This window comes from Aestuariivivens marinum (assembly GCF_022662175.1).
In the GTDB taxonomy this organism is placed as follows: Bacteria; Bacteroidota; Bacteroidia; order Flavobacteriales; family Flavobacteriaceae; genus Aestuariivivens; species Aestuariivivens marinum.
Genome location: NZ_JAKMCR010000003.1, coordinates 115343 through 230685 on the forward strand (window position 1 = coordinate 115343; position 115343 = coordinate 230685).

Consider the following 115343-nt stretch of genomic DNA (forward strand, 5'->3'; position numbering starts at 1 on the left):
TTATACCAACCTTTACCTTTGTAGCTAGTTTTGAGGCCATTATGATATTAGGAGCCATTCCTGTTTTAGTTGATATTGATGACACCTTAGCATTGGATCCGATAGCGGTTGAAGCAGCAGTTACCCCAAAAACCAAAGCAGTTATGGTAGTTCAAATGTGTGGCAGTATGGGGCGTATGGATGAACTGCAAACCATTTGCAATAAACATAATCTTTTATTGGTAGAAGATGCCTGTCAGGCAATTGGTGCCACCTATAAAGGAAAGCCTTTGGGAAGTATTGGGGATTTGGGTTGCTTTTCGTTTGATTTTGTAAAGACCATTACCTGTGGAGAGGGAGGTGCTGTGATAACCAATAACACAAAATATTACGTGAATACAGACCACTATAGTGACCATGGACATGACCATATTGGTAATGACAGGGGAGCAGAAACCCACCCGTTTTTAGGTTATAATTTTCGTATCTCAGAGTTGCATGCTGCAGTTGGACTGGCTCAAGTTAAACGTTTGCCAGAGTTTTTGGCCATTCAAAAGAAAAATTTTAGTATCATTAGGGAGGTGTTATCCCAAATTCCTGAAGTTACTTTTAGAACTGTACCAAATGGAGGTGAAGAGAGTTGTGCCTTTTTAAATTTCTTTTTGCCCAATTTAGACATAGCCAATAAGGCCATGCTTGCTTTTAAAGCGGCAGGGATAGACGGTTGTTTCCATTATTATAATAACAACTGGCACTACATACGAAAATGGGATCATTTAAAGAATTTAAAATCCCTGTTTCCAATTTCAACAGAAGTTAAAGATGGACTGGGTTATCTAAAGACTAAAACATTTGAACAATCTAACTCTTATATTGCCAGAAACATTTCCTGTTTAATCAAATTGTCTTGGACAGAAGAAGAAGTAATGCTAAGAGCTAAAAAAATGGCACAAGCTATTAAAGCGAGTTGTAATTAATAAATCAATTGTTAATATTAGGAACTAACAGCAATAAGTTAACTAATAATTAATACTGAACATACTCAACAATTTCCAAGCCATAGCCAATCAAACCTACGCGTTTAGTTTGTTCTGTGTTTGAGATTAAACGTAACTTATGAATGTTAAGATCATGTAGTATTTGTGCGCCTATACCAAAATCGCGGGTATCCATATTAACCCTCGGTGCTTTGGTAACCTTATTTGGTTGTTGATTTTCCTTTAAGTAGGCTAATCGTTTTAAAATATTCATCGACTGGGATTCCTGATTAATAAAAATAATGGCGCCTTTACCTTCATCATTAATCACCTTAAACATGGCCTTAAGCTGATCATCAACTTTATTGGTTAATGTCCCTAAAATATCATTGTTAACCAAAGTAGAGTTTATTCTGGTTAATACTTTTTCGTTATCTTTCCATCGACCTTTTGTTAAAGCAATATGAACCTGATTATTAGTAGTTTGCTTGTATGCTCTTAACCTAAAACTTCCAAAACGGGTTTCAATTTCAAAATCTTCTTTCTTCTCTATCAAAGAATCGTGTTGCATACGATAGGCAACTAAATCTTCGATGGAAACAATCCTTAAATCTAGTTTTTTTGCCACTTCCATTAACTCGGGCAATCGGGCCATAGAACCATCCTCGTTCATAATTTCAACAATAACACCTGCCGGTCTTAGTCCTGCCAATCGTGCAAAATCTATAGCTGCTTCTGTATGACCGGTACGTCTTAAAACACCTCCTTCTTTAGCAACCAATGGAAATACATGTCCTGGTCTTGCTAATTCAAATGGTTTGGTACCAGGGTCAATTAGAGCTTTAATGGTCTTAGCGCGGTCGCTTGCTGAAATACCAGTAGTTACTCCATTGCCTCTTAGATCAACTGAAACTGTAAAAGCCGTTTCCATGGGGTCGGTATTGTTACGAACCATCATGTTTAGTTCAAGTTCTTTACAGCGTGTTTCTGTAAGCGGTGCACATATAAGACCGCGACCATGCTTAGCCATAAAGTTTATCATTTGTGGTGTTACCTTATCGGCAGCAGCTACAAAATCACCTTCATTTTCCCTGTTTTCATCATCAACTACAATAATTACTTTACCATTTCTAATATCGTCAATGGCGTCATGTATAGCATTTAATTTAAAAGTAGTAGCATTTGTTGTGGACATAGTATCTTCAAAAATCTTGGTGCAAAGATATTGCTTATTTTAAACTATTTAAGCAATTTAATTTTAAGTGTTCTTTTAGCTTCACTTTAATAAAAGGGAAAGTGAACATATATAGGGGAATTCCTAATGTAAGCAATACAATATTAGGCGCTTTTCTATTGATGTGCTTATAAAAAATAAATAGATTTAAAGCAGATTTCATGTAGTATACCAAATAAAGGAATAGTGATATAATGCTTAATTGTATGGAAGCCGAAGCTAAAGAGGGTAATTTATTATTTCTGAATACAAAAAACAAAACAAGTAAAACAACCCCTATGCAGTAAAGTGTAGTCGTAAATTTTGAATATTCACTATAGTTCTTAACATAATTTATTGAAGTATCAAAATTTTTATCTATTCTTACGCCTTGTTCACTAATCTCCTGAATAGTTAATCCTCTTCCTTGTAAAACTTTAATGGCTTCATATCTTGTATTTTCATTATGCCCTAAACGTTCAAAGTCATTGATAACTTGAATAAGTTGCTTTGTTTTGTGTGCATTTAAAAATGTATAATCAACACTGTTCTTTTCTTTTATTTTAAATATTTTTTTAAGTGGCTCAGTAATACTATCTATATCAAATAGCCCTTTATCAGCTGTAGCACGTTTGGTTAAATAAGCACCCAAGGGCAACATAACCAATGTTGAAAACCAACTTGCTAAAATTGGATTAAAATTTCCGTTTTTAGCACTGTTAGTTGCAAAAATACCTATAAAATGATAAGTTAAAAACAGTAAAATGGCTATAACCATAGGTAGCCCAATACCACCTTTACGTATTAAAGCACCCAATGGTGCACCAACAAAAAACAAAATAACACAAGCAAAACCTAAAGCCAGCTTTTCATGATAAGAGACAATATGTCTTTTATAAATGGTGTTTTCATTTTTTATAAAAACTTTTTTTGAGGCTATAATCTGCTTTGTACTATTTACTGAGTTAAGTGCCGTATTAACAATCTGGTTTTTAGCTTTTGTATCAAACAGATCTAAAATAGAGGCATTATTCAAACTATCTAATAGTGTATTATTTTCTGATTTTTTTTCATTGGCATTAATGGTGTTTTTATTGCTTAAATTTTGAATACTTGAACGCTGGTGAAGTGATTTGGAAAAATCATCTAGTTCTGTTTGGCGTTTTAGAGATAGGGAATCCATGGCTTTGTCCAAACCGTTTAAATTAAGCATGTTATATCGGTCTGAAAGGGATTTGTCTTCCATGTCAACATCATTCAGCTCAGTTAAGTCTATATTTATGGTATAAGTTTCAAATGTACTCTTAGAAAAAGGATGTTTTTTACGTTCAGATGGTTTTACTGCAACATCATTATAATAATTGCCGTCCGTTAAGATAAGTTTTAATATTTCAGATTTTTCATTCCCTATAAACCTTCCATTCTTAGCTATTATCCTAGTAGCCAATGTCCTTTTGTTACTGCCTTTTATATGCATTACAACATCTTCAAGATGATTGTCGTCCGTTTTTTTTGAAAATTTTATATTGTAGTCGCCAACAGGATTAAACTGCCCTTCAGCCAAAAGCATAGCGGGTTGTAGTTTTGCTATATTCTTACGTAAATTATAGGAATTAAATTCTGCCCAAGGTATAACATTGTTCGCAAATAAAAATGTTGTAAAGCCAAGAACTAAAATAAATACACTAAGCCCAGACATCGCTCTTTGTAGGGAAATACCGGTCGATTTCATGGCCGCAAACTCATAGTTTTCAGCAAAATTTCCAAAAACCATTATGGATGATAACAGAATGGTTAACGGTAGTACTAATGGAATAAGTTTTGGTAAAAAATAAAAAATGAATTTAACAACCACAATAATATCCAAATCCTTACCGGCCAATTCTTTAATGTAAAGCCAAATGGTCTGTAAAATAAAAATCAGTATGAGTATTAAAAACACACTGATAAAAGTCTTAAGATAGGAGGTTAGTATGTAGCGGTCTAATATTTTCACAGATAAACCCTAATCTAGGTTATTAATGTAATAATCACTGTATTTACTAATGTCAAAGGTAAATAAGGATTTTGATATGGGTTCGTTTGTTTTAAAAGAATTAACAGTAAGTGTGGTTTTTGTTCCATTTTTACCTATTTGTATTAGGTTGTAAATGTGCTTTGTTTGTGCATCAATTCCTAATAGGATATTTTTTATTTCAGAATTCGAGTCTATGGGTGTTAATTTTACATACTGAATTTTTCGCCCTTTTACATTCTGAACAATATCAAGATCATAAGTATAACCATCTTCATAAAAAGAAAGCATTTTGCTTGGTGTAATGCTATCATCATCATCACTTTTTGATGATGAAACAGTCACTTCTTCATCTTCAGGACTAATGTTATAAGTACTATTGCCATCATAAATTCGGGTTATGCCCAATATGTTTAGAATATATTTTTCGCCTTGCATCACCACGTCGCCACGAGTTTCCTGTCTCACGTTTTCCGATATGTTTTCAAGAACATATTTAAAGTCTATAGAAATATTATCGTAGCTTTTTACTTTCTCTGAAACTTCTTTAAGTAAAAGTTTTGCCTCATTTTTAGATTGAGAAAAACCGCAAAAAGTTATTGTTAAAATCAATAATGTTAATATTCTTTTCATTTTTTTAAGATTCATTTTCTAAATGATTATCAAGGGCTGCTAAGTCTGTAATAAGAACTTGTCTTGCTTTACTGCCCTCAAAGGGGCCAACAATGCCGGCCGCCTCTAGTTGATCTATAAGTCTGCCAGCTCGGTTGTAGCCTAATTTTAATTTTCGTTGCAATAAAGAAGCAGAGCCTTGTTGAGCGGTAACAATAACTACTGCCGCTTCTTTAAACAGAGCATCTCTTTCAGATATGTCTATATCAAGACTTGTGCCACTTTCTTCACTAATATATTCAGGTAATTGATAGGCTTCGGGATAGGCTTTTTGGGCACCAATATAATCGGTAAGACGTTCAATTTCAGGCGTGTCTACAAAGGCGCATTGCACTCGAATCAAATCATTACCCTGAGTGTAAAGCATATCACCGCGACCAATAAGTTGGTCGGCGCCAGAGCCATCCAATATGGTTCTGGAGTCAATTTTTGAAGTTACCCGAAATGCAATGCGGGCGGGAAAATTAGCCTTGATAATACCCGTAATTACATTTACCGACGGACGTTGTGTAGCAATAATTAAATGTATCCCAATAGCACGGGCCAATTGAGCCAAGCGGGCAATAGGCGTTTCTACCTCTTTTCCTGCTGTCATGATTAAATCGGCAAACTCATCTACAACCAAAACAATGTAGGGCAGAAACTGATGCCCTTCATTTGGGTTAAGTTTTCTAGCCTTGAACTTGGAATTATATTCTGCTATATTCCTACACATGGCATTTTTAAGCAGTTCATAGCGGTTATCCATTTCAATACATAACGAATTCAATGTATTGATCACTTTAGTATTATCTGTGATGATAGCTTCTTCGCTATCTGGCAGTTTTGCTAAATAATGACGTTCTATTTTGTTGAATAGCGTAAGCTCCACCTTTTTAGGGTCTACCAAAATAAATTTTACTTCCGCAGGATGCTTTTTATAGAGCAAGGAAGTTAACACGGCATTTAAACCAACCGACTTTCCTTGTCCTGTAGCACCTGCCATGAGTAAGTGGGGCATTTTTGCCAAATCGACTACAAGCGTTTCGTTGCTAATGGTTTTTCCCAATGCAATAGGCAATTGCATTTCAGAATTTTGGAACTTCTTAGATGCTATAACCGATCGCATGGAAACCACAGTGGCATTTTTATTGGGAACTTCAATGCCTATGGTTCCTTTTCCTGGAATAGGAGCAATAATACGAATACCCAAGGCCGATAGTGAAAGGGCGATGTCGTCTTCCAAGTTTTTAATTTTGGAAATTCTTATACCTGCTTCTGGAACAATTTCATATAAAGTAACTGTTGGTCCAATGGTTGCTTTTATACTGGCAATACCAATTTTATAGTTGTTTAAGGTCTCAACAATTTTATTTTTGTTTTCTTCGAGCTCTTCCTGATTTATTTTAATACCTTCAGTATCGTATTTTTTTAATAAATCCAATGATGGAAATTGGTAATTCCCTAATTCTAATGTAGGGTCATAAAGACCAAAATCTTCTACCAATTTATTTGCTAGATTGTCAGTTTCAGAACTCTCTTCTTTTATATCTTCAACAGTTATCTCTAGCTCAGTACCATCATTTTCATCCTTTGAGGTACTTAATTCTAATGGTGTGAGGGGTATATGTTCTTTTTTGTTTGAAGGTGTATTATCGTCCAAATCCAATTCAAAAGCTGATTTTATGGCTTCAGCTTCATCAGATAGATTATTGTCAAAAGGAACGTAAGTATCTTTGTTGACTTGTGCAAATTCTTCTGATATGTTTTTTTTAGCTGATTTGAATAGCTTAGTGAAGCTTTCAAAAGTAACTTTAAACCGAATTGCCAAATAACTGATCAATCCAAATAAAAGCAATAAAACAACCCCAATTTTGCCAATATAGTCCTGTAAAAAGGAATTGATCTCAAAACCTATGGTGCCACCAAGAATATCATTTATATGATTAAAAAAACCCAAAAATACCGAAAGCCAAATGGCTATTAACGTACCCCAAAACCAGTGTTTTCTTAATTTTGTCTTTTTGATATTCATTAAAACGAATATCCCAGAAAGAAATATGAGTCCAGAAAAAATAAAGGAGGCAATTCCAAATCCACGGTGTATAAATAAATCACTTAACCAAGCCCCAGTTTTGCTTAGCCAATTTTCTGCTTTAACATTGCGAGACATAAATTCTGCAACAGAGCTTTGGTCGGTTTTGCCGGTAAAGAAAAAAGATACAAAGGCAATAAACAGCAAGATGCCAAAAAGGACCAAAAAACTACCAAAGATTAGTTTTTGCTGATTAGAAAGCTTAAAACTTGGTAGTCTTAATTTTTTTCTTGGTGTTTTTTTTGTTTTGTTTTTTTTCTTGGCCATTAATGGGTCAATTCAAAATTGTGTTAAAAACGAATGCTTTTAAATTGCAACAAAAATACAAATAACTAACGTTTATCCTAAGGCAATAGTATTTAATAATCTGGATTAAAAAATCTTTGGCAGGTAAATAATTAAACCAATAACTGAGGCAAAAGCAGCAGCGATAAATACTGCTCCTGCAGCAATATCTTTAATATATCCTATTCTATTATGGTACTCTGGATGTATAAAATTTGCAATTTCTTCAATAGCTGTATTAAGACCTTCGATACTCATTACAATTCCAATAGCCAGAAGCTGAATAATCCATTCAGTAGTAGAAATATTAAAAACGAACCCTGCGATTATAACCAATAGGGCTATACAAAACTGTATTTTAATGCTAAGTTCTTTTTTAAGAAGTAATAAGGCACCTTTTATGGCGTACTTGATACTTTTTAACCGATTAGTTAATAAGGACTCTTTACTAAACATTATACCTGTTAAGCCTGTAATGCAGCTAAAGCAGCTTTGTAGTTTGGCTCTTCAACAACCTCTTGTACTTGCTCCGTATGCAAAATTTTTCCATTTTCATCAAGAATGATTATAGACCTAGCCAAGAGACCTCTTATGGGGCCGTCCACATAAGTTAAATTATAGGATTCTCCAAAGTTGCCGTTTCTGAAATCAGATAATGTTTCCACATTGTCAATACCCTCAGCACCACAAAACCTTGCCATGGCAAAAGGTAAATCTTTTGAAATACATAATATTTTTGTGTTGTTTAGTTTGCTTGCTTCTTTGTTAAATTGCCTTACAGATGCAGCACAAGTACCTGTATCTATACTATGAAAAATGTTCATTATAACCCTAAAGCCTTTATAGTCATTTAAGGTTTTATCTGATAAATCGGCAGCTGCCAATTCAAAATCAGGTGCTTGAGTGCCAATTTTAGGGAGTTCTCCTTTTGAATGGATGGTGTTTCCTTTTAGCGATAATGTTGCCATGGTATTTGATTTTTATTTGAATTTAAAAATAATAATATTAACCGTTTAAAGCAGGTTATTTTTGATAATTATTTTGAAAATTTTATATCTAATAAGTTTTATCAATTTTATTATAATTTATAAAAATATGTTTTAAAAACTCTTTGAGTAATATTTGTTAATTTTAAGAAATTCACAATCTAATAAAACTTCAATAAATGGAAAACAAAAAGCACACAAATGGAGCGAATAGATGTCCATTCGCCAGTGGCATGCAAAAAAGCACAGCGGGAGGTGGAACAAGAAATAGGGATTGGTGGCCTAACGAGTTAAAATTGAATATATTAAGACAAAATGGGGTAGAATCCAATCCTATGGGTGAGGATTTTAAATATGCTGATGCTTTTAACAGTATAAATTTTGAAGAATTAAAGCAAGATGTTCTTAATTTAATGACAGATTCTCAGGACTGGTGGCCAGCAGATTATGGACATTATGGACCGTTTTTTATTCGTATGGCATGGCACAGTGCAGGAACTTACCGTGTTGGTGATGGTCGTGGTGGTGCAAATTCTGGATCACAACGCTTTGCACCTTTAAATAGTTGGCCAGATAATGGCAATTTGGATAAAGCACGCTTGTTGCTATGGCCTGTAAAAAAGAAATATGGAAAAAATGTATCTTGGGCAGATTTAATGATTTTGGCTGGTAATTGCGCTTTGGAATCGATGGGATTCAAAACCTTTGGATTTGCAGGTGGACGGGAAGATATTTGGCAGCCCGAAGAAGATATTTATTGGGGATCGGAAAACCAATGGTTAGGTAATGATGAACGATATGATACAAGTGACGGTGATTTAGAAGGGCATCTTGGGGCGGTACATATGGGATTGATTTATGTAAACCCAGAGGGGCCTAACGGAAATCCAGATCCCTTAAAGTCTGCACATGATATTAAAATTACTTTTGGTCGTATGGCTATGAATGATGAGGAAACTGTAGCTCTGGTAGCTGGTGGTCATACCTTTGGTAAGGCTCATGGAGCTGCCGATCCCGATAAATATGTCTCTGCTGAGCCTCATGGTGCATCAATTGAGGAAATGAGTACAGGTTGGAAGAATTCCTTCGGTACCGGTGTATTAGATGATGCTATTACTAGTGGATTGGAAGGTGCTTGGACACCAAATCCTACGCGTTGGGATCATGATTATTTCGATGTTTTGTTGAACTATGATTGGGAGCTTACCAAAAGTCCCGCAGGGGCACATCAATGGACTCCCACCGCAGAGTCCCATGCGCGCATGGCTCCTAAAGCCGGTGATGCTAATGGAAAACAAGCCTTAATGATGTCTACTGCAGATATGGCACTTAAAATGGATCCAACCTATTTAGAGATATCTAAGCGTTTTCACAGAGATCATAAAGCTTTCGAAGATACTTTTGCTCGTGCATGGTATAAGTTAACCCATCGAGATATGGGGCCTATAGACAGGTATTTGGGTCCTGAAGTACCAAAAGAAGAATTGTTGTGGCAAGATCCTGTCCCTAAAGTTGATTATGTGTTGAGTGATGCCGATATAAAATCGCTTAAGGATATGATTCTAGCTTCTGGACTTACTGTATCTGAATTGGTTAAAACAGCCTGGGCATCAGCCTCAACATTTAGAGGGTCAGATATGCGTGGTGGTGCCAATGGTGGGCGTTTGCGTTTAGAACCCCAAAGAAGTTGGGAAGTCAATAATCCAACAGAGTTGGATAAGGTCTTAAATGTATTTGAAGGGATCCAAAAGGAATTCAATGGAACTGTTTCTATGGCCGATTTAATTGTTTTGGGAGGTGTTGTTGGAGTGGAAGAAGCAATCAATAATGCAGGGTATCATATTTCCGTTCCTTTTACGCAAGGTAGAGGAGACGCAACTCAAGAACAAACCGATTTAGAATCGTTCGGCTACCTGGAACCTTTAGCAGATGGTTTTAGAAACTATATGAAATCTAGTTTAAAAGTAAATGCTGAAGATTTGTTGGTAGATCGTGCTAATTTATTAACACTTACTATTCCTGAAATGACGGTTTTGGTTGGTGGTTTACGTGTATTAGGGGCTAACTATGATGGCTCTAGCTCCGGGGTGTTTACTAATAACCTGGGTAGATTAACTAATGATTTTTTTATTAATGTTTTAGATTTTTCAATTAAATGGGAACCTACAACTTCAGAAAAAAAGGAATTTATAGGTAGGGATCGAAAAACGGGAGCAATGAAATTCTCTGCGACAAGGGCCGATTTGATATTTGGATCAAATACAGAGTTAAGAGCGGTAGCTGAAGTTTATGGAGCTGATGACGGTCATGAGAAATTTATTAATGATTTTGTGGCCGCTTGGACAAAAGTTATGAATCTTGATCGTTTTGATATATAATAAGGGATTATAATTTTGTTAAATAAAAAAGCCTGTTGCACTTCGATTTCGCCAAGTGACCAACAGGCTTTTTATTAGGTTGTTTTTTTAAAAAATACTAATTAACGTGCTTTTCTAAAAATTCAGCAACACCTTCATGTGTAGCTTGCATACCAACTTTTCCTTTGTTCCAGTTTGCAGGACAAACTTCGCCATTTTCTTCAACAAACTGCAGTGCATCTACCATGCGCAAAGCTTCATCTACATTTCTTCCCAAAGGTAAATCGTTCACAACTTGGTGACGTACAATACCTTCTTTGTCTATTAGGAATAAACCGCGGTAAGCGATTAATTCACCTTCTGCTTGAAGCATATCATTTTCGTCATAATACGTTTCACCAGCCAATACATCATAGTTGGCAGAAATGGTTTTATTGGTGTCGGCAACAAGTGGATAGCTAATGCCTTTAATGCCACCATGGTTCTTATCAACCTGTAACCAACCGTAATGTGACTGCTCTGTATCTGTTGAAACAGCAACTACCGCTACATTTCTAGCTTCGAAATCAGCTAATTTTTCTTGAAAAGCATGTAATTCAGTTGGGCATACAAAAGTGAAATCTTTCGGATAAAAGAATAACACAACATATTTTTCTCCAATGAATTGATCTAATGAAAAATCGTTCACAAATTCGCCACCGTTTACCACAGCTTGTGCATTAAATCGAGGTGCTTTTTTACCTACTAATACTGCCATTTTAATTAAATTTTATAAGTTGAAATTTTAAAAACAGCCGCAAAGATATGTAATGCTATACGAAAGGCAATACTAAATTATTTTAAAAATTTATAGAGTAATAGTTTATGCTAATGCACCCTTTAATTGTTTGATTTTAATATTCAAAGCAGCAAAAAGTAAGGTAGTAAACGGACTTAACCAGTTGAAGACGGCATAGACAAAGTAGTCTACAACTCCTACGCCTAAAACACCAGATTGATAGGCGCCACAGGTATTCCAAGGAATAAGAACAGAAGTCACGGTACCCGAATCTTCAAGAGTTCTACTAAGGTTTTCGGGAGCTAAACCTCTATCATCGAATGCTTTTTTAAACATTTTTCCTGGGATAACAATTGCCAGATATTGATCTGAAGCAATGGTGTTTAATCCTAAACAACTAATCACCGTGCTAGCGAATAATCCAAAAACGGAAGACGCAATCGATAGCAGCGCTTCTGTTACTCTAGCTAAAGCACCAATGCCATCCATAATACCTCCAAAAACCATAGCACTAATTATGAGATAAATCGTCCAAAGCATACCGCTCATACCACCTGCCGTAAATAATTCGTTTAGTTTTTCATTGTCGGTTGCTATTTCTGTATCGAATAAAATAGAATTAAAAATGGCGTTAAGGCTTGAGTTATTAAGTTCTTTGAGCACTTCAAGTTGAAAGATAAATGCAAATATGGCTGCAAGAATAATGCCCACGCTTAAGGCAATTAAAGGCTTGGTTTTCATTAATATTAAAGCGATAACAGCTAATGGTACCATGAACAACCACGGAGACACGTTAAATGTAAGGCTTATGGAATGTAATAAACCAGATATATCCGAGGTCCCAGAAGCGTCTATTGTTGCACTAATTATAGAAAAAACCACCAAAGTAACCAATATGGTTGGAACAGTGGTAATGGTCATGTAACGTATATGGGTAAATAAATCGGTGCCAGCTATAGCTGGAGCTAGGTTTGTAGTATCGCTTAGTGGAGACATTTTATCGCCAAAATAGGCTCCAGATACTACCGCACCGGCTATCATACCTGTGTCAACACCTAAAGCAGTACCAATTCCAATTAAAGCAATACCCACTGTAGCAGAGGTGGTCCAGGAGCTTCCTGTAGCTATGGATATTATAGCACAAATAACAACACATGCCGGTAAAAAAATACTGGGATGTAAAATTTCCAAACCATAATATACCATAGCGGGTATGACTCCGCTTACAAGCCACGTGCCAGCTAGAGCTCCTACTAAAAGTAAAATAAGTACGGGCACAAAAACACTTTTTAGGTTTTCCCATATCTCGTCTAACATATTGGTAATAGATACTTTATTAAAAAAACCAACGATAGCAGCAATTAAGCCTCCAAAGAGTAAGATAAACTGATTGGAATATTCGCCTAACATTTCACCATCTGCAAATTGAATGTTGTAGAACAATAAGCCCATTAAGATAATTACAGGAATTAAAGCCTCCCAAATGTTTAGCTCTTTATTTTCTATAATACTTTGATTGTCTATTTTAATTTTAGAAGGGTTTTTATCGTCTTGCATGAAATTATTTTTATCTCGTAATGTTACGATTTTAGTTGAAGCTATGCAAATGCAAGGAGTTATGTGCATTTGATTTTTACTCTTTTTAATGAGATTTACATAGATTATCTTTTTTAAAGACCCTTAAATGAAAGTAACATTGTCTTTGAACGCTTTGTGGTTCAATAGACCATTTTTTATAATATTTTACGATATAGTATTGCAAAAACCCAAGACGCTTATTTTCATTATTCGATGCTAATAAGTATTTTTTAAACTTTGTTAAACTTTCCTGACAGTAAGATTTAAAATATTTAGAGTTTAAGGACATAAAAAATAGCTTGGTTTAATAAGGCTATTTTAGTATTTATAAAACGAAAACGGGAAGTAGTGAATTCCAATATAAAAGATTTAAGGCATCCGCTTTAGATGTTATCAACCCTAATTCTTTTTACATTGTATAGAGATAATAACCAACGGGTACTGAAATCTTTTTAAGGGGATACTAAAAAACCAACAAAGTAATGCAATCCATTTAGAAATGTTTAAAAGGGATTTAATTTTAAACTTTACCATATGAATATTGAAGCTTAGGTTTGAGAATGTATAATTCTTCCATACAAGTTCTCATCATATAATAAGTGCGTTCTATATCGGCATCCAATCCTATTGAGAAACGTATAAGTCCATCACTTAATCCCATTTCCTTTTGTTCCTCTTCAGGTATTTCAGAGGAAGTTGATGTTCCTGGTGCACTAAAAAGTGTTTTATAGAATCCTAAACTTACAGCCAGATAGCCTAAGTTTCTGTCTTGCATGAGCTCCATAAGTTCATTGGCTTTTTCTAGTGACCCCACATCGATAGTTAACATACCTCCAAAGCCATATTGTTCATTCATCATGCTTTTAAATAGGTTGTGTGATGGGTGGGATGGTAATCCAGGGTATACTGTTTTTAATCCATCGGATTCAAATTTTTTAGCTAAAAATAATGCGTTTCTGCTATGTTGTTGCATTCTTATATGGAGTGTTCTTAGATTCTTGAGTATAGATGCTGCACGTAAACTATCCATAGTAGAGCCTAATAGCATTGAAGCGCCATCGTTTACATTTCTTAATTGGTTTATAAATTTCTGGGTACCGCAAACTACACCGCCAACTGTATCGCTAGAGCCGTTTATAAACTTAGTTAAACTATGTAAAACAATATCTGCTCCTAACTTTGCAGGTGAAATGGATAGTGGTGAAAATGTATTGTCCACAACCAATTTTATATTGTATTTGTTGGCAATTTTGGCTAAGCCCTTAATGTCTGCGACTTCCAAAAGCGGATTGCTAACAGATTCACAATACAAAACCTTGGTGCTTTTTGTAATGGAAGCCTCAACTTTTTCTAAATTGGTAATGTCTACAAATGTGGTTTCAATATTTAATCTAGGAGTAAAATTTTTTAAGAAGGCATAAGTTCCTCCGTATATGGTTCTGCTCGAAACTATATGGTCGCCGGCACCGCATAATTGCAATAAAACAGGAGTAATGGCACCCATTCCTGAAGCCGTTACATTAGCAGTTTCTGTATCTTCCATGGCGGCCAAGGCTTCGCCTAAGTATAAATTGGATGGTGATGAGTGACGGGAATATAAATAGCATCCATCAGCATTACCTTCAAACGTATCAAACATCGTCTTTGCAGACAAAAACGTATAAGTTGAGGAATCTGATATGGAAGGATTAACACCTCCAAATTCTCCGAAATATTGTAAATCTTGAATGTTGTTAGCGGGTTTGAAAGCCATATTTTTATGTTTTGTGATACTATAAAGTTCAATATAATTAGAATAAAAAACAATAAAGTATGTGTAAAATAGAAAATAAATCTATATAGATGTTTATTTACAGATTAAAAATTATTAAATTAGTGTTTTGATACTTATTTAAAGAAAATTTTTCAATCATGGTTTTTGATGTTATAGACAAAAAATTGCTTGAATATTTACAGAACGATAGTAAACAGACCAATAAAGAACTTTCAAATAAACTAAACCTTTCCGTTACCGCTGTATACGAACGCATTAGGAAACTAGAACGAGAAGGGGTTATTAATGGATATGTAGCACAGATAAATAAAGAAAAAATTGATAAGGCTTTTGTGGTCTTTTGCCATGTAAAGTTGGTGCAACATGCCCAAGATTATGTTATAAAATTTGAAAATGAAGTTGCTGGTTTAAACGAGGTGTTGGAATGTTACCATGTAAGCGGTGATTATGATTATCTATTAAAAGTTATTGTGAAAGACATGGCTGCCTTTAGAGAGTTTATGGTAAAAAAATTAACCTCGATTAACCATATTGGTAGTACCCATAGCATGTTTGTTATTAATGAAGTAAAGCACGCTACGGCTATTAGTTTTTAATTTGTGATCACTAAATATAAAATAATGTAGTATACTCCACATGGATCTAACAATTATCTAAAACAACCCAAAATATTTAAATGCAGTTTTTAACAAACTTAACTTATTTTTATAAGGCGCATAGCGAAGAGGAGGGTCTATCCAAGTACCTCTTTTCATAATTGATTTTTGATGCGTGAATGTATCAAAACCATGTTTACCATGGTATTTACCCATACCACTCACCCCAATGCCTCCAAAGGGCAGCCTATAGTTGCCAAAATGAGTCAGCACATCATTAATAACTCCCCCACCAAAGCTGTATTTTGTAATAATCCCTTTTGTGAATTTTTTGTTTTTTGAAAAGATATACAAGGATAAAGGTTTTTCCAAACCATGAATTATAGTTTCAATATCTTTCTCAATTTCATAGGTAAGTATGGGTAAAATAGGGCCAAAAATTTCTTCAGACATTAAGGGGCTATCTAACTTTGGTTCTTCAACCAGTGTTGGAGAAATGTAGTTGTTTTTTTCGTCAGTGTTGCCACCAAAAACAACATTAGATTGGGTTAAAAGATCTTTTAATCGTAAAAAATGTCTTTCGTTGATGATTCTAGGGAAGTCTTCAGAATCTTTAGGCTCATTACCATATTGTTTGGTGATCTCTAATTTTAAAGCATCAATAAATTGATTTTTAATGTTCGATTTTACAATTATATAATCTGGAGCGATGCAGGTTTGCCCTCCATTAAGTAATTTCCCCCAAACCAACCGTTTAGCTGTTAATTGTAAATTGATGGTGCCGTCAATGATGCATGGCGATTTCCCACCCAGTTCCAGAGTAACTGGAGTTAAATGTTTTGCAGCTGCTTTAGCTACAATTTTTCCTACCTTAGTACTTCCCGTAAAGAAAACATAGTCCCAATGTTGCTTTAACAATTCGGTTGAAGTTTCCACACCGCCTTCAATAGCAATTGCCAATTCCTTAGTAAAAACAGTTTCAATAATTTCAGTTATAATCTTTGAAACATGTTCTGTAAGTTCACTGGGTTTTAAAACCACTGTATTACCAGCAGCTATGGCCATAATAAGAGGTTCCATAGCCAATAAAAAAGAATAGTTCCAAGGTGCAATAACCAATACCGTTCCATATGGGTCTTTGTAAATATAATCTTTTGAAGGAAAGGTTAATAATGAAGCACTTACCCGTTTAGGTTTAGACCACTTTTTTAAGTTTTTAATGACCAGGTTTAACTCTGAAATTACTAACCCTAACTCACTTAAATAAGCTTCAAATGAAGATTTCTTAAAGTCTTTATGAAGGGCGTCATAAATGTCATGCTCCCTCAAAAGGATTTCTTTTTTAAGTGTTTTTAAAAGGTTAAGACGATATTTGACATCCTTTGTTTTTTGTGATTTAAAAAACGTTTTTTGTAATAAAACTATTTCAGGTATGGACATTAAGACTGTTTTTATAAAGGTATTAAATTTATAAGCATGCATCCCATACGGGATCTTTTGGTAATGGTGCCAGTATATTTATGGGTGTTTGTTTTACAGGATGTATAAATTCAATATGCTTGGCATGCAAATGGATACTAGCATTTTTATTGCTTCGGTCGAACCCATATTTTAAATCACCTTTTATAGGGCAACCAATATGGGATAGCTGTGAACGGATTTGATGATGTCTGCCCGTTTCCAAGTTAATTTCAAGTAAAAAGTAATGATCTAGTTTTTTTAAGGTTTTATAATGAAGAATCCCTTTTTTACTATCCTTAACCTCACTGGTATATACACTGGACTTATTATTTTTAGGGTTCTTTTTCAACCAATTGACCAATGTGTCTTTTGGTTTTGGAGGTTTATTTTTTACAACAGCCCAATAGGTTTTATGGATGTCTTTAGAAAGAAATAATTTATTTAAACGAGGAAGTGCTTTACTGGTTTTAGCAAAAATAACGAGCCCAGTAGTGGGGCGATCTAAGCGATGTACAACACCCAAATATACATTACCAGATTTATTGTACTTATTCTTAATATAATCCTTAACAATATCGCTTAAAGGTTTGTCCCCTGTTTTATCACCCTGAACAATATCTCCAGCCCGTTTGTTAACAATAATGATGTGGTTGTCTTCATAAAGTACTTGTAGATTATGCAAATTGGATAGGACTTTCATATAAAAGCAAAAAACAAACTTAATTATTAATTGTGAAAATACGCGATGTAAAATAAAAAATGGAAATGTGTTTTACATTTCCATTTTTAAAAAGAATATCATGTATTTTTATCGCCTAGGGCGCATTGGGCATTCAAAATACATATCGGTAGATTCAAAATCATTAATATCTAAAGCTTCAACATTGCAAGCTTCAGCATATTTACTAGCATCAACACCTGTTTTTAGAATATTTAAATGCCAACGTCCCCCGTTGTAATCTTGATCTCCTGGTTTGGAGTCCGAAATTAAAGGAAGTCCATCATAAAACATTGCTTCAGGCATTACATAGAGTTCATCAAAGTTACCACTACTAGGTTTAAATGTGGCAGGAACAACCAAGCCAGAATATACAATACAGTCTGCCCAAATAGGAGGTTGGTCACGTTGTGAACCTTTAGATTTTGCATTACTGCTTTTGGCAGTATTGCCATTGCTTGACGACACTTGAGCTAAAAACTGAATAAGTTCTAAATTATTGGCTTTAGATTCTTGAGGGATTTCGGTGCCTTCATTAGAGCAAGATGTGGCAAAAATTAGCGTGCCACATAGTAAGAGAAATGAAAATAGTTTTTTCATGATGTATAGTTTTAGGATTAATACAAACCAAAACTATAGTATGTGGCGTACTTAAAATGTTAGCCAGCTAACATTTACATAAAAATTTCAGATAATTTAACCTAATCGAATAGTCTAATATTGCTCATCATCATTCGGAAAGTCCATGCTTTTTACATCGGCCACATATTGTTGCATGGCTTTGGTCATGTCCTCATAAAGGTTCATATAACGACGTAAAAAACGGGGATGAAACTCGTGGGTCATCCCCAGCATGTCATGTAATACCAAGACTTGTCCGTCTACACCATTACCTGCACCAATACCAATAATGGGAATGGACACGCTTTCGGCCACTTCCTTAGCCAGTTTGGCAGGGATTTTTTCAAGTACGATAGCAAAGCAGCCTGTTTTTTCTAACAATATAGCTTCTTCCTTTAACCGTTCGGCCTCCTCTTCTTCTTTGGCTCTAACAGTATAAGTGCCAAATTTATAGATGGATTGCGGTGTCAATCCCAAATGCCCCATCACGGGAATACCTGCATTTAAGATGCGTTTAATGGACTCTTTCACCTCCTTGCCGCCTTCCAACTTTACAGCATGGGCACCACTTTCTTTCATGATACGAATAGCAGAACGCAAGGCCTCTTTAGGGTCGCTTTGGTAGCTTCCAAATGGTAAGTCTACAACAATTAAGGCACGTTCTATGGCACGGATTACTGAGGATGCATGATAAATCATTTGGTCTAAGGTAATGGGCAAAGTGGTTTCGTGACCCGCCATAACATTACTGGCCGAATCCCCCACTAAAATAACGTCAACCCCAGCACCATCAACAATTTTGGCCATGGTATAATCGTAAGCGGTAAGCATGGATATTTTTTCGCCATTGGCCTTCATATCCACTAATGTTTTTACCGTAATGCGTTTGTATTCCTTTTTTGCTGTAGACATTTTAGTTGGTTTTTTGATAGTGTGTAAAAGTACTAAATTAAGGAGAGACTGTTAAACTTTTCTTTAAACTCCAATGTGATTGCCCATGTTGTATTATTTTAGACCAAAACTTAAAATCATGCAACGCATCTTAGTTTATTTAACATTGGTCGTTACCACCACCGTTTTTGGTCAGGTAGATGATACCTTAGACATTCGTAAAACAGTAGACACTTTTTTCGAAGGCTTCCATAAAGGGGATACCACACTAATGAAATCGGTTATGATGGATAAAGTGGTATTACAAACCGCATTTAGAAATATGGAGGGGAAAGATGTTTTAAGAAATAACGGTAATCTATCTAAACTTTTGGAAACCATTGCCAACAGACCAGCCGACCAAAAATGGGATGAGCGACTATTGGATTACAGTATACAGGTAGATGGCAATATGGCCAATGCCTGGACACCATATGAGTTTTGGTTTAATGGGGAATTTAGTCACTGTGGTGTGAATTCCTTTCAGCTATTTAAGGATGGCGACCAATGGAAAATTATTTATTTGATAGATACGAGGCGACGTAAGGGTTGTTTGCAGGAGTGATTTTTAAAAACACTTTTTTTAACTCTAATATTCGTTGTAGCTAGTTTTTTTCATTTCTAGCTCTTAGTTTCTTTAAGCCTTTTTCGTTTTTGTTTTTCGGTCTGTATTGCAAAAATAATCGGTAAAGAAAACCTTGGACTGACTGGTTTTTCATTTAAACTAGGTGGTTCTAATTGTGGTATCATTTTTATTATTCGTATTGCTTCATTTTCAAAAACGGGATGAGAGCCTCTTGCTTTTATATCTACAATCTGTCCTTCTTCGTTAATTGTGAATTGAGTAAGAACACGCACTTTGTCTCCACCTTTATATTTTAGACTATGGCTATACTATCAATTCTGTTTAAATTTTGATTTTCAGTGACAGATTTTTCAATAATACTCGGGTCGATTTGAGAATTGATATATGATATGGTCAACAGTAATAAAAGCAATGTTATATATTTTTTCATTGTTGTCGTTAGTTTTTACCCTTCTGGTTTATACTGAAGTTAAAAACATCAGGTCTTGAATAATGGCCAACGACATCGAACATTCGTTTGGCTTTAATAATATCCTGAAGATCAATATCCGCATATAAGATGCCTTCTTTGGCCTCTAATGGTCCTGCGATTAGCTTTCCATTAGGTGAAATTATAGCGCTGTTGCCAACGTTAATCCATTCTCTTCCGTCAGGGTATAGATTCTTAAATTCGTATTCTTCAGGAATGTTATCCATTTTTAGAGGCATACACGCACTGATCACAAATAATCCTCCTTCTCTTGCGACGTGCTGCATAGTTTGAATCCAATTTGGGCTTTTGTCCCAAGTTGGAGAAATCAATATTTGTGTTCCTAACTCATAGATGGCGTTTCTGGCTAAGGGCATGAAGTTTTCCCAGCAAATTAAACCAGCGATCTTTCCAACAGATGTATCATAGCATGAAAGAGTGCTTCCATCTCCTTGAGACCATATTAAGCGTTCGCCACCTGTTGGAATTAATTTTCTATGTTTTCCTAAAATAATTCCATTCTTATCTATGAAAAGTAAACTATTGTATAGACTTGAGTTGCTTGTTTCGGAGTTACGTTCATGCATACCAATAACCACATTAACTTTAGCCGCTTTAGCCGCTTCACAAAGTTTATCGGTAGAGTTATCTGGGACGGAAATCGCATTTTCTACAAGCCTTAAATAAAGTTCATTTAATTCAGCTCCTTTGCTATTAGGAATAAGCCAGACCCAGTCTGGATAACCAGAAATAAACACTTCCGGAAAACTATTAACCCGGCACCCTTTTGGCCAGCCTCTTTAATGGCTCCGCAAGCCTTTTCAATAGTTTTTTCTTTGTTTAAGAAAACAGGTGAAAGTTGTGCAGCAGCTACCTTTATATTTTTTCTCATCTAACTTCTTGAGTAATTAACAACAACTAAGATATAAACACTATTGCGTTTATACTTATTTTACATATAAATTGTTTTTTATGGTTAGGATCAATATTTAACTAAGTTAATTATTTTTCTTACAGAAACAAATCCTTGCTTATAAAAAATAAACTAATAGAATGGAGCACGGGTTATTTAGAAATTTTTTCAGTCCCTTTCATAATTAAAATTATCTGGAAAGGTAACTGAGGCTTTCCACCATTTTTTTGTTTCGTCTTTACCGACCTTAGCAAAGTCTATCTGTTCCCAGATAAATGCTTTTTCCATTTGTTCACCTAAGGCTAACAGTTTTTTACCGGTTTTAAGTTGTTGGTTGCTCCAGCGTTCAAGTGCATCGTCAATAGTATGGGTTTCTTTTAAGTTGGCAATTAAATCTTTTGCATTGTTATATCCCTTAAACACCCCTGAGCCTGTAAAGGGCTGAACTACCATACCGGCATCACCAATAAGGCACATGTTATCTTTATAATAGCTATCGAGATCCAGCGTGTAGATAACTTGTATATAGCTATCCTTGGTTTTGTTTACTACCTTGGCATAGTAGGTAGGTATATGTTGTGAAAGAAACCGTTTTAACATAGACTCATTAGCCTCGCTTAAGTTTCCAGGTGGTAATGTGCCATTTCTTAAACGACCTGTTTTGTCGGTCATAACATTATCTAACTCAGCTTCAGGAATAGCAATATAGGCTGCCCAATTAAACACACGTTGTCCTTTTTTTACCGATCCGTTTTGATCTGGAATAAAATAAACCACATTATGGCCCGGTTCACCAGTATAGGACAACCGCAGGATTTCATCTTTCAACGGGCAATCACCATCCATTTCAGATTCCTTTAAAAGACCTCTCCAAAGAATATAGCCGCGATACTTTAATTTTTTTTCAGGAAACATTAGTTTACGCCCTAAAGATTGATAACCATCTGCAAACAAAACCAAGTCAAAATGTTCTGTGTTACCTAAACTTGTCGTTAACTCTACTTGGCCCTGAGGCAAACATTTGGCATCGACAATTTTTACACCAGCACGATAAAGTTTGTTTGGAACATTGCGCCGTAGATTCTTCCAAAGCTCATTCCACTGAAAAACATTAAAGTTCATTGGTATGGCCCAAGCCTTTTTTCCATAGGGTTCATGGGATGGCGCTTTGCCTACAAGTGGCATTTTATTGATTTGGAAAAGGGCAAAATCATCTTTGATTAATCTGTCAGTCTTTATTTGTTCCATCAAAGAAGATGTAGTGCCAATGCCACCACCTCTTCCTACAAGGGTTTTGCTGGATCGTTCAAAAACGGTAACCTCATGGCCTTCCTTATGCAACAGAATAGCTGCAGAGCATCCAGCAATTGAGCCGCCTACAATTCCAATTTTCATGGTCGTTTTTTTGATCTTCCCTAAAGTAGTCAATCCGTTACAGAACATCAAATAGATGTTCATTAAATTGAACCTATTTACAGAGGGATTGGGTCAATAATGAAAAGAGGGTAGCCCATGTTCTTTAAAGCAATTAAAAATTAGCAATCTGTTAAATGCACACCCACGGCAAGACCACCTTTGCTCGTTTCTTTGTATTTGGTATTCATGTCCTTGGCTGTTTCCCACATAGTAGCGACCACCTTATCCAACGGTACTTTGGCACTTTCAGGGTCAGAGTCCAAAGCCAATTCGGCCGCATTAATGGCCTTTATAGCTCCCATGGCATTACGTTCTATGCAGGGTACTTGCACGAGTCCACCAATAGGATCACAGGTTAATCCCAAATGATGTTCCATAGCAATTTCGGCAGCCATTAAAACCTGCTCGGGTGAGCCGCCCAATAATTCGCAAAGTGCGCCGGCAGCCATAGCGGATGATACACCAATTTCAGCCTGACAGCCACCCATAGCGGCACTAATGGTCGCGCCTTTTTTAAAGATGCTGCCAATTTCGCCGGCCACTAATAAAAACTGCTTGATGTCCTCGAAATTGCCGTCGTGATTTTCAATCACCAAGTAGTACATCAAAACAGCTGGAATAACACCTGCACTACCATTGGTAGGGGCAGTAACCACACGGCCAAGAGAAGCATTTACTTCATTTACTGCCAAAGCAAAACAGCTTACCCACTTTATAATTTGCCTAAATTTAACTTCGGTGTTTCTTATGGTGTAAATCCATTCTACGGGATTGTTGTAGGTAGTATCGCTAATTAAATTATTGTGGATATTATTGGCGCGACGTTTTACGTTTAAACCTCCTGGAAGTATCCCTTCGGTATGACACCCCAAATACATACTTTCCAGCATGGTATTCCATATACGGTTGAGTTCAGAATCAATATTCTGTTCGGAACGAATGGATTTTTCATTTTCCAAAACCACTTGTGAAACCGATTTGTTCAACTGATTACAATATTTTAACAAGTCATTGCCTGTAGCAATGGGATAAGGGAAGGTGCAATTAAAAATAATTTTGTTGGCTTTTGCCGTTTTTCGTTCTTCCTGAACTACAAAACCGCCTCCAATGGAATAATAGGTTGCATGGGATTTACGTCCATTAATAGTAGCCGAAAATCGTATGCCATTGGCATGGAAAGGCAAGAATTTTTTATTAAAAACAATTTGTGTTTGGGGGTTGAATTCCAGTTGACGTTCCTGATTAAAATTTATGGTACAGGTATTTTTTATATCAGAAATGATTTGGGAAATGTTTTCGGTTGGCATAGTTTCTGGATCAGTACCACTCAATCCTAGCATTACGGCATAATCGGTAGCATGGCCTTTTCCTGTAAGTGACAATGAACCATATAGATTCACACTAATGTTTTCAGCCTTATCAAATTTTTGGGATGCTTTCAACTCTTTGATCCAAAGTTCGGCAGCACGCCAAGGCCCCAAGGTGTGGGAACTTGATGGTCCTACACCAATCTTTAACATATCGAATACCGAAATACATTCCATACAACTATATCGTTTTAGTTGGGCAAATATATGGTGTTTTTGTTTCTCATAAACAGTCAAAATAGAAAGTTTTGGTTCATTAATATATTATTGAGTTATTAGGATATACAGTCTTGTCATTAAAGGCTAAGTACAGTTGTTAGTTTAGTTGTTGTAGATAAGATATAGATAACAAATGACATATTACATATTAAGACTGCCTACTATATATGACACTGTGTCAGTTTGTTTCCATTGGCATAATGATTGACTTATACAAATCGAAATTAAATAGAACATTCAACACTATAAAAAGTATAACATATTATGAGTAAAATTATTGGAATAGATTTAGGAACAACCAACTCATGCGTTTCCGTAATGGAAGGGAATGATCCCGTTGTGATTCCAAATGCCGAAGGAAAGCGTACTACACCTTCTGTGATTGCATTTGTTGAGGGTGGAGAAATAAAAGTTGGTGATCCAGCTAAGAGACAGGCAGTAACAAATCCTACTAAAACCGTTTATTCTATTAAACGTTTTATGGGTAATAAATATTCTGAGTCTAAAAACGAAGCAGAGCGTGTGCCTTACAAAGTAGTAAAGGGTGATAACGATACGCCTAGAGTTGATATTGATGGACGTTTATATACGCCACAGGAATTATCGGCAATGATTCTTCAAAAAATGAAGAAAACAGCAGAAGATTACTTGGGTCAAGATGTAACAAGAGCGGTAATTACGGTACCAGCTTATTTTAACGATTCTCAACGTCAAGCTACTAAAGAAGCAGGTGAGATTGCAGGATTAAAAGTAGAGCGTATCATTAATGAGCCTACTGCTGCTGCATTGGCTTATGGTTTAGATAAGAAAGGAACAGATCAAAAAATAGTGGTATTTGATTTTGGTGGTGGTACACATGATGTGTCTATCCTTGAGTTGGGTGATGGCGTTTTTGAAGTATTGTCTACCGATGGAGATACCCATTTAGGCGGTGACGATGTCGATGAAAAAATCATCAATTGGTTAGCTGATGAGTTTAAAGCTGAAGAAAGTATGGATTTAAGACAGGATCCTATGTCACTTCAACGTTTAAAAGAGGCTGCCGAAAAAGCGAAGATTGAATTGTCATCTTCAACCCAAACAGAAATCAACCTACCTTATATCACGGCTACTGCCAGTGGACCAAAACACTTGGTAAGAACCTTAACACGTTCTAAATTTGAACAATTAATCGATGATTTAGTAAAGCGTACCATAGCACCATGTGAGTCTGCATTAAAAGCAGCTGGTTTGAGCAAAAGTGATATTGATGAGGTAATTTTAGTAGGTGGTTCTACTCGTATTCCTGCAGTACAAGCTGCTGTAGAGAAATTCTTTGGTAAAGCACCAAGTAAAGGTGTTAACCCAGATGAGGTAGTATCATTAGGAGCTGGTATACAAGGAGGTGTGTTAACAGGAGATGTAAAGGATGTATTGTTATTAGATGTTACGCCTTTATCTCTTGGTATCGAAACTATGGGTAATGTATTTACCAAATTAATAGAGGCAAACACGACTATTCCTACCAAGAAATCACAGGTTTTCTCTACAGCTGCTGATAATCAACCTTCTGTAGAAATCCATGTATTACAAGGGGAACGAGCTATGGCGGCTGATAACAAAACTATCGGACGTTTTCACTTAGATGGTATTCCTCCAGCAAGACGTGGTACACCACAAATTGAAGTAACTTTCGATATTGATGCCAATGGTATCATTAAGGTGTCTGCTGAAGATAAAGCGACTGGTAAGAAACAGGATATTAGAATTGAAGCGTCTTCAGGATTGACAGAAGAAGAAATCCAAAAGATGAAAGCTGATGCAGAAGCTAATGCTGAAGCCGATAAAGCTGCTGCTGAAAAAGCACAGAAATTGAATGAAGCCGATTCTATGATTTTCCAAACAGAAAAGCAATTGGAGGAGTTTGGTGATAAATTATCAGATGATAAGAAAAAGCCAATACAAGACGCATTGGAAGAATTGAAAAAGGCTTACGAATCTAAGGATATTGCTGTAATTGAACCTGCTTTAGAGAAAATCAACGAAGCCTGGAAACATGCTTCAGAAGAGATGTATAAAGCACAAGCCGAAGCACAGCAACAAGGTGGAGCCGAAGCACAACCAGGACCAGATGCAAGTTCTAATGGACAAACAGAAGGTAGTGATGTTGAAGACGTTGACTTCGAAGAAGTGAAATAATAATTGTCATGCTGAATTCATTTCAGTATCTTATCGATATATAACGCAACTAGAAATAGTTGCGTTTTTTATGTTAAATAAGATACTTTTGAAGAATCAAAATAAAATAAATTTGTTTTCAGATAAATTAAAATCTACTTATCAACCCAAACGTTTGGCGGTAAAACTCAATGCCAAAGGCGAACAGTTTGTGTTAAAGGGACATCCGTGGGTCTTTTCAAACAGTATTATTAAAATTAATCATGAAGCCAAAACAGGTGATTTGGCTGTTGTTTTCAGTAAAGGCAAGAATAAGGTCATTGGTTTGGGACTCTATGATGCCAATTCTCCCATTCTTATTAAAATGATCCATAACGGTATTGAAAAGGAAGAAATCAATGCAGCCTTTTTTCAAAAGAAAATAAATGAAGCTTTTCAAATAAGGCAACCACTTTTAAAAACCAACACCAATAGTTACCGTTTGTTGTTTGGGGAGAATGATGGTTTCCCTGGACTAATAGCCGATGTTTATGCTTCGGTTTTGGTTATAAAATTATATTCTGAAATCTGGCTCCCTTATTTAGAGACTATTTTACCAAGCTTACAACAAACAGCTAATGCAAAAACTGTTGTTGTTCGATTGAGTAGGAGTTTAGAGCAATCAAAATCACATCAATTAAAAAACGGAGAAGTAGTTTATGGAATTCTTGATGATGAAGTTGTTGGATTTGTAGAGCATGGTGTCAAGTTTTCAGCAAATGTAATTAAAGGTCATAAAACAGGTTATTTTTTAGACCATCGTGCCAATAGAAAGCAAGTAGGTGAATGGAGTAAGGAAAAAACTGTATTAGATGTGTTTTCATATGCTGGTGGATTTTCGGTACATGCCTTATATAATGGAGCTAAAGAGGTAACGAGTTTGGATATTAGTCACCAAGCTCTTGAAATTGCTGTTCAGAATGGTAAATTAAATTCGTATCTGGGCTTACATAAAACCATTGCAGGCGATGCATTTACAGAGTTAAATAATCTCATAAAAGCAAAAACCACTTTTGACATTGTGGTTATTGATCCGCCAAGTTTTGCCAAACAAGCTAGTGAAATAGCTATGGCTAAGAAAAAGTATGCCCAATTAGCTGCTTTAGGAGAAAAATTAACGGCTAAAAACGGATTGCTTGTTTTGGCCTCCTGTTCCTCTCGGGTGATGGCACAGGCTTTTTTTGATATTAATAGTCAAACATTGACAATGCAACACCGTAATTTTATAACCATATTAAAAACAGATCATGATATAGATCACCCTATCTCGTTTCCTGAAGGGGCATACTTAAAATGTGGTTACTATCGTTTTGTAGATTAATTTTTACTATGCACGCATAATATTTTATTATATTTGTTAAAATCTATCCTTCATGGAAACCAAACTCACAGAACTTCTTAATATAAAATACCCTATCATACAAGCTCCTATGTTTTTGGTGTCAAATGTAGGCATGGTTAAAGAGGCTATGCATTGTGGTATAGCTGGCTGTATACCCGCATTAAACTATAGAACTTTAGATGAACTTAGAATAGCGGCTAAGGAGTTAAAATCAGCCAAAACAGAAGGAGGTTCATTTGGATTTAACTTAATTGTTAATAAATCTAATATAAAGTATAAGAGTCAATTGGAGGTGCTATGTGAAGAAGGTTGTGACTTTATAATAACCTCTTTAGGAAGCCCAGAAGAAACCATAAATCAGGCCCATAAGTATGGGATTAAGGTGTTTTGTGATGTAGTGGACTTAAAATATGCACAAAAAGTGGAGGCATTGGGAGCCGATGCTATTATTGCAGTAAATAGTGAAGCAGGTGGCCACAGAGGGAGTTTATCTCCGGACATTCTTATAAAAAAATTAAAATTGCATTGTAACATTCCCATCATTTCAGCTGGAGGTGTTGGGTGCAAAGCAGATATTGATAAAATGTTGATGTATGGTGCATCAGGTGTTTCAGTGGGTAGTCCGTTTATTGCTTCGGTAGAAGCCAGTGTCACAGAGGAATACAAGCAGGCCTGTGTGGATTATGGAGCAAATGACATCGTTGTAACCGAGCGTATTTCAGGTACACCATGCACGGTAATAAATACACCATATGTTCAAAAAATAGGTACTAAATCTACATGGTTGGAAAAACTTCTCAATAAAAACAGAAAGCTTAAAAAGTGGGTTAAAATGATTCGTTTTTCAATTGGCATGAATGCTACAAAGAATGCTGCTACTAAGGCCACATATAAAACTGTATGGGTTGCAGGACCTAGTATTGAATATACCCATGCCATTCTTCCTGTAAAGGATATTGTTAAAAAACTGATTGCTTAACTTTAGTTTTAAAAATATTTCAGTAAACGGATGAAGATAACAAGCGTAGATCAACTTAGGGCGTTGTATGGTTTTCCCAGTGGAAGGTCCAAGGATAAGGTATTGAGCAAATTAGAAAAGCACAGTATTAGTTTTATTGAAAATGCTCCTTTTTTGGTCCTATCTTCAAATAATGCTCAAGGAAAATTAGATGCCTCACCTAGAGGAGGCCAATCAGGGTTTGTTAAGGTAATAGATGATTATCAAATTATTATTCCAGATGCTAAAGGCAACAATAGATTGGATAGTTTGATGAATATTATTGAAACAGGCTATATTGGACTATTGTTTTTTATACCTGGTGTAGATGAGACTTTGAGAGTTAATGGTAAAGCTTACATATCAACTGATACTGCCTTTTTGGAATTGTTTACATCAGAAATTCATACACCCAAAACCTGTATTGTCGTAAATGTCGAAGCCGTCTTTTTGCATTGCGCCAAGGCTTTTATGCGTTCTGGGTTGTGGGATTTAAACACCCAAATAGACAGAAACTGTTTTCCAACCATGGGGCAAATGCTTAAAGACCAACTACAAACTGATGGTATTCCCGAAACAAGAGATGAAATGGTTAAACGCTATATGAAGGACCTGTAGGTTTTTTATTCTTCCTTTTAGATTTTCTTTATCTAACATATTTATAATTGTATTAATCCTTACTGTTTATCGATAATATTCACTTTTTATCGTTTTGTCTAATAAAAACTTGTAAAGATTAAACAAAAATATTATGTTTGATAAAAATTTAAAAACATTAAACAAAACATCATGGAAACAAGACATTTTAAGCTAGTCCCCTCAAATCTCTTTATGAAATTACCTGTATTAATCATAGCTTTATTATTACTAACTTTTTCTTGTAGTAATGAAGATGTAGATACTATAGACATCAATTCTCAAGAGCCTAACATAGTAGAGGTATTAGATTCTTATAATAGAACGTCATCAAATTCAAAAGGTTCATTAAATAAAGATTACGATTCTGAACCTACATTTGAAATTCTTAGTGTTGCTTTGGCAAAAACGAAATTAGCTAGTACGGTATCAAAAAACAGATTAACAGTTTTTGCGCCAACAGATAAGGCTTTTGAAGCTATTGGTCTTAATAAGAAAAATATAGCAGATGTACCAGGCATTGTAGACGTATTGTTATATCATGTTGTTGGACAGGTGGTGTATAGTTCCGAGCTTGTTTCTGGTCCAGTACCGACCGTACAAGGTACTGATGTTATTGTAAATGTCGATGGAGATAATGTATTAGTAAACAATTCTATTGTGACCATTGCAGATATTAAGGCTAGAAACGGGGTTATACATGTCATTGATGATGTATTGACAATACCATCATTAAATATAGTTGAATTGGCTTTGAGCCAAGACCCAGAGTTTTCAATTTTGGTTGATGCTGTTACTAAAGCAGGACTAGGTGATGCTTTAGCAACAGGAGGTCCGTTTACAGTTTTTGCACCTACAAATCAGGCGTTCATAGATTTATTGGAAGCAACTCCCTTTGCAAGTTTGGATGATATACCGGTAGATTTATTAACACAGATACTGTTATATCATGTCGTTGATAGTTATGTGTTCAGTAACCAATTAACCAATGGCTTTGTACCAACATTAAACGGAGCAGCTGTACAAGTAAATTTAGACAACGCCCCAATGGTTTATATAAATGATTCCATGGTAGCATTGGCTAATGTACAAGCTACAAATGGTGTAGTACATGCTATTGATAAGGTATTAATGCCACCTACATTAAATTTAGTTGAAATGGCAAGTAGTTTTGCACCTGAGTTTTCTTTATTATTGGAAGCAGCCACTACAGCAGGTTTGGCCGATGTTTTGAGTGGAGCGGGACCTTACGAACAACTAACTGTATTTGCCCCAACCAATGCCGCTTTCATGGAGCTATTGGGTGAAAACGATATTGAAGCAGCTAAAGCAGTAATTAATGGTTTAGATACTACAACACTAACTAATATATTATTGTATCATGTGGTTGAAGGACGTGTGTATTCAAGTGATTTGTCCAGTGGTGCAGTTACGACCTTAAATGGAGATTTTGATTTAGATTTAAGTAGTTTAAAAATTAATGATAGTGCCATGCTAATACCCAGTTTATTAAATGTACAGGCTACTAATGGTGTCATACATGTAATAGATGCTGTATTAGTACCATAAATTATATATAATGAAAAAGAAAAAGTTTGGTTGATTTAGTTTGTTTGGTTTGTTAGTTAAGGGTATGGTTTTTTTAAACCATACCCTTTAATTTTTTTTTGTAAAATTTATTCAGTATAAACCGTGTTTTCCTGCTCATTAACCCTAATGAAAGTAGTCCGTTTAGTAAGTTCCTTCAATCGGGCAGCCCCAACATAGGTACAGGTACTTCTTAAGCCTCCCAAAATGTCTTGAAGGGTTAATTCCACTTCGCCCTTATAAGGCACTTCCACAGTTTTTCCTTCACTTGCTCTATAGTCTGCAATACCACCAATATGCTTTTCCATAGCGGTAGTGGAACTCATCCCGTAAAATTTTCTGAATTGTTTGCCGTCACGTTCAACAATTTCACCTCCACTTTCTTCATGCCCCGACAGCATGCCACCTAGCATCACAAAATCGGCCCCCGCACCAAAGGCTTTAGCAATATCACCAGGTATAGAACAACCACCATCACTAATAATTTGTCCTCCCAATCCATGTGCAGCATCAGAACATTCAATAATTGCTGATAACTGTGGGTAACCAACACCTGTTTTTACTCTTGTTGTACAAACAGAACCAGGACCTATGCCAACTTTTACAATATCAGCCCCAGAAATTAGGAGTTGTTCAACCATTTCCCCAGTAACAACATTTCCTGCAATAATTACTTTATCGGGATATTGATCTCGGGTTTGTTTTACAAACTCAGCAAAGTATTCTGAATACCCATTAGCAACATCAATACATATAAATTTAAGTGATGGATTATTCTGAAAAATGAATTTCAATTTTTCAGAATCCTGTTTGCCAATACCTGTACTAACGGCGATATGGTTATAATATTCATGAGGAATATCTGTTAAAAACGCTTTCCAATCACTCAAAGAATAGTGTTTATGGATGGCTGTAAACAGTTTTTTTTCAGCAAGCACCTTCGCCATGTTAAAGGTTCCAACGGTGTCCATGTTAGCAGCCATAATGGGAATACCTTTCCACAGCAGTGGACTATGTAAAAACTTAAATTCCCGCTCTAATGTAACTTGCGATCTACTTTTTATTGTGGAACGCTTTGGACGAATCATAACATCTTTAAAACCTAACTTAATATCGTATTCAATGCGCATATTAAAAACCAAATTTATTTACATATAAATTTAGCTGTTTAGCAGGAAAATAGAAAATATTTTAAAGCTTATAATAGTAGATCTGGATCTATTGTACAGCAATCATGCTAATTTCAACATTAACATCTTTAGGTAAGCGTGCTACTTGAACTGTTTCCCTTGCTGGAGCGGTAGTATCATCAAAATAACTGCCATAGGCTTCGTTTATAAGTGAAAAATCGTCCATGCTACTTATAAAAATAGTTGACTTAATAACATTGTCGAATGTCATATTTGCAGTTGCCAATACGGCTTTCAAGTTTTGCATTACTTGGTGGGTCTCCGTTTTTATGTCCTCTAAAATTAAATTTCCAGTTTCAGGATTAAAGGCAATTTGTCCAGAGGTATATAGGGTGTTTCCAACTAAAACAGCTTGATTGTAGGGACCTATTGGAACTGGAGCATTATGGGTATTTATTATTTTTTTCATATTATGATATAGTATTATAAGGCTATAAAGCGCGGTCGGGTTGTCTTCGTTTTTCGTATTTTAAATCTTTTAATAGACTGGACTTAATGCCTATGAAGAAATTCCAAGAACTTCTGGTACTAAAAGGCACCCAGCTAAAGCTCATGCGCCAGCTTAACAGATCACGAGTAAAATTCAACTGGGTAAAGGTAAAGCCTTGATTTTTTATATCATAACCTGAAGAAGCCTCAACCGACCATTTTTGAGATAGATCTACCTTACCTGAGAACATCAACGAGTGGGATGATATTTCGTTCTGTCTTCTGTTATTACTGTAGTTCACGGCATAAGCCAAACGTAGGCTCCAAGGAATCTTGTAATTATACAATTCACTGGGTTTTTCCTCTTCTTCATCTTCTTCTCTTGCACTGTCAATCTGTTGGTTGGAAAAATCCAAATTCTTTGGTAGTACGTCTTCTGGATTATTACTGGCTTCTTTATTTTTGTCCTTCTTATTGTCCTTGTTGGATAGCGAATAGCTTGCGGTTAGGTTGGCACTTGTTAATCGAAACAAGCTACCACCATTATCAATGTTAAATTTGTCTATTCTGTTATTATTGTTATCCAGAGCATAGGGATCTAGGGTTGCTCCAAAATTCAGGCTCATTTTGTTGTTGAACAATTGTGTGCCCCCATTAACCCTAACAGGGCTCCATTGCAATGAATCTCCTGCTAAATTATAAGAGGTAGAAAAGTTTAAATTGTTTAGAAGCTTTATTTTTTTTGGTTCGGTAGCTGTACTGTCCTTATCCCTTACCTTAGCTTCTAAATTGTTGGCAATAGAAATACCAACAGAACTTGAAAATGTTTTACCCGGTAGACCAAAAAGGCCTCCTTCAAACCGTGAAAACTGGTCTTCCAGTTCACCAACAGTTTGCCCGTTAGCATCAACAACCTCTACATTTTCATAATACTTATTAAAAGCTGGGTTAATATTATAACTAATGGATGGTCGCATAACGTGCCGTATGGCCTGTATTTTTTTATCCTCTCCAAAATCAAACATACCATAAATGGTTGTTCCTAAACTGGTACTAAAATTGTAGGTTCTAAAGGAGTCAAACCCTTTAATCTCTTCAGTAATGGTTTTTCCTTCATTTGAATCGTAATACTTATTAATGGTATTGAATGTCCATACTTCATTATAATTAGTACTAGCAGAAACACTAAAATACTTTAATAGTTTAAAGTTAGTGTTTAAGGGTATATTGTGTTGAAATCCTGACCTGGCATCCTCAAACATTTCTTTTTTAAAGAAGAGTGAATCCGTGGTTTGAATTCTGTTCTCGCCCCTAACACTATACTGAAGATTGATATTTTGAATAATTCCTTTTTTTGAACCCGATTTTGGAGCTAGCGGATAAATTCTGCCAACACTACCTTGAAATGTAGGTAGGGTCATGTTTATCTGTTCGGTATTAGTGTTTTGTGAGTGAGTTGCCGTTAGACTAAAATTTACCGAAGGTTCTCCTTGAAATGTTTTGGAATAAGATACCGAAGAGGCTAGCGTATTATTTAAAAAATTACCGGTATTGATTTGGTTGAGCGAGTTTCTATAATAGTTACTACTTCCCAAATTTACAGATGCTGAAAAGCGCGAGCTAGGACTAGCCTTTGAATCTTGACTGTGGGACCATCTTAAGTTGTATATAGTATTTTTTGCATAATCAGGAAAACCACGTTCACTAGTGATTAAGTTTTCATAACGAAAACTCAGATTACCTCTAAATTTATAACGTACCGCATAAGTGTTCTCGGCACGAAACCCATAGCTGCCATTGGTATAATAATCGCCATACACTGCCAGATCAAAATAATCGCTTATGGCAAAATAGTACCCCATATTTTGTAAAAAATAACCACGATCGTTTTGCTCGCCAAAACTTGGAAGAATAATACCTGAAGTTTGCTTTTCAGATTGCGGAAAAAAGCCAAATGGGACACCTATTGGGGTAGGGACATCATAAATAAACAAATTGGCGAGTCCAGTTACAATCTTTTTTTTTGGCACAACCTTACCTTTTCTGAGTAAAATATAATATTCGGGATCATCTAAGTCCTGTGCGGTGGTATACTTTGCATTTTTTATAAAATACACCGAATCGTTTACCCGTTTGGTGACTTCTGCAATAACTGTGCCTTCACCTTGTTCTGTTATAGAGCGATAAATTAGTGCTTTTTCTGTTTTGGTGTTAAATAAAATAGAATCTGGTTCAACCACATTGCCACCTTGGGTAAAAACAGGCCCCTGTATGTAGCCTTCAAGACTATCTTTAATCCCTTTGGCATAAACTTCATCCTTACCAAGATCTATGGTAATGCTTCCCGCTTTAATGTTCATGTCTCCATAGTCTATTTCAGCTTCATTGTACAGGTAAAGCTTTTGTTGTTTTTTGTTGAATGAGGTATAATCGGAAGCTCTATAAGTTACGATGTCCGTTAAAATTTCTTTTTTAGGTTTTATAGAGTCGTTTGTAATAGAATCCTGTTCCTTTTCAACTATGGTTTCAAAATTAATAATACTGTCTGTCTTTACAGTAACATTTTCTTTGTTAATCTCTTTTTTAGGATTGGTTACTTTTTGTTTTTTGGGAAACTCTTGAGCGAAGCCAAACATGTTAATAAACATGGTAAAACTTAAGGCAAAAAGTATTTTAAAGTTGTTTGTGTGCAACGCTTTTAATGTATTTTTGTAAAAGTATGGCTCGGTTTTTGAATTGCCAAAATTACATATATTTTTCTGTGATTTAATTGATATTCCTCGAAAAATTTAAATTTAAAATAATCAAGGAACCTAAGTCGTTAAACCTCATAGAAGCATCAATTTTTGTTCCATTTTGGTTAAATGTTACATAACCAGAGTTTAAAATTATAAATGCATACCCATGAAATCGATAAAGGGATTACATTTTGTGTTTATCATAATTATATTAACCTTTTGCTCAACTTTGTATGTTGCGGCACAACACAATACCGAAAAATTTGTTGTGGTATTGGATGCAGGACATGGTGGGCATGATCCAGGTAATTTAGGCAATGGCTTTAGAGAAAAGGATATTGCCTTAAGGACTGCATTAAAAGTAGGGGAGCAGCTGGAAAAAAATCCCAATATAAAGGTGGTATACACAAGAAATAAAGATGTTTTTATTGGATTAAAGGAAAGAGGAGCCATAGCGAACAAAGCTAGGGCAGATTTGTTTGTGTCCATTCATTGTAATTCACATGGGTCCAGTGCTCATGGCACTGAGACTTTTGTACTGGGACTAAAAAGTAACAAAACTAATTTTGATGTTGTCAAAAAAGAAAACTCCGTAATATTTTTAGAAGACGATTACGAAAAAAAATATGCCGGTTTCGATCCTAATTCCCCAGAGTCGGTTATGAGTATTTTGCTGAGTCAGGAAGAATATTTAGATCAGAGTATATTATTGGCTGGTTTGATTGAGAAAAATTTCTCCGGAAACTTAAAGCGTAAAAGTAGGGGGGTTAAACAAGCAGCTTTTGTTGTGCTGCATCAAACCGTAATGCCAAGTGTTTTGGTAGAATTAGGTTTTTTAACCTATAAAAGTGAAGGCACCTATTTAAATTCAAAAAAGGGGCAGTTGGATATGTCTCAAGCTATTGTTACTGCCATACTGGAATATAAAAATAGTATTGATGCTAATATCGATTATTATGGTGGAAATAATAGTATTACAAATACGGTTGATAAAGAAATTTCAAGTGATATAGTTTATAAAGTTCAAATTGCAGCCAGCTCTAATGCAATAGATACTAAACCTTATAATTTTAAAGGGTTGGATAATATAACCATGTTAAAAGAAGAAAAACTATATAAATATTTTTATGGACAAACTTCAAGTTACGAGGATGCCAAGGCGCTGGTAGAACAGGCTAATCGTAGTGGTTATCCATCAAGCTTTGTAGTGCCGTTTAAAGACGGTAAAAAAATTACCTTGGACGAAGCTTTAAAAACAAGTACTAATTAAATTCATTCTTTTCAAATTTATCTTAAATTTGTTTTTCTAAAAACAAATATTTTGAAGCTATCAAAAGAAGTTAAAACTGCCCTATTAGTTATTTCTGGAATCATCCTTCTTATTTATGGTTTTAATTATTTAAAAGGGGAAACCCTTTTTTCTAAAGAATCCAAATACTACACCGAGTTCGATTACAATGCCTTGAGTACTTCTTCCTTAGTTACCATTAAGGGAAATGCTGTTGGCAAGGTAAACGATATTACGTATGATTTTAAGACAGGGAAAACTAAGGTTTTTTTCACTGTTAATCCAGAATTAAAACTATCAAAGAACAGTAAGATAAGATTGTACGAAACAGGTATCATGGGAGGTAATGCCTTAGCCATTATTCAAGCGGATGACAATGAATTGGCTAAAAATGGCGATTATATTGAGTCAGAAATACAGCCAGGGCTTATATCAAGCCTAAAAAAGAATTTTTCAGGACTTAGTACAAATTTGGATAGCACGTTGCGGTCTGCCGATACTTTGCTGGTTAGTTTAAACACATTGATTACGGATGAATCACAAAACGGACTTAATGCAACTATAGCTGAATTAAACAGTACATTGCGTGCCGTTAAGAATTTAGCAATTTCTGCACAAGTTATGGTCAATAACAACGATGATAAATTAGAAAAGCTAATTGATAATTTCAATACTACAAGTGAAAATTTAGCCACTTTATCCAACGACATCAAAAATATTGAAATTAGTAAAACTGTTTCTGCATTAGATAAAATGTTAGCTTCTTTTAACCTTATTTTAGACGAGATGGAACAAGGTAAAGGCTCTATGGGTAAACTACTTAAAGATGAAGCGCTTTACAATAACCTTGAAGGTACAACTAAAGAGTTAGAGGAACTTTTAAGGGATATAAAGCTGCATCCTAAACGCTATTTTAGAATTTTGTCTAAAAAAGAAATTCCTTATAGCGGAGATAGCCAAACCAATTAAACTACACTATGGAATATTTGCCAAACATATGTTTTGCTGTTGTCCTTATTTTAGGAATTGGATATTTTACAAAAAATGTAAAAAAGTTAATCCGCAATATTAAATTAGGGCAAGATGTTGATGTTAGCGATAACAAACCCCAACGTTGGAAAAACATGTTAATGATTGCCCTAGGGCAAAGTAAAATGGTAAAGCGACCCATTGCAGGACTGCTACATATAATAGTTTATATTGGTTTTGTAATCATCAATATAGAGATTTTAGAAATCATTGTCGATGGCCTTTTGGGAACACATAGAATTGGTCTAAAGGTATTTCCCACTTTAATTTATGGTTTTTTAATTGGAACTTTTGAAGTACTGGCTGTTTTAGTATTTATTGCTGTTATTCTATTTTGGGTAAGACGAAATGTTATTAAACTTCAACGTTTTTGGAAAAGCGAAATGACCAGTTGGCCTAAGAGTGACGCCAATTATATTTTATATTTCGAGATGGTCCTTATGACACTGTTCTTGGTGATGAATGCTACCGATGTTGATTTTCAGGCTTTACAAACAGGAAATACTATTAGTCGGGATATAGCACCATGGTTTTCGGGATTATCAGAAAGCAATTTGCATTTTGTAGAGAGAACAGCTTGGTGGTTCCATATTTTAGGTATTTTGGTATTTTTAAACTATTTATACTTTTCAAAGCATTTACATATCTTATTGGCCTTTCCAAACACATTCTATGCAAAGCTAACACCTAAGGGGCAATTCAATAATCTTGAGGCCGTTACAAAAGAAGTTAAATTGATGATGGATCCTAATGTTGATCCTTTTGCAGCGTCTGCCGAAGGAACAGAAGCAGATATACCCGCCAAATTTGGAGCCAGTGATGTACAGGATTTAAATTGGGTGCAACTGCTTAATGCTTATACCTGTACCGAATGTGGCCGCTGTACGAGCGAATGTCCTGCGAACCAAACAGGTAAAAAATTGTCACCGAGAAAAATAATGATGGATACTAGGGACCGTCTGGAGGAAGTCGGTAAAAACATCGATGCTAATAAAGGAATTTTTAGAGAAGATGACAAACAGTTATTAGACGATTATATTTCCCGTGAAGAGTTATGGGCTTGCACCACATGTAGCGCCTGTGTAGAGGCTTGTCCAGTTAGCATAGACCCTTTATCCATTATTTTGGACATGCGCCGCTATTTGGTTATGGAGCAAAGTGCAGCTCCATTAGAATTAAACAATATGATGACCAATATGGAAAATAACGGTGCGCCATGGCCATATAATCAAATGGATCGATTAAACTGGAAAAACGAATAAACTAAACAGGATGAACGAAGGACTAAAAGTACCAACAATGGCAGAATTTATAGCTCAGGGAAAGCAGCCTGAAGTCTTGTTTTGGGTGGGTTGTGCTGGAAGTTTCGATGATAGGGCAAAAAAAATAACCAAAGCATTTGTCAAATTATTGAATAAAGCCAATGTTGAATTTGCCGTTTTGGGAACTGAGGAAAGTTGTACCGGAGACCCTGCCAAACGGGCTGGAAATGAGTTTTTGTTCCAAATGCAGGCAGTAACCAATATAGAGGTTCTGAATGCTTACGAAATAAAAAAAATTGTAACTGCTTGTCCACATTGCTTTAATACAATTAAAAATGAATATCCTGGGTTAGGTGGGAATTATGAAGTTATGCACCACACCCAGTTTTTAAAAGCCTTATTGGAAGAAGGTCGTTTAAGTATAGAAGGTGGTCAATTTAAAGGCAAGCGCATTACGTTCCATGACCCTTGTTATCTAGGGCGTGCCAATAATGTATATGAAGCACCACGCAATTTAATACAGAAATTAGAAGCTGAGTTGGTTGAGATGAAGAATTGCAGACAAAATGGTTTGTGTTGCGGGGCAGGAGGGGCGCAAATGTTTAAGGAATCAGAAAAAGGCCATAAAGATGTTAATATAGAACGTACAGAACAGGCTTTGGATACAAAGCCTCAAATTATAGCTGCTGGCTGTCCGTTTTGTAATACTATGATGACCGATGGTGTTAAGGCTAAAGAGAAGGAAAGCGATATTTCGGTTATGGATATTGCAGAACTTATTGCTAGCGCACAGGATTTGTGAGTTTAAAAAGCAGTGTTTGGTCCCCAGTTTACATAATAGCTAGACTTGATATATGTAAAAGCAAAGAAAAATCAAGAAGAGGCAACAGCCTTTATAAAGAAGAAAACTAATAACGATTAACTCAATTACCAATAACTTAAATGTTAGTAGATTTCAATACATTACCAGAAGAATCCCGAGTTTGGATATACCAAGCAAATCGTTCATTTACAGAACAGGAAACAGAAGAAATCAAACTTAAATTAAATACTTTTATAAATAATTGGACAGCGCATGGTAGTGATCTTCAATCTGGATATCTAATTAAATATAAGCGTTTTATAGTTATAGGTTTAAATCAAAACTTAAATAAAGCTACTGGCTGTTCTATTGACGCTTCTGTACATTTTATTCAGCATTTAGAAAAAGAATATAATGTGGATTTAATGGATAAAATGAATGTGTCTTACAAGCAAGGAGAATTTATTGCCTACAAACCATTGGCAGATTTTAAAAAAATGGCAAAGGACAAAGCGGTTTCAAAAAATACCATTGTATTTAACAATTTGGTCACTAACATAGCAGAATTTAGAGACAATTGGGAAGTCCCTGCCATTGAGAGTTGGCATAGTCGGTTTCTTAAATAGATTGTTTTGGTTTGTAACCTTTAGTTGTTAAAGGATAAAATGATATTATGGAAAAATGGCATTTTAAAGCAAAAAACAATCCTAAAGAGATTAGTAAGAAAATAGAATCTGCACTTGAATTGATTAAAGGATTAGTTTTTAAAATGAATTATGATAAAAATAATTCAATAACATTTAGGGTGCGTAAAAGGATACTATATCCATGGTATTTGTTCTTTTTAAATAGTATTGTTGTAAATGGAAAATTATTAAAAACGAAAAGGGAGAATGAAACTCTAGTTGAAGTTTCTTTTAATCAACACTTTTTGTGGAAATTAGTAATATTTACGGATATATTTGTAGGTTTTGGTATTCTAATCATATTAATCTTACAAGAAGATTTTAATGTTTTTATGTCTATTTTTGGAACACTATTTTTTGCAGTTGGTGTTCTATTATGGATAAGTATTCAGAAAAAGCGTGAAAGAAATATTCAAGAGTATAAGACATTATTTTCTGAAATATTAAAAATCTAAAAAAGCAGCAAAACCTGTCAATAAGAAAGCATAACTGTAATAAAGTGAATTTGTCTTTGCACAGCTAGACTAATTAAATAGCTATGGTAAATGATAGGCCGAAATGTTTTCTAAATGAATACATAACTAAATTTTATATATAACCTAATGGTTATCAACTTTTCAATGTTTTACTCTAAAAATTAATCGATTATTAAAAATTAAAATCTAGAGTTATTATAAGTCTAAAAAACTTTCATAAGTTAAATAGAATGCCCAATTTTATGGCTTGCAAAAAATAAATAGTGCATTATGGCCAGTGAGATTTTTTTATTGAATATTTCGGGACAGGATAAACCCGGATTAACATCAAGTTTAACAGGTGTTTTAGCCGAATACGATGCTAAAGTATTAGATATAGGACAGGCCAACATCCATGAAACACTTTCTTTGGGTATTTTATTTAAGATCGAATCTGGAAAAAAATCGGCTGCTGTTTTAAAAGACTTGCTTTTTAAGGCCTATGAACTTGGTATTAAAGCTAAGTTCACACCCATTTCGTTAGGCGATTATGAGCATTGGGTAAGTTTGCAAGGCAAGAACCGTTATATTGTTACCATTTTAGGAGAACGCTTGGCAGCTGAGCAAATTTCTAAAGTTACAAAGGTTATTTCAGAAAAAAATCTAAACATCGATTCTATTAAACGGCTTACGGGGCGTTTGTCATTGGTTAAGGAAGAGGAATACCCTAGAGCCTCAATTCAGTTATCTATCAGGGGTCAAATTGCTGATAAAGCAGAGTTTACCGAAAAATTCATGCAAATTTCACATGATCTAGATGTAGATATAGCCTTTCAAGAAGATAACATTTACAGGCGTAATAGGCGCTTGGTTTGCTTTGATATGGATTCTACTTTGATACAAACCGAAGTGATTGACGAACTGGCGGAACTTGCTGGTGTTGGTGAGGAGGTAAAATCTATTACAGAATTGGCCATGCAAGGTGAAATTGATTTTAACGAAAGCTTTATTAGGCGTATGAGCCTTTTAAAAGGCTTGAGCGAAGACGTACTTCACGACGTGGCCATTAACCTTCCAATAACTAAAGGTGCAAAACGACTTATAGACACTTTAAAATCCTACGGATTTAAAACTGCTATTTTATCTGGTGGTTTCACCTATTTTGGCCATTATCTACAAAAAGAATTTGGGATAGACTATGTTTATGCCAATAAATTGGAGATAAAAGATGGTGTTTTAACGGGTAATTACCTGGGTGATATTGTAAATGGTGAAAAAAAGGCAGAATACCTTAAGGAAATAGCCAATAAAGAAGGCATTCATATCAATCAAACTATTGCGGTAGGCGATGGCGCTAACGATTTGCCTATGTTAAACCTTGCTGGTTTGGGTATTGCGTTTCATGCTAAGCCTAAAGTAAAAAATAATGCACAAAGCTCTATTTCTAGTATAGGATTAGATGGTGTATTATATCTATTAGGATATCATGACAGGCACATTGATTTATTACATTAGTTATGGCTATCCTTGGTTAATCATTTCTTTATAATTCTATCTTAAAGTCTTTTTATCTTCCTTGTAAAAATAGTATTTTGGCATGGTTATTAGTATTTGTTATCTAAATACTACAAAACATATTACTTATGCGCCATTTCTTTTTATTATATGTGTTTTTTTGCTTATCAAATCTCACTTATAGTCAGGATAAACAAAGTCCTCTTATAACTGATGATACCATTGCTCAACAGAAGTGGGTAGACAGTATATATGATTCATTGTCCTTAAGGGAGAAAATTGGCCAACTGTATATGATTATGGTTTTTTCCAATCAAGATGAAAAAACAAAACTCGATAATATAAAGCTAATACGTGATCATAAATTAGGAGGAGTTATCTATTCGTTAGGAGGTCCGGTAAGGCAAGCCAAACTTAACAATTCCCTTCAAGCGATATCGAAGGTGCCATTACTTGTTGGTATTGATGCCGAATGGGGTTTGGGTATGCGTTTGGATTCCACATATTCTTTTCCTTGGAATATGACATTAGGAGCCATACGAGATAACGCACTTATTCAGCGTACTGGAAAACTTATTGGGGAGCATTGTAAAAGAATGGGCATACATTTTAATTTTGCTCCTGTAACAGACATCAACACCAATCCAAAAAACCCCATAATAGGAAACCGCTCGTTTGGTGAAAACCGCGATAATGTTACCGAAAAAGCTTTGGCGTTTATGAAAGGTATGCAGGGGGTAGGTGTTTTGGCTAATGCAAAGCATTTTCCGGGGCATGGTGACACCGATCAAGATTCCCATAAAACCTTACCAACAGTAGGGTTTAGTGAAAAGCGCATTGATTCTGTTGAATTGTATCCTTATAAAAAACTTATCAGGGAAGGGCTCTCAAGTGTGATGGTAGCGCATTTAAATGTACCGAGCTTGGAATCGCGCTTGGGTTATCCGTCATCATTGTCTAAGTATATTGTTACTGATATTTTAAAGCAACGCTTGGGGTTTAACGGACTTATTTTTACCGATGCTTTGAATATGAGGGGTGTGGCAGATATGGTTCAGCCTAGTGTCGATGGTAATACCTCAAGTACATTTTTAACTAGTGGAACTATAGACCTTGAAGCTTTTAAAGCTGGTAATGATGTTTTGCTCATTTCAGAGGATGTGTCTGCAGGGATTTCAAAAATTGCTGAGGCCTACAAAACAGGAGAAATTACAGAAGCACGTTTGGCCCATTCGGTCAAAAAGGTACTTCGTGCTAAATACAAAGTAGGGCTGCACGATTACCAACCGGTTGGTTTACACAACCTGTTAAATGATTTAAATAGGATTGAAGACAACCTGTTATATGAAGAACTAATGGAAAACGCCATAACAGTTGTCAAGAATGACAAAGATTTAATTCCTTTTCAAAAGCTGGAAACAAAGTCATTAGCTTATGTTGAACTAGGAGATGATAGTGGTACTCCATTTTTTGAGGGACTTAAAAAATACACCAAAATCCATAAGATAGAAGCTGATGGTTTTAGTGATTTAACTAATAAATTACAGGCCTATAATACAGTAATAATCGGCTTTCATCGTTCTAACGACAGTCCATGGAAAGCTTATAAGTTTAGTGAAGAAGAACAGCGTTGGATAAGCCAAATATCAAAAACCCATAATGTGGTTCTTGATATTTTTGTAAAGCCTTATGCGTTAATGGATTTAGAAAATATCGATGATATAGAGAGTATCGTAATAAGCTATCAAAACAGTGTTGTCGCTCAGGAAAAATCTGCACAATTATTATTTGGTGCCATTCCTTCAAAAGGTGTTTTGCCTGTTTCTATAAGCAATCATTTTAAGGCAGGAGATGGAATTTTTAACAATTCAATCGAGCGCTTAAGTTATGGATTGCCAGAACATGTAGGCATGAATTCTAAAAAGTTAAGCAGATTGGATTCTGTTGCAAAACTTGCAGTGAAAGAAAAAATGACCCCTGGTATTCAATTACTGGTTGCTAGAAAAGGCAAGGTTATTTACAATAAAAATTTCGGAAAGCATACCTATGAAGGAAAGGAAATAGTTCACTTCGATGATATTTATGATCTAGCTTCCTTGACCAAAATATTGGCGACACTGCCTCTTTTAATGGAGTTGGAAGAAGAAGGAATAGTTTCGTTAGATACAAAATTACCTGAAATTTTACCCGAATATAATAACTCCAATAAAGCGCAGATTACTTTAAAAAGCATGTTATCCCACTATGCTCAATTGCGTCCCTGGGAACCTTTTTATTATAAGACCTTAGATTCCATAACGAAAAAACCTAGTGAAACCTATTACAGAAGAAAAAAAAGTAAGGAGTTTAATATAGAAGTAGCAAAAGAACTGTATTTAAGGAGTGATTACGAAGATTCCATTCAAGATATTATTAAGGATTCTGACTTGCTTGATAGAAAACAGTATCGATATAGTGATTTTCCTTATTACATATTAAAGAAATTTATTGAGTACCATTACGACAGAAGATTGGATGAGTTAGCTCAAAATCATTTTTATGAATCATTAGGAGCCAATTATACTATGTACAATCCATATCATACAATTAGTAGTAAAAAAATTGTACCAACTGAGATCGATGATTATTATAGATATCAAAAAATACATGGTTATGTTCATGACATGGGAGCGGCTATGCAAAATGGAGTAGGTGGTCATGCAGGTGTTTTCAGTAATGCTAATGATGTGGCTAAAATTATGCAAATGTATTTACAAAAAGGGTTTTATGGTGGTAAACGCTATTTTAAACCAGAAACCATCAATAAGTTCAATACCTGTTATTATTGTGAAAATGATAACCGGCGGGGTGTTGGTTTTGATAAGCCTCAGTTAGAAGATGAAGGACCTACCTGTGGTTGTGTATCGATGACTAGTTTTGGCCATTCTGGCTTTACAGGCTCTTATACTTGGGCAGACCCAGATGAAGAAATTGTGTATGTGTTTTTAGCCAATAGAACCTATCCAAAAGCTGAAAACAATATATTGTTAAGAGAAAATATAAGAACCAAAATTCAGCGCTTAATTTATGAATCTATTGAAGACTAAAGCATTTTTAATTAAAAGGTAAAGTGTGAAAGTTGAATTATTTAATAGTTTTGGTCACCTATATCTTCTGCTGCTTAAAGTTTAAATATATAAACAGCTATGATTAATTTTTAATCATAAAACGGAATGATAATTTGGATGTTCCATTTGAAAAAAATATTAATATATGAAAATAGGAATCGTTTGTTATCCAACCTTTGGAGGAAGTGGAGTAGTGGCTACCGAACTGGGTTTAGAATTGTCTAAACGAGGTCATGAAATTCATTTTATTACCTACAACCAACCTGTAAGACTGGAATTGTTAAGTAATAATGTACATTATCATGAAGTGACGGTACCTGAGTATCCGTTATTCCATTATCAACCTTATGAGCTGGCTCTATCCAGTAAATTGGTAGACATGGTAAAACTTCATAAGATTGAAATTTTGCATGTACATTATGCCATTCCACATGCTTATGCAGCCTATATGGCAAAACAAATGCTTCAGGAGGAAGGTATTTATGTTCCTATTGTAACTACGCTTCATGGTACAGATATAACATTGGTAGGTAGTCATCCATTTTATAGGTCAGCTGTTACTTTCAGTATCAATAAATCAGATGCTGTTACGGCAGTTTCAAAAAGTTTAAAGGAAGACACACTTAGGTTATTCGACATAAAGAACGAAATTCATGTAGTGCCTAATTTCATTGATTTAGATAAGCACAATTTTAATTTTACCGATTGCCAGCGAAGTATGATGGCAAGTGAAGATGAAAAAATTATTACACATATTAGTAATTTAAGACCTGTTAAGCGGGTTCAGGATGTTATAAAAGTGTTTTATAACATTCAGCAGAATATGCCTGCAAAGTTAATGGTAATTGGTGAGGGACCGGAACGGGAAAGAATTGAGTACGACTGTCAAAAATTGGGTATACTTGATAAAGTTATTTTCTTTGGAAGAAGTAATGAAATTGATAAAATATTATGCTTTAGCGACTTATTCTTATTACCATCGGAAACTGAAAGTTTTGGATTGGCAGCTTTAGAGGCTATGGCCTCTGGGGTTCCTATTATTTCAAGTAATACTGGTGGTATACCTGAAGTGAATGTTCATGGTGTTTCTGGATATTTGAGTGATGTTGGTGATGTCGATGATATGACCAAAAATGCCTTGTACATTTTGAGTGATGCCAATCGATTAAAAACATTTAAGGAAAACGCTAGAAAAGAATCCTTAAAATTCGATTTACATGCCATTGTACCACAATACGAAACGATTTATGAGGACACTTTAGCGAAGTGTTTAGTTTTGTAAAATAACCTCATAAAAAAAACACCGTTTTGGTGTTTTTTTTATGAGGTATATCTTTAGAATTAGAATTGATAACGTAATCCAAGGGCGATATCAAAATCTAAATCATCATTAAAATTTCCAAATCCAATTTCTGGTCTAAAGTCAAGTGATATTAGTAAAGGAATATCAAAACTATATTCTATACCAATATCTCCAGCAGCAAAGAAAAAAGTTTCGCTATCACTAATGGGACCATTAGGAGTATTAACATTAACATCAAATGAAGCTAAACCACCCCCAGCACCTACATACCAGTTAAACGTACCATCAAGAGGAAATACCCATTGGTATAGTCCTGCAAGTTTAAATCCATCATAATTGTTACCATCACGCCACCCTAGATCAAACTCTAAACGGTTATTGTCTCCTAAAGCACGTTGGTATGAAACTTCAGCACCAAAACCATCACTGTCCCCAAGTCTTAACCCTAATGCATTGTCTGCAATAGCTTGAGCGTTCGACGTCACTGTAAATCCAATAAGTGCAATTGCTAATAAAAATACTTTCTTCATAAGTTTTAAAGTTTTTTGTTTTATTATTAATATACGATCAATTGTTAAAAATAGATCATTTTCAACATTGATGTACTTTTACAAAAATAACGCCAAAAATGTAATTAACTTTAACGGCAAATTAGATTTTAAACAATTTTTTTCAAATATGGGCTTAGCGTCACATTTACAGACCTTAAGAAAAAAACTAACAGGAGAATTATTTTATGACGATTTAACTAAAGCACTTTATGCTACCGATGCCTCTGTTTATAGAATGTTGCCTATGGCAGTTGCATATCCCAAGACTAATAAGGACATCAAACTACTTATACATTTTGCTAAAGTGCATAAAGCTACTTTAATTCCACGTACGGCTGGTACTTCGCTTGCAGGACAATGTGTTGGGAATGGTATTGTAGTTGATGTGTCAAAGCACTTCACAAAAATTTTAAGTTTCGATAAAGAAACACAAACCATAACAGTACAACCAGGAGTGGTTCGTGATGCGTTAAATCTTTTTTTAAAGCCCCATGGTTTGTTTTTTGGCCCTAATACATCAACATCCAATCGATGTATGATAGGAGGTATGGTAGGTAATAATTCCTCAGGTTCTACTTCTATTAAGTATGGTGTAACAAGAGATAAAGTTTTACAGATCCATACCATATTGAGTGATGGTAGTGAGGCCATTTTTGGAGAAGTAAGTACTGAACAGTTTTTAAATAAAATAAAAGAAGTAAGTCTAGAAGGGCAAATCTATAATACCATTTATAAGGAATTAAAACCAAGAGCAGTACAAAATCAAATAATTGAAAATTTCCCAAAACCAGAAATCCATCGTAGAAATACAGGTTATGCCATTGATGAATTGATAAAATCTGAAGTCTTTTCTTCCTCCAAAGAATCGTTTAACATGTGCAAATTGCTTTCAGGCAGTGAGGGAACTTTAGCTTTTACGACACAAATTACATTAAAATTAGATAAGTTGCCACCTTCTGAAACCATTATGGTAGCAGCACATTTTAACAGTATAGAAAACTGTTTATATGCTGTAGCTCCCTTAATGAAACATGACTTATATACCTGTGAAATGATGGACAAGACCATTTTGGATTGTACAAAAAACAACAAAGCCCAACAGGAAAACCGAGAGTTTTTACAAGGAGATCCTATGGCAATTTTAATGTGTGAGGTTAGGGCTAATACATTACAAGAGGTTAATGAACAGGCTGAGTCACTAATAAAGGATCTGGAAAAAACTGGTTTAAGTTATGCTAATCCCAAACTTGTTGGTGACGAAGTCAATAAAGCCAATGCGCTTAGAAGTGCTGGTTTGGGGTTGCTTGGAAATATTGTAGGAGATAAAAAAGCAGTAGCCTGTATAGAGGATACGGCCGTTGTATTGAACGATTTAGCCAATTACATTTTTGAATTCACAGCACTGATGAAATCTTATAGGCAAAAAGCCGTTTATTATGCACATGCCGGTGCTGGTGAGCTCCATTTGCGTCCTATTTTGGACTTGAAGCAAAAAGAGGATGTTAGCTTATTTAGAAAAATAACCACGGATGTAGCACATTTGGTTAAAAAATATAATGGCTCTATGAGTGGAGAACATGGGGATGGTATTGTTCGAGCTGAATTTATCTCCATGATGATAGGTAAGGAGAATTATGAAATTTTAAAGCGCATAAAACAAGTCTTTGATGCTGATAATGTTTTTAATGCAGGGAAGATTGTCGACGCTTTTCCTATGGACCAATCCCTGCGTTACGAAGTTGATAGGGAAGAGCCCGAAATTGAAACCCTGCTCGATTTTTCTAAATCCCAGGGTATTCTTCGTGAGGCCGAAAAGTGTAACGGCTCAGGTGATTGTAGAAAGCTCCCCGAGTTTGGTGGTGTGATGTGTCCGAGTTATCGTGCGACACGAAATGAAAAAGATACTACACGAGCTAGGGCAAACGCGTTACGCGAATTTTTAACCAATTCCAATAAAGACAACCGATTTGACCATAAAGAACTTAAAGAGGTTTTTGATTTATGTTTAAGCTGTAAAGCTTGCGCCAGTGAATGCCCCAGTAGTGTGGATGTTGCGAGTTTAAAAGCCGAATTTTTATACCAATACCAAAAAGTGAATGGTGTATCATGGCGAACTAAGTTGTTTGCGTATAACAACCAATTAAATAAGCTGGCGAGCCGTTTACCAAAAATTTCGAATGCCGTTTTTTCAAATGGATTGACGGCATCCTTATTGAAACGTTCCTTTGGAATCGCTAAAGAAAGAAGCTTGCCTCTTATTTCCCATAAAAGTTTAGACAACTATTATTTAAAATTTAGAACAGACAGGAGAAGAGGAGGTTATATTAAAAAAGTGTATTTGTTTAATGACGAGTTCACCAATTTTTTGGACACACCCATTGGAATAGATGCTCTTGAATTGTTAAAAAGCTTAAATTACTTCGTTGAAATAATTGATCATAAAGAATCTGGTCGTACTTTCCTATCAAATGGATTCCTTGAACAAGCTAAAGTTTGTGCTAATAAAAATATTGAACTTTTTAAGGATAGAATTTCTGCAGAAACGCCTTTAATAGGTATTGAGCCTTCGGCGATTTTTACATTTAAAGATGAATATTTAAAACTTGCAGACAACAAAAAGGCAGCAGAATACATTACAAATCATACCTTTTTAATCGAAGAATTTATTCAAAAGGAGATAGAATTGGGGAATATTACTTCTGATAGATTTACATTGGAGGAAAAAATTGTTAAATTCCATGGGCATTGTCATCAAAAAGCGTTGAGTAACCAAAGCTCTAGTTTTGCAGTTTTGAATTTACCCAAAAACTATAAAGTTACTATTATACCAAGTGGTTGCTGTGGTATGGCCGGTAGTTTTGGCTATGAAAAAGAGCATTATAAGGTAAGTATGCAAATAGGTGAACAAATTTTGTTCCCTGCGGTTAATAAGGCATCCAGAGACACTATTATTGCAGCTAATGGAACTAGTTGTAGGCATCAAATAAAAGAAGGTACAGAGCGTGAGGCAAAGCACCCTATTAGTATTTTAAGGGAAGCCCTTCTTTAACCTAGATATTGAATTATTGGTTAATAGTTATTAAGTACGTTATAGTACAGATTGTTTTCTTTATCATTGGTTATAACGTGTGACTGAGAGCTGAAATTGTAATTTGTTAATCGAAACGATCACTTTTTAGAAACAGTACATTGTGTATTTCTAAGAATAGATTTACTTTAGCAAAAAATAACATTATGGCTGGTAATTCCTTTGGAAAACTATTTAATTTAACTACTTATGGAGAATCCCATGGCCCTGCTTTGGGCGGTGTCATTGATGGTTGTCCACCAGGGGTAACTTTAGATATTGAAGCCATTCAAAATGAATTGAACAGACGCAAACCTGGTCAGTCTGCCATTGTCACCCAGCGTAAAGAACCTGATACCGTAAAATTTCACTCTGGTATTTTTGAAGGAAAAACAACGGGTACTCCCATTGGTTTCGTTATTGAAAACACCAACCAAAAATCACACGACTATAGCCATATCAAAGATAGTTACAGGCCAAGCCATGCCGATTATACCTATGATCAAAAATATGGTTTACGGGATTATCGTGGTGGAGGTCGTAGTTCAGCTCGTGAGACTGCATGTCGTGTAGTTGCTGGGGCGATTGCAAAGCAAGTGCTAAAGGATGTTGAAATAACGGCTTATGTATCTGCCGTTGGCACTATGAAACTTGATAAGCTATATACCGAATTAGATTTATCCCAAACGGAATCTAACGCCGTACGTTGCCCAGATCAAACTATGGCCGCCAATATGGAAACCTATATAAAAGAAGTGCGCAGCAAAGGCGATACGGTTGGAGGTATTGTAAGCTGTGTGATTAAAAATGTACCAGTTGGTTTAGGCGAACCTGTTTTTGATAAATTACATGCCGAACTTGGTAAGGCCATGCTATCCATTAATGCGGTTAAAGGTTTTGAATATGGTAGTGGTTTTCATGGAAGTACCATGTACGGTAGTGCCCACAACGATGCATTTAATACAGATGGCTCTACAAAAACTAATTATTCTGGAGGTATACAAGGGGGGATAAGCAATGGTATGGACATTTATTTTAATGTAGCCTTTAAGCCTGTGGCGACCTTAATACAGAAATACGATACTATCGATAAGGATGGTAATATTGTAGAAATGCAAGGTAAAGGACGCCATGATCCTTGTGTGGTGCCGCGCGCTGTACCTATTGTAGAAGCTATGGCTGCTTTGGTTTTAGCCGATTTTTATTTACTTAATAAGATGTATTAGATTCATTTTTTAGTAATCTGTTTATTTATGAAATTCTCTGACGAACAATTTGAGGCTGTTACCTATATTTTTGAAAGAGCACATGGAAATATAAAAACCGATTATGAGAACGAAGTGATAAATATGTCTGGGCTTTCAAAATTTGAGCATTCCTTTTTGGAAAGAAATATCGTTAATGATCTTGATAAAGGAGTATATAACAATTCTACTGATCGAATAAGTGCTTATTGGGTATTGGGTAAGCGATTTAATAGAAATTTGATACCTGCCTTTCAAAAGTGGTTACGTTATGAATTAGATAGCAATGATGCTATTGCTGTTTATCAAATACTTATCGCTCTTGGAAACATGGATGAACCAGTTTTTAATCCAAAACGAAATGGTTCTTATGCTTCTTGGGAAGCTGAACTAAATATTGAAGACGCAAAGGATTATCTAAAGCATATTTAAAAATTCTTTTGATTACGTATGGTATAATTTCTACATCTTATACATTCTAAATACAAAAGTAATTCGACTAAATAATTATTTCTTAACTTTCTATTCCAAATAGATAAGTGTTATATATGAGAAATAAGAAAGAAGGAACCATGATGCAAATGGTTCGGTTTAAAACCAGATTGTCAGAAGAACAACTTCTTAAAGTCGCCAAGGAGCGCGAACCTCAGTTTAAAGCCATTTCCAGAATCTTACAGAAATATTATCTCAAATTAGAAGATCATGAATATGGCGGTGTTTATGTTTGGGATTCTATAGAATCGCTAGAAACATACAGGACTTCAGATTTAGCTGTCTCCATCTCTGATGCTTATCAGGTTGTAGAGCCTCCTACCATTGAAATGATGGATTTCTTATTTGAACTTAGAGCCTAATACTGTTGTGATGAGATGGGTTAAACTTCTTTTAATAATAGCGAAAGCTAGATTTAGACCAAAGGTTAATGGTTCAGAAACCACACGTGTAAATTTTAGGGTTTGGGTAACCGATATTGATGTATCGGTGATGAATCATGCTGCCATTATGACTGTTTTTGAAATGGGAAGAGCAGATTTTATGGTACGGACCAACTTTTTTAAAGTGGCTACAAAAAATAAATGGTTTTTTCCCAATCAAGCCATTCATGTACAGTTTTACAGGCCACTTAAAATGTTTCAAAAGGCTGAAGTTTATACTAGAATGTCTTTTGTTGACGATACATGGTTCTATTTCGAACAAAAAATCATGAGAAAAGGGAAACCCGTAGCAGCTTGTTTAGCCAATGGTTTGGCCAAACGGGGCAGGGAGACAATAGCTACTTCAAAAATCATTGAAGCTTTAGAGATAGATTCCAGTAAAGTACCCCGAAAAAAAAATGAACTAATAAATCTTTTTAATGTTAGTAATGGAGAGATGACTAGCAAGATTATAGAAAACTGGGATCTGTAAAGATTATTTTACTTTTTTAAAAGTCAAAGTAATTTGGTTTTGACACAAAACCATCAAAAATAATTATATTGCTTCAGAAATAATTTCTAAAACAAATAATACAAAAAATAAACTTTGAAAAAACTAGCACTACACTGGAAGATTATTATTGGAATGGTTCTGGGAATCATTTTTGGCTTCATTATGAATACTATTATTGGTGGAAAAGAATTTGTGACCGATTGGATAGCCCCATTTGGCACTATTTTCATTAATCTTTTAAAGTTAATCGCTGTCCCTTTAATTTTGGCATCATTAATCAAGGGAATTTCAGATTTAAAAGATATCTCTAAAATAAAATCCATGGGTTTAAGAACTATTGGAATATATATAACCACTACTTTGATAGCCATTGTTATAGGCTTAGGTATTGTAAATGCTATTAAGCCTGGTAATGGTATGCCTCAAGACACTATCGAAAAGATTAAATTAAAATACGAGAATGATGAAGGAGTAACAGGTAAACTAGTGGAAGCATCTGCTCAAAAAGATGCTGGGCCATTACGTGCGTTAGTTGATATTTTTCCAAGTAATATATTTAAGTCTTTTTCAGAAGCTTCTATGTTACAGATCATCTTTTTTGCTTTGTTTGTTGGTATTTGCTTGTTGTTAATTGGTGAACGAAAAGCCAAACCCCTGATAGATTTTTTCGATTCCCTTAACGAAGTAGTAATGAAAATGGTGGATTTAATTATGCTATTTGCCCCTTATGCGGTTTTTGCCTTACTGGCCAATGTTATTATAGCTTTTGATGATACTGAAATATTAGTAAAACTTTTATATTATGCTCTGTGCGTTGTTGGAGGATTGATATTAATGATACTATTTTATCTTATTTTAGTTGGGGTATTTGTGAAAAAATCACCTTTGTGGTTTATTAAAGAGATTAGTCCCGCACAGTTATTAGCATTTTCTACTAGTAGTAGTGCTGCTACATTACCTGTAACAATGGAACGTGTTGAAGAACACTTGGGAGTTGATAAAGAAGTTTCGGGTTTTGTTTTGCCAGTTGGAGCTACTGTTAACATGGATGGCACCAGTCTATATCAGGGTATAGCTGCCGTTTTTATAATGCAGGTTATTTGGCCCGAGGGATTGACCTTTACCAACCAAATGGTAATTGTTTTAACTGCCTTATTGGCATCTATTGGAAGTGCTGCGGTACCAAGTGCAGGTATGGTCATGTTGGTTATAGTATTGGAATCTATTGGATTTCCAGCAGAATTGTTGCCCATTGGTTTAGCACTTATTTTTGCAGTAGATAGACCGTTGGATATGTGCAGGACTGTAGTAAACGTTACAGGAGATGCTACAGTTTCCATGTTGGTTGCCAAATCTTTAGATAAGATACATGAGCCGAAGCCTAAAGAATGGGATGATCATTACGATGAAGTGAAGTAATTTAATTAAAAACCTAAAACTAAATGAACGTATGTTTTATAATGTACCCATGGGGTGACATTAATCCAGATACAGATTCATCCCTTGCGCTTATTAAAGAGTGTGCAAAAAGGGGACATGGCGTTGCGATGTGCACGCCAGCTAATTTAACCATTCGAAATAGTGTAACCAATGCATTTTGTACAGTTATTAATAGAATGGAAAAGGTACCCAGCAGCCAAAAAGTATTTTATAATAAAGCAAATTTACGTGAGGAGATGTTACCTTTGGCGGGGTTTGATGCCATATTTTTTAGAGCCAATCCACCTTTGGATCCTATTATGTTGAATTTCTTGGATTCAGTAAAAGATGATGTCTTTATCATCAATTCACTGGAAGGTATGCGGGAGGCCAACAACAAACTCTATACCGCTGCCTTTGGTGATGCTCACAGCAATATTATACCAGCGACCCATGTATCAAAGAACAAGAAGTATTTAATCAAGCAGATTAAAGAATCCAAAGCCGATAAAATGATTTTAAAGCCATTGAATGGCTTTGGAGGATCGGGTGTTATATTGATTGAAAAGTCAGCGATGAGCAATATTAATTCGTTATTGGACTTTTATATTAATAGTGGTGATGGTGATTCCAATTACGTTATTTTACAGGATTATATTGAAGGTGCCGATCAAGGAGATATACGTATTCTTTTATTAAATGGCGAACCCATTGGAGCTATGAGGCGGGTTCCTGGTTCTGATGACCACCGTTCAAATGTTTCTGCTGGGGGTAGTGTGCAAAGACATAATTTAACTAAGGCTGAAAAAGCCTTATGCAAACAAATTGGCCCTAAGTTGGTTAATGATGGTCTTTATTTTGTAGGCATAGATGTGATTGGAGGCAAGTTAGTTGAGGTTAATGTGATGTCACCTGGAGGTATTACTTATATCAATAAGGTATATAAACCAAAGATTAAGATTGAAGAAAAAGTGATTGACTTTTTAGAAAGTAAGGTATTGGATAAACTGCAAGCCTTCGATAGGCGCGCACGATTGCGAAAAACAGTAGAGGACGCTTAGTATAAATAGGTAGTTTACAGTTTGCAGTCTCATTTGTAATGAAAAAAATTAAAGTAATAACAAGATTGAAAATGAAGATTGAGAGATAGCATTACGCATAGAATCCATAATAACACAATAACCTAAAAAATGAGTGTAAAAATAACAATCACCCACCCATTAGTTTCTGTAGATTGGCTTAACGAGAACATTAATGCCGATAATTTGGTTGTTTTGGATGCAACCATGAACAAGCCATTAGACGCTTCCCAAAAACAAATTCCTAACGCTCGTTATTTTGATATAAAAAATAGATTTAGTAATACCACTGATCCTTTTCCAAACACTTTTCCGTCAACTGAGTTATTTCAGGAAGAGTCTAGGCTATTAGGAATTTGTAATGATAGCGTTATAGTGGTGTATGATGACAAAGGCATTTATTCCAGTGCCCGTGTTTGGTGGCTATTTAAGGCTTTTGGGTATGATAATGTAGCTGTTTTAAATGGTGGTTTTCCTGCTTGGACAAAGGCTAGTTATAGGACAGAACCCTTGCAGTTATATAATGGTGAAACAGGTGATTTTACACCTAATCTTCAGCCTAACCTGATGAAGTTTTTTAACGACATAAAAGCTATTTCGAAAAATAAGAGCCATCAAATAATTGATGCTCGTTCTGTAGGTCGGTTTAATTGTGAAGAACCCGAACCCAGAGCTGGGTTACGAATGGGAATTATTCCCAATTCAGTTAATTTACCCTACACAGATTTGTTGGAAGATGGTATGTTAAAGGACGAAAACCTCTTAAAGCAAAAATTTGACCAATTGGCCGATACAGATGATCCACTAGTGTTTTCTTGTGGTTCAGGAATAACGGCTTGTGTATTGGCATTAGGTGCCGAAATTTCTGGTTATAATAATATTTCTGTGTATGATGGGTCTTGGACAGAATGGGGAACTTTGGTTAAAGAATAAGTATGGAAAAACTTTCAGTACAACAAATTATTCAAAATATAAAGGACGAAATAATTTTTGAAGCTGTTGCTTCGGATTATTCATTTACTATAAAGATTTCAGCCTATGTCCCTTATGCTTGTGGTGCAATACATGATGGACATCAATTTAGAAAAGAGCTATGGGAACCTTGTCTGCATACTGAATATGAGCGGTGGTACGAAGAAGACCCAGAAACTAAGAATATGGTGCAATCGCTTCCCATCGTTATTGCTGGTTGTGATTCACGATTTGAATACGATCTAAATAGGGGGCCAGATGAGGCTGTTTTTGTAACGGCTTGGGGCAAACAGTTATGGAAATATCCACTAACAGAAGCAATCATTTCTAAAAGCCTTGAGAAGCATGCAAATTTTTATAAAGTAGTGCATGCCCTAATTGAAACTTTGGAATCTAAATTTGGGTTTTGTACGGTTTACGATATGCACAGCTATAATTGGAAACGATGGGATAGAGAAGTGCCGACTTGGAATTTGGGTACTAGCAATATTGATAATCAACGATTTGGAAATGCTATTGAGCAATGGCGGCTAAGCCTATCGGAAATACAATTTCCCAATGGAATTAAATCCACTTCAAAGATAAACGATACCTTTCAAGGCAATGGTTATTTTTTAAAATATATTACCCAAAATTTTAAAAATACCTTAGTTTTGGCAACCGAAATAGCCAAGGTGTACTGCGATGAATATGAACAAATTATATTCCCCGAAGTGGTTTCGACGGGAGAAAGGGAATTGAAGGAACGTATTCCCAAGCACGCACTGGAAACGTATAATATTTTTAAACCTTAAGCTTAATGTTGTTGGATAAGCATGTAGATTATAAAACACTCTTTGCAATTGATACTAAAATTGATGCTTTAGTTAAGCAAATAGAGTTACTGGCTTATGTTAATCCCATAAATATTGAAACCGAAAAGATTCGTTTTTTTTCATCAAAGTATTTAACCGATCCTGTTTTTAAATATCCTGAAATAAATTTTGACAGGTTTAAATTGCACAGGGAGTTGTTTATACAACCCTTAGAGCAAATTGAAGATACAGCTATTAAAAATTTATACGAGGATATTATATACAGCTATTCTGGATTAATTCAATGCATTGAAACCATTGGAAATGGTAAAAAATTCTATTATAACTGTCTACATTGTTTCGGCACGCCTACTGAAACAGATGTGGAAAATGCAAAGTTTATTCTTCATTTTGAAGATGAAGATATAAAAACAGAGCCTTTTGTTCCTAAATATTCTGCAAAAGAAGCCGAGGTCTTTTTTAGGGACTTTTCTAAACGCTATGACTTTAGTTATGAGGTAAAGCATTCCGATAAGATTTCGGCTATTGCTATGGTTTTAAATAATGTAAGAACATTAGTGTTAAATAGCAATTATACCTTTTCAGATAACGAAATAGCAGTATTAACCAATCACGAAATAGGGGTACACATGGTTACCACTATGAACGGAATATTACATCCGTTAAAAATATTTTCACACGGATTTCCTAATTATGAAGAGACTCAGGAAGGGCTGGCCGTTTTTGCTGAATATATGAGCAATAATCTTACTGTAAAGCGCTTGAAGGAATTGGCGTACCGGGTAATAGCTGTTGATAGTTTAGCCAAAGGCTATTCTTTTTCAAGAACATTTAGGTTGTTGCACAATCAATATAATTTGGATAAGGAAAATGCCTTTTATATAACAGTACGTGCTCATCGTGGAGGAGGATTTACTAAGGATTACTTGTATTTAACAGGACTTAAAAAAATCTATAACTATTACCATGAAGGGAAGGATTTAAGCCTGCTTTTAACGGGAAAGGTGTCTTTGGAATATGTTGATGAAATTCAGTCATTAATCGATAAAAAATTAGCAGTGCCTTCAAAACACATTACCGATGCTTATGCCCAAAACAAAAACACCAACAAAACCATAGATTTTATTTTAAGTAGTTTGAAGTAACCAATAAATATCAATCCAAAAACCTACGCTTAAATTCAGGTGTAGGTATCATACAATCTTCTTTTTTTCCAAACCAGTTATAGCGGTTTATGGCAATATAATCATATATCGAATTGCGAATAACAGGAGGAACAATAAAAAAGATAGCGAGTAGGTTTCTTGGAAAACCTAATCTTGAAGCTATTTTTAGTACTGCGGAACTTTTATAACTCAACCTGTTATCAGGAGTGTAAAGTAAAATAGAATCTAATGCTTTAGTGTCTATATTGAAATGTTCAATTATTTGTTGTCCTGTTTTGCCCTGTAATGGCGCAAATATAAATCGATTTCTTTTATCGTACTTAATAACGAATTGTACAGCACCATTGCATAAGTTACATATCCCATCGAAAAGGATAAGTTGTTTATGATTCGGTATTTGGGAGATCATTTTTTAGTCTCTACTAATTCCAATTGTTCTAAGCTAACATTTGTGGTAAACATACCGTAGTTAACAACGGCTTTGTTTTTTTCAATTTTATCTATGCTGCCAACAGCGCGGCCATCTTCCATACGTACACGGTCCCCAATTTTTAAAACAGGTTTTGGCTTTTCGGCTTCTTTTTGTTTGGCAATTAGTTTTTCTGTTTTTTTCTTTTTCCTTATAACCTCTACTTTCTTTTCAACTTCTTGCTTAACCTTTTTTTCCTTGGCCTTTTCAACTTGCTTTTGTTTAGCAGATATTTTTTTTCGTTTAGAATTTTCTATTTGAACAACCTTAAATAATTCGGCCATGAGGTCACGTTTACGCTTATTTTCAAAATATTTTTCAGCCAAATCATTTACTTTTTGACCTAAATAGATAAGCCGTTGGTTACTGTCGTACAATTCCTGATAGCTCTCTAATTTCTTTTGAATCTTGGCATTTATTTCCTCCAGTTTGTCGGCTTCGGCACTTTTCTTTTTTTCGTTAAGTTTTAGAGATTGCCCTGTTTTTTCGAGTCGGGATCGTTCTTTTTGGAGTTTGGCTATGGTAGCATCAAAACGAACTTTGCTACGCTCAATCTTCTTTTTAGCCCGATTAATTAAGCCGTATGGAATGCCGTTTTTTTGAGCTACTTCAAAAGTAAAGGAGCTACCAGCCTGTCCTACAACTAATTTAAACATGGGTTCTAGTGAGCGTTCGTTAAAGAGCATGTTGGCGTTCACCATGTGTGGTAATTCTGTAGCCAATATTTTTAGGTTGGAATAATGAGTCGTAATAATTCCAAAAGCTTTTCTATGGTAAAACTCTTCTAAAAAGGTCTCAGCCAAAGCACCTCCCAATTCAGGATCACTGCCTGTTCCAAACTCATCAATAAGAAAGAGCGTATTGGCATTACACTTTTTTAGAAAATAATTCATTTGCTTTAAGCGGTAACTGTAAGTGCTTAAATGGTTTTCTATGGATTGGTTGTCGCCAATATCACTCAACACCCTATCAAACAAACAGACCTTACTTCGTTCGTGTACTGGGATTAGAAGTCCGCTTTGCAACATCACTTGCAGCAGGCCAATAGTTTTAAGGGTAATGCTTTTTCCGCCAGCGTTGGGCCCTGAAATAACAATAATCCGACTATTTTCTTTTAGCTCAATGGACTGAGGAAACGTTTCCTTATCCTTTTCTAAATTGTTTAAATAGAGAAGCGGGTGATAGGCATCCCTTAAATACATACTCTTTTCTTCTGAAAATTCGGGGAGAATGGCATTTAATGATTTGGCATATTTTGCCTTTGCTGAAATAACGTCAATATCAATTAGAAAGGCTTGGTAGTCCTGAAGTAAAGGTAAATACGGACGAATGGTATTGGTGAGTTCCTTTAGTATTCTGATAATTTCCTCTTTCTCTTCATATTCTAAGTTGTTAAGTTCCCTAGAGTGTTGTAAAGTCGCTTCGGGTTCAATGTAAACAATGCTACCGGTTTTACTGTTCCCCATAACACTACCTTTAACTTTGCGACGGTACATGGCTTTTACTGCTAATACACGGCAGTTATCGACCACAGATTCTCTAATATCATCTAAATATTCAAGATTATGATAAGCGTTGAGGGCTGTTGCAAAACTTTGGTTTATTTTGCCCTTTACCTTGTTGATAGACTGTCTTAAATCGAAAAGTAGGGTGGAGGCGTTGTCTTTTATATCTCCAAAGCGATCTACAATGCTATCTACTTTTTCAATTAGAATTTTAGTGACCTTTATCTTAGTGGCATATTTGTTTAATGTAGGGTAGTATTCCTTAAATTTATCAAGAAATATTATGATTGAGTTTACGGTTAAGGAAATGGAAGCAATTTTTTTTAAGCCATGTATATCTAGATAGGTATTCTCTATCTTTAATAGCTTAAGTTCTTTTGAAATAGAATCAAAACCATGGTTAGGAATACGGTTGTCGTTGTAGAAAGACGACAGGTATTCATTGGTCAGGTTTAAAGTAACCATGAGTTGCTCCATAGAACGGATTGGTGTAATACATTGCGCTTCTTGGTTACCCAACGCGGTAATACATAGTTCGCTTACCTGCTGAAGCACTGCTGGAAATTCTAAATCTTCTAATGTTTTTTTATGAATACCGTTCATGTTATTACGCTTCGCTAGTTTTTTGTTCTTCAAAAGGGCAAACAAATTTAAACATTTAGAGGTTTAATTCTTCCAACTTTAAATTATAATCGTATTGCAGGTCTTCGTGTACAGTTGCTACAGTTTTGTTAATTAATGCAATTTGTCTGTTATAGGTATTCATTAATTGTTGGCTTCGATTTATACTGGGACGAAATTCTTTTAATTGTTCACAAAAATGAAGCAATAGTTCAATTTCAGTTTCCTTTTTTGGGGAATAACGTATGTATTTTTTTAGATTCCGTAAGATCTTGCGTATACTTTTTCTAATGTAGAAAAAACTTGCTCTGTTTATTTGTTTAAATTCATCTTCTATGTATTTTTTAATGCTTTTTATGTAAACTTCTTCATCAGTAGATTCAAACAACAAATAGGTGAGTAACTCTTTATTCTCTTTGTTGAATTTAGTAAGTCTCAAGCAAAGTTTTAGTAGATCTTCACGTGGGATTATGCTCAATTCCTTTTTAATTTCCCGAAGTGTTGCTGCTTTCATTTTATATTGCTGCTTTCATTTTATATTGAGTATGAACGATAAATATAAAAAAAACCATCACTTTTGTGATGGTCAATATGATTTTATAGCACTATTGGTTTATCTCAACTTAGGAAAATGGGTTGGATTACTTTCGTGCATCACGTCGTAAACTGCTTCAAAAATATCTTCTGCCGAAGGTTTGGAAAAATAATCGCCATCGTTTCCATAGGCTGGTCTATGCGCTTTTGCAGTTAGCGTTTTAGGTTCGCTATCTAAAAATTGAAATCCGTTTTGAACATTCAATACTTCATTTAAGATATAAGCTGAAGCACCACCAGGAACATCTTCGTCTATAATCATGAGTCGGTTGGTCTTTTCAAGACTTTTTACAATATCATGGTTTAAATCGAAGGGCAATAAAGATTGAACATCTATGACCTCTGCATCTATACCAACACTTAGTAAGTCTTTGGCGGTTTCCATAACAATGCGAAGGGTAGAACCATAAGAAACCAAGGTGATGTCCTTGCCTTCTTTAACCGTTTCAACGATGCCAATCGGTGTTCTTATTTCGGCTAAGTTACTTGGCATGCGTTCTTTTAATCGATAACCGTTTAAACATTCAATTATTAGAGCAGGGTCGTCACCTTCTAGAAGGGTGTTATAGAAACCTGCCGCTTTGGTCATGTTTCTTGGAACTAGAACAAACACCCCACGAATTAAATTTAAAATGCCTCCCATAGGCGATCCCGAGTGCCAAATCCCTTCCAATCTATGACCTCTAGTACGCACGATTAACGGGGCTTTTTGCATTCCTTTTGTACGGTATTGCAAGGTTGCCAAATCATCGCTTATAATTTGAAGGGCGTATAATACATAGTCCAAATATTGTATTTCTGCGATGGGGCGTAAGCCTCTTAGTGCCATGCCTATTCCTTGACCTACAATGGTAGCTTCACGAATTCCAGCATCGGCTATGCGCAGTTCACCATGTTTAGCTTGCAATCCTTCCAAACCTTGGTTAACATCCCCAATATTACCCGTATCTTCACCAAAGATTAAAGCTTCAGGATGGTTTTCAAAAATAGCATCAAAATTATCTCTAATAATAATTCTACCGTCTACATTTTTTACCTCATCAGCAGTGTAAATGGGTTTAACTTCCTTAACTAAAACAGCAGAAGTCTTGGCTTCAGAGTATAAGTTTGAGCTAAACTTTGGTTGGGTTTCGTCTAAAACACCATCAATCCAATTAGCCAGATTGTTTTTCTCACTTGAGGTTTCACCAAGTGTATAGCGGAGTGCCTTTCTGGCAATAGACATGACGTCCTTTCTAGAAGGTTCATGGATTTTGGACAACTCTTCCATTAATTTTGAAATGAACACACCGTTAGCACTAACTTCAACTAAACTTTTTAGGAGGAAAATAAGATCTTTTTGGTCTTTGCGTATAGGTTCTAAAAAAACTTCCCAAGTCGTTTTTTTAATTTCCCTTACATCCTTTTTTATACTTCTTTCCAAATCCAGAAGGGCTTCGTTTGTAGCAATACCACTTTCAATAATCCACTCACGCATTTTACTGTTACAATCATATGCAACTTCCCATTCCAATCGCTCTTTGGTTTTATATCGCTCATGGGAACCAGAAGTAGAATGTCCTTGAGGTTGTGTTAATTCCTGTACATGGACAATAACAGGTACGTGTTCTTCTCTAGCAATATTGGCGGCTTCTTGATAGGTTTCAATAAGATTGGGGTAGTCCCATCCCTTTACACGTAAAATCTCGTAACCTTTGTTGTTCTTATCGCGTTGAAACCCTTTAAGTATTTCAGAAATATTTTCTTTAGTAGTTTGATATTTTGCAGGAACCGAAATACCATATTCATCATCCCAAATACTAATAACCATAGGTACTTGTAATACACCTGCAGCATTGATGGTTTCAAAAAATAAACCTTCACTAGTACTAGCATTACCTATAGTACCCCAGGCTACTTCTCTGCCCTTATTTGAAAATTTGCTGGCATCAATATCCTTAAGGTTTTTATAGATTTTTGAAGCTTGTGCCAAACCCAATAACCTAGGCATTTGTCCAGCAGTAGGGGAGATATCGGCACTAGAATTGTATTGTTTGGTTAGGTCTTTCCATTGTCCATTTTCATCCAGACTATGGGTTACAAAGTGGCCACCCATTTGCCGACCTGCAGACATGGGTTCAAGGTTTAGGTCTGTATTGGCATATAACCCAGCAAAGAAATGCTCTACCGTAAATTCACCAATTGCCATCATAAAAGTTTGATCTCTGTAATAGCCCGAACGCCAATCTCCCTTCTCAAAGGCCTTGGCCATAGCTAATTGAGGCACTTCCTTTCCATCACCAAAAATCCCAAACTTTGCCTTACCAGTTAAAACCTCACGACGACCTAATAAACTACATTCTCTACTTCTAAGAGCAACGGCATAATCACTTAAAACTTCAGCTTTAAAATCATCAAAAGTAATATTGCTTTTTAAATCAGGAATAATGTCCATAGATATTGGTTCTAATGCGTTGCAAATGTAGTTAAAGTTTGTTGTTTTTGCAATTATTGGACATGCTAAATAATTATCAATATGATAAAAAAATAGAATATTTCACCTTGAAAATTTCAAATTAATAAAAAAATACCATTAAAACAGATAATAATTCAATTTTTAAAAGATTCTAATACCACCGTCTTCTAAATAAACCTAGTAAGACCTGCGGATCTACTGTGAACTTAAACCTTATTTTTTGATCATAGTTAGGTTGTCCAATTTCCCAACCCAAATTGGAGTAAATTGGGAAATAAACTTCAAAATAATCGGTCACAAGATTAACTCTAATCCCTGAATCGTAAACAAATTTTGGATTATTTCCCCTATTTTTTACTAACCCAATGTCGCCATAAGCCAAAATATAATTCCAGAGTGTAGTACTGGAATTTAATGTTGTAATCCATTGGTTAGCAAAAGGAGTATCCAATTTCGATTTAAACCTGCCTTCGGCATCAATGTACTGCTGACTAAAAATCCCTGAGCTTTCAGACCTGCCCAAATATGCATAATCAAACAAATAATCTGTTGGTCTGTCAAGTGCAAAACTAAAATAGTCCGATGTGGGGTCGTTATTGTTAGTTATAAAAGCTCCTGCAAAAAGATTCAAATTTAATTGCCTATTGCTTTCAAACAGCTTCCTGTACTCATAATTAAACGATAGTTTGCTAAAGTGCTTTGCAGCTTGAAAATCAATAAACCATTTGTTGAAATGAATTAAATTATCGTTGGAATGGATGTATTTTGTATTAAAGACACTGTAATTAGGTTCTGATGAACTTAATGTGCTATTTGGATCATTGTCCCTATTTATATCTACATACCTAAAGATTAGAGCTTGTCTTTTATTTGATCTAAAATCGTTCTTTTGCCTAAACAATAGTGTAACCGAGGGAATAAATTGCCTAACAAATAAGTCTTCAGCATAAGATGTGTAACCACTTCTAACACCGTAGTTTAATAAATATAAATTACTGTTTTCAAAATAATGTTCCATAGATATGGCTGCAGCTCCAGTAAGAGATTTTGATCTAAATGAATATTTAGGCGCAATCTTATAATTAAAACGTTTTCTTAGTAATGCAGTATTGTAGAATCGCATACCTAATGTAATTCCATCGTATATATTATTAAACTCGGCAAGTGGTAGTAGAAATACTTGGTTGTAATGTGGGTCTTCAACATCCTTAATTAATCTAAACTGAAGCGGTTTATTGTTGAAGAAAAATCCCTTTAATGATTTCCAATTATCTCTTAAATTAATTTCAGGGATAGTTTTTTCATAGTTTAAGACCAATTTGTTGACGTTTTGTTTGGGTATTGAAATGGTTTTACTTTCACTAATGTTTTCAACCCATATTTTAGAAATAATACTGTCGTTATTAAGCGAGTAAAGTGATACAGGCATACTGTTATGACGTTTGTTCTTAATAGTAAGTGTTATCGAATCATCACTTTTTTTGACATTCTTAATTCTAAAATCTATTTTTTTTCGTGTATTTAAATAGTCTGTAAAAAACCAATCGATATCTTTTGTAGTTCTAGATCTTATGTGCGTTTCAAAGGCCTTTGTTGTTGTTGGTTTTAGTTTCGTTTCTTTTAAAAAAGCGGTTAAGCCTTCTTCTACTATATTGGAATTTATGAAATCATCTAAATACTTTAAGCCAACCCCTGCTTTATATTTATTAGCAATATTTTTATTGAATTTTAATAATGAATCTTTTGCCATTGTTAACGGCTGATCTCTATTGGTCCTAGCCATAAGCATATATGCAAACATATATTTTTCATTAAATTTCATATTAGCTGCATGAAACGACCGGATACCCCAAAAACCTGAAATTGAGCCCAAAAACTTCATGTTGGGATAATGGTCATCAACATATTTCATTAAATAATAAATTTGTATAGCGTCCAATAACCATTGATCTTTTCTAGGATTTACAAGTAATGTGTTTTCTAAATAATTGTGTAAAGCTATTTTTAATAGGTTTAATTCATATTGAAAATGATTAGGATACGGTTTTATGAATTTTGGTAAAAAGTTTAGTCCGTAAATAGGATCTTTTATAAAATCGATTTGTGAAACAATTAGTTTCTCGTGTGGATAATCTCCTAAATTTTTGATGATAAACTCGGTAACTTTGTCTGTTATAATTGCTTTGTCTATAGATTCAAGACCTTCATCATCAATACTGGAAATTAGTGAAAACCCATTAGATTCAATTTTGTCAAAAATTTTAGTTTTATTCAAATAAAGTCTTGTGTTTACTCTATCTCTTCCACTTAGCTTAACTATGCGATTCTTTTCAGTGTCTTCCAGTGTATTGTCAATATTTAATTCTGATGTTAAATAATAGGCTTTTGGAAATTCTATCTCTAAACTAAGATTAGCTTTTGGAATGTATAAATCATCTAGGTTTTTATTACTAAAATAGTGCCATATCCCATCGTAAACTGCAGGTGTGATATACCAATACTTTAGGTTTATGTCGCCTTCTGGTGTTATACCGTAATTAGTAAATTTATCATTTGGAATTCTTACTAGATATTTTAAGGTTATAGTATAGGATGCCTGTGGATATAAAGGTGTTTTAAGATCTACTTTAACGACATCTATTTGTCCTTTAAGCTGTTGATAGGTTATGTCTTGATTGTTTTGTTTTATAGAAGTTATTACAGAATAACCTCGATCTTCATTTTTTGCCAAATGAAAATCGTTGATATATTCATCAGCTATTCTTGTGGCTAGGGCTGTTTTTTTTGTAGCATAACTATTATTCCAATCATTTAAAAAAATGGTCTTTAAAGTGTCTTGTGTAGTGTTGGTATAGGTAATTTGTTGCTTTATGGATATTTGTCTGTTTTCAACATCAAATTTAGCCTTTACATGAATTTTGTCTTGACAAAGCGCTAAAAAGGGTAGTAAAAAAAATAATAGTATTCTAGGAAAATCTTGTTTCAATTTTTATTAGCATTTGGGCTGTAAACGATTTGGTAAAAGGCATTGCAATATAGCGAAATATATCTTCTAAGGGTTTTAATTCAATAAAACTATAGAGAATTGAAAACTTAGAAGTTTGGACTTAAGCGATACTCTTTGTAGAATGAATCCAATATTTCAATAACTTCATTTTCATTGTCCACAAGGTGTATTAAATCCAAATCTGTAACACTTATATTTGAAAACTTCAAAAGTAATGTTTCTTTGATCCATTGTATTAGACCTTCCCAAAACTCGGAACCAACCAGTATTATTGGAAACTTTTCAATTTTTTTAGTTTGAATAAGCGTCATAGCTTCAAACAATTCGTCTAATGTGCCAAAACCACCTGGCATAACCACAAATCCTTGCGAATATTTAACAAACATTACCTTTCTAACAAAAAAATAATCGAAATCCAGACTTTTGTCATGATCTATATAAGGATTATCATGCTGTTCAAAAGGTAATTCAATGTTTAATCCAACGGACGTACCTTCTCCTAAATGAGCACCTTTGTTTCCTGCTTCCATAATACCTGGACCACCTCCGGTAATGATTCCATAGCCAGACTCTACAATTTTTCTAGCCACTCTCTCAGCTAATTTGTAGTATTTATGTTCAGGTTTTGTGCGAGCAGAACCAAAAATAGAAATGCAAGGACCTATTTGACTCATTTTTTCAAAACCATTGACGAATTCACCCATAATTTTAAAAATGGCCCAAGAATCATTTGTTTTAATTTCGTTCCATCCTTTTCTACGTTGTTCTTTTCTCATATTTTAGTAGCAAGTTTTATTTTAAGTTCTAAGTGATATTAATAAGTGATATCATATAATTTGGCTATCATTTTTTAAAGTAGTTACACAAGTTTGGTTTTACATAACTATTCCGTTAATAATGACTTTATCAATATGGTTTTCACCAAAAGCATAAGGTAAATAGTTATAACTAGGCACTTCTTTGGTGATTATTATGTTGGCTTTTTTTCCAATGCTAATACTACCATAATCCGTTGAACATCCCATAGCATAGGCTCCATTAATTGTAGCAGCATTAATAGCTTCCTCTGGGGTCATTTTCATTTTAATACAAGCAGTGCTAACCACAAAATTCATATTACCACTTGGAGTAGATCCTGGATTGTAATCGGTTGCTAAAGCCAATGGTAAACCAGCATCAATTATTTTTCTTGCAGGGGTGTATGGAATACTTAAGAAATAAGAGCAGGAAGGTAATGCTACAGGCATGGTTTTGGAACCTTTCAAGGCCTCAATATCTTCATCGTTCAATTCTTCAAGATGGTCAACACTCAGTGCCCCGTATTTAACAGCAAGTGCAACACCACCAAAAGCGTTAAACTGGTTGACATGTATTTTAGGAATGAGGCCATAATTTTTTCCTGCAACCATTATTTGTTCTGTATCTTCTAAAGAAAAATAGCCCTTTTCACAAAAAGCATCAATATAATCTGCTAAGCCTTCTTCCATAACCACAGGAAGCATATCACTTACAATATGTTGTAGATATCCTTTTTTATCATCTTTGAATTTTTTTGGAAGGGCGTGGGCTCCTAAAAAAGTAGCTTTTATTTTTATAGGAACACTATCCCTTATTTTTCTAATGACCCTAAGCATTTTTAATTCGGATTCCAAAGAAAGACCATAACCAGATTTAATTTCTAGGACTCCCGTTCCCATCTTAATAACCTGGTTTACCCTTTTTATGGATTGCTCGAACAAATCATTTTCACTAGTATTTCCTAATATTTTGGCAGAATTTAGGATACCACCACCACGATTTGCAATTTCTTCATAACTTAATCCATTAATCCTGTCTACAAATTCCTGTTCACGATTACCAGCATAAACGATATGGCTATGAGAATCGCACCAGGTTGGTAGAACAAGCTTACCAGTGGCATCAATTGTTTTGTCTGTTTCTATGTTAGGGCATTCAGACATAGGACCATATTTTACAATACGATCGTTTACAATTAATATATAGGCATTTTTTATTGTAGGAAGTATACCCATATCTTTTCCACAGACAATTTCTATGGCTTTATCCCTAACTTGTAAAAGTTCTTTTATATTAACAATAAGTAATTTCATTAATTGATATTTAGAGTAGTTATTTTATAGTGTTATAATGTTTTAAATTTAAAACTAACAATAATAGTTCAAATTTAGGAACAATATAATAATTTCACTAACTTTAACTAATGTATAGATAAATATCTAAAAGGTTGTTTTAAATACTTTAAACAGGATTCATGAGTAACAAAAATTTTGACTTTTTAAATTCCATTACTGATATTTCTGAAGATATTTTTGAAGAACTAAAAAGTATTTCTGTATTTAGGGAGGTTCCTGAAGGCACACAGCTAGTAAAACTTAATGAAGTTCCCACCAAGATATACATGTTAGTTTCTGGATTAATTAGATGTTATTTAATAACTGAAGAAGGTAAAGAGTATAATAAGAGTTTTTATTTACCAATATCTTTTGTTGCTTCATTAACAGCCCTAATAAGAAAAAAGCCTTCCTTGTTTGTTTTTGAAACCCTTGGAGATTGCAAAATATACGAAATAGAATATGCTAAACTAATGACGTTATGTAAAAACAATATTCAATTAAGTGCGCTTTATGCAAAAGTTTTGGAAGTTGTTTATACAAAATATGAAAAACGTTTGGTTGAACTTATTTCATTGGATGCCAAAGGCCGCTATTTGGCGTTGCGTAGACAAATACCCAATTTAGATACTATTATCCCTCAGTACCATATCGCTTCTTTCCTTGGTATTACCCCAGTACAATTAAGCAGAATTAGAAAAAAAATTGACACGGATTAACATTTGTTAACAAGAATGTGTTTTTTAAACTATAAATTTAACCCGATTTCTTTTTATGATTAAAAGGATTGATAGCTAACCAACCAAAAAAAACAGGCAATATCAATTTGAGTAATGCCTGTTTTTTATTTTTTAAACAAAATTATTTTAAACTACCAACCATGTCTTCGGGTTTAACCCAAGCATCATAGTCTTCTTCTGTAACGTAACCTAAATTAATGGCTTCCTCTTTAAGTGTAGTACCATTTTTATGCGCTGTATTGGCAATTTCAGCAGCTTTGTAATAGCCAATCTTAGTGTTTAAAGCAGTTACCAACATCAATGAATTATTAACTAATTTTTTAATTACATCATGATTTGGCTCTATACCTATAGCACAATTAACATCAAAACTAACACATGCGTCTCCTAATAACTGTGCAGATTGTATAACATTTGCTGCCATTACAGGTTTAAAGACATTGAGTTCGTAATGGCCTTGTAAACCACCTACAGACACAGCAACATCGTTACCCATAATCTGGGCGCAAACCATAGTTAAGGCTTCAGATTGGGTGGGATTGACTTTTCCAGGCATAATGGAACTTCCTGGTTCATTAGCAGGAATAATAATTTCCCCAATGCCAGAACGTGGTCCAGAAGCCATTAAGCGAATGTCGTTGGCTATTTTATTTAAGGAAACTGCTAATTGCTTTAATGCACCATGTGTTTCAACCAAAGCATCATGGGCAGCTAAGGCTTCAAATTTATTAGGGGCTGTTACAAAAGGTAGTGCTGTAAATTTTGCAATATATTCAGCAACACGTTTGCTGTAACCCTTAGGGGTATTTAAACCGGTACCTACTGCTGTGCCACCTAAAGCTAACTCACTTAAATGCGGTAAAGTATTATGTAAAGCTTTTAAGCCATGATCTAATTGAGCTACATATCCAGAAAGTTCTTGTCCTAAAGTTAAAGGGGTAGCATCCATTAAATGAGTGCGTCCAATTTTAACTACATTATTAAAGGCTTCCGATTTTTTCATTAAGGTGTCTCGCAATTGTTTTACACCCGGAATGGTAGTTTCAACTATTTTTTTATAGGCAGCAATATGCATTCCTGTAGGGAACGTGTCGTTTGATGATTGTGATTTATTAACATCGTCGTTGGGCTGTATTACTTTTTCATCCTCTCCAATTACTTTTCCTGCTAGTTGTTGGGCTCTATTAGCTATTACTTCATTTACATTCATGTTACTTTGTGTGCCAGAACCAGTCTGCCATATAACCAATGGAAATTGGTCATCGTGTTTGCCAGCTAATATTTCATCACAAACGTTAGCAATTAAATCCCTTTTTTCAATTGGTAAAACACCTAACTCACAGTTTGTAAATGCAGCTGCTTTTTTAAGATAGGCAAAGCCATAAATTATTTCTAACGGCATTGAAGCTGAAGCTCCAATTTTAAAGTTATTCCTAGAGCGCTCTGTTTGAGCTCCCCAAAGTTTATCTGCAGGTACTTTTACCTCGCCCATTGTGTCTTTTTCTATTCTATAACTCATTGTTAAAATGATTTAGTTTTGAATTGCAAAGTTAATTGTTTTAATGTGTTTTGTTTTATGATATCTGTTAGTTTTTTTAGTTGAGTTTTAACACATATATAACAACAATTTTTTGGTCAGTCTTTTATAATATACTAATTTAATAGGAATAAAAATTTAACATAAATATTTACATTATGGCAACAATTAGATTAGGAGATGTAGCACCGAATTTTGATGCAAAATCTACAGAAGGGAATATTAATTTCCATGATTGGCTTGGTGATAGTTGGGGAGTTTTATTTTCGCATCCAGCAGATTATACACCTGTTTGCACTACAGAACTAGGTACTGTGGCAAAGTATAAAGCAGATTTCGATAAAAGAAATGTTAAGGTTGTGGCCTTAAGTGTTGATGGCATAGAATCTCATAAGGGTTGGATAAATGATATTAATGAGACACAAGGAACAACTGTAAATTTTCCAATTATAGCGGATGAGGATAGAAAGGTGTCTGTGTTGTATGATATGATCCATCCAAATGCGGATAGTCAATTAACTGTGCGTTCGGTGTTTGTTATAGCCCCTGATAAAACCGTTAAGTTAATTATTACTTATCCAGCATCAACTGGAAGGAATTTTGATGAATTATTGAGAGTCATTGACTCATTGCAATTAACTGCATACCATAAGGTTGCGACACCGGCCAATTGGAATAATGGTGATGATTGTGTTGTTGTGCCTGCCGTAGCTACAGAAGACATACCCGATTTATTTCCAAAAGGCTTTAAGGAAGTTAAACCCTATTTGCGATTAACACCACAGCCCAATTTAAACTAGTGAAAAACTCTGTTAATAAATTTTAGTTTGATATTGTAAAACACATTGCTTTGCGTTATATTTGCGGCATATTAAAAAGATATTAACAGTTATGTTCGAATTTGATCAATATTTAGGCTTTTTAGCATTTTTAACCATATTAACTATTGGTTTTTGGTTGATGATATTTTTATTAACCTTTGTAATTCCTTACTGGATTGGAGGTTCATTAATTGAAAGATTAAAGGAAATTAGGGAGGAAAAGAAAGCAAAGAGATTAAATTCTTAAGCGTATTCAATTATATAAAAAAGGGGACTAAAAAATTTAGCTCCCTTTTTTTATGATTTTTACTAAACGATTTTATGTTACATTTCCATGTCTCCACCACCAAAACCATCTCCAGATCTTTCCGGTTTCTTTTTTTGATTGAACCTATAGGTAAATGATACTTTTAGAATTCTACCACCTCTAAACTGCAAATCTCTTTTACTTGAAAAAGTTTCGGTATTTATATCTCCTTTATATCTTCTACTGTTTAATATGTCGCTTATATTAACAACAACAGATGCTTTTTCCTTAAATAAATCCTTACTAAAAGCCAAATCTGCCGAAAAAATAGCGTCTCTTTTGTTTTGGCTATCCTGGCTTGGACCTCTATAATTAAGGTTCGTTTGCCAATCGATGTTCCCTGGCAAAGTATATTTATTGGTTAACCTTGTTCTCCAAGTTAAGTTTTCATTATCAAAATTCACACCATTAAATTCGCCTTTCAAAATGTTATTATAAAGGTTGAAATCTGTATTAATACGCCATTTTCGGTTAGGGGTATAGCTTACATTAAATTCAAAGCCATATCTTTTTTCTGTTGCAAAATTTACTGGAGATCTTGCAATCACAGGTAAATCTTGTCCGTTAACATTTACAATTTCTCCAGTTTCATAGCTCACCCAATTGCTTTCATTTTTTTCACGCTGTAAATAAATGGAGGAACTAAGAGTTAATTTGTCAAGTCGATTTAAATAACCTAAATCGTATAGAGATGAATAACTAGGATCCAAATCTGGATTACCTTGAAATATATTAGTTAAACTAGTCCTGGATGGAAATGGATTTAAGTGATAAGAACGTGGTCTTTCAATACGCCTACTGTAGCCAAGTGTTAAACTTTCTTTTTCACTAAATTCGTAGCTTAAATTTACTGTAGGAAATAATCCAGTAATATTCTTCTTCTTAAAATCACCTGTGGTAGGTTGGTCTATTGTTGTTTGGGTATTCTCCATTCTTAATCCCAACAAATAGGAGAATTTATCAATTTTGCTTCCATATTGTGCATATAATGCATTAATATAAAGCTTAAAGTTGAACAAATTGGATAGGTTGTTGTCTATTTCGAATTGTCCTTGGTTATTGAGTATTTCCACTTCATAGTCTGTCGATTTTGTACTGAAATCCCCTCTGTATCCCAATTCGAATTGACTGTTCTCGCCAATAGGCAATACATAGTCGGTTTGTAATAAAATAGATGATTGATCTTCTATAGTAGAAAGGTTATCTGTGTTAACACCATCAGTCAAAATCAATGATAACTTATCGTTGTTGTTTTCTTCATATTGAAAATCAAGTGTAAATTTATGTCCTTCCTCTTCAAAGTTTTTTGTAAAATTTGTTGCATATTGTATGGTTTTCGAACCACTAAACTCTGGATCTAAACGAACAGTTTCACCTAATAAATCCCTGTTTTCATCAAACTGTGTTAATACATTTGTTGAATTTTGCTCATTATCACTATCACGATAAACCACAGAAGTTGTTAAAGAAGCAGAATCGTTGATATACCATTCTATGCCAAAATTAGTTGTCAAACCTTTTCTTGTGTTTTCCCAATCCCTTATTTCATCTGCATAATTTCCTGTGTTATTATATCTCGTATAATTATAGGAATGGCCTATGGATGTATTGTAATTATATGCTGAAGTATTAAAAAAGTTTAGATCTTTTGTCCTAAAGTTGGTATTTCCCGAAAAACCACCAGAAGTTGGATGGCCACCATTAGCGGTTATCGCCCCATTAAACCCCTGTAGTTTGCTCCTTCGTAAAATGATATTTAATATTCCAGCAGTTCCTTGTGCTTCATATCTCGCAGAAGGAGAAGTAATTACCTCTACTTTTTCAATAGCTTCGGCGGGAAGTTGTCTTAGAGCGTCTGTAGAGTTTAGGCCAACTAACCCTGAAGGTTTACCGTTAATTAATATACGTACATTATTATTGCCTCTTAGAGCTACGTTACCCTCAATATCAACTGAGACCGATGGTACATTATCCAGTACATCACTTACAGTTCCTCCACTTACGGTAAGGTCTTTACCAACATTATAGATTTTTTTGTCTAATCTTATTTCTACAGTCGTTTTTTCGGCAATAACCTCCACTGCATCCAAAGCTGCTATATCCAATTCTAAAGAAATGGTTCCTAAATTTATGTCGGATTGAATGTTCTGGTTTTTTAATTCATGGGATTTATATGAAATGTATTCGATTTTAATATCATAAATGCCATCTGAAACTTTTATTTCAAAATCACCATTAATGTCCGTAATTGTGCCATCAATAATCTTTTTTTCCTTATGGCTATAAAAAGAAACTGTAGCATATTCAAGTGGTTGCTTGGTTTCATTTTCGATAACTTTACCAGATACTACTACTTTTTTTATATTAAATGTAGTTTCTATCGGGTTTTTATGCTGGGCATTTAATACTGCCGAAAAGGCTAATAGTACTATCATGGCCAAGGACAATCTATACATAAATAGTTTTTAACAAATTTGACCACAAAAATAGACTATGGTTTAAGGGGTATTGGTTAATAATTTGTTAAAAGAAATACTATTTTTAAAATTAAATAATGGAAAGTATGCGTTCAGGCGGTCTACCAATCACTGCTTTGTTGCCATTAATAACAATAGGACGTTCAATGAGTTTAGGGTTTGCCACCATGGCATTAATAATCTCAATATCGGTTAAATCTTTTCCTTTAAAATTTTCTTTCCAAATGGCTTCGTTTTTCCTTACTAACTCAATTGGTTTAATGCCCAAGGCTTTAACAATTATGTTTAATTGGTTAGTCGAAAGTTTTTCGTCAAGGTATTTTATAATTTGAAAAGGTTTACCTGAGTTTTCTACTATTTCCAAACCCTGTCTGGATTTAGTGCATCGCGGATTGTGATAAATGGTTATCATGATAACTGAATATTATATTGCGTTAATATTTGTTTTAATTGTTCGGGGTTTTTAAAGTGAATGCAATTAATGCCCAATGCTTTTGCTGCTTCAATGTTCCTTAAATTGTCATCTATGAACACTGAATTTTCAGGAGTTAGGTTAAAGCGATTTAAAGTTATGTCATAAATAGCCTTAAAAGGTTTTCTAGTGTTTTCCTTCCCTGAAACGATAATGCCTTCAAACCAATGAAGAAAATCAAATTTTTCAAGGGCAATTGGGAAAGTTTCTGAACTCCAATTGGTTAAGGCAATTACTTTATATTTTTCTGAATCCAATAATTGTTTTAAAATTTCAACTGTTCCCTGAATAGCATCCCCTAGCATATCTACCCATTTGCCATAGAACATTCGTATTTCATTTTCGTATTCAGGAAACAAAGCCACCCTTTCTTCAGTGGCTTTTGCCATAGGGTAGCCAGCATCTTGATTTTCATTCCAATCACTGGTACAAACATGATCGAAAAACCATTTCATTTTATCTCTATCGTGATTAAAAACGTCAAGAAATAAGTACTCAGGGTTCCAATCAATCAAAACCCCACCCAGATCAAATATAATGGCGTTTATTTTTGTCATCTATAGCGAGCCATTATCTTCCTGTTTTTGGCCCATCATCATTAAATAAGCCTTTAAAAAAGCATTGATATCACCATTCATAACGGCATCTACATTTCCTGTTTCATAACTTGTTCTAACATCTTTTACTAATTTATAAGGATGCATCACATAATTGCGTATTTGGCTTCCCCATTCAATTTTCATTTTACTTGCTTCAATATCGTCCCGTTGTTCCATTTGTTTCTGTAATTCAATTTCATACAATTGTGATTTTAGCATTTGCAAAGCACGTGCTCGATTATCGTGCTGTGAACGCGTTTCTGAACAAGATATTTGAATTCCAGTAGGTTTATGCGTTAACTGTACTTTAGTTTCTACCTTGTTAACGTTTTGTCCACCCGCACCACTGGAGCGTGCTGTGGTAATTTCAATATCGGCTGGATTGATTTCTATTTCTATAGAATCATCAACCAGGGGATACACATAAACTGATGCAAAGCTGGTATGGCGTTTAGCATTGCTATCAAAAGGGGAGATGCGTACTAACCTATGAACACCATTTTCTCCTTTAAGCCAACCAAAGGCAAAGTCACCTTCAATTTCAAGAGTGACTGTTTTTATACCAGTCACATCACCTTCTTGAAAGTTAAGTTCTTTAACTTTAAACCCACTTTTTTCGGCATACATTAAGTACATGCGCATGAGCATACTGGCCCAATCACAGCTTTCGGTGCCGCCAGCACCAGCAGTAATTTGAAGTACAGCACTAAGACCATCGCCTTCATCAGAGAGCATGTTTTTAAATTCTATATCTTCAATTAAGGTTGCAGCTTTTTTATGCTGGTTTTCTACTTCTTCAAGGGTAGATTCGCCTTCTTTGAAAAACTGGAAAAGCACATCTAAATCTTCAATAAGGGCTTTAACAGTATTGTAATCCTCCACCCATTTTTTTTTGACCCGAAGAGATTTCATTACGGCTTCGGCAGCCTTTGGGTCGTTCCAGAATTTGGGGTCGAAAGTTTGTTCTTCTTCGTTTTGTATTTCTATAAGCTTGGTATCTATGTCAAAGATAGTGCCTTAGTTTATCAAGGCGGGTATTAAGATCTTTAATTTGATCGGAAGTAATCATACTAAGTTATTAGTTATAGGGTTATAAAGTTATTGAAGTTAATTAATTCATTACACATAACTCTTATAAAAAAGATCAATAACCTCTTTAATATATTGTAGCACAAAAATAGAATTTCTTCATTCAGCAGAAAATAATATGAACATAATTTTATAGCTTTAACCATCAAATTTTTAACCATGATAATAGATCTTAGAAGTGATACAGTAACTAAACCTTGTCCTCAAATGTTGGATGCCATGATGCAGGCTCGGGTAGGTGATGATGTGTTTGGAGAAGACCCAACGGTAAAACAATTGGAACAGCGTATAGCAACCATGTTTGGTAAAGAAAAAGCCTTGTTTTTTCCGAGCGGCACTATGGCAAACCAAACAGCCATTAAGTTGCACACCATTCCTGGAGAACAAGTTATATGTGATAAATTTGCACATATCTACAATTATGAATCTGGTGGGGCTTCATTTAATAGTGGGGTTTCATGCAAATTGATTGATGGCAATAAAGGCATGTTTACAGCTGAACAGGTGTTGGAATCCATAAATCCTCCTGACTACTGGTATGCCAAAACGAGTTTGGTAGAGATTGAGAATACTACTAACAAAGGAGGTGGTGCTTGTTGGGACTTCAATGAAATTTTAAAAATAAGGAAAGTATGTGTTAACCATGAGCTAGGATTTCATTTGGATGGTGCTCGTATATGGAATGCTATAGTGGCCAAAAATGAAACTACCAAACAGTATGGTGAGGTTTTTGATACTATCTCTGTATGTTTGAGTAAAGGTTTGGGTTGTCCTGTTGGTTCGGTGTTGGTTGGAGACGGGGCTATTATGAAAAATGCCATTAGAATTCGTAAGATTTTTGGAGGCAATATGAGACAAGCAGGTTATTTGGCAGCAGCAGCTTTATATGCTTTGGATAACAATATTGAAAGATTGGCTGAAGATCATAAAAAAGCAAAAGAAATAGGTGAGACCTTAGCAAAACTATCAATTATCAGAACCATTGAACCTATTGAAACTAACATTGTTATTTTTGAATTGAATACCGATATAAATGAAATAGGATTTGTTAAAAAATTAGCAAATAAAAACATTCAAATCATTGGCATGGGTGGTAGAAAGTTGCGTATGGTCACTCATATGGATTATAACAATGAAATGCATGAAAGGCTAATGCAGGTGTTAAAAGAAACAAAATTTGACTAACAACTAAAACTATTTAAACATATCCATTCCTGGTATGTTGGGTAAGCCTTCTTTAGCAACAGCAGCAAGTTCGGCTTCATTTACGCCAGTTGCTTTTTCTATGGCTTTATTTAGGGTAAGAATTAAATAATCCTCAAGCTGTTCTTTATCATCTAAAAGTTCGTCATCAATTGTAATGGCTTTAATGGTTCTATTGGCCGTTAACGTTATTTTTAGTTTATTGTCATTACTTGACTCGTCAATTAAAACCGTATCCAAGCGTTTTTTTGTGTCTTCAACTTTTTTTTGGGTTTCCTTAAGTTTCCCCATCATGTTCATCATATCTCCAAACATATTCCTTTAATTTTAAGTTTTAAAAGGGCTAATTTATTACAATTTAAGGGGAAATGGATTGTATTTTACAAGGAAAAATGAAAAACAGCTTAATTATTATATCTCTAAGTTTTATTTTTGCCGTTTCCTGTAAAAAGGACAAATCAATGAGTCAACGAATGATTGAAGCCAAAACACCGACCGCCACCAAGAAACCAAAGCAACTAATTATTCATGACGATGTTAGGATTGATAATTATTATTGGTTAAATGATAGGGAAAATAATGATGTAATAGACTATTTGAACGCAGAAAATGATTATACCAAGCGTATGATGCGGCATACGGAAGCGTTTCAAAAGGTGCTCTTCAAAGAAATGAAGGGTAGGATTAAGGAGGACGATACCACTGTGCCCTATAAATTAAATGGCTATTGGTATTTAACTCGCTATGAAAAAGGAAAGGATTACCCTATATATGTTAGAAAAAAGGGAACCTTAAAAGCTCCAGAGGAAATACTGTTTGATTGCAATGCCATGGCCAAAGACCTTGCCTATTTCAACCTAGGAGGTATTTCCATAAGTCCGGATAACACCATGGCTGCTTTTTCTACTGATGTTGTGAGTAGAAGACAGTATGTAATTCAAATTAAAAATTTAATAACGGGAGAAATCTATCCCGATAAAATTGCCAATACAACGGGCAGTGCCACATGGGCTAATGATAATAGAACTCTGTTTTATTCTCGTAAAGATGAAATAACACTCCGTTCGCATAAAATTTATAAGCATATAATAAATACCACTGAAGATAAAGATCTCGAGGTTTACCATGAAAAGGATGAAACCTTTAATACATTTGTGTACAAGACTAAATCTAGAAAGTATATTGTTGTAGGCTCGTCTAGTACATTAACAACAGAATATCGATTTTTGGATGCCAATACACCTCATGAGGAATTTAAAGTTTTTCAAAAACGAACTAGGGAACTGGATTACAGTATCTCACATTATAATGACAGCTTCTATATTATCGCCAACAGTGACGGAGCTACTAATTTTAAACTTTTAAAAACCAGTGAGATACATACTGAAATAGAACATTGGCAAGAGGTTTTACCACATAGAGAAGCTGTTTTAATTGAAGATATTGAAATTTTTAAAGATTATTTGGTGGTGAATGAACGTGAAAATGGACTTAACCGTTTGCGTATTATGAGTTGGGACGGTAAAGAAGATTATTATTTGCCATTTAATAGCGAAACCTATACAGCATATATAGGTAATAATCCCGATTTTGATAGTGATGTGTTGCGCTATGGGTTTAATTCGTTAACCTCTCCAAGTGCAGTTATAGATTATAACCTTAAGACCAAGCAAAGGAAGATTAAAAAAGAACAACAGGTTTTAGGAGGAAAGTTTAAAAAGGAAAATTATGAGTCCAGACGCGTTTGGGCAACTGCAAAGGACGGTGTTAAAGTACCAATATCCTTAGTTTATAAAAAAGGAATCAAACTAGACGGTCAAACTCCATTGCTACAGTATGCTTATGGTTCTTATGGCTCTACTATCGACCCTTCGTTTTCAAGTATTAGATTAAGCTTATTGGATCGCGGATTTATATATGCCATTGCACATATTCGAGGTGGAGAATATTTAGGAAGGGAATGGTATGAAAATGGTAAGTTATTGACCAAGAAAAATACCTTTACCGATTTTATTGATTGCTCCAAATATTTAATTGAGCAAAAGTACACGTCAGCTAAACATTTATATGCTTATGGCGGTTCAGCTGGTGGTTTGCTTATGGGGGCAGTTATTAATATGAATCCAGAATTGTACAATGGTATTTTGGCGGCTGTACCTTTTGTGGATGTGGTGACAACCATGTTGGATGATTCTATCCCTTTAACTACAGGTGAATATGATGAATGGGGAAATCCTAATAAAGAAGAATTTTATCATTATATGAAATCCTATTCTCCCTATGATAATGTAGAAGCTAAAGCTTATCCCAATATGTTGGTAACAACGGGGCTACACGATTCGCAAGTGCAGTATTGGGAGCCTGCCAAATGGGTAGCAAAATTAAGGGAACTTAAAACAGACAGCAATATATTGTTGTTACACACTGATATGGACTCAGGGCATGGTGGGGCTTCAGGACGATTTGAAAGCTTAAAGGAGGTGGCATTGGAATATGCTTTTTTGTTGGATTTAGAAGGAATTCATAACTAATAAAAAAAAATATACTATTTTTGCAAGGTTTTAGGTTATATTTATTTCCTATAAATAAATTGGCTCTTAAAAAGCGTTTATGAAACATAACAACCAAGTTTTTGATAGCGTCTTAGATTTAGTAGGTCAAACACCTCTTGTAAGACTTAATAAATTTACGACAAACTTCAAAGGGAGTTACTTAGCAAAAGTTGAATCTTTCAACCCCGGGAACTCATCAAAAGACAGAATAGCACTTTATATTATTGAACAAGCTGAAAAGCAAGGTATTTTAAAACCTGGTGATACCATTATTGAGACCACCTCTGGAAACACTGGTTTTAGTATTGCCATGGTTAGTATTATTAAAGGTTACGAATGTGTTTTAGCTGTAAGTTCAAAATCTTCGGCCGATAAGATTGATATGCTAAAGACCATGGGAGCAAAAGTTTATGTTTGTCCTGCCCATGTTAGTGCAGATGATCCTAGATCTTATTATCAGGTAGCCAAACGTCTACATGAGGAGATAAAAGGTTCGGTGTACATTAATCAGTATTTTAATGAATTAAATATTGATGCCCATTATCAGAGCACAGGTCCTGAAATTTGGGAACAAACTCAAGGTGAAATCACACATTTGGTTGCCTGTAGTGGAACTGGAGGAACCATTTCTGGTACAGCGAGATATTTAAAGGAGCAAAATCCAAACATCAAAGTCTTTGGAGTTGATGCCTTTGGTTCGGTGATAAAAAAATACCATGAAACCAAAGAGTTTGATGAAAAAGAGATTTATCCTTACCGAATTGAAGGTTTAGGAAAGAATTTAATACCATCGGCTACGGATTTCGATATTATTGATGAATTTATAAAAGTTACCGATGAAGATAGTGCCCATACAGCTCGGGCAATAGCTAAAACAGAAGGTTTGTTTGTAGGGTATACGTCGGGAGCAGTAATGCAGGCGGTTAAACAATTGAACGAGCAAGGAAAATTTAAAAAAGGAGATCGTATTGTTGTGATTTTTCCGGATCACGGTTCGCGTTACATGAGTAAAATATATAGTGATAAGTGGATGAATGAGCAAGGCTTTTTTGATAGTGTCAATGAAGCTGCAGAAAACATTCAATACATAAAATAGTCAAAATTTTTTAACCTTTAAAAGAGGCAACTTTTATTGTATTTGCAATAGGTTGCCTCTTTTTTTGTTCTGTTTGTAATTGTCTATTAAAAAATTATGCTCAAACCATTTAAATATTTAATTTTGCAGACTGAACTAAGGTTTTAAGTTTTTATTATTTCATACTAAAAAGTATGATTAGCTTTGCCTTAAATTAATAGCACTAATAGTTGGAATAAATGAAAGATTTATTTGATAAGATTTATAAGGATAAAGGACCATTAGGGAAATGGGCTTCACAGGCAGAAGGGTATTTTGTGTTTCCAAAATTGGAAGGTGAAATATCAAATCGCATGAAGTTTCAAGGAAAGGATGTCATAACATGGAGTATCAATGATTATCTAGGCTTGGCCAATCACCCTGAAGTTAGAAAAGTAGATGCAGAGGCAGCAGCTCAATACGGTTCGGCTTATCCCATGGGAGCTAGAATGATGTCTGGTCATACCGATTTGCACGAAAAACTTCAGGATGAATTAGCGGCTTTCGTTAAGAAAGAAGCATCTTATCTTTTAAATTTTGGATATCAAGGTATGGTATCTACCATTGACGCTTTAGTGTCTAAAGACGATATCATAGTATATGATGTAGATGCGCATGCCTGTATTATAGATGGAGTTCGACTGCACATGGGTAAACGTTTTACCTATAAGCATAACGATGTAGAAAGTTTAGAGAAAAACCTAGAACGCGCTACCAAAATGGCAGAACAGACTGGTGGTGGTATTTTGGTGATTTCTGAAGGTGTTTTTGGTATGCGTGGTGAGCAAGGCCGTTTAAAAGAAATTGTAGCCTTAAAAAAGAAATATAAGTTCAGATTGTTCGTTGATGATGCACATGGGTTTGGTACCCTAGGGGCTACAGGTGCTGGAGCAGGTGAGGAGCAAGGGGTTCAAGACGATATTGACGTTTATTTTGCCACTTTTGCTAAATCTATGGCAAGCACAGGTGCTTTTATTGCGGGTGATCAAGAAATCATTGACTACTTGAAATACAACTTACGCTCTCAAATGTTTGCCAAATCTTTGCAAATGCAATTAGTTGTTGGTGCATTAAAGCGTTTAGATATGCTTAGAACCATGCCTGAGTTAAAGCAAAACTTATGGACCATTGTTAATGCCTTACAATCTGGATTAAAGGCACGTGGTTTTGATATTGGTACCACACAAAGTTGTGTAACTCCAGTGTACTTAAAAGGGAGTATTCCAGAAGCTATGGCCTTGGTTAAAGACCTAAGAGAAAATTATGGAATATTCTGCTCCATAGTAGTTTACCCTGTTATACCTAAAGGGTTAATTTTACTAAGAATGATTCCAACTGCTACCCATACCTTACAGGATGTTGAGGAAACCTTAGATGCTTTTGATGCTATACGGGAACGTTTGGATAATGGTACTTATAAACGTTTGTCTGCAGCTGTTATGGCAGCAATGGGGGAATAATTAAATTAGAAGTTTTTAAATATAAAATCGATTCAATATTGAATTGATTTTCTTGTTTAAACAATATCTTTCCTAAATGTTTTTCGGCGCTTGTATATTTCGGGCCCGAAATGCTTCCATATTTGTTGTATTGCAATATTATCTTCAAGCTCTGGGGTTCTGTAACAGGTTTGAATACCTTTTTCAGTAAATACTTTATAATACTCGTTAAAAATAACTGCATGCACACCTTTGTGTTGGTAATCAGGACGAATACCAATCAAATAAAAAACAACATCTTTGCTGTGCTTTTTTGCTTTTAGAATTTGAGTAAATCCAAAAGGAAACAATTTCCCTTTTATGTTTTGTATGGTTTTAGCAAAAGAAGGCATAACGATAGCAAAACCAATTAAGCTGTCTTCTTTATCTATAATAAACTTGATATATTCGGGATTTACAAAACTTATAAATTTCTTCTTAAAATAAGCCTTTTGTATATCGTTGATAGCTACAAATGAAGATAATGAAGCATAGGATGCGTTAAATAGGTCGAACATCTTATCAGCATAAGGCATAACTTCTTTAGTTTTTGTAAAGTTTAACGCCTTAAGTTGATAGCGTCTTTTTATAAGCTCATTAGCTTTGGAAAAGGTGTCAGGGTTTACATTTTTAAAATCAAATCTACTTTCTATATATCCTTTCTCGACCTTGTAATTAGCCGCTTCATAATGTTTGACATAATAGGGATGGTTATACCATGTAATCATAGAACCTATGGAATCAAATCCTTCTGTAAGAACGCCCACCTTGTCCAAATTAGAAAATCCAACAGGGCCTTCTACATATTCGAGATTGTGCACTTTCCCTATTTCTTCCACCTTATTTAAAAGGGTTTGGGATACGCTTAGGTCGTCTATAAAATCAAACCAGCCAAAACGCATTTTTCTTTGATTTTGTCCTTTTACCTCAATCCAATTGATTATAGCCGCTATTCTCCCAACAATTTCCCCTTCCTTATAGGCTAAATACAAAACCGCTTCAGCATCATTAAAAACAGGGTTTTCGCTTTTGTTGAAAGTCTTTAATTCCTGGCTTATAATTGGTGGAACCCAATATTTTGAATCTTTGTAGAGTTTAAAAGGAAACTTTACAAATGTTTTTAAGTCTGCTTTAGTTTTTACTTCTTTAAGTGTAACCATATTAATCAAAATCAATCATGTTTCTTTTTTGCTTTCTTGTTTTTGAACTGGAGCCTTTTGTCTTATTACGTCTGGCTTGTCGTTTGCCTTCTTCTTTTGCAGATCCGCCATTATCTATATCTGTTTCTTTGTCTTTATGAAAATCAAAACGATATGAAGCACCAAAATTAACACCAAAAACAGCTGGGGTATCTTTGGTATTGAACGTTAAGGCAGTATCCAATTGAAAGTTTTGGTTCCAAAGATAGGCTCCGCCAAACCGGAATAAATTATCAGCATAAAAATCACTTTTAATACCTTGGGTTTCACCAAATATAACCCATTGCGGATTAAACGAATGTGTTAAGGTAAGGATGTATTGAAAATCAGATTGATCTGTACCAATCCTATCCTTAATTAAATTCATAACAAACACCCATCCACCAGCAAAATTATTTTGTGTGGCTATCATAATTTTAGGACTAAACCCAGAGATGTCTGCAGCTGTGTAGGGATTGTTTTCAGTATCATAATTAACTCCAGCATAAACTGATACTGCAGGTATTAAAGAACTCCATTTAAAACGGTGATTAGCTTTCCAGCTATAAAGATTTGGCTTATTGTCTGCATTTTTATAAGGATCGTATACTAAATATTTAGCACCAACTGAAACATATTTAAAGTTAGATCGGTCTTCTTCAAACGGAACACTGGAATAATAGGTTTTAGTGTCATTCTGGTAGGTGCCTTCGACATTAATTTCCAATTCTTCCCATAGCAACCCATAGCGTACAGCAAAATCAACACCAAAGCCAGACACTTTATTTCTTAAAGCCGGAGTTCTTTCTTCGTTTGTTATATAAGGTCCAACTTCTAATTGTAAAACGTTCGTACCAACAGAAAAAGCACTCCTGGAAACACCTGGCCTATTGGAGTTTATTACTTCAGTATATTGCGCAAAAGCTAGTGTGCTTAAGGTTATACATATTAGGGTTATGGTAGATCGGACAGACTTCATAGCTTATTAATTAGATTAAAACCAGTGGTAAATAGGTTAATTTTTTTATGTAAAAGGTTCTCAAATATAGATATTTTATAGTTTTTTTATCATTTATAAACGCTTTTTAAGTCCTTAGAATTGTATTTTTGCTAAAAATCAAGTTTATGCTTCAACACGCTTCTGCAACTGGATTAGTTAGAATGATACTCATTATTCTATTAATCTATTTCGGAATAAAAATAATATCACGTTTACTTACTCCTTTTTTAATAAAATATGTTTCTAAAAAAGCCGAGCAACGATTTGGTCAGCAATTTGGACAATTTCAAAGACGCGCTCCCCAAGAAAAACCTAAAAAGGAAGGTGAAGTGACTATTGATAAAATGCCCAACATGAAAACATCCAATAAAGATGTTGGCGACTATGTGGATTACGAAGAAATTGATTAATTTTCAAACCTCATAGTTTTTAAAACCTGTTTATGCCACTTTCTTTTAATAAAATTGTGCCACACCTATTAGTGATAATAGGTTTCGTTGTTATTTCTCTAGCTTATTTTAGTCCAGTTTTAAAAGGAAAAGCCATTTTCCAAAGTGATATCATGCAATATATTGGGATGTCTAAACAGCAAAATCACTTTAGGGAAACAACAGGTGAAGAAACCTATTGGACCAATAGTGCTTTTGGAGGTATGCCCACCTATCAACTCGGAGCAAAATATCCACATAATTACATTAAAAAACTGGATCTAGCATTTCGATTTTTACCACGTCCAGCCGATTATTTGTTTCTTTACCTATTAGGTTTTTATGTACTTATGTTGGTCCTTAAGGTCGATTATAAGCTGGCCGTACTAGGAGCATTGGCTTTTGGATTTTCAACGTATTTAATTATTATTCTGGGCGTAGGCCATAACAGTAAAGCCCATGCCATAGCCTATATGCCTTTGGTATTAAGCGGTATTATACTCACGTTTCAAAGAAAGTACATTTTAGGATTTTTGATTACTACAGCAGCTATGGGACTGGAATTGGTCGCCAATCATTTTCAAATGACCTATTACTTGTTGCTGTTGGTTATCGTGTTGGGAATTGCTTACTTGGTAGATGCTTATAAAAAACAAGTACTACCTCATTATTTTAAATCGGTTGGAGTGTTGGCTTTAGCTGTTGTGCTTTCAATTGCCTTAAATGCTACGGGGATTTTGGCTACCCAAGAGTACGTCAAGGAAAGTTCAAGGGGAAAAAGTGAATTGACTATAAATCCAGACGGTTCTCAAAAGCAGGAATCTAGTGGGTTGGACAAAGAATACATCACCCAATTTAGCTATGGGATTTTTGAGTCATTAAATCTATTTATTCCAAGGCTTACAGGTGGAGGAAATGGTGAAAATTTAGGTAAGGAATCCAATACCTATGAAGCATATAGAAAGCTGGGAGCGTCTCCAAGTCAGGCTTTGGAGGCATCGAAACACGCACCTTTGTACTGGGGGAATCAACCCATTGTTGAAGCGCCCGCTTATGTAGGAGCAGTTATAGTCTTTTTGTTTGTGTTAGGGTTGTTTTTGGTTAAAGGGCGCTTGAAATGGTGGCTAGTAGGGGGTACAATACTTTCGCTTTTGCTTTCTTACGGAAAAAACCTAGGTTTTTTAACCGATTTCTTTATTGATTATGTGCCGCTGTATAATAAGTTTAGAGCGGTTAGCTCTATTCAGGTTATTTTGGAATTGTGTATTCCTATCCTAGGGGTTTTTGCATTAGTTAAACTGCTAAGTGGTTTTGAAAACGAAGCCGAAAAATTAAAGGCTTTAAAGTACTCTGTTATTATAACTGGAGGTGTAGCTGTTTTGCTGTTATTGTTTAAGTCGTCTTTTAGTTTTGCTGGTGTTAATGATGGGTTTTATAGTCAAAATTATGGACAAGACTTTATTGATGCGATTAAAGCTGATAGAAAAGCTGTTTTCACTACAGATATTTTGCGTTCGCTTATTTTGGTTTTAATTTCTTCGGGACTTATTTATGGTTATTTGAAGAATAAAACAAAGGAAAAGTGGGTGCTTATCGGTTTTGGAGCACTTATTCTGTTTGATTTGGTTGGTGTTGACAGGCGCTATGTGAATAATGATGATTTTGTGTCGTCTTATCAAATGAAAAACCCATACCAAATGAATGAAGCTGATAAAGATATTGTTAGGGACACGACGCATTTTAGAGTTTTTGATGTGACTTCCTCTGGGGCTAGAGCTTCCTATTTCCATAATTCATTAAATGGCTATCATGCAGCTAAACTAAGACGTTATGAAGATGTTTTTGATTTCTATGTAACCCAAAACAACATGAATATTTTAAACATGTTAAATGTCAAATATATCATTGCACAAGATGAAAAAGGAGTTGTAACAAGTTATTTAAACGAGGAGGCTAATGGTAATGCATGGTTTGTTGAGTCTTTAGAGCGATTGGATTCAGCAAAAGATGAAATTTTAGCTTTGGATAGTTTGGATACAAAGAATAAAGCAGTTTATACTTACATCAAGAAGCCTAAATATTTATTAAAGGAAAGTAGGGGCTTTAAATCGTTTGAAAAGGACTCGACTGTTTCCATTGATTTAATTAAACATAAGCCAAACTATCTAAAATACCAATCTAATAATAACCATGACGGGTTTGCTGTGTTTTCTGAAGTGTATTATGGTAATGGCTGGAAAACCTTTATCGATGGTGAACCAAGCCATCATATTCGTGTGAACTATACGTTGCGTGGTATGGAAATTCCTGCAGGAACCCATACCATTGAATTTAAGTTTGACCCTGATGTTGTTAAAACAGGTAGTAAAATCACTTTGGCTAGCTCTATACTATTAGGGTTGTTGCTTTTAGTTGGCGTGTTATACAAAGTAAAAAGAAAATAATTTGTCATTCCTGCGTGTCATGCTGAGCTTGTCGAAGTGAAGGCAGGAATCTACTTTAATATTTTAAGTTTCAGTAACCAGATTCCTGCCTTCACAGGAATGACAGAAATGGATAAAAAAAAGGTTCTCATAATCGCCTATTATTGGCCACCGGCTGGAGGGCCAGGGGTGCAGCGTTGGTTAAAGTTTGTAAAATATCTGCTAGATTTTAATATTGAACCTATTGTTTACATTCCCGACAACCCTAGTTATCCTTTAATTGATGAAAGCTTAAGCGCTGAAGTTCCAAAAGATTTGACCATATTAAAACAGCCCATTAAGGAGCCTTATAAATTAGCTAATGTTTTTTCTAGAAAAACTTCAAAAACGGTTAGTAGGGGTATTATTTCTGAAAATAAGAAACAAAGCCTAATAGAACGTTTTATGCTCTATATTCGTGGCAACTATTTTGTTCCAGATGCTAGGGTAGGCTGGGTTAAACCATCAGTTAGGTTTCTTTCCAACTATATTAATAAAAATGATATTAAAACCATCATTACTACAGGGCCACCACATAGTATGCACCTTATTGGGCTTCAACTTAAAAAAAAGTTTGAACTGAAGTGGTTAGCTGATTTTAGGGATCCATGGACAACCATTGGGTATCATAAACAGTTAAAGCTTACTAATAAATCACAAGCCAAACATAAAACTTTGGAAAAGGAGGTTTTAAATGGAGCCGACCAGATTATTGTAACCAGTAACGTTACCAATACCGAATTTGAAAACATAACTAACAAGCCAATTGAGGTCATCACTAATGGCTATGATTACGAACCTATAACCGATTTTGCCTTAGATGCAAAATTCACCTTATCCCATATAGGGTCTTTATTATCAAAACGAAATCCAAAAGTACTGTGGCAGGTTACACAGGATTTAATTCAGGAAAACGAATCATTTGCTAGGAATTTTCAGTTAAATTTGGTTGGAGCAGTGAGTGAAGATGTATTGCTTTCCATAAGGCATCATAATTTGAGTAATCATGTAAATAATATAGGGTATGTTTCACATAAAGAGTCTGTTAAATTGCAGAAACAATCCCAAGTGTTATTGTTGATAGAGGTTGATTCAGAAGAAACAAGGTGTATCATACCAGGGAAATTATTTGAATACATGGTTTCCAACAGACCTATAATCGCTTTAGGGCCAAAGGGTTCGGATGTGGAACAGATTATTAAAGAAACCAATACGGGGCATTATTTTTTATATTCGGATTATGATGCCATAAAAAAAGTCATTTTAGACCATTACGAATCCTATAAGAAGGGAAACTTGCAATCTTATGCCATAGGCTTGCAGAAATACAGCAGAAAATCATTAACCGAAGTATTATCTAAATTACTATAATGGGTATTGTAGTTTCACAATCTATTAAAAACACAATAGCCACTTACATTGGTTTCATTATTGGTGGGATAAATGTTCTGTTTTTATTTACCAACTTTTTAAGTGATGCCTATTTTGGACTGATTCAATATATTTTTTCAACAGCTGCCATCATGATGCCGCTTATGGCGTTTGGTGTACACAATACTTTGGTTAAGTTTTATTCATCATTTAAAACACGACAGTCCCAACATAGTTTATTAACACTTATGTTGATTATGCCATTGTTTATGGCTATACCTATTGGATTACTGGGTTATGTATGTTTTGATTCAATTAGTGTATGGTTAACTTCAGAAAATAAAATCATAAAGGACTATATCTGGTTAATTTATGTGTCGGCGATTCTTTTCGCCTATTTTGAAGTATTTTATGCTTGGAGTAAAGTTCAGATGCGGACTGTATTTGGCAATTTTATGAAAGAGATCTTTCATAGAATGTGCACTACGGTTTTATTGTTTGCTTTGTATCTAGAATGGCTAACAGCCGTACAACTGGTATATGCTTTGGTTTTGGTACATTTAGTACGGGTTATGGTTATGGCTTTGTATGCCTTTAGTTTAAAATTACCTGTAATAAACCTTAAAAAATTGCCCAATATAGCTTCCATTTTAAAATATTCTGCCTTAATTATTATAGCAGGTTCTATAGCTAATGTGATTTTGGAAATAGATAAATTCATGATAGGGCATTATATTAAAATTGAAAACGTAGCCTATTATGCCGTAGCCATTTATATTGCCAGTGTTGTTGGCGTGCCATCACGAGCCATGCATCAAATCACCAGTCCTTTAACGGCTAAGTTGCTCAATGAAAAAAATAAGGTTGAATTGAAGCTGTTGTACCAAAAAAGTTCGCTTACACTTTTTGTGGTTAGCGGTTTAATTTTCTTATTGATTGTATTAAATATTAATGAGCTTTATGAGTTGATACCCGAGAAGTTTAGTGGAGGCATCGTGGTTGTATTTCTAATAGGACTGGCTAAGCTTTTTGATAACTTATTGGGAAATAATAATGCTATATTGTTCAACAGCGACCATTACCGGATGGTTTTGGTGTTAGGGTTAGGCTTAGTTGCTATTACCGTATTATTAAACACTGTTTTTATACCTAAATATGGTGCTATAGGTGCTGCTTATGCTACATTTTTTTCCATAGTATTATACAATAGTTGTAAAATAATTTTTGTGAAGCGTTGGTTTAAAATGGTACCATTTACCGGCAACACTTTTAAAGTTAGTATGCTAATGGTAATGGTGTTTGGCTTGTTTTATTTTTGGGATTTTATTTTCCATCCCATTATAAACATCCTTTTAAAGTCAGCTATTATCAGCGTTCTTTATCTGTGTTTGGTTTATTATTTTAAACTTTCAGATGATGTAACTTCAATTATTAAAAGGTTTGTAAAGTTTTAAAAAGAGAAAACCCCACGATGTTGCTTTGAGGCAAACTTATCGCAGGGCTTTCCAACTAACCAACCAAAACGGTTAAGATCTTCTTCTGGTAGATCTTGTATTGTTATTTCTAGAGTTTGAACTTCTACTGTTTTTCGTAACTCTAGAAGTATTGCTTCTATCTGTTCTAGAAGCTGTTTGTCTTACAGTTCTAGATTTACTTTGTGTTGTTCTATTCGCAACGTGTGGTCGTTTTGTATTTGACCTATTGCTGTTAGTATATGTACGAGAATTTGAGCTCTTTGGTTTTTGAGTAACCGAATTATTTCTTGTTCTACTTTCTACATTAGTTCTAGACCTGTTATTTACATTAGGTCTTGTCGTTCTTGTAACGTTATTATCGTTTCGTTTAGTATGCGTGGTTTGTGTATTATTTCGTTGCACATCACGCCTTGTCGATTGTGTGTTGTTGTTGCTTCTTCTATTAATTGGCGAAGTAATGCGTCTGTCGTTATAATTTCTATTATTGGAAGCTATATTACGATTATTATTTCTTCGGGCTTTGGTATCCGTATAGTTTCTTCTAGAAGCTATATCATTGTTATTGCCTCTACGTACTTTACTGTTACTGTAATCTCTTCTAGAAATTGTACTTCTATTTACTGAAGTAATATTTCTAGAGCTTCTATTAGCAGTGGCAAAGCTTCTGTTTCTGGTAATTGTACTTCCTCTTCTACTTGCTACAGAAGTTCTTGGCCTGTAATTGTTGTAAAAAGGTCTGCTGTAAACATAACGAACAGGCGTATAATATTGTCTGTATGGTCTATTGTAAACTACGCAATAGTCGAAGGCTGGAATGCTATAGTATCGGTGCCATGGTCTATACACATAATGTCTATTGTAAATATTTATAAATCCCGTACAGTGACTAAAAACATGGCGACGGTTATAGTGTACGTACAGACCACCTAAACGGGAAACATATCCATAATTGTTATAGTAAATATTCACATTACCAGCTTGACTTATACGGCCATAATAATCATAATAAATAGGTACATTTTCTATTTGAATTACGGCACCAAATTCATCGTACTGTACAAAAGCATTATAATCGTAACCAGAATTAAAGCTTATGCTAACATTAGGGGTACCGATAGACACACCTAAGTGTGAATTGTTTCTTAAAATATTAAAATCAAATTGCCCGTCAGGAAAAACAGAGAATTCGATACCACCTTCAATAAATATGAAAGAATTACCATAACCTCTATAGACTGTTTTTAAAATATTATCGTTTATGTCATTTGTATTTATAGCATTAACAGTAAAACCTGTTAATAATAAACCCGCTAAAAGAAATGCTAATTTTTTCATAATCTAAGCTTTAATTTGTGAATACAGTTTTCCAAATACAAACAACGTGCCAAAAGCAAATATTTCTTTTTAACAAATGATTTTCAGTTGTTTGGTAATTTATAATAAAACATCAAAAAATAACCAATTAGCTTTCAAAGGAAAATAAGCATTTAACTTATGTGTATTTATCAAAAATGTATTATAGGTTCTGCTTAAAAAGTATTAAGTTTAAAGTTTGAAAATGTTAATTACAATAAAATCTAATGAAGAAATTTGATCGAAGGGACTTTATAAAGAAAACCACACTTTCTGGTGTAGCGGTTTCGCTTGGTAGTGGTTTATTATCTTCCCAAACTAAAACCATTCCTTTTTTTGAAACTAGCGCTAACTATATGGGAGATTTTAAAGCCCCTAAACTAGATAAAGTACGTATCGCTATGATTGGAGTGGGTGCCCGTGGTAGTGGTCACGCTACGCAATTGGCTACTATTGAAGGCACTGAAATAGTTGCTATAAGTGATTTGTACGAGGACTTGGCCAAAACATCTGCCGATAGATGCTCTAAAATAGGAAAAGGTTCTAGGCATATGAATATAGCTGTTTACCACGGTGGTGAAAATAAGTGGAAACAGATGCTTCAAGAAGTAAAACCGGATGCAGTTTTTATTTCTACCAATTGGAAAAACCATGCTCCTATGGCAATTGAGGCTATGAAACAAGGCGCTCATGCGTTTGTTGAAGTTCCAATGGCCCTTACTTTAGATGAAATGTGGGACATTGTTTTTACATCAGAACAAACACAGAAGCATTGTATGATGATGGAGAATGTGAATTATGGAAGAGAAGAGCTTTTATATTTAAACATGTGTCGTCAAGGCGTGATAGGTGAATTATTACATGCTGAAGCAGCATATATTCACGAATTGCGTTTTCAAATGGAAGAGCAAAAAAGAGGCACGGGCTCATGGAGGACATATCATTATGCAAAGAGAAACGGAAATCTGTATCCAACACATGGTTTAGGTCCTGTTGCCCAATATATGAATTTAGCTAGGGGAGAAGATAATTTTACTAGTATAGTGTCTTTTTCTACCCCAGCTTTAGGAAGGAAAGCTTATGCTGAAAAAAATTATCCAGCTGATCATAAATGGAACCAGTTAGATTACAAAGGCGGAGATTTAAATACGTCTATTGTAAAGACCAATTTGGGAAGAACCATTATGGTACAATGGGACGAAACTAGTCCAAGACCATATTCACGTCACAACTTAATTCAAGGAACAAAAGGTACATTGGCTGGTTTTCCTACCAGAATTGCCTTGGAAGGTGGTGTGGAAGGGGCAACAAAAGATCATCATAGATGGGCAGAAGGAGAACAATTGGCAAAAATTTATGAAAAATACGAGCATCCATTATACATACGTTTAGGTGAATTGTCCAGAAAAATGGGCGGTCATGGCGGCATGGATTTTATGATGCTTTATAGAATTGTTGAATGTTTAAGAAATGGTGAGCCATTAGATCAAAATGTTTACGAAGGTTGTTTGTGGAGTGCTGTTTCGCCCTTAAGTGAGCAATCTGTGGCTCAAGGTGGTGCACCACAGGCATTCCCAGACTTTACCAGAGGGGAATGGAAAAATACACAACCTTTAAAGGTTATTGAATAAAACGTATTCGTATTTATAATACTAAAGCGCCTAAGGAATTAATCCTTGGGCGCTTTTTATTTCCAAATTAAATACATTAGCGCTTCATCTTTTTTTGTTTTTTCACTTTACCATTGCGTTTGTAGTAGTAATAGTTGTCATCTTGGTTGTCATGGTCATTGTCAAACCAATTATCCCTGTCGTGTCCATGGTCACCGTAATGGTACGACATGTTGCATGATGTGACACCGCAAACGTGGCAAAAATCGTCATTATAGTTGTTTACGTGACCTCTTATGTTGACAATTTCACCCCAATGGTTATAATTAACACGTAATCCGCCCACTTGCGTTAAGGTGGCATTTCGGCCTCTGCCATATCTCATAAAAACAGAACCAATTCGGGTCACTTTTCCGCTTCGGTCATAGTTTATAAAAACATTACCGACACGTCTAACCTTTCCGTAACGATCCCTAGAAATATAGACACGGTTATTTCTGTTTGAAGAATACCCAATGTTAATATTTGGGCCTCTGTAGTTAATATCTATGCTACTTCTTTTGGTGTTCGACTTGTAATAGATATTATCATTATAATGATTGTAAACATTGGTATCGAAATCAAAACTACCATCTGGAAAAATTAAGAATTCAACGCCTCGCTCCATAAATATTATAGGTTCAGCATACCGGTTAAATTTCCCAACATCATTATTGTTTAAGCTTAAAGCTGATACTGCTGTTAATCCTATCAACAACATTGTAAAAAATAGTAATGTTCTTTTCATAATACATAAATTTTATGTTTACCTACTCTGTTAGCTTTTCGGTTTCCGCTATGTTTAGCAATTTTCAAGATGCATGCCAAAAAAATTGTTAAAATGCATGATTAACTAAATATTAACATATTTAACTTTAATAAATACTTGTTTTTCATATAGTTATAAAATTTTTGTTTAGTTTAAATATTCCCTATTTTTATATGAGTATAATTTTTAAAATGAAAAAAACAAAAGAGACTTGTAAAAACTGTGATAGGCCATTTCATGATAGTTATAATTTTTGCCCAAATTGTGGGCAACAAACTAAAGAAGATTTAACAGTTAGTGTGCTGTTTTATAATACTATAAGTAATTACTTTTCATTTGATGCCCGATTTTTTAAAAGTTTTTTACCGTTGGTATTTAAGCCTGGTTTAATAGCCAAATGCTTTATAGAAGGTAAACGACTAAAATATTTGCATCCAGCTCAGTTTTATTTGTTTATTTCCGTAGTATTCTTTTTTATTTTTTCGTTTAAGGTTAGAGAGTATAATAGCAATGCAGATAAAGTTCTCAACGAAGGATTTGAAGTTTTGCAAGGTGAGAATATAGATAAATCTATTAATTTAGATTCTTTACAGGCAGCAATAATTCCAGATTCAATATTGAAATCGAATAATGTTCAGGGTTTAAAAAAAATATCAAATAATAAGTCAATAAAGACTGAAGAGTCTAAAGTGGCTTTAGATTTAGGGTATAATCCCAAAAAATTGGATTCACTAATTGCAAGCGGGGCTTCAGTACAGGAACAGCTTGAGTTTTTAGGAATGAATAATGAATCAGGTTTTTTAAAACGTCTCTATGTAAAACAAGTCTTAAAGTTTTATAAGCAACGTGGGGGAGGAATTGTTCAGGCATTCTTTGATAGTATCCCCATAGCACTTTTCTTTATGTTGCCCTTATTCGCGTTAATACTTAAGTTATTTTATTGGCGACAAGGTGATTTTGCATATCATTTAGTATTTAGTTTTTATTTTTTTTCCTTTCTATTTATAGTTTTAGGATTTTTAATAGTTGTAAATGAGTGGATTTTAGATTTACCCGATATAATTGATTGGCTCATTATGTTGTCTACATTTTTATACTTGTGGTTGGGCTTAAAATACTTTTATAATAGAGGGTATTTTGTTTCACTGCTAAAGGCGGGTATGGTGACGCTTATATACATGTCTTTAATTGTGCCTGCAGCTTTAATTGTGATTTTCATCACCTCGCTTTTATTTTATTAAATAAATTATGGTCAAATTATTTGAGCTTATCCCTTAAATATTTCCCTGTTTCTGAAGCTTTAATTTTTACGATATCTTCTGGGGTGCCGTGGGCAACAATGTTTCCCCCTTGTTCACCGCCTTTAGGCCCTAAATCAATTACATAATCGGCACATTTTATTAATTCCAAATTATGTTCAATAACTATGATTGAATGGCCTTTATCAAGAAGTGCATTAAAGGATTTTAATAATTTTTTTATGTCATGAAAGTGTAATCCTGTTGTAGGTTCATCAAAAATGAAAAGGACCTTATCGGTATTATTTCCCTTACCTAAAAAGGAAGCCAATTTAATACGCTGCGCTTCACCTCCAGAGAGGGTAGATGAGCTTTGTCCCAAAGTTACATAACCCAAACCGACATCTTGAAGAGGTTGTAACTTATTCTTTATTTTTATTTGTTTATTATCTTCAAAAAAAACAATGGCATCATCAATGGTAAAATTTAAAATATCATCGATATTTTCATTAGCAAAAGTGACTTCCAAAACTTCTTTTTTAAAACGCTTGCCCTTGCAGGTTTCACATTCCAAATGCACGTCTGCCATAAATTGCATTTCAATGGTAACTTCACCTTCGCCTTTACAGGTTTCACAGCGTCCGCCATCCACATTAAAAGAAAAATGTTTAGCTTGGTAATTTCTAATTTTGCTTAGTTTTTGGCTTGCAAAAAGTGCTCTTATGTCGTCGTAAGCCTTTATATAGGTAACAGGATTAGATCGTGATGATCTTCCAATGGGGTTTTGATCGACAAATTCGATGTGTTTGATGTTGCTAAAATTACCTTCTAAGGCAGAAAATTGTCCAGGTCTGTCACTAAAATCCGTTATTTTCTTTTGCAAAGCAGGATATAAAATCTTTTTTACAAGTGTACTTTTACCACTACCAGAAACGCCTGTTACAACAGTTAACATCTCTAGAGGGAATCGCGCATTTATATTTTTTAGGTTATTTTCTCGAGCCCCTATAATATCCACATAATATTTTGAAGAACGTCTGGTTTTAGGAATTTCGATTTTCAGGCTTTCGTTTAAATATTTCGCAGTAAGTGAGTTCGATTTTAGAATAGCTTGATAATCACCATGAGCCACAACCTTACCACCAAACGTACCAGCTTCAGGGCCAATATCTATTATGTTGTCTGCTGCTTTCATGATGTCTTCATCATGTTCCACCACAATAACGGTATTACCCAAATCCCGTAATGATTTTAATACTGAAATGAGTCGTTCAGTATCCTTTGGATGTAATCCTATACTAGGTTCGTCAAGGATATACATTGAGCCAACCAAACTACTTCCTAGAGATGTTGCCAAATTGATACGCTGACTTTCACCACCTGAAAGCGTATTTGATTTTCGATTAAGCGTTAAATAATCTAAGCCCACATTACTTAAAAAGCTAATTCTGTTATTAATTTCCGTTAACAAACGGTTGGCAATTGTTGTGTCGTAATCATTGAGCTCTAATTGATTGAAGAAACTAGTAAGTCTATTTAAAGGCATTTCTACCAAATCGGTTATCGTTGCCTTACCAACTTTTACGTAATTGGCTTCAACTCGTAAACGCTTACCGTTACAAATTTTACACTTGGTTTTACCTCTGTAACGAGAAAGCATAACTCTGTTTTGTATCTTGTATGCTTTAGCTTCCAGCTCAGTAAAGAAGGAGTTTAGACCTTCAAAATGTTCATTTCCGGTCCAAATAAGTTGTTTCTGTTCTGAAGTAAGTTCAAAATATGGTCTATGAATAGGAAAATCGAATTTATGTGAATTATTTACCAGTTGATCCTTATACCAGCTCATGCTTTCACCACGCCATGGAAAAATAGCCTCTTCAAATATTGACAATCCTGTATTGGGAATCACCAACTCTTCATCTATACCAATAATATCTCCATATCCCTCACATTTTGGGCAAGCACCGTAGGGGTTATTAAAGCTAAATAAATGAATGTTGGGTTCAAGAAAATTAATGCCGTCCAGTTCAAATCTATTACTAAAATGTTGCTGTTTATTATCTTTTAACGTTTCAACAAAACATTCACCTTTACCTTCAAAAAAAGCAGTTTGAATGGCATCAGCCAACCTATTGTAAAAGTCTTCATCATTTCTAATAATTATCCTGTCTACAACCAACAAAATACAATCATTTTCCCCAATACCATTGACTTCATCAATCCTAACAACAGTGTCGTTTACCTTAACTCTGGCATAACCCTGTTGCAATAATGTGTTAAGCTTATCTGAAATCACTCTTCCTTCTTCTAGGTGAATAGGAGCCAAGAGCAGCATTTTTTCACCTTCATTAAAGTTTTTAATGTAATTTAAAACATCAGTAACTGTATCTTTTTTTACTTCTTGTCCAGAAATAGGGGAGTAGGTCTTACCTATTCTGGCAAACAAAAGTTTTAAATAATCATAAATTTCGGTAGTAGTACCAACCGTTGAACGTGGGTTGGATGAGTTTACCTTTTGTTCAATAGCAATAGCAGGGGCTATCCCTTTTATAAAATCAACCTTTGGTTTGTTTAAACGACCTAAAAATTGTCTTGCGTAGCTGGAAAGACTTTCAACATAGCGACGCTGTCCCTCTGCATATAGGGTGTCGAATGCCAAACTAGATTTACCAGAACCAGAAAGTCCAGTGATAACTACCAATTTGTTTCTGGGAATAACAACATCGATATTTTTAAGGTTATGCAATTTTGCTCCCTTTATAACTATGTATTGTTTTGGATCTACAGCAGAAATATCATTATTCATGGATTATTCAAGAAAAATAATCTTGCAAAGATACTATAAGTATTTCATCTAATAAAATCATGTTTTAAAGCAAAAAAAGATAAAAAAATGGCACATTTTTTGTTTTTTAGATTCGAATATTACTATATTTGAATTGTCTATTAATCAATTTTTAAAGCACTTGCCTATTATATACTATTACTTTTAAACAATTAACCCCAAGTAGAGAAGTCTTCTGCTATGCAAAAAAGTAATAGTTATGCAACACGATTTTATTCCAGATGCCATACTAGTTAACAATTATGTTAATGGTAATGAATTGGCTCTTGAAACACTTATAACAAGACATAAGCAAAAAGTCTATAGTTTTATATATTCAAAAGTTTATAACAGAGACGTCGCTGAAGATATATTTCAGGATACTTTTATTAAGGTTATACGTACCTTGAAAAGAAAGGCTTATAGTGAAGAAGGTAAGTTTTTGCCATGGGTTATGCGTATAGCCCATAATTTGGTTATCGATTATTTTAGAAAAAACAATAGAATGCCCAAATTTGACAACAGTAATGATTTTAGTATTTTTTCTGTATTAAGCGACAATGATTTAAATGCTGAAAAGCGTATTATAAAGGAACAAGTTGAAATTGATGTTAGACGATTGGTGGATGAGTTGCCGGAAGACCAAAAAGAAGTGCTTTTGATGCGTATATACAAGGATATGAGTTTTAAGGAAATATCGGAGGCAACAGGTGTAAGTATTAATACGGCCTTGGGAAGAATGAGATATGCACTAATTAATTTACGTAAGGTAATAGATAAACATAATATTGTTTTAACAAATTGATACAATAAAGTATGAAATGCCTCGTTATTAATTTAAGTAATCCTTAAATTATTATTAATGGCAAAAATTTACTTTAAAGAATCTATTGAACATACTAATGACCTTAAACCGAAAGAAGAAACGGTTCATTTTCTTCTAAATTATTCGAAAGCTTTAAGTGTTATAAATTGTAAAGAGTTAAAAATTGAAGCTTTTCTCAATTAAACTTTAAAAAAGTCCTGATTTTAATCAGGACTTTTTTGATTTATAATAAGCATTAATAACAGATTTCCTGCCAATTGTTTTAGTAATAATATCCTTGTCTAAATCCCAACCTCTTGCGGGAGAATATTCCCTACCATACCAAATAATTTGTAAATGTAAATCGTTCCATAGTTCTTTAGGGAATAAGCGTTTTGCATCTTTCTCGGTTTGAACGACACTTTTACCGTTACTAAGGTTCCAACGATACATTAAGCGATGAATATGAGTGTCTACCGGAAAGGCAGGTATACCAAATGCCTGGGACATGACTACACTTGCGGTTTTGTGCCCAACAGCGGGCAGGGATTCTAGGTCTTCAAAATTCTGGGGGACCCTTCCATGATGTTTATCTATCAATATTTGTGATAAACCATAGATGCCTTTACTTTTCATTGGTGATAACCCTACTGGTTTTATGATTTCCCGTATGTCATTAACCGTTAATTTAATCATGTCATATGGATTATCTGCTTTTGCAAAGAGCAATGGCGTAATTTGATTAACGCGTAAATCTGTGCTTTGGGCAGATAGGAGTACTGCAATTAATAAGGTGTAAGGATCTTTGTGATCTAAAGGAATAGGAATTGTTGGGTAAAGCTCCTTTAAAGTTTTAATTATAAAGTTTACGCTTTCTTTTTTGGTCATTCAGTTGTATTTTAGCACACAAAGTTAATAAATATGAATACATTAAAAGAAGGGGATAAAGCCCCTAGTTTTGAAGCTAAAGACGAACAGGGGAATATTATAAAATTATCGGATTACAAAGGGAAAAAGTTGGTGGTTTTCTTTTATCCGAAGGCGAATACACCTGGATGTACTTTAGAAGCCTGTAATTTACGAGATAATTATGCGGAATTAAAGTCACAGGGTTATGATATTTTGGGGGTTAGTGCAGATACAGAAAAGAAACAGGCTAATTTTAAAAAAAAGTTTGATTTTCCCTATCCGTTACTAGCAGATGAGGATAAAGTAGTAATTAATGCGTTTGGAGTTTGGGGTCCTAAAAAGTTTATGGGCAGGGAATTTGATGGCATTCACCGTATAACCTTTTTAATAAATGAAGAAGGCGTAATAGAACGTGTTATTGATAAGGTTAAAACTAAAGATCACGCTGCACAAATACTAAGTGAATTATAAATAGCTTCAAAAAAAATATCTCTAGTTTTTTAAAATAAAAATTATTACAACCGTAATAATGACCAAAACAATCAAAGCTGACAACATCGTATTTTTCAAATTGTCAGCTTTAATTTTTTCTCTAATTCTATTTTTAATGATATAGAGCTCCTCTTCTGATAATTTCGGAAAATTGTATTTCTCGTATGGAATATTATATCTTAGTATTTTCCAATTGAACTTTCCAGAATATTTCTCTTTTCTGTCCTTTCTCCTCTTTATTGTAGCTTTAAAATATTCTAAACTGATATCCATTACAATTTAAAAAAAGAATAATATTTAGTATAAGCTATTAACTCTTTATTCTCTTTTTTATAGACAAAGGCTTTAATGGTTTTCTTGTATAACCAAACAAACGGTAGTCTTTTATAAGATCGGCAGTACCTTCAGGAAGTTTATCTTCCCAACCTGTTTCACCATTTTCTATCATGCCAAGTATCTCCCTAGAGAAAATATTCATGATGCTTTCATCGTAATCTTCAATATCTACTACTTTGCCATTATATTTGAAAAATTTATATAATTCCTTCATTCTTGGATAAACTTTTAAGTTGTTGCTATTTAAAAGTTCTCCTGTTTCCAGATCAAGCATAGGGTATAAGTAAACTTTTAAGTCCTTAAAGAACAGCTTGCCAAACGCTTCGAGTATTCCACCACTTAAATGACGATAATACTTCTCGTCAAAAATATCTACTAAATTACTAACCCCCATAGCAAGACCCATTCTAGCTTTAGTGTATTTAGAAAAGTATTCGACTACTTTGTAATACTCTTGGAAGTTAGATATCATAACCGATTGGCCTAGGGCGCAAAGTAGGTCGGCTCTATCCATAAAGTCCTGTTCATTAATTTCTCCATCAGTTTTAAGATTGGACAAGGTAATTTCAAAAACCACTACAGTTTTATTTTTGTCGACCTTATTCTCTTGGATAAACATTTCGTAAGACTTCTCAAACATAGCCATATTCACCTTTGTCACAGGTCTAAAGCTACCACGTAGAGCTAAAATATTTTTCTTGTAAAATACCTTTGCAGGTAAAACATTGTTACCGTCAGGACCAAACATTACAGCATCGGTCATACCATTTTTAACAAGTTGTAAGCTCATTAACCGATTATCTATGTTATTAAAAACCGGACCAGAAAAATTAACTGTGTCAATCTCTAATTGATCTTTGTCTAAATGATCATATAAATAACGAAGTAATTTTTTTGGCTCATTATACTTGTAATATGCACCATAAATTAGATTGGTTCCTAAAATACCAAGCGTCTCCTGTTGTAATCTAGCATCGGTTTCCTTAAAGCGAATGTGTAAAATAATCTCGTTATACTCACCTTTAGCTTCAATTTGATATTTTATTCCAACCCATCCATGTCCTTTATACTGTTTTGCAAAATCTATTGTTGCTACAGTATTGGCATAGGCGAAAAATATCTTGTTAGGATTCTTTTCCCGAGTCAATCTATTTTCAATCAAGTTTATTTCATGTGAAAGCATTTTGCGAAGGCGGGTTTCGGTAACATACCTGCCATCGTCTTCGGCACCATATATAGCATCGCTAAAATCTTTATCATAAGCAGACATTGCTTTAGCTATTGTTCCAGATGCACCTCCTGCTCTAAAGAAATGGCGACATGTTTCTTGCCCAGCACCAATTTCAGCAAATGTTCCATAAATATTTTCGTTTAAATTAATGCGAAGTGCTTTGGATTTTAGCGAAGGAATATTATCAAATTCCTTGTCGCCCTTAATGGTAATTTCCATACGATCTATTACTTATTTAGTCACTGTACAAAGGTATTAAATAACTATAGCAAACAAAAAAATAACCCTATTTTTGTGATAAAATTCGGAACTTTGAAAATTACATTTTTAGGCACGGGAACTTCACAGGGTATACCTATAATAGGGAGCAACCATCCTGTGTGTTTAAGCAACAACCCTAAAGATAAACGTTTACGTGTCTCTGTTTTGATTGAGTGGGATGAATACAAATATGTAATTGACTGTGGCCCAGATTTTAGGCAACAAATGCTTAGGGAAAACATCTCAAAGATTGACGGGATAATATTTACCCATGAACATTCGGACCATGTTGCTGGGTTAGATGACATAAGGGCTTTGTGCTATAGAAATGGATGCATGAACATATATGCCCATGAGCGTGTTATTAAATCGATTAAAAAACGCTTTGACTATATTTTTAATACTGAAAACAAGTATCCTGGAGCACCAGATGTGTTTGTAAATATTATTAAAAATAAACCTTTTATGCTCCCTAAAATGGAAGTTGTACCAATAGATGGAGACCATTATTTTGTACAGGTTTTTGGTTTTCGTTTTAGGGATTTTGCCTATCTGACCGATATGAAAAAGGTTAATGCAAATGAAATTGAAAAGTTAAAAGGAGTAAAGGTGTTGGTGATTAACGCTTTAAGGATTACTCCACATATTTCCCATTTCAATTTAGAAGAAGCCCTTGATTTTATAAAGCAAGTACAACCCAAAAAAGCTTATTTAACCCATATTAGTCATTTAATGGGGTTTCATGATGAAGTAGAAAAGGAGTTGCCAAAAAATGTTTATTTAGCATATGATGGTTTGAAATTAACGATATAATCAACTATAGAGATGAAGCAAAGGATTTTTATGTACCTATTTATTTTTTCAATATTACTAATATTGTTTCAATACGTTAACTCAAAGCGTGTATTTGAAGATTTGAATATTAAACTTGAGAATTATCGGTCAGTGAACACGAAATATAAAGATTCAATAGTTAACTTGAGAGATGAATTAATGAACTTAGCCCATTTCGGTATCGAAGGCAATGAAGATGCGTTGAGCTATTTTGAAAATGACGGGTACAATACCTCCGAGCTTATTCCGCATATAAAGGATGAATTATATAATCATAATGAATTTAAAGGCGAGCACCCATTAATACCTTATGCCTCAAACGAAGGAAGGAGAATGCTTATTAACACGGTAAAGATTCTTAATCACAGATGGATAATAGCCAATTTTTCAGATGGAGAATACTGGGGAGAGATTTTTTTAAAATATTGGGTGACCGAAGACAAAACAATCGAGTTTAATTTAGTGGAGTCTTTTTTATATCCTTTTGATTAATCTAATAGGTAAGCAATTCCCTTTTGTTTTTTTGGTTCACCTACATACGAATATTCAAAAGTATATGAGGAATCTGTAGTTGTGAGTATTTTTAAATGGATATCCTTTTGCTCTGCCATGTTCTTAGGGTTAATGGTCTTAAAGATTACTTCGCAATCATTTATCCATCTAACCCTAGAAGAGTCTATATGGTTATTATATAACTCAATTTGTAAAGAATCATCACGTTTAAACTCCGATTTATAAATTACTTCATCTATAGCTATTTCACTATAAAAGCGACCTGTTTTATAGTTTTTGCAATTACGTTCTAGCTTATAGCACCCAACCATGAAAAACAAAAAGACATATAATAAAAATCTCATAAAACAAATTTATAGAATTTATAAAGAATAAAAGGAAATGAATGTTGGAGTATACAAACTAATTCTTAAAATTTTTAAAGGTACCATCAGTATAAAAAACAACAATACGTTCGATAGCCTTGGCAGATTGTGTCTTATGCTCTATGTTTAAGGTTGGTTGTTTAGCTTCAACAGGGAAGTCTTTAGTATCATTTTTTTCAATATTTACTGGAAAAACCCCTTTGCCATTTAGTAGCCAATAGAGCTCTACTTCGGGGAATGACGATACAATTTTCAAAACAAACTCTAAGCTTGGTTTGTTTCTTTCGGAAAGAATATGTGAAATACTGGAGCGCTGCACGCCAATTTTTTCAGCAAAGGAAGAAGCAGATTCACTATAATAATCCATTATTTTTTGAAGTCTAATTGCAAATTCTTTACTGTTTACCATTGTAAATGCATTAATTAAAATTTTACTATTACAAATGTAAATAATATAAGTGAATTATTAATAAATTCAAGTGTATTTATTATAATAATATTAAATTAATACTTTAATATAAGTTATTATAACATTTGATATACAGTATTTAATATGAAATATTTATTTATTTACTATAATCACTAAATGTATATACAGCTTGTGAATGATAATTGTTTACTAATGTAACGTATTATAGACTAAATTATCGTTTACAATTGTAACACATGAATTGTTTACATTTGTGCAAACAATTAATAAATGGAGATAGAATTAATTAATGGTTTTTTTAATGTGTATAAAGAAAAAGCCCTCTCGCATCGTTATATAACCAATGGACATATAGTGCCATTATTAAAAAAGTTTAGTTCGAATTTTAAGATTAAGACAATCGGAAGATCGGTTCTTAATGAACCTATTTATGCTCTAGAGCTTGGCTATGGCAAAAAAAGGATATTGATGTGGTCTCAAATGCACGGTAACGAATCTACAACCACTAAAGCAATTTTCGATCTTTTTAATACACTTATGTCTAATGAAAAAGTGGTTCAGAATATTCTTTCTGTCTGCACATTGTGTGTTATCCCTATTTTAAATCCTGATGGTGCTGCGGCCTACACTAGGGTAAATGCAAACAATATAGACTTAAATAGAGATGCTCAAAAGCTGACGCAACCAGAGAGTTTGGTTTTAAAATCAGTCTTTGAAAGTTTCAAACCTCATTTTTGTTATAATCTTCATGGCCAGCGAACCATTTTTAGTGCCGGACGTACCAATAAACCTGCCACAGTATCCTTTTTAGCTCCAGCACAAGACAGTAAGTGTACAGTTACATCGAACCGTAAAATTGCAATGGAGATTATAGTCTCTATGAATACCATGCTCCAAAAGGAAATACCGGGTCAGGTTGGGGTGTATGATGATGCCTTTAATTTAAATTGTGTTGGGGATGCGTTCCAAAGCAAAAACATACCAACAATACTTTTTGAAGCCGGACATTACAAAAACGATTATGCTAGAGACGTAACCAGAAAATATATATACATAGCACTTTTCAGCTCTTTGCTTTATATATCTAATAAAAATCCCGATGGAAGTATGCATAGACCTTACTTTGATATCCCGGAAAATGAAAAGCTGTTTTTTGACATCGTTATTAGAAATGGTAGATTAAATAAAGATGGAATAAAAGCAGATATAGGTATTATGTATCAAGAAAGATTGGTTGATAATAAAGTGCTTTTCATTCCGAAAATTGAGAAAATAGAAGACTTATCAAAATTTTACGGACACAAAGAGTACTATGCAAATGGCAGTTTGGTCTTGGCTGAAAACAATAAAGTATTAGAAGTTAATGACGAAAACGATTTCGTAATTATAAATAATGAAAAAATCGCATTATTAATGAAATAAAATGCATGATTTGTGCGTAATTATTAATAAAAATGTGTTAATTTTGCTTTTTATTTAACAATAATTAATTATGGGGAAAATAAAATTAGACGAAATCGACCATCAAATTCTTGACATGTTAATCGATAATACTAGGATTCCTTTTACCGATATTGCAAAGAAATTACTTATTTCTGCCGGAACAGTGCACGTTCGTGTTAAAAAAATGGAAGAAGCAGGTATTATTAGAGGTTCTTCCTTGACTTTGGATTACAAAAAATTGGGTTACTCTTTTATAGCTTATGTAGGTATTTTTTTAAATAATACATCTCAAACTAAGTTTGTTCTAGAGCGCATAAATGAAATCCCTTATGTTACTGTTGCTCATATAACTACAGGCAAGTTTAATATATTCTGTAAAATAAGAGCCCGCAGTACAGAGCATGCTAAGGAAGTGATTTTTAGATTAGATGATATAGAAGGTGTTTACAGAACTGAGACAATGATTTCTCTTGAAGAAAGTATAAATGATAAAAAACGTTTGATGCATTCTATTTTTAACGACATGTAATCAAAACAAATATAAGGGCTCTGCTAATCAAAAGAGCTTTTTTATTCCTCTTCTTCAGAAATAATTTGGGATTCGACATCGATAACAACATGTCCTAAGTCATCGACTTCAAAGTTGTCATTGTCAAAATTAGTCATCGTATAATGCAACTTGCTATGTACTTTAACTAGGTATATGGTATCCTTTGTTTTTATTTCTACAGCTTCTATTGTTTGGTTGTGATGATCATCAAAAGTGATGATATCATCATCCCCATAGCCATCAGGAAACTTTTCTGTTAGTGCCTTTAAAACCTCAGGTTTAAGTTTTTTATAATCAACAATTATACGTTTCATAAGCTACTATAATTACACATTAACAACAAAATCATTGCTTCAAGCTATAGTGATCCTATTTAGCTATTTTTTGTAAAAAAAGTTAGAATTATAAATTTACAAAAAAAATTAATTTGAAAAGTTAAGCATCGTAAAATTTAAAAGCGTCAATTATTACATCCTCTGGAACCAAACAATCAATTATAGGTTTACCAATAGCCTCTAGAAGGACAAAATTTATGTTACCATGCTCATTCTTCTTGTCATACTTTAGTAAATCAATTATGGGAGCATATTCTTCTTTGGAAATATTTACGTGGCCATAAAAAGATTTAAATAAAGCTTTGATATGTTTAGTATCATTTTCTGAAAATCCAACCAATTGAGTAGAAATATAAGAGGCCATTATCATGCCTATGGCAATGGCTTCGCCGTGAAGTAAATCAGGCTTGTTTGCATTGCTTAAAAAATATGATTCTATAGCGTGACCTATGGTATGGCCATAATTTAAAGTTTTTCTGAGATTCTGTTCAAAAGGATCTTTGTCGACTACATGTTTTTTAATTAAAACAGACTCATAAATTAAACCATCTAAATCGTCAAGTTTTAAGTTGCTTAGGTTATTGAATTTATCCCAATAGTGCTTGTCGCTTATTAAACCATGCTTTAGCATCTCTGCTAATCCTGAGCGCATTTGATTCTGTGGAAGCGTATCTAAATATTTTGTGTCTATAATTATAATATCAGGAGAGCTTATTACACCAATCTGATTTTTTAAGTGCCCTAAGTCTACACCTGTTTTACCACCTACTGAGGCGTCCACCATAGATAGTAGGGTGGTAGGGATGTTGATATATTTAATTCCTCTTTTAAAGGTACATGCAACAAACCCACCTAAATCAGTAACCACACCACCTCCGAGGTTAATCATTAAACTTTTTCTATCTGCATCCAAATCAGAAAGACTATTCCATACTCCAGTACATGTTTCTATAGTTTTATGTATTTCACCTGCTTCTATTTCTATTATTTCTACTGTAATATTCGTTAACAAATTAGGGAGAAAACTTGGCAAGCATTGGGCATGGGTATTTTCGTCTACTAAAATAAAAATCTTTGAAAAGTCTCCTTCCTTTATATAGTCATTTAAAGAAATATATCCTTGATTATCAAAATAAATTATAGAATTATTGGCCTTTATTGAATTCATGAAATGAGTCTTTTTTTGAGGTTGTGAAATTAAGGAGTTTTTGCATAAAAATATAAAGAACTGTCATATATTTGTTTAAATATTTACGATGATAACACATCCTATTTTTGAAAATACTAAAGTTGCTTTTGCTCTTAAAAGTGACGCTGAACTAGAACGTGCATATTTTCTGTTCAAAATGATATCTATTCAACCTTTAGTTAAAATTGGTACTGCAGCAACTAATTTTGCTATTAAAGCCAGTTTACCAGTTGAAGGATTAATTAGAGTAACAGTCTTTAATCATTTTTGTGGCGGGGTCAATGAAAAGGATTGTTTGCCGGTTATTGATAAAATGTATGAAAAGGGTGTAAGCTCTGTTTTGGATTATTCTGTTGAAGGGAAAGAAAGTGAATTTGAATTTGATGCAGCCTTAGAAAAAGTTTTAAAAATAATAGATTTTGCCAGAGAGCGAGAAGCAATGCCCTTTGCCGTGTTTAAGCCAACAGGGTTTGGACGGTTTTATTTATTTGAAAAGTTAGGGAAAGGAGAATCATTAACTGAAGCTGAATCTGAGGAATGGCAAAAAGTAGAACAGCGCTTTGATGCGGTATGTAGCAAAGCAAAAGAAAATGATATTTCGGTTTTAATTGATGCTGAAGAAAGTTGGATGCAGGATGCTTCAGATAATTTAGTAACTAAAATGATGCGTAAATATAATACAGAAAAAGCTGTTGTATTTAATACTTTACAAATGTATCGACATGATCGACTCCAATTCTTAAAAGAACAGCATGAACTGGCAAAGAGAGAAGGCTTTTATTTGGGGTATAAATTGGTTAGAGGCGCTTATATGGAAAAGGAAAATGAAAGAGCTGAAAAGTTAAACTACCCAACACCAATTTGTAAAAATAAGTTTGCAACTGACACCAATTTTGATAACGCTGTAAAATACATGCTCGAGCATTTAAATGATATGTACATGTTCGCAGGCACGCATAATGAAGATAGCTCTTATTTAATCATGCAACAAATGCATGAAAAGGCTATTGCTAATAATGATTCAAGAATATGGTTTGGACAGCTTTATGGTATGAGCGATCATATAAGCTTTAATTTGGCTAGTAAAGGTTATAATGTTGCTAAGTATATTCCTTTTGGACCTGTAAAGGATGTTATGCCCTATTTAATTAGGAGAGCGGAAGAAAATACTTCTGTTGCTGGACAAACAGGAAGAGAACTAAACCTTCTTACAAAGGAAAAAAAGCGTAGAAAGTTAGAAGAGGATGTATAATTATTTTTGTAAATCAATAAGTTTTACTACGCTGTCGCAGTTTTGTAGGGTTAAAGTGATTATATTGTTATTATAATTGCTTTCAATTACATATAAACCACACGGCTTTTTCCTAGCGTTACTTTTGGGAAAATTTATTTCACCTTTTTTTAGTATTTGTTTTACTAAAGTAGAATCATTAATTTTTATAGCTTCACTATAAACTATTTTTTTTGAATTTATATTTTTTAACACTCTAGCTTGAGGACCATAGCTGCAAGATGTCTTTTTTTTGTTGAAAAAAAAAGCCAAAATAATGAGTCCTATAGCAAAGCCACCAAGGTAATAGCCTATTCTTTGAATTAATTTCATTTATAAGATTATAAGTAAAAAGATAAAAAATACTACTTTTAAAATATTAGTAAATTAATGTCACTATATTTTAGATCAAACCATTCACCAACAGATTTATTGGTCAAAATTCCGTGGTAAAAATACAATCCATTTTTTAAACCTCTATCAAACCTAAGAGAATTTTCTATACCACCATCTTCAGCAATTTTTAAAAGATAAGGTGTAAAAATATTGCTGATTGAAATAGATGATGTTTTGGGATATCTTGCAGGAATATTAGGTACACAATAGTGTATTACATCATGTTTCAAAAATGTTGGCTGTTTGTGTGTAGTTACCTCACTGGTTTCGAAACACCCCCCCATATCAATACTCACATCAATAATAACAGCACGCTTTTTCATGGTTTCTACCATGGCTTCAGTTACTGCAATAGGTGCTCTATTGGTGCCACGAAGTGCTCCAATAACGACATCGCAACGCTTTAGTGCTTTAGTTAGATTTTTAGGTTGCAAAGTAGAGGTGTAAAGAGACCTGCCTAGATTGTTTTGAATCCGTCTTAGCTTTGTGATGGAGTTATCAAAAATTTTAACGTTTGCACCAAGCCCCATGCAACTTCTTGCAGCATATTGACCAACAGTACCTGCTCCCAAAATTACGACTTCAAGAGGAGGGACACCACTTATATTACCAAACATTAAACCATTGCCTTCATTTCTGTCAGATAATAACTCCGCAGCAATTAAAACAGAAGCAGTTCCTGCAATTTCGCTTAAAGACCTTACTGCTGGATAGGTACCGTCTTCATCTCTAATGAATTCAAATGCTAGGGCTGTTATACGTTTAGAAGCTATGGCTTCAAAATATTTTTTGGTTTGTGTCTTAAGCTGGAGAGCCGAAATTAAAATAGTTTGTGGGTTAATAAGCTCAATTTGTTCTAGTGTTGGGGGTTCAACTTTTAAAATCATTGGACATGAAAACACTTTGGTTTTATCCTTTGTGATTTCTGCACCAGCTTCACTATATTCCTTATCACTAAAACTAGCATTATCTCCAGCACCTGATTCTAACAGTACCCTGTGTCCATTGTTTACCAAGGCTGATACAGCATCGGGGGTTAAACAGACTCTACTTTCCTGATATGCAGTTTCTTTAGGAATACCTATGAATAATTCACCTTTCCGCTTTAAAATCTCAAGTTTTTCCTCTTGTGGTAACAGTTGTTGCTTAGTAAACGGAGATAACGATTTTGACATTATATGTGACTAAAATTAAAATTGAAATTACAAATAAATTTTTAATGTAGCTTTAGGATTATAAAGATTTTGTGCTTTTTATAGCGATGTAGGAAATTAAACAAAAAGTCTTATGGCTTTACCTTTTAAAGATTTGAATTAATTATTTTATGTTTGTAATAGAAACTTTTTTTATGCAGTTAAAGTTATTTGTATTTACTATTTTTTTAAGTGTTTTTTGGGGAGAAGCCCAGGAATTACAGATAAAAGGTAGTGTTAAAGACTCAAATAATAATTCTATAGCATTTGCAAACGTAGTTATAACTTCTTCATCAAAGACCAACTTTACAGAAGGTACTACTACTGATGAGTATGGTCATTTTAAATTCAACCAATTGGTGTCAGGTATTTATAGTTTAGAGATTAGCTATCTTGGCTATAAGACTGAAAATGTTAGTCTGGAATTAAAAAAGGATACAACGCTCCAAACTATTATTCTAGAGGAGGATCCTCAGCAATTAGAAGGGGTTACTGTTATTGCTAGAAGACCTACGGTAAAAAGATTAGTAGATCGATTGGTGTTTAATGTTGAAAACTCAACACTTTCCAATAACAATGTTTTGGATGTTTTAAAGCATACTCCTGGGGTTATTGTTAGTGATGGTAAGATTACAGTAAAGCATTCAACACCTGTTATCTATATAAACGATAAAAGAATCCATTTGTCGATAAATGAAGTCCAACAGCTTTTAGAAGGCACTACAGCTACAAACTTAAAATCGGTTGAAGTCATAACAAATCCTCCTGCTAAATATGATGCTGAGGGTGGTGCTGTGATTAATATAATTACCAGTAAGAATATCATTTCAGGATATAATGGTAGTGTTTTTGGTAACTATAAACAGGGTAGTGAGTTCCCTAAATATTTTTTTGGAACGAGTCATTTTTTAAAAACTAAAAAGTTAAACACATATATTAATTATAATATTAGCCCTAAAAAGGAGTATAGGGAAATTGAAGAGTATGTTAATTTTTTTGATAATAACAATCAGGTTATTTCAAGTTGGTATAATGATGAAAATAAGGTACAGGAATATAGAAACCATAACATAAACGCCAATATTGATTATGAGTTTAATGATAGTAATATTTTAAGCTTTTCTACCAATATTTTAGTTTCTCCAAGGGAAAATTCCAAAACAGTTGTAAAGTCGGTTACAGAAGTACTGGATGCTTTTAAAAATTTAGATTCCATTTTTGAAACATCCAATAATTCAGTATTGGAAACATTTAATTTTGCTTTTTCTTTAGATTATGTTCATCAATTTAAAAAGAAAGGCGAAAAACTTTCCATAAATATACATCATACAAATTTTGACTCTTCAAAATTTCAAGACGTAAATACAATTTATTCTTTTTCTAAAAATGGATCTCCTTTTAGGGAAAATAAATTTCAAACTTTTACAGATCAAATTATAAAATTAAATACAGGACAATTAGATTATATTCTACCCATTAATAGCACTACAGAATTTGAAGCTGGCATAAAAGTTTCCCATATTGATTCTAATAATGAAATCACTCAATATATATTTATAGATGAACAACGAGAAGAGGATTTGTTAAACTCAGATAACTTTTTGTATGATGAAGTTAATTATGCAGCTTATAATAGTTATTCTAAAGATTGGAAAGATTGGAGTTTAAAAACTGGGCTTCGGCTAGAGTATACAAGTTCAAAGGGTAATTCATTATCAAAAAATAAAGTAAATAAAAATGATTATTTAAGTTTTTTTCCTTCATTTTATTTGCTGAAAAAGATTAAAGATAAAGATGAGGTTTATATTAAATATAACAGACGTATATATAGACCAAGGTACAGTCAGTTGAATCCTTTTAAGTTTTTTTACAGCGATAATGTTTACACACAAGGAGATCCTAGTTTAAAGCCTGAAATTGATGATGTTTTTACTTTAGGTTATGCTTTAAACAAAAAATTTACATTTGAAGCTTACTATAGAAGCGAAAATAATCCAGCTTTAGAAATTGTTTTTCAGGATAATGAAAATAACAAACTAATTTATAAAAACACAAATATCGATAACAGTATCTCATATGGTTTAGATTTTTCCGCATATACTAATGTGATAGATAAATGGAATCTATATGTTTTTTCTTCTTTATTTTATGATGATAATAATTTTTTCGTTTTAGGTAGTCCAAATTCTCTATATAGTAATAGCCAGTGGGCGTTTTATGGTAATATGATAAATTATTTCACCTTTATGGAAGATAGAAGCTTGGAAATAAATTTGTCTTTGATATATCAATCCAAAACCGCAGATGCAGCATCATTAAATAGTGATCGTTTTGGAGTTGACTTTGATTTAAAGAAAATGCTTTGGGGCAACAGAGCTTATATAAGTGTTGGGATCAAAGATATATTTAACAAATTAAATTATTCACAAATAACAAAATATTTAAACCAAGATATTTTTTTAAAATCAAATCAAGAAAACAGGCTTTTTGTTTTTGGGTTTAACTATAAGTTTGGAAACTTTAACTTGAAGGAATCTAAAAAAGAGATTGATATAGATGAAAGGGATAGATTAGGTAACTAAAAATACTGTTTAATTTTATCCCAAAAGTTTTTTGGAGACATTTTAAATTCCTCTTCAAATTCTTCCATTGATTTATTGGCCTCATTAATTTTGTTAAACATTTTTGCTCTTAGCAAATATATTGAGGGAATAACTATTGCCATAATAGGTATCATGTAAATCAATTGGAATTCATCAATATACTGATTATCATCATTAAATATGCTGAATATTTGATATAGGTACATCGTGATCGGAACTAGTAACGTGTGGTACCACCAATGTTTACATGTAAAAAACCAAATAAAAATTAAAAGCAATGGAACAGCTTTGCTAAAAACAAAATACATGGCATTATTAGCACTTTCAAAATAGCCGCTGTTGTAAGTAAATAAAAAAGTGTCCCAGATTTGTGTATCTGGAACACTTTCGTGTAAGTAATAAAGATAAGGCGAAATAGCTATAATAGTAGCTATAACACTTCCTAACAATAAATTTTTTTTATCTATTCGTTGGAAGTTTCGCGTTTCTTTCAATTTTTGCTGTTTGTTGTCCATCTACATTATATTGTGTAGCTGTTTGAGCTAAGAACAACATGCCGCCAAATATGGCAAGTGCGATTACATACTTTTTAGTTTTCATAATAATAGGGATTAATTAATTAATATATCCCAAATGTAATCACTAACTATTCTTAAAATTTAGTCAAAATGTTAAAAAAATGTTAAAAACATCAATTTTCCATTTTTTGATTACGGTTAATCCGTAAACACTTAAAGCTGGGGCATAAGTTGTTGTTTATAAAGCTCAATACGATTTTAGGGTTAATAATTTAATTTTATAATTCTTTTGTTTTTTGATGCCATTTTAATTTCAATAGTATTAAAACCGTCGGGAATAATACTATCTATTTTATCTGGCCATTCAATGAATATCCAAGCATCTGAATTTATATAATCTTCAATTCCAAAATTATAAGCTTCCTCAATGTCTTTAATTCTGTAGAGATCAAAATGATATATTGT

Annotated in this window: 99 protein-coding genes (2 of these 99 running past the window's edge); 49 read left to right on the forward strand and 50 right to left on the reverse strand. The window is 34.2% G+C overall.

All coding sequences use genetic code 11. From position 1 onward, the window contains the following. On the forward strand, positions 1–956 hold the 3' portion of the coding sequence (locus MR053_RS09765; RefSeq protein ID WP_242132256.1) for a DegT/DnrJ/EryC1/StrS family aminotransferase. 241 nt of this gene lie to the left of the window's left edge; the window shows 956 of its 1197 coding nt (coding positions 242–1197); its start codon lies off the left edge, out of view; the stop codon is at positions 954–956. Between the two features lie 49 nt (positions 957–1005). Here the strand turns inward: MR053_RS09765 and ribB are convergent, their stop codons facing one another. From ribB to tpx, 6 genes are all read right to left on the reverse strand, one after another. Then, positions 1006–2151 (reverse strand): 3,4-dihydroxy-2-butanone-4-phosphate synthase, encoded by a 1146-nt coding sequence (ribB, locus tag MR053_RS09770; RefSeq protein WP_242132257.1) that lies wholly within the window; start codon positions 2149–2151, stop codon positions 1006–1008. Between the two features lie 34 nt (positions 2152–2185). Further along, on the reverse strand, positions 2186–4165 hold the full coding sequence (locus MR053_RS09775) for an LptF/LptG family permease (RefSeq protein ID WP_242132258.1): 1980 nt from the start codon (positions 4163–4165) through the stop codon (positions 2186–2188). A 9-nt stretch (positions 4166–4174) separates the two neighbouring features. Continuing rightward, complete coding sequence (locus MR053_RS09780; protein ID WP_242132259.1) at positions 4175–4816, reverse strand: LolA family protein; 642 nt, start codon at positions 4814–4816, stop codon at positions 4175–4177. A 4-nt stretch (positions 4817–4820) separates the two neighbouring features. Beyond that, positions 4821–7196, reverse strand: a complete 2376-nt coding sequence (locus MR053_RS09785) for an FtsK/SpoIIIE family DNA translocase (protein WP_242132260.1) — start codon at positions 7194–7196, stop codon at positions 4821–4823. Positions 7197–7301: 105 nt separating this feature from the next. After that, complete coding sequence (locus MR053_RS09790; protein WP_242132261.1) at positions 7302–7670, reverse strand: diacylglycerol kinase; 369 nt, start codon at positions 7668–7670, stop codon at positions 7302–7304. Positions 7671–7678: 8 nt separating this feature from the next. Beyond that, a complete protein-coding gene (gene tpx, locus MR053_RS09795; protein WP_242132262.1) occupies positions 7679–8182 on the reverse strand; it encodes a thiol peroxidase in 504 nt (167 codons plus the stop codon). A 197-nt stretch (positions 8183–8379) separates the two neighbouring features. On the opposite strand from tpx, the gene katG reads away from it, so the two are divergent. Next, positions 8380–10578, forward strand: a complete 2199-nt coding sequence (gene katG / locus MR053_RS09800) for a catalase/peroxidase HPI (protein WP_242132263.1) — start codon at positions 8380–8382, stop codon at positions 10576–10578. A 97-nt stretch (positions 10579–10675) separates the two neighbouring features. Here katG and MR053_RS09805 read toward each other — a convergent pair whose 3' ends face one another. From MR053_RS09805 to MR053_RS09815, 3 genes are all read right to left on the reverse strand, one after another. Beyond that, complete coding sequence (locus MR053_RS09805) at positions 10676–11314, reverse strand: peroxiredoxin (protein ID WP_242132264.1); 639 nt, start codon at positions 11312–11314, stop codon at positions 10676–10678. Positions 11315–11419: 105 nt separating this feature from the next. Then, entirely contained in the window at positions 11420–12892 is a 1473-nt protein-coding gene (nhaC, locus tag MR053_RS09810; RefSeq protein WP_242132265.1) for a Na+/H+ antiporter NhaC, read from the reverse strand. 541 nt (positions 12893–13433) lie between these two features. Then, positions 13434–14666, reverse strand: coding sequence for an aminotransferase class I/II-fold pyridoxal phosphate-dependent enzyme (locus tag MR053_RS09815; RefSeq protein ID WP_242132266.1), 1233 nt, complete (start codon positions 14664–14666; stop codon positions 13434–13436). A 158-nt stretch (positions 14667–14824) separates the two neighbouring features. Here MR053_RS09815 and MR053_RS09820 point away from each other — a divergent pair, with 158 nt between their 5' ends. Next, positions 14825–15283 carry an Lrp/AsnC family transcriptional regulator gene (locus tag MR053_RS09820; RefSeq protein WP_242132267.1) on the forward strand — a complete coding sequence of 153 codons (459 nt, stop codon included), beginning with the start codon at positions 14825–14827 and terminating at the stop codon, positions 15281–15283. A gap of 57 nt (positions 15284–15340) precedes the next feature. On the opposite strand, the gene MR053_RS09825 is transcribed toward MR053_RS09820, so the two are convergent. From MR053_RS09825 to panB, 4 genes are all read right to left on the reverse strand, one after another. Continuing rightward, positions 15341–16723: an aldehyde dehydrogenase gene (locus MR053_RS09825; protein WP_242132268.1), complete on the reverse strand. Its 1383-nt coding sequence runs from the start codon at positions 16721–16723 to the stop codon at positions 15341–15343. Between the two features lie 28 nt (positions 16724–16751). Then, positions 16752–17444, reverse strand: coding sequence for an RluA family pseudouridine synthase (locus tag MR053_RS09830; RefSeq protein ID WP_242132269.1), 693 nt, complete (start codon positions 17442–17444; stop codon positions 16752–16754). Between the two features lie 108 nt (positions 17445–17552). Next, complete coding sequence (locus MR053_RS09835) at positions 17553–18062, reverse strand: hypothetical protein (RefSeq protein ID WP_242132270.1); 510 nt, start codon at positions 18060–18062, stop codon at positions 17553–17555. Positions 18063–18176: 114 nt separating this feature from the next. Next, a complete protein-coding gene (gene panB / locus MR053_RS09840) occupies positions 18177–18995 on the reverse strand; it encodes a 3-methyl-2-oxobutanoate hydroxymethyltransferase (RefSeq protein ID WP_242132271.1) in 819 nt (272 codons plus the stop codon). Between the two features lie 118 nt (positions 18996–19113). On the opposite strand from panB, the gene MR053_RS09845 reads away from it, so the two are divergent. Then, a complete protein-coding gene (locus MR053_RS09845) occupies positions 19114–19578 on the forward strand; it encodes a nuclear transport factor 2 family protein (protein WP_242132272.1) in 465 nt (154 codons plus the stop codon). A 56-nt stretch (positions 19579–19634) separates the two neighbouring features. Here the strand turns inward: MR053_RS09845 and MR053_RS14060 are convergent, their stop codons facing one another. The 4 genes from MR053_RS14060 to MR053_RS09860 all read right to left on the reverse strand — a co-directional run bounded on the left by MR053_RS14060 (position 19635) and on the right by MR053_RS09860 (position 23941). Beyond that, positions 19635–19871, reverse strand: coding sequence for an energy transducer TonB (locus MR053_RS14060; protein WP_394800338.1), 237 nt, complete (start codon positions 19869–19871; stop codon positions 19635–19637). A gap of 166 nt (positions 19872–20037) precedes the next feature. Next, on the reverse strand, positions 20038–20826 hold the full coding sequence (locus tag MR053_RS09850; protein ID WP_242132273.1) for a carbon-nitrogen hydrolase family protein: 789 nt from the start codon (positions 20824–20826) through the stop codon (positions 20038–20040). A gap of 323 nt (positions 20827–21149) precedes the next feature. Then, positions 21150–22439: an FAD binding domain-containing protein gene (locus tag MR053_RS09855; protein WP_242132274.1), complete on the reverse strand. Its 1290-nt coding sequence runs from the start codon at positions 22437–22439 to the stop codon at positions 21150–21152. 77 nt (positions 22440–22516) lie between these two features. Next, positions 22517–23941, reverse strand: coding sequence for an L-serine ammonia-lyase (locus tag MR053_RS09860; protein WP_242132275.1), 1425 nt, complete (start codon positions 23939–23941; stop codon positions 22517–22519). 306 nt (positions 23942–24247) lie between these two features. Between MR053_RS09860 and dnaK the strand changes: the two genes are divergently transcribed. From dnaK to MR053_RS09885, 5 genes are all read left to right on the forward strand, one after another. Further along, positions 24248–26161, forward strand: coding sequence for a molecular chaperone DnaK (dnaK, locus tag MR053_RS09865; RefSeq protein WP_223548271.1), 1914 nt, complete (start codon positions 24248–24250; stop codon positions 26159–26161). 88 nt (positions 26162–26249) lie between these two features. Further along, entirely contained in the window at positions 26250–27500 is a 1251-nt protein-coding gene (locus MR053_RS09870; RefSeq protein ID WP_242132276.1) for a class I SAM-dependent rRNA methyltransferase, read from the forward strand. Positions 27501–27552: 52 nt separating this feature from the next. Next, positions 27553–28500 carry an NAD(P)H-dependent flavin oxidoreductase gene (locus MR053_RS09875; protein ID WP_242132277.1) on the forward strand — a complete coding sequence of 316 codons (948 nt, stop codon included), beginning with the start codon at positions 27553–27555 and terminating at the stop codon, positions 28498–28500. A 30-nt stretch (positions 28501–28530) separates the two neighbouring features. Next, entirely contained in the window at positions 28531–29136 is a 606-nt protein-coding gene (locus MR053_RS09880) for a pyridoxamine 5'-phosphate oxidase family protein (RefSeq protein WP_242132278.1), read from the forward strand. 171 nt (positions 29137–29307) lie between these two features. Next, positions 29308–30723, forward strand: a complete 1416-nt coding sequence (locus tag MR053_RS09885; RefSeq protein WP_242132279.1) for a fasciclin domain-containing protein — start codon at positions 29308–29310, stop codon at positions 30721–30723. Positions 30724–30830: 107 nt separating this feature from the next. Here MR053_RS09885 and MR053_RS09890 read toward each other — a convergent pair whose 3' ends face one another. The 3 genes from MR053_RS09890 to MR053_RS09900 form a co-directional block, all read right to left on the reverse strand. Then, complete coding sequence (locus MR053_RS09890) at positions 30831–31871, reverse strand: GMP reductase (protein ID WP_242132280.1); 1041 nt, start codon at positions 31869–31871, stop codon at positions 30831–30833. A gap of 88 nt (positions 31872–31959) precedes the next feature. Then, the gene (locus MR053_RS09895; protein ID WP_242132281.1) at positions 31960–32340 is read right to left on the reverse strand and encodes a RidA family protein; all 381 of its coding nucleotides are present in this window, start codon (positions 32338–32340) and stop codon (positions 31960–31962) included. Positions 32341–32362: 22 nt separating this feature from the next. After that, positions 32363–35008: a putative LPS assembly protein LptD gene (locus MR053_RS09900; protein ID WP_317221712.1), complete on the reverse strand. Its 2646-nt coding sequence runs from the start codon at positions 35006–35008 to the stop codon at positions 32363–32365. Positions 35009–35264: 256 nt separating this feature from the next. Here MR053_RS09900 and MR053_RS09905 point away from each other — a divergent pair, with 256 nt between their 5' ends. The 9 genes from MR053_RS09905 to bshA all read left to right on the forward strand — a co-directional run bounded on the left by MR053_RS09905 (position 35265) and on the right by bshA (position 46524). Beyond that, a complete protein-coding gene (locus MR053_RS09905) occupies positions 35265–36368 on the forward strand; it encodes an N-acetylmuramoyl-L-alanine amidase (protein ID WP_242132282.1) in 1104 nt (367 codons plus the stop codon). Between the two features lie 51 nt (positions 36369–36419). Further along, a complete protein-coding gene (locus MR053_RS09910; RefSeq protein ID WP_242132283.1) occupies positions 36420–37355 on the forward strand; it encodes an MlaD family protein in 936 nt (311 codons plus the stop codon). Between the two features lie 8 nt (positions 37356–37363). After that, on the forward strand, positions 37364–38677 hold the full coding sequence (locus MR053_RS09915; RefSeq protein WP_242132284.1) for a (Fe-S)-binding protein: 1314 nt from the start codon (positions 37364–37366) through the stop codon (positions 38675–38677). A 10-nt stretch (positions 38678–38687) separates the two neighbouring features. Beyond that, positions 38688–39479 (forward strand): (Fe-S)-binding protein, encoded by a 792-nt coding sequence (locus tag MR053_RS09920; RefSeq protein WP_242132285.1) that lies wholly within the window; start codon positions 38688–38690, stop codon positions 39477–39479. 140 nt (positions 39480–39619) lie between these two features. Beyond that, a complete protein-coding gene (locus MR053_RS09925; RefSeq protein ID WP_242132286.1) occupies positions 39620–40105 on the forward strand; it encodes an ABC transporter ATPase in 486 nt (161 codons plus the stop codon). Between the two features lie 47 nt (positions 40106–40152). Then, positions 40153–40620: a DUF423 domain-containing protein gene (locus MR053_RS09930; protein ID WP_242132287.1), complete on the forward strand. Its 468-nt coding sequence runs from the start codon at positions 40153–40155 to the stop codon at positions 40618–40620. Positions 40621–40911: 291 nt separating this feature from the next. Continuing rightward, positions 40912–42135, forward strand: a complete 1224-nt coding sequence (gene serB / locus MR053_RS09935; protein WP_242132288.1) for a phosphoserine phosphatase SerB — start codon at positions 40912–40914, stop codon at positions 42133–42135. 128 nt (positions 42136–42263) lie between these two features. Beyond that, positions 42264–45221, forward strand: a complete 2958-nt coding sequence (locus tag MR053_RS09940; RefSeq protein ID WP_242132289.1) for a glycoside hydrolase family 3 N-terminal domain-containing protein — start codon at positions 42264–42266, stop codon at positions 45219–45221. Between the two features lie 166 nt (positions 45222–45387). Then, positions 45388–46524: an N-acetyl-alpha-D-glucosaminyl L-malate synthase BshA gene (gene bshA / locus MR053_RS09945; protein ID WP_242132290.1), complete on the forward strand. Its 1137-nt coding sequence runs from the start codon at positions 45388–45390 to the stop codon at positions 46522–46524. A 59-nt stretch (positions 46525–46583) separates the two neighbouring features. On the opposite strand, the gene MR053_RS09950 is transcribed toward bshA, so the two are convergent. Further along, complete coding sequence (locus MR053_RS09950) at positions 46584–47075, reverse strand: porin family protein (protein WP_242132291.1); 492 nt, start codon at positions 47073–47075, stop codon at positions 46584–46586. Positions 47076–47223: 148 nt separating this feature from the next. Here MR053_RS09950 and MR053_RS09955 point away from each other — a divergent pair, with 148 nt between their 5' ends. From MR053_RS09955 to MR053_RS10000, 10 genes are all read left to right on the forward strand, one after another. Beyond that, positions 47224–50145: an FAD-binding and (Fe-S)-binding domain-containing protein gene (locus MR053_RS09955; protein ID WP_242132451.1), complete on the forward strand. Its 2922-nt coding sequence runs from the start codon at positions 47224–47226 to the stop codon at positions 50143–50145. A 185-nt stretch (positions 50146–50330) separates the two neighbouring features. Continuing rightward, positions 50331–51389, forward strand: a complete 1059-nt coding sequence (gene aroC / locus MR053_RS09960) for a chorismate synthase (protein ID WP_242132292.1) — start codon at positions 50331–50333, stop codon at positions 51387–51389. Positions 51390–51416: 27 nt separating this feature from the next. After that, positions 51417–51839 (forward strand): hypothetical protein, encoded by a 423-nt coding sequence (locus MR053_RS09965; RefSeq protein ID WP_242132293.1) that lies wholly within the window; start codon positions 51417–51419, stop codon positions 51837–51839. A 116-nt stretch (positions 51840–51955) separates the two neighbouring features. Beyond that, the gene (locus MR053_RS09970) at positions 51956–52261 is read left to right on the forward strand and encodes a hypothetical protein (RefSeq protein WP_242132294.1); all 306 of its coding nucleotides are present in this window, start codon (positions 51956–51958) and stop codon (positions 52259–52261) included. A gap of 10 nt (positions 52262–52271) precedes the next feature. Beyond that, positions 52272–52814, forward strand: coding sequence for an acyl-CoA thioesterase (locus tag MR053_RS09975; protein ID WP_242132295.1), 543 nt, complete (start codon positions 52272–52274; stop codon positions 52812–52814). A 114-nt stretch (positions 52815–52928) separates the two neighbouring features. Beyond that, the gene (locus tag MR053_RS09980) at positions 52929–54254 is read left to right on the forward strand and encodes a dicarboxylate/amino acid:cation symporter (protein WP_242132296.1); all 1326 of its coding nucleotides are present in this window, start codon (positions 52929–52931) and stop codon (positions 54252–54254) included. Positions 54255–54277: 23 nt separating this feature from the next. Then, positions 54278–55315: a glutathione synthase gene (gene gshB / locus MR053_RS09985; RefSeq protein ID WP_242132297.1), complete on the forward strand. Its 1038-nt coding sequence runs from the start codon at positions 54278–54280 to the stop codon at positions 55313–55315. A gap of 129 nt (positions 55316–55444) precedes the next feature. Then, complete coding sequence (locus tag MR053_RS09990) at positions 55445–56266, forward strand: sulfurtransferase (RefSeq protein WP_242132298.1); 822 nt, start codon at positions 55445–55447, stop codon at positions 56264–56266. A gap of 2 nt (positions 56267–56268) precedes the next feature. Further along, positions 56269–57099, forward strand: a complete 831-nt coding sequence (locus MR053_RS09995) for an N-formylglutamate amidohydrolase (protein WP_242132299.1) — start codon at positions 56269–56271, stop codon at positions 57097–57099. A gap of 5 nt (positions 57100–57104) precedes the next feature. Beyond that, a complete protein-coding gene (locus tag MR053_RS10000) occupies positions 57105–58265 on the forward strand; it encodes a flavohemoglobin expression-modulating QEGLA motif protein (protein ID WP_242132300.1) in 1161 nt (386 codons plus the stop codon). Positions 58266–58275: 10 nt separating this feature from the next. Here MR053_RS10000 and MR053_RS10005 read toward each other — a convergent pair whose 3' ends face one another. The 7 genes from MR053_RS10005 to hutI form a co-directional block, all read right to left on the reverse strand. After that, positions 58276–58695, reverse strand: a complete 420-nt coding sequence (locus tag MR053_RS10005; RefSeq protein ID WP_242132301.1) for a thiol-disulfide oxidoreductase DCC family protein — start codon at positions 58693–58695, stop codon at positions 58276–58278. Next, a complete protein-coding gene (locus MR053_RS10010; protein ID WP_242132452.1) occupies positions 58692–60863 on the reverse strand; it encodes an endonuclease MutS2 in 2172 nt (723 codons plus the stop codon). The genes MR053_RS10005 and MR053_RS10010 overlap by 4 nt, the downstream gene beginning before the upstream one ends. Positions 60864–60918: 55 nt before the next feature. After that, entirely contained in the window at positions 60919–61395 is a 477-nt protein-coding gene (locus tag MR053_RS10015) for a hypothetical protein (protein ID WP_242132302.1), read from the reverse strand. A gap of 99 nt (positions 61396–61494) precedes the next feature. After that, on the reverse strand, positions 61495–63909 hold the full coding sequence (locus MR053_RS10020) for an alpha-ketoacid dehydrogenase subunit alpha/beta (RefSeq protein ID WP_242132303.1): 2415 nt from the start codon (positions 63907–63909) through the stop codon (positions 61495–61497). A gap of 172 nt (positions 63910–64081) precedes the next feature. Beyond that, positions 64082–66916 (reverse strand): gluzincin family metallopeptidase, encoded by a 2835-nt coding sequence (locus MR053_RS10025; protein ID WP_242132304.1) that lies wholly within the window; start codon positions 66914–66916, stop codon positions 64082–64084. Positions 66917–67023: 107 nt separating this feature from the next. After that, a complete protein-coding gene (locus MR053_RS10030) occupies positions 67024–67713 on the reverse strand; it encodes an LOG family protein (protein WP_242132305.1) in 690 nt (229 codons plus the stop codon). 99 nt (positions 67714–67812) lie between these two features. Beyond that, complete coding sequence (gene hutI, locus MR053_RS10035) at positions 67813–69048, reverse strand: imidazolonepropionase (protein WP_242132306.1); 1236 nt, start codon at positions 69046–69048, stop codon at positions 67813–67815. A gap of 161 nt (positions 69049–69209) precedes the next feature. On the opposite strand from hutI, the gene MR053_RS10040 reads away from it, so the two are divergent. Continuing rightward, the gene (locus MR053_RS10040; protein WP_242132307.1) at positions 69210–69788 is read left to right on the forward strand and encodes a Crp/Fnr family transcriptional regulator; all 579 of its coding nucleotides are present in this window, start codon (positions 69210–69212) and stop codon (positions 69786–69788) included. 142 nt (positions 69789–69930) lie between these two features. Here MR053_RS10040 and fumC read toward each other — a convergent pair whose 3' ends face one another. Continuing rightward, positions 69931–71328: a class II fumarate hydratase gene (gene fumC / locus MR053_RS10045; protein WP_242132308.1), complete on the reverse strand. Its 1398-nt coding sequence runs from the start codon at positions 71326–71328 to the stop codon at positions 69931–69933. Positions 71329–71504: 176 nt separating this feature from the next. Here fumC and MR053_RS10050 point away from each other — a divergent pair, with 176 nt between their 5' ends. Together MR053_RS10050 and MR053_RS10055 are read left to right on the forward strand one after the other, a co-directional pair. After that, positions 71505–72146, forward strand: a complete 642-nt coding sequence (locus tag MR053_RS10050; RefSeq protein ID WP_242132309.1) for a peroxiredoxin — start codon at positions 71505–71507, stop codon at positions 72144–72146. 91 nt (positions 72147–72237) lie between these two features. After that, entirely contained in the window at positions 72238–72414 is a 177-nt protein-coding gene (locus MR053_RS10055; RefSeq protein WP_242132310.1) for a hypothetical protein, read from the forward strand. A 77-nt stretch (positions 72415–72491) separates the two neighbouring features. Here the strand turns inward: MR053_RS10055 and MR053_RS10060 are convergent, their stop codons facing one another. The 4 genes from MR053_RS10060 to prfB all read right to left on the reverse strand — a co-directional run bounded on the left by MR053_RS10060 (position 72492) and on the right by prfB (position 77091). Beyond that, the gene (locus MR053_RS10060; protein ID WP_242132311.1) at positions 72492–74909 is read right to left on the reverse strand and encodes a TonB-dependent receptor domain-containing protein; all 2418 of its coding nucleotides are present in this window, start codon (positions 74907–74909) and stop codon (positions 72492–72494) included. 112 nt (positions 74910–75021) lie between these two features. Beyond that, positions 75022–75363 carry an arsenate reductase (glutaredoxin) gene (gene arsC, locus MR053_RS10065; RefSeq protein WP_242132312.1) on the reverse strand — a complete coding sequence of 114 codons (342 nt, stop codon included), beginning with the start codon at positions 75361–75363 and terminating at the stop codon, positions 75022–75024. Continuing rightward, positions 75360–75980, reverse strand: a complete 621-nt coding sequence (locus tag MR053_RS10070; protein WP_242132313.1) for an HAD family hydrolase — start codon at positions 75978–75980, stop codon at positions 75360–75362. The genes arsC and MR053_RS10070 overlap by 4 nt, the downstream gene beginning before the upstream one ends. Then, a protein-coding gene (gene prfB, locus MR053_RS10075; protein WP_242132314.1) for a peptide chain release factor 2 occupies positions 75981–77091 on the reverse strand; the annotation gives its coding sequence in 2 pieces (ribosomal slippage) (positions 75981–77027 and positions 77029–77091; 1110 coding nt in all). Between the two features lie 179 nt (positions 77092–77270). Here prfB and MR053_RS10080 point away from each other — a divergent pair. Then, the gene (locus MR053_RS10080) at positions 77271–78296 is read left to right on the forward strand and encodes a threonine aldolase family protein (protein ID WP_242132315.1); all 1026 of its coding nucleotides are present in this window, start codon (positions 77271–77273) and stop codon (positions 78294–78296) included. Positions 78297–78305: 9 nt separating this feature from the next. Here the strand turns inward: MR053_RS10080 and MR053_RS10085 are convergent, their stop codons facing one another. After that, a complete protein-coding gene (locus tag MR053_RS10085) occupies positions 78306–78629 on the reverse strand; it encodes a YbaB/EbfC family nucleoid-associated protein (protein ID WP_242132316.1) in 324 nt (107 codons plus the stop codon). A gap of 146 nt (positions 78630–78775) precedes the next feature. Here MR053_RS10085 and MR053_RS10090 point away from each other — a divergent pair, with 146 nt between their 5' ends. The 3 genes from MR053_RS10090 to MR053_RS10100 all read left to right on the forward strand — a co-directional run bounded on the left by MR053_RS10090 (position 78776) and on the right by MR053_RS10100 (position 83440). Then, positions 78776–80845 carry a S9 family peptidase gene (locus MR053_RS10090; protein ID WP_242132317.1) on the forward strand — a complete coding sequence of 690 codons (2070 nt, stop codon included), beginning with the start codon at positions 78776–78778 and terminating at the stop codon, positions 80843–80845. A gap of 79 nt (positions 80846–80924) precedes the next feature. After that, a complete protein-coding gene (locus tag MR053_RS10095) occupies positions 80925–81962 on the forward strand; it encodes a PLP-dependent cysteine synthase family protein (RefSeq protein WP_242132318.1) in 1038 nt (345 codons plus the stop codon). Positions 81963–82180: 218 nt separating this feature from the next. Further along, positions 82181–83440, forward strand: a complete 1260-nt coding sequence (locus MR053_RS10100; protein ID WP_242132319.1) for an aminotransferase class I/II-fold pyridoxal phosphate-dependent enzyme — start codon at positions 82181–82183, stop codon at positions 83438–83440. A gap of 56 nt (positions 83441–83496) precedes the next feature. Here the strand turns inward: MR053_RS10100 and MR053_RS10105 are convergent, their stop codons facing one another. Beyond that, a complete protein-coding gene (locus MR053_RS10105) occupies positions 83497–84618 on the reverse strand; it encodes a GTP cyclohydrolase (RefSeq protein ID WP_242132320.1) in 1122 nt (373 codons plus the stop codon). 1 nt (position 84619) lies between these two features. Then, positions 84620–85615: a transporter gene (locus tag MR053_RS10110; protein WP_242132321.1), complete on the reverse strand. Its 996-nt coding sequence runs from the start codon at positions 85613–85615 to the stop codon at positions 84620–84622. Positions 85616–85761: 146 nt separating this feature from the next. Between MR053_RS10110 and MR053_RS10115 the strand changes: the two genes are divergently transcribed. From MR053_RS10115 to MR053_RS10130, 4 genes are all read left to right on the forward strand, one after another. Continuing rightward, positions 85762–86046: a DUF4834 family protein gene (locus MR053_RS10115; RefSeq protein ID WP_242132322.1), complete on the forward strand. Its 285-nt coding sequence runs from the start codon at positions 85762–85764 to the stop codon at positions 86044–86046. Positions 86047–86078: 32 nt separating this feature from the next. Then, on the forward strand, positions 86079–88508 hold the full coding sequence (locus MR053_RS10120; RefSeq protein ID WP_242132323.1) for a YfhO family protein: 2430 nt from the start codon (positions 86079–86081) through the stop codon (positions 88506–88508). A 108-nt stretch (positions 88509–88616) separates the two neighbouring features. Then, the gene (locus MR053_RS10125) at positions 88617–89897 is read left to right on the forward strand and encodes a glycosyltransferase family 4 protein (RefSeq protein WP_242132453.1); all 1281 of its coding nucleotides are present in this window, start codon (positions 88617–88619) and stop codon (positions 89895–89897) included. Further along, positions 89897–91351, forward strand: coding sequence for a lipopolysaccharide biosynthesis protein (locus MR053_RS10130; RefSeq protein WP_242132324.1), 1455 nt, complete (start codon positions 89897–89899; stop codon positions 91349–91351). The genes MR053_RS10125 and MR053_RS10130 overlap by 1 nt, the downstream gene beginning before the upstream one ends. Positions 91352–91423: 72 nt before the next feature. Here MR053_RS10130 and MR053_RS10135 read toward each other — a convergent pair whose 3' ends face one another. Then, positions 91424–92707, reverse strand: a complete 1284-nt coding sequence (locus MR053_RS10135) for a hypothetical protein (protein ID WP_242132325.1) — start codon at positions 92705–92707, stop codon at positions 91424–91426. A gap of 245 nt (positions 92708–92952) precedes the next feature. On the opposite strand from MR053_RS10135, the gene MR053_RS10140 reads away from it, so the two are divergent. Continuing rightward, entirely contained in the window at positions 92953–94356 is a 1404-nt protein-coding gene (locus tag MR053_RS10140) for a Gfo/Idh/MocA family protein (protein WP_242132326.1), read from the forward strand. Between the two features lie 76 nt (positions 94357–94432). Here the strand turns inward: MR053_RS10140 and MR053_RS10145 are convergent, their stop codons facing one another. Then, positions 94433–95122 carry a hypothetical protein gene (locus tag MR053_RS10145; RefSeq protein WP_242132327.1) on the reverse strand — a complete coding sequence of 230 codons (690 nt, stop codon included), beginning with the start codon at positions 95120–95122 and terminating at the stop codon, positions 94433–94435. A gap of 212 nt (positions 95123–95334) precedes the next feature. Here MR053_RS10145 and MR053_RS10150 point away from each other — a divergent pair, with 212 nt between their 5' ends. Continuing rightward, positions 95335–96384, forward strand: coding sequence for a DUF3667 domain-containing protein (locus MR053_RS10150; protein ID WP_242132328.1), 1050 nt, complete (start codon positions 95335–95337; stop codon positions 96382–96384). 16 nt (positions 96385–96400) lie between these two features. Here MR053_RS10150 and uvrA read toward each other — a convergent pair whose 3' ends face one another. Further along, entirely contained in the window at positions 96401–99187 is a 2787-nt protein-coding gene (uvrA, locus tag MR053_RS10155) for an excinuclease ABC subunit UvrA (RefSeq protein ID WP_242132329.1), read from the reverse strand. A gap of 238 nt (positions 99188–99425) precedes the next feature. Here uvrA and MR053_RS10160 point away from each other — a divergent pair, with 238 nt between their 5' ends. Beyond that, positions 99426–100010: an RNA polymerase sigma factor gene (locus MR053_RS10160; protein ID WP_242132330.1), complete on the forward strand. Its 585-nt coding sequence runs from the start codon at positions 99426–99428 to the stop codon at positions 100008–100010. A gap of 228 nt (positions 100011–100238) precedes the next feature. Here the strand turns inward: MR053_RS10160 and MR053_RS10165 are convergent, their stop codons facing one another. After that, the gene (locus tag MR053_RS10165) at positions 100239–100898 is read right to left on the reverse strand and encodes an endonuclease III domain-containing protein (protein WP_242132331.1); all 660 of its coding nucleotides are present in this window, start codon (positions 100896–100898) and stop codon (positions 100239–100241) included. 33 nt (positions 100899–100931) lie between these two features. Here MR053_RS10165 and bcp point away from each other — a divergent pair, with 33 nt between their 5' ends. After that, entirely contained in the window at positions 100932–101390 is a 459-nt protein-coding gene (bcp, locus tag MR053_RS10170; protein WP_242132332.1) for a thioredoxin-dependent thiol peroxidase, read from the forward strand. Positions 101391–101721: 331 nt separating this feature from the next. Here bcp and MR053_RS10175 read toward each other — a convergent pair whose 3' ends face one another. After that, a complete protein-coding gene (locus MR053_RS10175; RefSeq protein ID WP_242132333.1) occupies positions 101722–103197 on the reverse strand; it encodes a TonB-dependent receptor in 1476 nt (491 codons plus the stop codon). A 93-nt stretch (positions 103198–103290) separates the two neighbouring features. Here MR053_RS10175 and MR053_RS10180 point away from each other — a divergent pair, with 93 nt between their 5' ends. Next, on the forward strand, positions 103291–104052 hold the full coding sequence (locus MR053_RS10180; protein ID WP_242132334.1) for an MBL fold metallo-hydrolase: 762 nt from the start codon (positions 103291–103293) through the stop codon (positions 104050–104052). 132 nt (positions 104053–104184) lie between these two features. Then, a complete protein-coding gene (locus MR053_RS10185; protein ID WP_242132335.1) occupies positions 104185–104565 on the forward strand; it encodes a hydrolase in 381 nt (126 codons plus the stop codon). Here the strand turns inward: MR053_RS10185 and MR053_RS10190 are convergent. Then, a complete protein-coding gene (locus MR053_RS10190; protein WP_242132336.1) occupies positions 104562–104930 on the reverse strand; it encodes a DNA topoisomerase IV in 369 nt (122 codons plus the stop codon). The genes MR053_RS10185 and MR053_RS10190 overlap by 4 nt on opposite strands. Positions 104931–104988: 58 nt before the next feature. Next, a complete protein-coding gene (locus tag MR053_RS10195; protein ID WP_242132337.1) occupies positions 104989–105360 on the reverse strand; it encodes a helix-turn-helix transcriptional regulator in 372 nt (123 codons plus the stop codon). Between the two features lie 291 nt (positions 105361–105651). Between MR053_RS10195 and MR053_RS10200 the strand changes: the two genes are divergently transcribed. Both MR053_RS10200 and MR053_RS10205 read left to right on the forward strand, forming a co-directional pair. Further along, a complete protein-coding gene (locus tag MR053_RS10200; protein WP_242132338.1) occupies positions 105652–106803 on the forward strand; it encodes a M14 family metallopeptidase in 1152 nt (383 codons plus the stop codon). A 70-nt stretch (positions 106804–106873) separates the two neighbouring features. After that, positions 106874–107353, forward strand: coding sequence for an Lrp/AsnC family transcriptional regulator (locus MR053_RS10205; protein WP_223548386.1), 480 nt, complete (start codon positions 106874–106876; stop codon positions 107351–107353). A 41-nt stretch (positions 107354–107394) separates the two neighbouring features. Here the strand turns inward: MR053_RS10205 and MR053_RS10210 are convergent, their stop codons facing one another. Next, positions 107395–107688, reverse strand: coding sequence for a hypothetical protein (locus tag MR053_RS10210; protein WP_223548387.1), 294 nt, complete (start codon positions 107686–107688; stop codon positions 107395–107397). 121 nt (positions 107689–107809) lie between these two features. Then, positions 107810–108877 carry a 3-dehydroquinate synthase gene (gene aroB / locus MR053_RS10215; protein WP_242132339.1) on the reverse strand — a complete coding sequence of 356 codons (1068 nt, stop codon included), beginning with the start codon at positions 108875–108877 and terminating at the stop codon, positions 107810–107812. Between the two features lie 88 nt (positions 108878–108965). Between aroB and MR053_RS10220 the strand changes: the two genes are divergently transcribed. Next, the gene (locus MR053_RS10220; protein WP_242132340.1) at positions 108966–110150 is read left to right on the forward strand and encodes a proline dehydrogenase family protein; all 1185 of its coding nucleotides are present in this window, start codon (positions 108966–108968) and stop codon (positions 110148–110150) included. Here the strand turns inward: MR053_RS10220 and MR053_RS10225 are convergent, their stop codons facing one another. Both MR053_RS10225 and MR053_RS10230 read right to left on the reverse strand, forming a co-directional pair. Continuing rightward, entirely contained in the window at positions 110151–110501 is a 351-nt protein-coding gene (locus MR053_RS10225) for a hypothetical protein (RefSeq protein ID WP_223548391.1), read from the reverse strand. Positions 110502–110539: 38 nt separating this feature from the next. Then, a complete protein-coding gene (locus tag MR053_RS10230) occupies positions 110540–111739 on the reverse strand; it encodes an alanine dehydrogenase (protein WP_223548392.1) in 1200 nt (399 codons plus the stop codon). A gap of 173 nt (positions 111740–111912) precedes the next feature. Here MR053_RS10230 and MR053_RS10235 point away from each other — a divergent pair, with 173 nt between their 5' ends. Then, positions 111913–114339 carry an outer membrane beta-barrel protein gene (locus MR053_RS10235; RefSeq protein ID WP_242132341.1) on the forward strand — a complete coding sequence of 809 codons (2427 nt, stop codon included), beginning with the start codon at positions 111913–111915 and terminating at the stop codon, positions 114337–114339. Here MR053_RS10235 and MR053_RS10240 read toward each other — a convergent pair. The 3 genes from MR053_RS10240 to tsaE form a co-directional block, all read right to left on the reverse strand. Next, complete coding sequence (locus MR053_RS10240; protein WP_242132342.1) at positions 114336–114854, reverse strand: hypothetical protein; 519 nt, start codon at positions 114852–114854, stop codon at positions 114336–114338. The genes MR053_RS10235 and MR053_RS10240 overlap by 4 nt on opposite strands. Continuing rightward, entirely contained in the window at positions 114820–114960 is a 141-nt protein-coding gene (locus MR053_RS10245) for a hypothetical protein (RefSeq protein ID WP_242132343.1), read from the reverse strand. Before MR053_RS10245 ends, MR053_RS10240 begins: the two co-directional genes overlap by 35 nt. 182 nt (positions 114961–115142) lie before the next feature. Then, a protein-coding gene (tsaE, locus tag MR053_RS10250) for a tRNA (adenosine(37)-N6)-threonylcarbamoyltransferase complex ATPase subunit type 1 TsaE (RefSeq protein ID WP_242132344.1) crosses the window boundary here: on the reverse strand, positions 115143–115343 show its end. It continues 207 nt past the right edge of the window; 201 of the gene's 408 nt are visible here — the last part of the coding sequence; the start codon falls outside the window, past its right edge; the stop codon is at positions 115143–115145.

Excerpts from the sequence above, each read along its gene's own strand:
- ribB (WP_242132257.1), bottom strand. The coding sequence starts at position 2,151 with ATGTCCACAACAAATGCTACTACTTTTAAATTAAATGCTATACATGAC.
- MR053_RS09780 (WP_242132259.1), bottom strand. The coding sequence starts at position 4,816 with ATGAAAAGAATATTAACATTATTGATTTTAACAATAACTTTTTGCGGT.
- MR053_RS09785 (WP_242132260.1), bottom strand. The coding sequence starts at position 7,196 with ATGGCCAAGAAAAAAAACAAAACAAAAAAAACACCAAGAAAAAAATTA.
- MR053_RS09790 (WP_242132261.1), bottom strand. The coding sequence starts at position 7,670 with ATGTTTAGTAAAGAGTCCTTATTAACTAATCGGTTAAAAAGTATCAAG.
- tpx (WP_242132262.1), bottom strand. The coding sequence starts at position 8,182 with ATGGCAACATTATCGCTAAAAGGAAACACCATCCATTCAAAAGGAGAA.
- katG (WP_242132263.1), top strand. The coding sequence starts at position 8,380 with ATGGAAAACAAAAAGCACACAAATGGAGCGAATAGATGTCCATTCGCC.
- MR053_RS09805 (WP_242132264.1), bottom strand. The coding sequence starts at position 11,314 with ATGGCAGTATTAGTAGGTAAAAAAGCACCTCGATTTAATGCACAAGCT.
- nhaC (WP_242132265.1), bottom strand. The coding sequence starts at position 12,892 with ATGCAAGACGATAAAAACCCTTCTAAAATTAAAATAGACAATCAAAGT.
- MR053_RS09815 (WP_242132266.1), bottom strand. The coding sequence starts at position 14,666 with ATGGCTTTCAAACCCGCTAACAACATTCAAGATTTACAATATTTCGGA.
- MR053_RS09820 (WP_242132267.1), top strand. The coding sequence starts at position 14,825 with ATGGTTTTTGATGTTATAGACAAAAAATTGCTTGAATATTTACAGAAC.
- MR053_RS09825 (WP_242132268.1), bottom strand. The coding sequence starts at position 16,723 with ATGTCCATACCTGAAATAGTTTTATTACAAAAAACGTTTTTTAAATCA.
- MR053_RS09830 (WP_242132269.1), bottom strand. The coding sequence starts at position 17,444 with ATGAAAGTCCTATCCAATTTGCATAATCTACAAGTACTTTATGAAGAC.
- MR053_RS09835 (WP_242132270.1), bottom strand. The coding sequence starts at position 18,062 with ATGAAAAAACTATTTTCATTTCTCTTACTATGTGGCACGCTAATTTTT.
- panB (WP_242132271.1), bottom strand. The coding sequence starts at position 18,995 with ATGTCTACAGCAAAAAAGGAATACAAACGCATTACGGTAAAAACATTA.
- MR053_RS09845 (WP_242132272.1), top strand. The coding sequence starts at position 19,114 with ATGCAACGCATCTTAGTTTATTTAACATTGGTCGTTACCACCACCGTT.
- MR053_RS09855 (WP_242132274.1), bottom strand. The coding sequence starts at position 22,439 with ATGAACATCTATTTGATGTTCTGTAACGGATTGACTACTTTAGGGAAG.
- MR053_RS09860 (WP_242132275.1), bottom strand. The coding sequence starts at position 23,941 with ATGGAATGTATTTCGGTATTCGATATGTTAAAGATTGGTGTAGGACCA.
- dnaK (WP_223548271.1), top strand. The coding sequence starts at position 24,248 with ATGAGTAAAATTATTGGAATAGATTTAGGAACAACCAACTCATGCGTT.
- MR053_RS09875 (WP_242132277.1), top strand. The coding sequence starts at position 27,553 with ATGGAAACCAAACTCACAGAACTTCTTAATATAAAATACCCTATCATA.
- MR053_RS09880 (WP_242132278.1), top strand. The coding sequence starts at position 28,531 with ATGAAGATAACAAGCGTAGATCAACTTAGGGCGTTGTATGGTTTTCCC.
- MR053_RS09885 (WP_242132279.1), top strand. The coding sequence starts at position 29,308 with ATGGAAACAAGACATTTTAAGCTAGTCCCCTCAAATCTCTTTATGAAA.
- MR053_RS09890 (WP_242132280.1), bottom strand. The coding sequence starts at position 31,871 with ATGCGCATTGAATACGATATTAAGTTAGGTTTTAAAGATGTTATGATT.
- MR053_RS09895 (WP_242132281.1), bottom strand. The coding sequence starts at position 32,340 with ATGAAAAAAATAATAAATACCCATAATGCTCCAGTTCCAATAGGTCCC.
- MR053_RS09900 (WP_317221712.1), bottom strand. The coding sequence starts at position 35,008 with ATGTTTATTAACATGTTTGGCTTCGCTCAAGAGTTTCCCAAAAAACAA.
- MR053_RS09905 (WP_242132282.1), top strand. The coding sequence starts at position 35,265 with ATGAAATCGATAAAGGGATTACATTTTGTGTTTATCATAATTATATTA.
- MR053_RS09915 (WP_242132284.1), top strand. The coding sequence starts at position 37,364 with ATGGAATATTTGCCAAACATATGTTTTGCTGTTGTCCTTATTTTAGGA.
- MR053_RS09920 (WP_242132285.1), top strand. The coding sequence starts at position 38,688 with ATGAACGAAGGACTAAAAGTACCAACAATGGCAGAATTTATAGCTCAG.
- MR053_RS09925 (WP_242132286.1), top strand. The coding sequence starts at position 39,620 with ATGTTAGTAGATTTCAATACATTACCAGAAGAATCCCGAGTTTGGATA.
- MR053_RS09930 (WP_242132287.1), top strand. The coding sequence starts at position 40,153 with ATGGAAAAATGGCATTTTAAAGCAAAAAACAATCCTAAAGAGATTAGT.
- serB (WP_242132288.1), top strand. The coding sequence starts at position 40,912 with ATGGCCAGTGAGATTTTTTTATTGAATATTTCGGGACAGGATAAACCC.
- MR053_RS09940 (WP_242132289.1), top strand. The coding sequence starts at position 42,264 with ATGCGCCATTTCTTTTTATTATATGTGTTTTTTTGCTTATCAAATCTC.
- bshA (WP_242132290.1), top strand. The coding sequence starts at position 45,388 with ATGAAAATAGGAATCGTTTGTTATCCAACCTTTGGAGGAAGTGGAGTA.
- MR053_RS09950 (WP_242132291.1), bottom strand. The coding sequence starts at position 47,075 with ATGAAGAAAGTATTTTTATTAGCAATTGCACTTATTGGATTTACAGTG.
- MR053_RS09955 (WP_242132451.1), top strand. The coding sequence starts at position 47,224 with ATGGGCTTAGCGTCACATTTACAGACCTTAAGAAAAAAACTAACAGGA.
- aroC (WP_242132292.1), top strand. The coding sequence starts at position 50,331 with ATGGCTGGTAATTCCTTTGGAAAACTATTTAATTTAACTACTTATGGA.
- MR053_RS09965 (WP_242132293.1), top strand. The coding sequence starts at position 51,417 with ATGAAATTCTCTGACGAACAATTTGAGGCTGTTACCTATATTTTTGAA.
- MR053_RS09970 (WP_242132294.1), top strand. The coding sequence starts at position 51,956 with ATGAGAAATAAGAAAGAAGGAACCATGATGCAAATGGTTCGGTTTAAA.
- MR053_RS09975 (WP_242132295.1), top strand. The coding sequence starts at position 52,272 with ATGAGATGGGTTAAACTTCTTTTAATAATAGCGAAAGCTAGATTTAGA.
- gshB (WP_242132297.1), top strand. The coding sequence starts at position 54,278 with ATGAACGTATGTTTTATAATGTACCCATGGGGTGACATTAATCCAGAT.
- MR053_RS09990 (WP_242132298.1), top strand. The coding sequence starts at position 55,445 with ATGAGTGTAAAAATAACAATCACCCACCCATTAGTTTCTGTAGATTGG.
- MR053_RS09995 (WP_242132299.1), top strand. The coding sequence starts at position 56,269 with ATGGAAAAACTTTCAGTACAACAAATTATTCAAAATATAAAGGACGAA.
- MR053_RS10000 (WP_242132300.1), top strand. The coding sequence starts at position 57,105 with ATGTTGTTGGATAAGCATGTAGATTATAAAACACTCTTTGCAATTGAT.
- MR053_RS10005 (WP_242132301.1), bottom strand. The coding sequence starts at position 58,695 with ATGATCTCCCAAATACCGAATCATAAACAACTTATCCTTTTCGATGGG.
- MR053_RS10010 (WP_242132452.1), bottom strand. The coding sequence starts at position 60,863 with ATGAACGGTATTCATAAAAAAACATTAGAAGATTTAGAATTTCCAGCA.
- MR053_RS10015 (WP_242132302.1), bottom strand. The coding sequence starts at position 61,395 with ATGAAAGCAGCAACACTTCGGGAAATTAAAAAGGAATTGAGCATAATC.
- MR053_RS10020 (WP_242132303.1), bottom strand. The coding sequence starts at position 63,909 with ATGGACATTATTCCTGATTTAAAAAGCAATATTACTTTTGATGATTTT.
- MR053_RS10030 (WP_242132305.1), bottom strand. The coding sequence starts at position 67,713 with ATGAGAAAAGAACAACGTAGAAAAGGATGGAACGAAATTAAAACAAAT.
- hutI (WP_242132306.1), bottom strand. The coding sequence starts at position 69,048 with ATGAAATTACTTATTGTTAATATAAAAGAACTTTTACAAGTTAGGGAT.
- MR053_RS10040 (WP_242132307.1), top strand. The coding sequence starts at position 69,210 with ATGAGTAACAAAAATTTTGACTTTTTAAATTCCATTACTGATATTTCT.
- fumC (WP_242132308.1), bottom strand. The coding sequence starts at position 71,328 with ATGAGTTATAGAATAGAAAAAGACACAATGGGCGAGGTAAAAGTACCT.
- MR053_RS10050 (WP_242132309.1), top strand. The coding sequence starts at position 71,505 with ATGGCAACAATTAGATTAGGAGATGTAGCACCGAATTTTGATGCAAAA.
- MR053_RS10055 (WP_242132310.1), top strand. The coding sequence starts at position 72,238 with ATGTTCGAATTTGATCAATATTTAGGCTTTTTAGCATTTTTAACCATA.
- MR053_RS10060 (WP_242132311.1), bottom strand. The coding sequence starts at position 74,909 with ATGATAGTACTATTAGCCTTTTCGGCAGTATTAAATGCCCAGCATAAA.
- arsC (WP_242132312.1), bottom strand. The coding sequence starts at position 75,363 with ATGATAACCATTTATCACAATCCGCGATGCACTAAATCCAGACAGGGT.
- MR053_RS10070 (WP_242132313.1), bottom strand. The coding sequence starts at position 75,980 with ATGACAAAAATAAACGCCATTATATTTGATCTGGGTGGGGTTTTGATT.
- MR053_RS10080 (WP_242132315.1), top strand. The coding sequence starts at position 77,271 with ATGATAATAGATCTTAGAAGTGATACAGTAACTAAACCTTGTCCTCAA.
- MR053_RS10085 (WP_242132316.1), bottom strand. The coding sequence starts at position 78,629 with ATGTTTGGAGATATGATGAACATGATGGGGAAACTTAAGGAAACCCAA.
- MR053_RS10090 (WP_242132317.1), top strand. The coding sequence starts at position 78,776 with ATGAGTCAACGAATGATTGAAGCCAAAACACCGACCGCCACCAAGAAA.
- MR053_RS10095 (WP_242132318.1), top strand. The coding sequence starts at position 80,925 with ATGAAACATAACAACCAAGTTTTTGATAGCGTCTTAGATTTAGTAGGT.
- MR053_RS10100 (WP_242132319.1), top strand. The coding sequence starts at position 82,181 with ATGAAAGATTTATTTGATAAGATTTATAAGGATAAAGGACCATTAGGG.
- MR053_RS10105 (WP_242132320.1), bottom strand. The coding sequence starts at position 84,618 with ATGGTTACACTTAAAGAAGTAAAAACTAAAGCAGACTTAAAAACATTT.
- MR053_RS10110 (WP_242132321.1), bottom strand. The coding sequence starts at position 85,615 with ATGAAGTCTGTCCGATCTACCATAACCCTAATATGTATAACCTTAAGC.
- MR053_RS10115 (WP_242132322.1), top strand. The coding sequence starts at position 85,762 with ATGCTTCAACACGCTTCTGCAACTGGATTAGTTAGAATGATACTCATT.
- MR053_RS10120 (WP_242132323.1), top strand. The coding sequence starts at position 86,079 with ATGCCACTTTCTTTTAATAAAATTGTGCCACACCTATTAGTGATAATA.
- MR053_RS10125 (WP_242132453.1), top strand. The coding sequence starts at position 88,617 with ATGGATAAAAAAAAGGTTCTCATAATCGCCTATTATTGGCCACCGGCT.
- MR053_RS10130 (WP_242132324.1), top strand. The coding sequence starts at position 89,897 with ATGGGTATTGTAGTTTCACAATCTATTAAAAACACAATAGCCACTTAC.
- MR053_RS10135 (WP_242132325.1), bottom strand. The coding sequence starts at position 92,707 with ATGAAAAAATTAGCATTTCTTTTAGCGGGTTTATTATTAACAGGTTTT.
- MR053_RS10140 (WP_242132326.1), top strand. The coding sequence starts at position 92,953 with ATGAAGAAATTTGATCGAAGGGACTTTATAAAGAAAACCACACTTTCT.
- MR053_RS10145 (WP_242132327.1), bottom strand. The coding sequence starts at position 95,122 with ATGAAAAGAACATTACTATTTTTTACAATGTTGTTGATAGGATTAACA.
- MR053_RS10150 (WP_242132328.1), top strand. The coding sequence starts at position 95,335 with ATGAAAAAAACAAAAGAGACTTGTAAAAACTGTGATAGGCCATTTCAT.
- uvrA (WP_242132329.1), bottom strand. The coding sequence starts at position 99,187 with ATGAATAATGATATTTCTGCTGTAGATCCAAAACAATACATAGTTATA.
- MR053_RS10160 (WP_242132330.1), top strand. The coding sequence starts at position 99,426 with ATGCAACACGATTTTATTCCAGATGCCATACTAGTTAACAATTATGTT.
- MR053_RS10165 (WP_242132331.1), bottom strand. The coding sequence starts at position 100,898 with ATGACCAAAAAAGAAAGCGTAAACTTTATAATTAAAACTTTAAAGGAG.
- bcp (WP_242132332.1), top strand. The coding sequence starts at position 100,932 with ATGAATACATTAAAAGAAGGGGATAAAGCCCCTAGTTTTGAAGCTAAA.
- MR053_RS10175 (WP_242132333.1), bottom strand. The coding sequence starts at position 103,197 with ATGGAAATTACCATTAAGGGCGACAAGGAATTTGATAATATTCCTTCG.
- MR053_RS10190 (WP_242132336.1), bottom strand. The coding sequence starts at position 104,930 with ATGAGATTTTTATTATATGTCTTTTTGTTTTTCATGGTTGGGTGCTAT.
- MR053_RS10195 (WP_242132337.1), bottom strand. The coding sequence starts at position 105,360 with ATGGTAAACAGTAAAGAATTTGCAATTAGACTTCAAAAAATAATGGAT.
- MR053_RS10200 (WP_242132338.1), top strand. The coding sequence starts at position 105,652 with ATGGAGATAGAATTAATTAATGGTTTTTTTAATGTGTATAAAGAAAAA.
- MR053_RS10205 (WP_223548386.1), top strand. The coding sequence starts at position 106,874 with ATGGGGAAAATAAAATTAGACGAAATCGACCATCAAATTCTTGACATG.
- MR053_RS10210 (WP_223548387.1), bottom strand. The coding sequence starts at position 107,688 with ATGAAACGTATAATTGTTGATTATAAAAAACTTAAACCTGAGGTTTTA.
- aroB (WP_242132339.1), bottom strand. The coding sequence starts at position 108,877 with ATGAATTCAATAAAGGCCAATAATTCTATAATTTATTTTGATAATCAA.
- MR053_RS10220 (WP_242132340.1), top strand. The coding sequence starts at position 108,966 with ATGATAACACATCCTATTTTTGAAAATACTAAAGTTGCTTTTGCTCTT.
- MR053_RS10225 (WP_223548391.1), bottom strand. The coding sequence starts at position 110,501 with ATGAAATTAATTCAAAGAATAGGCTATTACCTTGGTGGCTTTGCTATA.
- MR053_RS10230 (WP_223548392.1), bottom strand. The coding sequence starts at position 111,739 with ATGTCAAAATCGTTATCTCCGTTTACTAAGCAACAACTGTTACCACAA.
- MR053_RS10235 (WP_242132341.1), top strand. The coding sequence starts at position 111,913 with ATGCAGTTAAAGTTATTTGTATTTACTATTTTTTTAAGTGTTTTTTGG.
- MR053_RS10245 (WP_242132343.1), bottom strand. The coding sequence starts at position 114,960 with ATGAAAACTAAAAAGTATGTAATCGCACTTGCCATATTTGGCGGCATG.